General features: G+C 39.7%; 72 protein-coding genes. 31 read left to right on the forward strand and 41 right to left on the reverse strand.

Annotated features, from left to right (window positions below; all coding sequences use genetic code 11):
• The 4 genes from ACFSR3_RS07995 to ACFSR3_RS08010 form a co-directional block, all read left to right on the forward strand.
• The coding region (locus ACFSR3_RS07995; protein WP_379820502.1) for a fibronectin type III domain-containing protein at positions 1-2,282 on the forward strand (2,282 nt) is incomplete at its 5' end.
• A 284-nt stretch (positions 2,283-2,566) separates the two neighbouring features.
• Positions 2,567-4,336: a hypothetical protein gene (locus ACFSR3_RS08000; protein ID WP_379820503.1), complete on the forward strand. Its 1,770-nt coding sequence runs from the start codon at positions 2,567-2,569 to the stop codon at positions 4,334-4,336.
• Positions 4,337-4,655: 319 nt separating this feature from the next.
• A complete protein-coding gene (locus ACFSR3_RS08005; protein WP_379820504.1) occupies positions 4,656-5,159 on the forward strand; it encodes a T9SS type A sorting domain-containing protein in 504 nt (167 codons plus the stop codon).
• A complete protein-coding gene (locus ACFSR3_RS08010; protein WP_379820505.1) occupies positions 5,156-6,421 on the forward strand; it encodes a hypothetical protein in 1,266 nt (421 codons plus the stop codon). The genes ACFSR3_RS08005 and ACFSR3_RS08010 overlap by 4 nt, the downstream gene beginning before the upstream one ends.
• Before the next feature lie 314 nt (positions 6,422-6,735).
• On the opposite strand, the gene ACFSR3_RS08015 is transcribed toward ACFSR3_RS08010, so the two are convergent.
• The 5 genes from ACFSR3_RS08015 to ACFSR3_RS08035 all read right to left on the reverse strand — a co-directional run bounded on the left by ACFSR3_RS08015 (position 6,736) and on the right by ACFSR3_RS08035 (position 9,523).
• Positions 6,736-6,864, reverse strand: a complete 129-nt coding sequence (locus ACFSR3_RS08015) for a hypothetical protein (RefSeq protein WP_379820506.1) — start codon at positions 6,862-6,864, stop codon at positions 6,736-6,738.
• Positions 6,865-6,894: 30 nt separating this feature from the next.
• Positions 6,895-7,809 (reverse strand): BamA/TamA family outer membrane protein, encoded by a 915-nt coding sequence (locus ACFSR3_RS08020; protein WP_379820507.1) that lies wholly within the window; start codon positions 7,807-7,809, stop codon positions 6,895-6,897.
• 36 nt (positions 7,810-7,845) lie between these two features.
• Positions 7,846-8,760, reverse strand: a complete 915-nt coding sequence (locus ACFSR3_RS08025; protein ID WP_379820508.1) for a patatin-like phospholipase family protein — start codon at positions 8,758-8,760, stop codon at positions 7,846-7,848.
• Between the two features lie 145 nt (positions 8,761-8,905).
• Entirely contained in the window at positions 8,906-9,109 is a 204-nt protein-coding gene (locus tag ACFSR3_RS08030) for a hypothetical protein (RefSeq protein WP_199509094.1), read from the reverse strand.
• 210 nt (positions 9,110-9,319) lie between these two features.
• Positions 9,320-9,523: a hypothetical protein gene (locus ACFSR3_RS08035; RefSeq protein WP_114758805.1), complete on the reverse strand. Its 204-nt coding sequence runs from the start codon at positions 9,521-9,523 to the stop codon at positions 9,320-9,322.
• Between the two features lie 170 nt (positions 9,524-9,693).
• Here ACFSR3_RS08035 and ACFSR3_RS08040 point away from each other — a divergent pair, with 170 nt between their 5' ends.
• The gene (locus tag ACFSR3_RS08040; protein ID WP_379820509.1) at positions 9,694-11,505 is read left to right on the forward strand and encodes a tetratricopeptide repeat-containing sensor histidine kinase; all 1,812 of its coding nucleotides are present in this window, start codon (positions 9,694-9,696) and stop codon (positions 11,503-11,505) included.
• On the forward strand, positions 11,502-12,251 hold the full coding sequence (locus ACFSR3_RS08045) for a LytR/AlgR family response regulator transcription factor (protein WP_379820510.1): 750 nt from the start codon (positions 11,502-11,504) through the stop codon (positions 12,249-12,251). The genes ACFSR3_RS08040 and ACFSR3_RS08045 overlap by 4 nt, the downstream gene beginning before the upstream one ends.
• A 65-nt stretch (positions 12,252-12,316) precedes the next feature.
• On the opposite strand, the gene ACFSR3_RS08050 is transcribed toward ACFSR3_RS08045, so the two are convergent.
• On the reverse strand, positions 12,317-12,526 hold the full coding sequence (locus ACFSR3_RS08050) for a hypothetical protein (RefSeq protein ID WP_379820511.1): 210 nt from the start codon (positions 12,524-12,526) through the stop codon (positions 12,317-12,319).
• A 664-nt stretch (positions 12,527-13,190) separates the two neighbouring features.
• Positions 13,191-13,412 carry a hypothetical protein gene (locus ACFSR3_RS08055; RefSeq protein ID WP_114758801.1) on the reverse strand — a complete coding sequence of 74 codons (222 nt, stop codon included), beginning with the start codon at positions 13,410-13,412 and terminating at the stop codon, positions 13,191-13,193.
• 207 nt (positions 13,413-13,619) lie between these two features.
• Between ACFSR3_RS08055 and ACFSR3_RS08060 the strand changes: the two genes are divergently transcribed.
• Together ACFSR3_RS08060 and ACFSR3_RS08065 are read left to right on the forward strand one after the other, a co-directional pair.
• Positions 13,620-13,871 (forward strand): hypothetical protein, encoded by a 252-nt coding sequence (locus ACFSR3_RS08060; protein ID WP_379820512.1) that lies wholly within the window; start codon positions 13,620-13,622, stop codon positions 13,869-13,871.
• A gap of 265 nt (positions 13,872-14,136) precedes the next feature.
• Entirely contained in the window at positions 14,137-14,790 is a 654-nt protein-coding gene (locus ACFSR3_RS08065; protein ID WP_379820513.1) for a hypothetical protein, read from the forward strand.
• 71 nt (positions 14,791-14,861) lie between these two features.
• On the opposite strand, the gene ACFSR3_RS08070 is transcribed toward ACFSR3_RS08065, so the two are convergent.
• Together ACFSR3_RS08070 and ACFSR3_RS08075 are read right to left on the reverse strand one after the other, a co-directional pair.
• The gene (locus tag ACFSR3_RS08070) at positions 14,862-15,365 is read right to left on the reverse strand and encodes a DUF1648 domain-containing protein (protein WP_379820514.1); all 504 of its coding nucleotides are present in this window, start codon (positions 15,363-15,365) and stop codon (positions 14,862-14,864) included.
• Between the two features lie 2 nt (positions 15,366-15,367).
• Positions 15,368-15,862: a DUF1648 domain-containing protein gene (locus ACFSR3_RS08075; RefSeq protein ID WP_379820515.1), complete on the reverse strand. Its 495-nt coding sequence runs from the start codon at positions 15,860-15,862 to the stop codon at positions 15,368-15,370.
• 145 nt (positions 15,863-16,007) lie between these two features.
• Between ACFSR3_RS08075 and ACFSR3_RS08080 the strand changes: the two genes are divergently transcribed.
• On the forward strand, positions 16,008-16,202 hold the full coding sequence (locus ACFSR3_RS08080) for a hypothetical protein (RefSeq protein ID WP_114758796.1): 195 nt from the start codon (positions 16,008-16,010) through the stop codon (positions 16,200-16,202).
• A gap of 410 nt (positions 16,203-16,612) precedes the next feature.
• Here the strand turns inward: ACFSR3_RS08080 and ACFSR3_RS08085 are convergent, their stop codons facing one another.
• Both ACFSR3_RS08085 and ACFSR3_RS08090 read right to left on the reverse strand, forming a co-directional pair.
• Positions 16,613-16,822 (reverse strand): hypothetical protein, encoded by a 210-nt coding sequence (locus ACFSR3_RS08085; protein WP_379820516.1) that lies wholly within the window; start codon positions 16,820-16,822, stop codon positions 16,613-16,615.
• On the reverse strand, positions 16,819-17,679 hold the full coding sequence (locus ACFSR3_RS08090) for a hypothetical protein (protein WP_379820517.1): 861 nt from the start codon (positions 17,677-17,679) through the stop codon (positions 16,819-16,821). Before ACFSR3_RS08090 ends, ACFSR3_RS08085 begins: the two co-directional genes overlap by 4 nt.
• A gap of 151 nt (positions 17,680-17,830) precedes the next feature.
• Here ACFSR3_RS08090 and ACFSR3_RS08095 point away from each other — a divergent pair, with 151 nt between their 5' ends.
• The 3 genes from ACFSR3_RS08095 to ACFSR3_RS08105 all read left to right on the forward strand — a co-directional run bounded on the left by ACFSR3_RS08095 (position 17,831) and on the right by ACFSR3_RS08105 (position 19,510).
• Positions 17,831-18,448 (forward strand): hypothetical protein, encoded by a 618-nt coding sequence (locus ACFSR3_RS08095; RefSeq protein ID WP_379820518.1) that lies wholly within the window; start codon positions 17,831-17,833, stop codon positions 18,446-18,448.
• A gap of 78 nt (positions 18,449-18,526) precedes the next feature.
• Positions 18,527-19,111, forward strand: coding sequence for a hypothetical protein (locus ACFSR3_RS08100; RefSeq protein WP_379820519.1), 585 nt, complete (start codon positions 18,527-18,529; stop codon positions 19,109-19,111).
• A 165-nt stretch (positions 19,112-19,276) separates the two neighbouring features.
• Positions 19,277-19,510, forward strand: a complete 234-nt coding sequence (locus ACFSR3_RS08105) for a hypothetical protein (RefSeq protein WP_114758792.1) — start codon at positions 19,277-19,279, stop codon at positions 19,508-19,510.
• A gap of 129 nt (positions 19,511-19,639) precedes the next feature.
• Here the strand turns inward: ACFSR3_RS08105 and ACFSR3_RS08110 are convergent, their stop codons facing one another.
• From ACFSR3_RS08110 to ACFSR3_RS08125, 4 genes are all read right to left on the reverse strand, one after another.
• Positions 19,640-19,939 (reverse strand): GIY-YIG nuclease family protein, encoded by a 300-nt coding sequence (locus tag ACFSR3_RS08110; protein WP_114758947.1) that lies wholly within the window; start codon positions 19,937-19,939, stop codon positions 19,640-19,642.
• 165 nt (positions 19,940-20,104) lie between these two features.
• On the reverse strand, positions 20,105-21,529 hold the full coding sequence (gene hisS, locus ACFSR3_RS08115; RefSeq protein ID WP_379820520.1) for a histidine--tRNA ligase: 1,425 nt from the start codon (positions 21,527-21,529) through the stop codon (positions 20,105-20,107).
• Between the two features lie 180 nt (positions 21,530-21,709).
• A complete protein-coding gene (locus ACFSR3_RS08120; protein WP_379820521.1) occupies positions 21,710-22,210 on the reverse strand; it encodes a hypothetical protein in 501 nt (166 codons plus the stop codon).
• Positions 22,211-23,114: 904 nt separating this feature from the next.
• Entirely contained in the window at positions 23,115-23,888 is a 774-nt protein-coding gene (locus ACFSR3_RS08125) for a hypothetical protein (RefSeq protein WP_379820522.1), read from the reverse strand.
• A 267-nt stretch (positions 23,889-24,155) separates the two neighbouring features.
• Between ACFSR3_RS08125 and ACFSR3_RS08130 the strand changes: the two genes are divergently transcribed.
• Positions 24,156-25,403 (forward strand): ABC transporter permease, encoded by a 1,248-nt coding sequence (locus ACFSR3_RS08130; protein ID WP_114759255.1) that lies wholly within the window; start codon positions 24,156-24,158, stop codon positions 25,401-25,403.
• Between the two features lie 177 nt (positions 25,404-25,580).
• Here ACFSR3_RS08130 and prmC read toward each other — a convergent pair whose 3' ends face one another.
• Positions 25,581-26,432: a peptide chain release factor N(5)-glutamine methyltransferase gene (gene prmC, locus ACFSR3_RS08135; RefSeq protein WP_379820523.1), complete on the reverse strand. Its 852-nt coding sequence runs from the start codon at positions 26,430-26,432 to the stop codon at positions 25,581-25,583.
• Positions 26,433-26,626: 194 nt separating this feature from the next.
• Positions 26,627-27,118: a GNAT family N-acetyltransferase gene (locus ACFSR3_RS08140; protein WP_379820524.1), complete on the reverse strand. Its 492-nt coding sequence runs from the start codon at positions 27,116-27,118 to the stop codon at positions 26,627-26,629.
• Positions 27,119-27,597: 479 nt separating this feature from the next.
• Here ACFSR3_RS08140 and ribD point away from each other — a divergent pair, with 479 nt between their 5' ends.
• Together ribD and ACFSR3_RS08150 are read left to right on the forward strand one after the other, a co-directional pair.
• On the forward strand, positions 27,598-28,755 hold the full coding sequence (gene ribD / locus ACFSR3_RS08145) for a bifunctional diaminohydroxyphosphoribosylaminopyrimidine deaminase/5-amino-6-(5-phosphoribosylamino)uracil reductase RibD (protein WP_379820525.1): 1,158 nt from the start codon (positions 27,598-27,600) through the stop codon (positions 28,753-28,755).
• Positions 28,733-29,350, forward strand: a complete 618-nt coding sequence (locus tag ACFSR3_RS08150; RefSeq protein WP_379820526.1) for an HAD family hydrolase — start codon at positions 28,733-28,735, stop codon at positions 29,348-29,350. The genes ribD and ACFSR3_RS08150 overlap by 23 nt, the downstream gene beginning before the upstream one ends.
• Before the next feature lie 390 nt (positions 29,351-29,740).
• On the opposite strand, the gene ACFSR3_RS08155 is transcribed toward ACFSR3_RS08150, so the two are convergent.
• Together ACFSR3_RS08155 and ACFSR3_RS08160 are read right to left on the reverse strand one after the other, a co-directional pair.
• Positions 29,741-30,496: a YqjF family protein gene (locus ACFSR3_RS08155; protein ID WP_114759249.1), complete on the reverse strand. Its 756-nt coding sequence runs from the start codon at positions 30,494-30,496 to the stop codon at positions 29,741-29,743.
• Positions 30,497-30,827: 331 nt separating this feature from the next.
• Positions 30,828-32,006 (reverse strand): AIR synthase related protein, encoded by a 1,179-nt coding sequence (locus tag ACFSR3_RS08160; protein WP_379820527.1) that lies wholly within the window; start codon positions 32,004-32,006, stop codon positions 30,828-30,830.
• 147 nt (positions 32,007-32,153) lie between these two features.
• Here ACFSR3_RS08160 and ACFSR3_RS08165 point away from each other — a divergent pair, with 147 nt between their 5' ends.
• On the forward strand, positions 32,154-33,413 hold the full coding sequence (locus ACFSR3_RS08165) for a tetratricopeptide repeat protein (RefSeq protein ID WP_379820528.1): 1,260 nt from the start codon (positions 32,154-32,156) through the stop codon (positions 33,411-33,413).
• Between the two features lie 436 nt (positions 33,414-33,849).
• Here the strand turns inward: ACFSR3_RS08165 and ACFSR3_RS08170 are convergent, their stop codons facing one another.
• The 4 genes from ACFSR3_RS08170 to ACFSR3_RS08185 form a co-directional block, all read right to left on the reverse strand.
• A complete protein-coding gene (locus tag ACFSR3_RS08170; protein ID WP_379820529.1) occupies positions 33,850-34,746 on the reverse strand; it encodes an OmpA family protein in 897 nt (298 codons plus the stop codon).
• A gap of 219 nt (positions 34,747-34,965) precedes the next feature.
• Positions 34,966-35,721, reverse strand: coding sequence for an OmpA family protein (locus ACFSR3_RS08175; RefSeq protein ID WP_379820530.1), 756 nt, complete (start codon positions 35,719-35,721; stop codon positions 34,966-34,968).
• Positions 35,722-35,869: 148 nt separating this feature from the next.
• A complete protein-coding gene (locus ACFSR3_RS08180; protein WP_379820531.1) occupies positions 35,870-36,643 on the reverse strand; it encodes an OmpA family protein in 774 nt (257 codons plus the stop codon).
• A 338-nt stretch (positions 36,644-36,981) separates the two neighbouring features.
• The gene (locus ACFSR3_RS08185) at positions 36,982-39,174 is read right to left on the reverse strand and encodes a glutamine synthetase III family protein (protein WP_379820532.1); all 2,193 of its coding nucleotides are present in this window, start codon (positions 39,172-39,174) and stop codon (positions 36,982-36,984) included.
• 349 nt (positions 39,175-39,523) lie between these two features.
• Between ACFSR3_RS08185 and ACFSR3_RS08190 the strand changes: the two genes are divergently transcribed.
• Positions 39,524-39,784, forward strand: a complete 261-nt coding sequence (locus ACFSR3_RS08190; protein WP_379820533.1) for a hypothetical protein — start codon at positions 39,524-39,526, stop codon at positions 39,782-39,784.
• 145 nt (positions 39,785-39,929) lie between these two features.
• Positions 39,930-42,293, forward strand: coding sequence for a glycosyltransferase (locus ACFSR3_RS08195; protein WP_379820534.1), 2,364 nt, complete (start codon positions 39,930-39,932; stop codon positions 42,291-42,293).
• 98 nt (positions 42,294-42,391) lie between these two features.
• Here ACFSR3_RS08195 and ACFSR3_RS08200 read toward each other — a convergent pair whose 3' ends face one another.
• Entirely contained in the window at positions 42,392-42,895 is a 504-nt protein-coding gene (locus ACFSR3_RS08200) for a hypothetical protein (RefSeq protein ID WP_379820535.1), read from the reverse strand.
• A 120-nt stretch (positions 42,896-43,015) separates the two neighbouring features.
• Here ACFSR3_RS08200 and ACFSR3_RS08205 point away from each other — a divergent pair, with 120 nt between their 5' ends.
• Complete coding sequence (locus tag ACFSR3_RS08205) at positions 43,016-43,573, forward strand: DUF1543 domain-containing protein (protein WP_379820536.1); 558 nt, start codon at positions 43,016-43,018, stop codon at positions 43,571-43,573.
• On the opposite strand, the gene ACFSR3_RS08210 is transcribed toward ACFSR3_RS08205, so the two are convergent.
• From ACFSR3_RS08210 to ACFSR3_RS08240, 7 genes are all read right to left on the reverse strand, one after another.
• Positions 43,570-45,324 (reverse strand): ATP-binding protein, encoded by a 1,755-nt coding sequence (locus ACFSR3_RS08210; protein WP_379820537.1) that lies wholly within the window; start codon positions 45,322-45,324, stop codon positions 43,570-43,572. The genes ACFSR3_RS08205 and ACFSR3_RS08210 overlap by 4 nt on opposite strands.
• Positions 45,325-45,643: 319 nt before the next feature.
• A complete protein-coding gene (locus tag ACFSR3_RS08215; RefSeq protein ID WP_379820538.1) occupies positions 45,644-46,882 on the reverse strand; it encodes a T9SS type A sorting domain-containing protein in 1,239 nt (412 codons plus the stop codon).
• Positions 46,883-47,156: 274 nt separating this feature from the next.
• Positions 47,157-48,017 (reverse strand): hypothetical protein, encoded by an 861-nt coding sequence (locus ACFSR3_RS08220; RefSeq protein WP_379820539.1) that lies wholly within the window; start codon positions 48,015-48,017, stop codon positions 47,157-47,159.
• A gap of 94 nt (positions 48,018-48,111) precedes the next feature.
• Positions 48,112-49,044 carry a hypothetical protein gene (locus ACFSR3_RS08225; RefSeq protein WP_379820540.1) on the reverse strand — a complete coding sequence of 311 codons (933 nt, stop codon included), beginning with the start codon at positions 49,042-49,044 and terminating at the stop codon, positions 48,112-48,114.
• A 270-nt stretch (positions 49,045-49,314) separates the two neighbouring features.
• A complete protein-coding gene (locus tag ACFSR3_RS08230; protein ID WP_379820541.1) occupies positions 49,315-49,800 on the reverse strand; it encodes a hypothetical protein in 486 nt (161 codons plus the stop codon).
• A 152-nt stretch (positions 49,801-49,952) separates the two neighbouring features.
• Positions 49,953-53,381 (reverse strand): methylmalonyl-CoA mutase family protein, encoded by a 3,429-nt coding sequence (locus ACFSR3_RS08235; protein ID WP_379820542.1) that lies wholly within the window; start codon positions 53,379-53,381, stop codon positions 49,953-49,955.
• A gap of 99 nt (positions 53,382-53,480) precedes the next feature.
• Complete coding sequence (locus ACFSR3_RS08240) at positions 53,481-54,128, reverse strand: VOC family protein (RefSeq protein ID WP_379820543.1); 648 nt, start codon at positions 54,126-54,128, stop codon at positions 53,481-53,483.
• A 395-nt stretch (positions 54,129-54,523) separates the two neighbouring features.
• On the opposite strand from ACFSR3_RS08240, the gene ACFSR3_RS08245 reads away from it, so the two are divergent.
• The 6 genes from ACFSR3_RS08245 to ACFSR3_RS08270 all read left to right on the forward strand — a co-directional run bounded on the left by ACFSR3_RS08245 (position 54,524) and on the right by ACFSR3_RS08270 (position 58,838).
• Positions 54,524-55,420 carry an EamA family transporter gene (locus ACFSR3_RS08245; RefSeq protein ID WP_379820544.1) on the forward strand — a complete coding sequence of 299 codons (897 nt, stop codon included), beginning with the start codon at positions 54,524-54,526 and terminating at the stop codon, positions 55,418-55,420.
• Between the two features lie 5 nt (positions 55,421-55,425).
• Positions 55,426-55,884, forward strand: a complete 459-nt coding sequence (locus ACFSR3_RS08250) for a hypothetical protein (protein ID WP_379820545.1) — start codon at positions 55,426-55,428, stop codon at positions 55,882-55,884.
• 235 nt (positions 55,885-56,119) lie between these two features.
• Positions 56,120-56,857 carry a DUF4197 domain-containing protein gene (locus ACFSR3_RS08255; RefSeq protein ID WP_379820546.1) on the forward strand — a complete coding sequence of 246 codons (738 nt, stop codon included), beginning with the start codon at positions 56,120-56,122 and terminating at the stop codon, positions 56,855-56,857.
• A 16-nt stretch (positions 56,858-56,873) separates the two neighbouring features.
• Positions 56,874-57,590, forward strand: coding sequence for a DUF4197 domain-containing protein (locus ACFSR3_RS08260; RefSeq protein WP_379820547.1), 717 nt, complete (start codon positions 56,874-56,876; stop codon positions 57,588-57,590).
• A gap of 265 nt (positions 57,591-57,855) precedes the next feature.
• Positions 57,856-58,284 carry a hypothetical protein gene (locus tag ACFSR3_RS08265; protein WP_379820548.1) on the forward strand — a complete coding sequence of 143 codons (429 nt, stop codon included), beginning with the start codon at positions 57,856-57,858 and terminating at the stop codon, positions 58,282-58,284.
• A gap of 113 nt (positions 58,285-58,397) precedes the next feature.
• Positions 58,398-58,838: a thioredoxin family protein gene (locus ACFSR3_RS08270; protein ID WP_233506712.1), complete on the forward strand. Its 441-nt coding sequence runs from the start codon at positions 58,398-58,400 to the stop codon at positions 58,836-58,838.
• Positions 58,839-58,843: 5 nt separating this feature from the next.
• Here ACFSR3_RS08270 and ACFSR3_RS08275 read toward each other — a convergent pair whose 3' ends face one another.
• The 6 genes from ACFSR3_RS08275 to ACFSR3_RS08300 form a co-directional block, all read right to left on the reverse strand.
• Positions 58,844-59,572: a hypothetical protein gene (locus ACFSR3_RS08275; RefSeq protein WP_379820549.1), complete on the reverse strand. Its 729-nt coding sequence runs from the start codon at positions 59,570-59,572 to the stop codon at positions 58,844-58,846.
• Positions 59,573-59,626: 54 nt separating this feature from the next.
• Complete coding sequence (locus ACFSR3_RS08280) at positions 59,627-60,463, reverse strand: ABC transporter substrate-binding protein (RefSeq protein ID WP_379820550.1); 837 nt, start codon at positions 60,461-60,463, stop codon at positions 59,627-59,629.
• 69 nt (positions 60,464-60,532) lie between these two features.
• Positions 60,533-61,369, reverse strand: a complete 837-nt coding sequence (gene pyrF / locus ACFSR3_RS08285) for an orotidine-5'-phosphate decarboxylase (protein ID WP_379820551.1) — start codon at positions 61,367-61,369, stop codon at positions 60,533-60,535.
• A gap of 4 nt (positions 61,370-61,373) precedes the next feature.
• On the reverse strand, positions 61,374-61,733 hold the full coding sequence (locus ACFSR3_RS08290) for a four helix bundle protein (RefSeq protein WP_379820552.1): 360 nt from the start codon (positions 61,731-61,733) through the stop codon (positions 61,374-61,376).
• A 49-nt stretch (positions 61,734-61,782) separates the two neighbouring features.
• Positions 61,783-62,853 carry a peptide chain release factor 1 gene (prfA, locus tag ACFSR3_RS08295; RefSeq protein WP_379820553.1) on the reverse strand — a complete coding sequence of 357 codons (1,071 nt, stop codon included), beginning with the start codon at positions 62,851-62,853 and terminating at the stop codon, positions 61,783-61,785.
• 85 nt (positions 62,854-62,938) lie between these two features.
• Positions 62,939-63,313 (reverse strand): Fur family transcriptional regulator, encoded by a 375-nt coding sequence (locus ACFSR3_RS08300; protein WP_379820554.1) that lies wholly within the window; start codon positions 63,311-63,313, stop codon positions 62,939-62,941.
• Between the two features lie 96 nt (positions 63,314-63,409).
• On the opposite strand from ACFSR3_RS08300, the gene ACFSR3_RS08305 reads away from it, so the two are divergent.
• The 4 genes from ACFSR3_RS08305 to ACFSR3_RS08320 all read left to right on the forward strand — a co-directional run bounded on the left by ACFSR3_RS08305 (position 63,410) and on the right by ACFSR3_RS08320 (position 66,087).
• On the forward strand, positions 63,410-64,312 hold the full coding sequence (locus tag ACFSR3_RS08305) for an NAD(P)/FAD-dependent oxidoreductase (protein ID WP_379820555.1): 903 nt from the start codon (positions 63,410-63,412) through the stop codon (positions 64,310-64,312).
• A gap of 76 nt (positions 64,313-64,388) precedes the next feature.
• Positions 64,389-64,808: a hypothetical protein gene (locus ACFSR3_RS08310; protein ID WP_379820556.1), complete on the forward strand. Its 420-nt coding sequence runs from the start codon at positions 64,389-64,391 to the stop codon at positions 64,806-64,808.
• A gap of 118 nt (positions 64,809-64,926) precedes the next feature.
• Positions 64,927-65,445, forward strand: a complete 519-nt coding sequence (locus ACFSR3_RS08315; protein ID WP_379820557.1) for a DUF6265 family protein — start codon at positions 64,927-64,929, stop codon at positions 65,443-65,445.
• Positions 65,446-65,520: 75 nt separating this feature from the next.
• Positions 65,521-66,087, forward strand: coding sequence for a pentapeptide repeat-containing protein (locus tag ACFSR3_RS08320; protein WP_379820558.1), 567 nt, complete (start codon positions 65,521-65,523; stop codon positions 66,085-66,087).
• A gap of 24 nt (positions 66,088-66,111) precedes the next feature.
• Here the strand turns inward: ACFSR3_RS08320 and ACFSR3_RS08325 are convergent, their stop codons facing one another.
• The 4 genes from ACFSR3_RS08325 to ACFSR3_RS08340 all read right to left on the reverse strand — a co-directional run bounded on the left by ACFSR3_RS08325 (position 66,112) and on the right by ACFSR3_RS08340 (position 72,325).
• Positions 66,112-66,672 (reverse strand): Smr/MutS family protein, encoded by a 561-nt coding sequence (locus tag ACFSR3_RS08325; protein WP_379820559.1) that lies wholly within the window; start codon positions 66,670-66,672, stop codon positions 66,112-66,114.
• Between the two features lie 253 nt (positions 66,673-66,925).
• Positions 66,926-67,849 carry a leucine-rich repeat domain-containing protein gene (locus ACFSR3_RS08330; RefSeq protein WP_379820560.1) on the reverse strand — a complete coding sequence of 308 codons (924 nt, stop codon included), beginning with the start codon at positions 67,847-67,849 and terminating at the stop codon, positions 66,926-66,928.
• A gap of 58 nt (positions 67,850-67,907) precedes the next feature.
• Positions 67,908-70,313, reverse strand: coding sequence for an alkaline phosphatase PhoX (locus ACFSR3_RS08335; protein WP_379820561.1), 2,406 nt, complete (start codon positions 70,311-70,313; stop codon positions 67,908-67,910).
• 179 nt (positions 70,314-70,492) lie between these two features.
• Complete coding sequence (locus tag ACFSR3_RS08340; RefSeq protein WP_379820562.1) at positions 70,493-72,325, reverse strand: cytochrome-c peroxidase; 1,833 nt, start codon at positions 72,323-72,325, stop codon at positions 70,493-70,495.
• Between the two features lie 485 nt (positions 72,326-72,810).
• Here ACFSR3_RS08340 and ACFSR3_RS08345 point away from each other — a divergent pair, with 485 nt between their 5' ends.
• Positions 72,811-80,592 carry a choice-of-anchor L domain-containing protein gene (locus ACFSR3_RS08345; protein WP_379820563.1) on the forward strand — a complete coding sequence of 2,594 codons (7,782 nt, stop codon included), beginning with the start codon at positions 72,811-72,813 and terminating at the stop codon, positions 80,590-80,592.
• A 271-nt stretch (positions 80,593-80,863) separates the two neighbouring features.
• Positions 80,864-87,478: choice-of-anchor L domain-containing protein (locus ACFSR3_RS08350; RefSeq protein ID WP_379820564.1), on the forward strand; the 6,615-nt coding region annotated here is incomplete at its 3' end.

Here is an 87,478-nt window from a genome sequence, read left to right on the forward strand (position 1 = left end):
CTTCTAACTGTGAGCCTGATCAATGGGTGTCGGGTGGAACTTTTACAACTCCTGCTATAGCAACATGTAATGCTCCAACTAATCTGAGTACAAACTCATTAACATCAACCAGCGTTAACCTGCAATGGAATGCACCTACACCAGCTCCTGCTCAAGGGTATTTATATGTATACAACACTGTAAACCAAATTGGGGGTAATGACGGATATATTCCTCAGGGAACTATAGCGGCTATTGGCGAACTAACTCCTAACACCACCTACTACTGGTGGGTAGCTTCAGCTTGTGAACCGCAACAATGGATACCGGGCGGATCATTTACTACCCTACCGGCAACAACACCAACAGGGTGTAATCCGCCAACAAACCTGCACTTAAATCTTGCTGAACTGACTCCAACAAGTGCTGCTTTATTATGGGATGCCCCTACTCCGGCTCCGGCAGGTTATTTATATGTATACAACACTGTAAACCAAATTGGGGGTTACGACGGATGGACTCAGGCTACCGCAACATGGTTAACAGACCTAACTCCTAATACGACCTATTATTGGTGGGTGGCTTCGGAATGCGAGCAACAACAATGGGTACCGGGTGGATCATTTACTACACCTCCGGCTGCAGGAACAGCTTGTAATCCGCCAACTAACCTGAGTACAAACTCATTAACATCAACCAGCGTTAACCTGCAATGGAATGCACCTACACCAGCTCCTGCTCAAGGGTATTTATATGTATACAACACTGTAAACCAAATTGGGGGTAATGACGGATATATTCCTCAGGGAACTATAGCGGCTATTGGCGAACTAACTCCTAACACCACCTACTACTGGTGGGTAGCTTCAGCTTGTGAACCGCAACAATGGATACCGGGCGGATCATTTACTACCCTACCGGCAACAACACCAACAGGGTGTAATCCGCCAACAAACCTGCACTTAAATCTTGCTGAACTGACTCCAACAAGTGCTGCTTTATTATGGGATGCCCCTACTCCGGCTCCGGCAGGTTATTTATATGTTTACAACACTGTAAACCAAATTGGGGGTTACGACGGATGGACTCAGGCTACCGCAACATGGTTAACAGACCTGACTCCTAATACGACCTATTATTGGTGGGTGGCTTCGGAATGCGAGCAACAACAATGGGTACCGGGTGGATCATTTACTACACTTCCGGCTGCAGGAACAGTTTGTAGTCAGCCAACAAACCTACATACAAATTCGGCTGAAATTACATCTACAGGCGCTGCCCTTTTATGGAATGCTGCTGTACCGGCTCCAAATGGTGGATATTATTATACATATAACACCGAAAACACAGTTGGCAATAACCCTGTAGCTACCACATCAACAGCAGTCTGGCTTGGAAATCTTACACCTAATACAACATACTATTGGTGGGTTACTTCAAATTGCACACCTTTCCAGTGGGTTCCGGGAGGATCGTTTACGACACCTCCGGTTCCAGTAACAGAATGTATGCCTCCAACAAACCTGACGGTAAATACTGCTGAACTTATCCCTACAAGTGCTACACTACAATGGACCGCACCTTCATCGGTACCATCGGGTTATATATTTATGTATAATACAATAAACAGCCTTAATGGTGCAATCAATGGATGGAGCGAAGGAACGAGCGTTTCGGTTGACAACCTTACACCTGGCACTACATACTACTGGTGGATAACTTCTGAATGTTTCCCTATACAATGGGTTCAGGGAGAAACTTTTACAACTCCGGACACATACCCTTGTAATCCTCCCACAGGCCCGGCAGCGAACTCTGTAACAGATACAACAGCTAATCTGGAATGGAATGCTTCTGCTCCGGTTGCGGAAAATGGATATCTGTTTGTGTACAATACTGTAAATCAAATTGGCGGTAACGACGGATGGACTGAGGAAACAAATACACAACTGACACAACTGGCACCCAATACTACTTATTACTGGTGGGTAGCATCAAATTGCGAACCTCTGCAATGGGTTACCGGTGGAACATTCACGACTACCGAGATTCTTGGAAACGAAGAATTTACTTTATCCGGAATGAAATATTATCCTAACCCGGTTAGCGATGTATTACATATCTCTTCAATAAAAGATATTACCGCTATAGCTGTTTATAATATGCTGGGCCAGGAAATTATGGCCAAAGCTATAAATGCAACAGAAGGTACTATAAACGTAAGTAATCTGGCAGAGGGAACATACCTTGTAAAAGTGAATTGTGAACAATACGAGAGGACAATTAAAGTTATTAAAAGATAACTTCCTTAAATAAGGTTTAGTAATTTCGTATAAAACCCCGCTATTTGCGGGGTTTTATCATTATATAGTTTTAAGATTCTAAAACTTAAGAGTGTTATAGTATTAAAATCTTTAGGGTTAAATAATCAGTCTTTAGGATTGTAAACTAAACTGCAACAATAATTATGAGGATTATCACCTTAAAAAACTAGGCTTTAACCTAATTTGCCTTAAAAGTTTTTACTTAAATTTGATAATCAACCAATTGCCTCCAGATATTAGGATGAAAATTAAATCTAATACTTATGAAAAAAAAACTACTCCTACTCCTCTTCCAGATGCTCTTTATATCGGGTATCCTAATCTTTAACAGTTGCTCGAAATCTGACGACGAAACCACTGAGCAACAAACAACTCAGCTGACTGCTTTAAAAAATAAATATGCTCCTTATGAGATCGTAATGCTTACGGCATCCGAAAACATATTTACCTCTTCTTCTTTCAATGCCACTATCAACGACCAACAGGTTGAAATAAACGCACAGGAAAATAATGCTTCGTTTATATTACCAGATCTTAGCAACGGAAGTTATGAGTTAAACTTTAGTCTTGATAATAAAAACTACACTGTTGCTATAAATGTAGTTGCTGCTACAAATATTGCTGCTCCCCAAGAATATATGTCACAGATGCAAACTGACATAAATTCGCATATCGTGAGCCTAAACAACCAGATAACAATACTGGAACAAAATTCAGATACCCCGTCAGAATATCAGTCTTTAAAAAATGATGTTGTAAAATACACTAACCTCCTTAATGAATATACAACTGCATATAACAATTTATCAGACACTGATAAACAGGAATTTGCAAAAGTTATTGCTGCCAACAAAGACCTGATAACAGAATTTAATAACCTTAATAGTGATCTTTCAGCTAGTTTTACTAACCTGAGAACACCTAATAGCGTTCAGGATTATGAAGCAGATGTTGAAGCAAGCATGGGTAAATTTGTGTTTAGTGTTGCTTATACCGTAGGACATATTCCGTTGATTCTGACAGGAGGAAAACTCCTTGCAGCAAGCTTTAACCCCGGGGTACTTGCTGCTCTTGGAGTAGTGACCACAAGTTTTCTTATAAATGTAGCCGACACCGTTACAGCAGCAGTAACGCTAACAAGCAAATCAATAAAACCTTTTGAATTTATTACCGAAACATCTCTGGTGGTATATGAGTCAGGAGTAGAAAAGATAACCGATATTAAGGCCAGATATCGCTCTCTAATCAATAATGACGCTGATAATCCAGATAACGGATCTGTGATTACAACCATTGCAGGCAAATACAATAACTTAAAAGACAACTATAATAGCTTTATAGGCAACCTTCCTTCTTTTATTCGTCCAAGTTATGTAATGCAGTCCCTTAAAAACTCTTATAAAGCCATTGCAAGGTCGGTTTCAAACAACTACATTACTATAAACAACAATACTAATCCTAATGTAAACCTTCAGCAACTTAACCAGCCAGACGGAACCATAAATATTAGTGCCACAACAGATGCCGAAACTGATCAAAACTTTACATATACTGTAAATTATACCAATACTAAATTTACAGGCAGCTTAACTAAAACAGTAAATGCTAAAGTAACCGGAACAGATATTTGTAGTCAGGGCATTATGACGGCACCTGTGATTAGCAATGTAACGGTACAATGTAATAATGATAACGAAATTGCCATACAGATTTCATTTACTGCAAATGGAACAGGTGTACTTGTAGGTGATGGTTTTGGTTATGCAGATCCTTCATCTACTGAATATCCCACCCGATTGTATTTTTTTAGTCCCGGTGCTACCGAGTTTTCAATTGCATATAATGGGTATGATGTTCAGCTTATATCCGGAGACGTTAATTCCGGGGTTATAGAAATAACTTTATCAGGTAGCGGTAATTGTATAGATGGTCAATCAGCAATGCAGTCGCTTAACTCAAATTATCCAAACTATATATGGAAAGTTGAACTTATGAACCAATGTAATCAGCGTTCATCCCAGGTCACATTATAATTACCTGTTTTCAAAACACTTAATAATATTGGTAAAGGAGCCTTATAGCTATCTTAACAATATAACAAACAAAAAACGCTTTGAGAATTCCTCAAAGCGTTTTTATTTTTATGATATTGTTACTCAGCGATTAACCTTCTCAAAACAATGGTCAAACCATTTATTTACAATTCTCAGGTATTTATACCTGTATGAAATTCAAGCAAATATACTCTTTACAGAAATGATTAATAGAGTTTATTTAGTTGCCGCATATTATAGCACAGATTAGCTATAGTAGCCAAAAAGTTTACTTTTTATAAACATTACCTTACACATTATGAAAAAAATTACTTTTTTAATTTTTCTCACTACTGCTTTTACAGTACCTGACCTTGCTGCACAACAGGCTGTAACGGCATCAGGGGGAGAAATTTCGGGAAGTGGCGGAACCGCTTCCCTATCCTCCGGTCAGATAGTCTATACCGTGATTTCAGGGAGCGGAGGCACCGCAACCCAAGGCGTTCAACAACCTTTTGAAATTTCAGTAATAGGAAAAGACGAGCAAAAATCCATTTCACTTAAAACAACTGTTCCTGTCAATGCAATTGTTTCTCCTAATCCTACGGTAGCTACAATATCGCTTTTCATAGAACATGAGGATCTGTCGAATTTCAGATACGAACTTTACGACCTTAACGGCAGGATAATCTCTAACAACAGGATAAGAGAAAAGGAAACCATAATAACAATGGAAAAATACCCTTCCGGAATGTATATATTAAAAATATACGATGGCATGCATCAGATAAAAAATTTTAAAATCATTAAGAAAGACATATGAAAAAAATAATTACGCTATTATTAATAGTGATACCATCTATTCTTTTTGCCCAGGCCCCCGGCAAAATGAGCTACCAGTCGGTAGTACGTGATTCTCTGGGAGAGTTACTTACCTCATCTCCCGTAGGCGTTCAAATTAGCATTTTACAAGGCTCACCTACCGGAACAGCTGTTTTTGAGGAAACACATGAAACCAGTACGAATGCCAATGGGCTACTAAGCCTTGAAGTTGGAAATGGTACTGCAGTTACAGGTTCATTTGACGGAATAGACTGGTCTGCCGGTCCGTACTACATAAAAACCGAGATTGATCCTACCGGAGGAACCAATTATACCATAACGGGTGCTAATGAATTAATGAGTGTTCCTTATGCTCTTTATGCTGCAAACGGTCCTGAGGGGCCGCAAGGGCCAACCGGACCAATGGGACCTACAGGACCTTCAGGACCTCAGGGACCTACAGGACCTACAGGAGCGACGGGACCTACAGGAGCAACAGGGCCTACGGGACCTGCCGGGGCTACCGGACCTGCCGGCCCTAAAGGAGCCACCGGGGCTACCGGAGCCACAGGTCCAAAAGGTGCAACGGGTGCTCAGGGAATACAGGGTGCTACAGGAGCTATTGGACCTCAGGGTACTACAGGAGCTACCGGACCTCAGGGTGCCACAGGAGCTAATGGTCCTCAAGGTCCTCAAGGTGCTACAGGAGCTACCGGACCTCAGGGCGTTACCGGAGCTACTGGTGCGACAGGTATAGGATTTTCTAATGGTACAGCTGCGGGACAAATTTATCTTACGGGGGCATCATTTGCACCACAGGCTCCTGTAACAGTATCGGGCGATGTGACCATAACAGCTGCCGGCGTAACAACTATTGCAAATGGAGCCGTAACCCCTGCAAAAATCAATGCAGGTGGAACAGCTTCCTCTACAACATTTTTAAGAGGAGACGGACAGTGGGGCATACCTCCATCCGGACCAATGGCTGTGACAACAATCAGTGCTAACGGCATAACGCTAAACACCACAAATCAGATGGTATATTTTACAGGCAACTATACGGTAACTCTTCCTGCTAATCCGGTAACAGGCCAGACATTATATATTGCTACAGAAAATATAGCTGCCTCGCTTAATCCTAATGGTAAGTTCTTTAGAGATGCAGGCAATAATTACGGCACTTCATCAATTTCTGATTTTGCCGGAACAACTTCAAAAGGATTTATACTTGTATATAGCGGAACATATTGGTTTACATTCTAAACTAACAGAAGCCTAAAAACATTCAGAAACCCTCCCAAAAAATAAGGGAGGGTTTTTATTTAAAGGTATTTTTGGTGCGGCAACTCCTGAGTTTTCATTTTTCAGATCTTTTAAAACAAGAACAGGTTTTGGTAAATACTTAAAGTTCATTACAAAACCATCTAAAATCAGCACCTAAAAATTACATTCCGATAAACATTAGTCACAGGGATGCCAGAGTATTTATTATAGCTTTCAACTGAGATAACATTGTAATTTTTTAAAAGCTTTTAATTCTATAGATGGCCGAACACTTTTGAAGTATATATAATACTCTAAAACGCCTCTCCTATCCTGAAATAAACACCCCAGTCGTCTTTACCAACTGCACCGTCTAAACCAACATTAAATTTCATCCCTTTAAACACGCGGTAGCGGTAACCCGCTCCTATGCCGGGATACATTTTCCAATTGAAGCTATCGGTATCAGAACCCTAAATGGTAGCCAGTCCGGCAAAGCCCACTACACCCATTTTTTTACCAAAGTTATAGCGGTATTCTCCCTGAAGTGCAATCTTTCCATCACCGCGGTATTTCCCTTCAGAATAGCCCCTGATGTCTTTACCGCTAATGGTTACCTGCTGTTGAAAAGCTATATTACCTAACCCAAATTGCCCGAAATAGCGGGCCGCAATAACATCTTTACCTCCTCTTACATTAAAATACCGGTTATATTCGGTTAAAATCTTATTGGCATCAACATCATTACCAAACCAGGTAGGAAAGGCAATGTAACGAATCTGAGCCTTTGTTCCGTTCATTGGATAATACACCTCATCACGGGAATCATATAGTGCGTTTAGCTCGAGACCATTAGTCTGGGTGATACTTTCAGGCTGTATCTCATCTTCATATTTTGTATCATAATGCGCATAAGTATAGGTTAAGCCGCCATATAAATGTTTAACAATCATGCGTTGCACTCCTACACTTGCCATAGTCAGCTTTGTTCCGTAATCATAAAAAGCAGCTTCATCGGCATCGCTCACAAAAAACTGGGAATTATAATCGCCCGTTATGGCAAAAAATTTAGCCCTCCAGCGGTCTTCATCATAATACCAACGGTTGAATACTGATACGAAATAAGAACTATTGGTAGTGTACACACCTGAAATTCCCGACAATGATTGCGGCGAAGCTTTATCTTCAGAGTTAAGTTTGTACATAACCATGGGAATAGCACCAAACATAAATTTTAAACTCCGGTTATAGCTTAGAAAAGGCATAACATTGAATTCAAACTTTTTGTGTTTTAAAGTGTCCGAAGACACTTCACTTTTGGTTTGCTCCTGCGAATGGGCGTTACCCAAGCAGAATAAAAGAAGTAAAACAGTTGTAATTTTTTTCATGGTTGGTTAATTTATACTGTTATGATAACTCTTTCTCTATCCCTCAAATTTAACCGATACGGTATGTTTTTCGCTTTCGGTATGTGTAAACAATTCATATCCCTCCTGCCACCATTCTTTCATTTCCCTGGCATTAAAAATAAATGATCGCGTAGTGAGCAGTCTGTTAATAAAATAAAACGCCAACGTAACATTCTGGCTTGCGGCCTGCAAGTTAGCTATAAGCAAATCGTCGATAGCTATTTGATTCAGCATAAAATCATAAGTACGCGAAAAGGCATCAAGGGCATTGTTAAGGGGTGGGTTGTTATACACGCCATTTTTGAGCCTCAATACTATAACATCTACATATGATGCGCCCTTAAAAATAGCATGCTGTACAGGAATCAGATTACCAAAACCGCCATCGGCATACTCTGAACCATTTTTTTTCAGCAGGCTCATTAGCGGAACCATGTTGGCAGATGCCCATATCCAGTCACAAAAATCTTTATATTCATAATCATTAGACGACTTATATTCTATGGCCTGAGTGGTAAGATTAGAAACGGTCACGACAACCTCTTTTCCGGATTGCCTGATTTTTTCAAAGTCTTTTTTGGTAAAGCTTTTACGAATCAGCTTGCGTAGTGCAGTGCTGTCGCCTAATGTTTTTTCGCCTTTTACAAATTGTTTAAGAATCCCTAAGTGATTAATGCGGGTTGCCACCTCTCCGTTTTTAAGTTTTACTTTAAACGGACAGACCGTAAATATATCTTCCTGCCTGATGTTGGTATATATTTTCTTGATGCGCTCTATATCGCCCAGGGCTAAAAAAGGAACCAGAAGGCTCCCCGTTGAAGTACCTACGAATAACTGGTATTCTCTATGTTGTATCTTTAAGAGATACTCTGCGATACCTCCTGCAAAAGCACCTTTGCTTCCGCCACCGGATATAACCAATGCGTTCATGTATGGTTAAGTGTTTTATAAGTAATTACTTAAAGATACAGTTTTTTTATCTAAAACACAGCAAAGGAACGCATTACATTTTGTATAAAATAAAAATGCCTCCGCAAAGCGGAGGCATTTTAGCTTAACCTTGAAAGGTTATATCTTAGTGAGCAACTTCAGTTGAAGTAGCAGCCTCAACTTCAGTAGCAGAAGCAGCTTCTGGAGTAGCTACAGTATCAACTACAGTTTCTTCAACAACTACAGCAGTAGTATCAGCAGCAGCAGCATCAGCGTTAGCATCTTCTTTTTTTCCACAGCTAGCAAGTGTAAGAACTACAGCAGCTGAAAGTGCGATCATTTTTTTCATAATAGAGTTATTTATAAGATTAAATAAATTTTCGATTTTATTTCTGAGACAAAAGTACAACGTTTATACACTGCTCTTGAGCAGAAATGGTAAAACGGGTTCCTGACTTGGTGAAACAAGAATATTTGCTTACAATCTACAAAATGCTATAAACGAAAAAACGCTTTGAGAATCCTCAAAGCGTTTCAATTAACCTTTAAAGGTTATATCTTAGTGAGCAGCTTCAGTTGAAGTAGCAGCCTCAACTTCAGTTGCAGAAGCAGCTTCCGGAGTAGCTACAGTATCAACAACAGTAGTTTCAGTTACAACAGCTGTAGTATCTACAGTCTCTTCAGTTGCAGCCTCTTCTCCTTTTTTTCCACAGCTAGCAAGTGTAAGAACTACAGCAGCTGAAAGTGCGATCATTTTTTTCATGATAGAATTATTTATAAGATTAATTAAATTTCAGATTTTATATCTGTGACAAAAGTACAGCGTTTATACAGCCCTTTGAGGCAAAAGTGGTAAAACTGGGTTTTGACTTGGTGAAAGTAATAGGAAAAGCATGTAAATTTGATTTACTTTACATTATTAAACCTATCTGAATGCGTTTTACAACCATTTTACCCCTGTTATTCATACTCTTTTTGGCTCCTAAAGACCTGAAAGCACAAGACTCTGTTCCAAAAAAACAACAAACTTCACCCGAGATAAAAAAAGCGGTAAACAATCTCGAAAAGTCACTTAAAGAAAATGACAACCTTAAAATCGCTTTCAACTACGAAATACTGGCAAAAGGCTTTAGTGATAAAGATGATTTGGCGAAAGCGGAGGAATTTTTACTAAAAGCCCTCGATATATATAATGCCGCTAATAACAGTATAGGTAAGGCAAGATCGGTAAGAAGCATTGCCAAAGTACAGGAACTGCAAAACAAGCTGAATGCAGCCACTAAAAACTTTAAGCTTGCTTTTGATCTTTCGGTAGATGACATTACTAAAAACCTGAATAAAAACGACTATAATCGTCTAAAAAACAGAGGCAATACTAAACTGGAAAACAACTACCTGAATGCGAATATAGCACTACTGGAAGAAAAAAACATTAAAAGTGAAATAGCCGACACCTATATCCTTCTTGCAAAATTAAACCTCAGACAGCAAGACAGTACACAGGCATTAGGCTTTTATGAAAAAGCCGGGAGTTATTCTAAAAAGAATTCAGCAAAGACCATTAAGATTTATGGCGAAATGGCAAAGCTGCTAAAAGGCGGAAAACGTTATGAAGAAGCTATTACCGTTGTAGAAAAATTATTGGAGGAGGCTAAAGAAATTAAAGACTATGACACCCAGATAATACAGCTTCAATTTCTGGCTTCGGTATATTTTAAATATGACAATCCCGAAAAAGCTGTTGAAGCCCTTAAAGAATCCTATAGCATTGCAGCTACTAACGGGCGTACTTTTGAAGCCCGGGAAAGTGTGCAGCAACTGGTAGATTATTACAAATCTGTAAAAGACGATAAGGCAAGCATGGAAACGTATGAGAACTTTATCAAAAACCTGGACAGGATTATTCTATCTGACCACTCTCTTACTGATGCCAAGACCTTTAGGGTTACCGAAGAGCGTATTCGCCGACTGGAAAGTGAAAAATCATTTAAAGATGAACTTATCAGCCGAAAAAACACTTTTACCTATTTCCTGTTGGGTTCGGTAGCGTTACTATTGCTTATTTCGAGTTTTATCATAAAAACGCTTTATTCAATTAAAACAAAAAACAAAGAGATTGCATTACAAACGCTTCGCCTTGAAATGAATCCACACTTTCTGTTTAACAGCCTTAACAGTGTGAATCAGTTTATTGCACAAAACAACGAGCTTGCCGCCAATAAATATCTTACCTCCTACTCGAACCTGATGCGCAATACGATGGAAAATTCCAATAAGGATTTTGTAACTTTGGGGAATGAAATAGAGAACCTCACAAAATACCTTGAGCTGGAACACCTGCGCTTTAAAGACAAGTTTGATTATCAGATTAACGTAGATCCTAAACTCGACCCCGATAATATATGGGTGCCCAACATGATTGCCCAGCCTCACCTGGAAAATGCCATTTGGCACGGACTCCGCTACAAAGAGGAAAAAGGGCTGCTAAAAATGGACTACACCCTTAGCGGTAAAAATATCGTGATTACCATAGACGATAACGGTATTGGCCCTACAAAAAGTAACGAACTTAAAACGCACAACCAAAAAGCCCACGAATCGAGAGGACTCACCAACACTAAAGAGCGTATGGCGCTCCTTAACCAGTTGTACAAAACAAAAATGGACTTTACAATGACAGAAAAGCAAAGTCCTGAAACCGGAACTATTATTAAAATTACTGTCCCAATAATAAAAAAACCATGATGAGCCTTGCTAAAATAAGGAGTGTAATTATAGAAGATGAAACCGCAGCGAGAGAAGCACTAAGAAGTTACCTTACCAAATACTGCCCACAGGTAGAGATTGTAGGAGAGGCTCATAATAGCCGTGAAGCAATACCTTTGCTTCATGAATTACAACCTCATCTTGTTTTTCTTGATGTGGAAATGCCCTTTGGTAACGCTTTTGACGTACTTGAAGCCTGTGGCGATCTTACCTTTGAAACTATATTTGTAACTGCTTTCTCCGAATATTCGTTAAAAGCGCTAAACATGAGCGCTGCTTACTACCTGCTAAAACCCATTAGTATTGAAGAACTGATTGTTGCTGTAAACAAAGTGCATCAGCAAATAATAAACAAAGAAGTCTTTAACCGAAACAAAGTTATAGTAGAGAACTTCCGCGAGCCTAAGCAGGAAAAACAACAGGTGATACTACCTACCATGGAAGGCTTTGAAGTCGTAAAGATGGAAGATATAATACGACTAAAAGGTAATGGTAACTTTACCGACCTGTATCTTACCAATGGTGACAAAAAAATGGCCTGCCGTTTCCTGAAGTACTTTGGTGAAATGCTGCCTTTGCCTTTTATCAGGGTGCATAAATCGCATATTGTAAACCTCAACTTTGTAAAACTATATAACAAAGGTGGTTATATTACACTCGTAGATGGTGCCGAAGTAGAAATCTCACCTACCTACAAAGAAGAATTCATGAAGAATTTTAAGTAGATATCATAAAAAAAGAGCTCCCTTTGTGGAGCTCTTTTCCTGAATTAATAATCAATAACGTAATATTAGGCACTAATCGCAATTTGCGGATAAATTTCCCTTAGTCTCTTTTTAAAGTTTACCATTTCCTGCTCATTGTCAGAAAGTATCTTGTAACGAGAACCCGCCTCATAGGGAGTTCTTTCAAATGTAAGGTTGTTTCTTTTAAGCATACGCTCAATAAGATCATGATCGATAACATGTTTGTACAGTGTTCTGAAAATAGTGATGTGCATGGCTATAAAATTTTTAGGTTAGTCAATTTTTTATTTCTCTAAACTTTCTTTCTCACAAGCTGTAAACCCTATGGCTTTCAGCTCTTTCATAAAGTTACTCAAAATTGTTTTATGAAGATAAACCTTAATAAAAATTTAGGATTTATATGCACGAATACCACTTATAAAGCGTATAAGCCACACAGCCTCAAAATATTTAATATATGCATAACATTCAACAGTCTTATTTTGTAAGTATTTTAAGCAGAAAAGCAATCATGCTAACGGGTCGCAATTCATAAAAAAGTCTAAACCTTGCTAAAGGCAGAATTTTTTTATTCAAATACTGATTACAGACCAACTACTTATTTTTTATACTTACAACATAACTCCTTATTTATTAAGGAATAAACTTATTTTTACCTACAAAATTTTCGTTAATTCTTTTCGGTAAGAACCTTACATAGTATATTTTTGCGCTCAATTTGACCCCCACTCCAGCCACACCTTACAATCCATCCGCTGGAGCTATTATAACATCGCCCCCATTGTTATGATTTGCTTTCATAGAAGCCCCTTAACAGGGGCTTTTTCTTTAAAAAAATCCCCATCAGCACGGCTAACGGGGACGTTTATATAGAGTGGCTGCAAAAACAGCTCGTTACAGTAATAGGATTAAAAAATCTTATCTTGGCTGATAGTACAGTTCTTCTTCGTTAGTCTCTACAACCTTAAACATCGACCTGATGATAAGGCCAACAAACACTACACACATAATAAGCACCGAAAAATGAAGCACTGTTACCGCAAGATTGTTATTCAATCTGCCGGTATTGAGTTCATTATACAGATTAATGCCCGATACGGCAATAAGCACTAAGTTGGGTAAAATAAGCAGTAGTTTCATGGTGGAAGCGGTTTATATATTTTACATACTGCAAGTTCCGCAATGCAAATCACAAAATTTGCTAACCAAATACTAATAAACCCTTAATTTTTAAAATGTTATATTTGCAGTACTGCCTTCCCCCGCAAATGTGTATACTATAACGCAACTTACCGGCGTTGCTATTAGTATAGAAAATGATGTATGACGAAGAAACCATTTGGGAATATGAAATTATACGAATATAAACAACTGAACGACAACGAACAATATAATATATTATGGAATGATGGCGTGCTTATAGATGCCTGTATTGATGGAAAAGTACGCAAGCTGCTTTATGCTATTCATAATTTTTATGTTGAACTATGGTATGATATCGCTACCAATAAAATTCTCTGGAAATTAAGTTTTAAACAAGGGCTGTTATTAGAAAAATATCTGGCTAAATACCCTGTTATCTTCGATTTAAAGCACTAAAGGTCACTTTTACAATAAAATACCTACTAATAGGTATTTACATCTCATAGGATTGTTGTATTTTTACACCATTCAAAATTATTTTGGAAACAGGCCAATTGTGGTCGTCTTATCTGGAGTTGGGGGACGAAAGATAAATCACGATGATCATAAAAGGGGGCGGGCTCACAAGGCCCGCTTTTACTTTTTATAGCTATCTTTATATTAAAAGTCTGATGTCCAAAATCATGTATTCCTCATCTCAATTCTAAAATCTCAATTCAATATGGATCTGCACCAGCTCATAGTAAAGGTTATGCCCCACTTTCACGAGATACATACCGAAGTGCGTAAGCTGCGGTTTGCTAATCCCGGAAAAACACCTCATGAGCTTTCCGGATTATATATTAAAAAGACACGTAATAAATATGCCTCGGTTGGTGCGGTAACTGCCCTGCCCGGAGCCATTCCCGGCTTGGGAACACTATCCCAGATAGCAATTGAAACAGGAGCTATTTCAGCCGATGTTGTGCTGATGTTGCGCTGGATGGCTTCTACTGCCTATGCCATCGGCTTGATTTATGATAAGGATATTCAGCATGATTTTGAAGATGAGTTTACTGTAGTACTGGGCATTTGGGCAGGTGTGGTAGTTCCCGAAAAGGCGGCACACAGCAAAGGCGACAAACTTACTGCAGGGCATTTTGACAGGCATATTACCGAACGAATCCAAAATAAAATGCGTCAGAGAGTAGCCCGAAAAATTGCTGCTAAATATGGTTCTAAACGTGGCGGAGCCGCACTGGGCACACTCATTCCGTTTGGTGTAGGTGCCGTGGTAGGCGGTATATTTAATTATACCACCATGCAAAACTTTGGCAAGGCTGCCGACGATTACTTTAAACCGGGAAATAAGGATTTTGTGTTGACGGAGGAGTAAATTAGTTGGCAGTGATCAGTTGTCAGTAGGCGGCGATCTAAAATCTACACTCAAAAATCTGAAATTAAAATCTACTTCTTATTCAGCATTTTTGTCAAAAAGTAGAATACAGGCAACTGTATCAGTAGAAAGATACTTAAAAAAAACCACTTCATATCTACCTTATCATCCTGCATAGCGGATGCACCGGTATTATACTCTATTATAATAAAGAGTATCGCTATGCATGTTTTTAGTACTCTTATCATACGCACACCAATAGTATACTGGCGTTCGGCATTCTCAAGGGTAATCTCCTCCATATAATTGAACTTATAAGGATACCGCTGCAATATGCTCATACCTATAACCATTACCGTAGCAATAGCAGGCCCAAAAAACACCGAATCTTTACTGCCCCATGCATCGGCTTTACCACCAATACCAAAATGGGTAGGCACAATTTCGGGCAGGTTTGGATACTGCATAGTGACATACACCCATAAAAGGGCAAGTGCTGTCCAGGCAAAAACCTCAACTGCAATATCAAAACGGGTGGGTTGTATCTTAATTCTCGGGCGGTCTTTAGTATTCATGGTTAGCGCTGGCGATACGATTTAATTATAAAATAACTCATGGGCACTACTATTATGCCCAGCAACAATGGAGTAAGCAAATAATTACTGAAGTCCAGCCCGATGTACTCTTTATCGGAATATATCTCTATTACAAGAAACAATACTACGAGCATCACCCTTAGTGCACGTATCATTCTTACTGCATTGGCATATTGCCTTTCGGCATTTTCGGGCGTTATAGTTACCGTGTAGTTAAACTGCTCCGGATTTTGCTGAATTGTGCTCAATACCAAAAACTGAACGGTTGCAATAATAGGTAGAAAGAAACTTGTTTTTTTATCACCAAAACCATCAGCCTCTCCGGCAAGGTTAAAGTGCGTAGGCACTACATCAGGAAGTTTGTAATACATCACTATTACAAATATCCATAAAGCAGCAAGGCCAATATAACCTATAGCTTCAAGAATCGTATCGGTACGGGTGGGCTTTATCTTAATTTCAGGGCGGGTATTCATGGTGTTGATTTGCTATACAAATATACGTAATCTTACGTTTCGGGTAAACTTTAAAAGATTGACCAAACGTAATGTTTAAGATATAAATCACTTTTACCCCAGTTTCGGGATTTATTATACCTACCTTTAGCGTAAATACTTAAAAATGAAAAAGTTTAGCATTAACGACGAAGTATATCGCGCAGGACAGTTTGGTAACAAAATAGCTTTGTTTGTATGGAAAATAAACCACGAGACAGGCGGCAAAACTACCTATACCTGCTCTCATGACAAAGGACGAAATGAAGAGATTTATACCGAAAAACAAATCTATTATCTCTCAGAACTGTATCAGATATAATTTTTATATCACACTAACCTTCATCTGCACGCAAATATAATTTTAGTAAACTGACCGCTGCACTAAACGACAATATACCGCAACACAATGCCAGAATAAAATAACTAAACTCAAAAGAGCAAAATCCTAACGCCTCTGAAATAAATGAGATAAGAGGTACACAAATTACCGACATTATAAAAATATACCCGCACAGCCCCATAGTTAGCAAATATGATACTCCTTTTAAAATCCTATTTTGACTTAATCCGGTAAACAGCTCTATTGAAATAATGAAACATAGATACATATTCAGCAAAAAAGGTTCCTTAAAGAGAAAATCACACACTGAAAAGTACAGGTAATTGATAATAAACAATGACAGCAACGCCGTAACTATCAATATTAATGACCATTTAGAATACCTGGTATTAATCCTCATACCCACAAATAGTTTTACCTTTCTCTTTGGCTTCGGTAAGGGTCACTTTAATTATTTCGCCCTGGCAGTTGCGCAGTCCCTGACAATCTTTGGTAAAATGATATTTCTTCCCTCCCTTGGTATTGCACAGGTACACATCCGTTTCGGTATAAAACGAAGTAAGGAAAACAAAACAGGCTAAAAGAAGTAGTTTTTTCATTCTTTATTCTTTTCTTTTTCTCTTTCTTTTTGCAGTTTCTCCTGATGTTCAGCAATTCTATCCCAGGCTTTTCTGGTAAGTACCAAAAGTGTTTCCTTTTTGCAATCCCATATCGAAACATTTTTATCAGAAACTACAGTATAAGTATCCCAACCTGTATAAGGTCCATATAGCAAAAGTGTACAAATATCTGTAGCGGTTATCAAGTCTCCGGTAGAATCGAGATGGCTATGAAAACCGCTGGTCTGTATCATCCCATCTTTGTAGTTAACAGGGAGAATATTATTATGAATTTTCTTTTTAGACTTCAGTTTATCATTCTTATCAAATGTAAGAAGGTAATCATTACCAAAAATAACCACACCACTATTAGTAGGACCTGTGAGTATGTATACCTTTTTCTGCCCTTTTACAATCAATGGTACCATATTATAATTGGTATTTTCATAGAATTGAAAAAGTCCGTCTTTATCCTCACCCACTGCATCAAGAGCTTTTTCTCTTATAATATAGAGTTGTTTTTCTATCGCAGTCAGCTTTCTGTCATCAGTGTTTATAACGGCATCCTCAACCTGAAAATTTTTGTCAAAACTTATGGTAGCCAGTACACCCGGATCACTTTGCTTGTCAAAAAAAATACATTTATGCATTTTATCGGTTTCATCGGTATAAGAAAGGTATCCTCCTATCTTATCGCGCTTCTCCGGAAATTTTTCCATAAAAATATCCGTGCCATGCCACGAAGCTCTTTCAGAATAATACATTAGCCAACCTTCTGCAAGAATTTCGTCCTGAGTCTGTGCAAAAGAAACTGCCGTTAACAATAACGTCAGTACCGTAAGTAGTAATTTATTCATAGTAAGTATTTTCTCAAATGTAGGAAAATTTACAGTCGGGTGGGTCAAATGTTACTATTTTTCTGAATGTACATACACAATAACTTTACAACTTTACAACTTTACAACTTTCTAACTTTGTTCTTATCTTTACGGTATCAACATAATTTACATGAAAACACTATATATCCTTCCTATCCTGTTACTTATTATAGGATGCAAATCGGGAACGGCTAATAAGCCTGCCGAAGCTTTCTCTTCAACATCAGAAAACGGGCTTGCAGTGGGCACCATTACTTTTGAGGGCGACGTACCCCGAAATGATATTTACCGCTTTTTGTATAAGCCTGCATCTGACGATAAAAAGTTCGTTAAAAAGAATGAGGGCAAGATTGAGGTAAAAGCCCGTAATGAAAAAAATGACCGTGCCTTTACAGGCGATTTTGCCGATGGCAAAACCTACCTGTTCGTTATTGAGCGTGCTCCGGGTAAATACAGCTTTAACCAGCATACGGTACTTAGTGGCCTGGGTTCTATGGGTAATGTAAACTTCAGCAAGACGTACGGTATTCCGTTTGAGATAAAAAAAGGTGAGATTACCTATCTGGGCGAACTCTCTTATAACGACTTTGCCCAGCCGGGTGACCCCCGAATTGTGGTATACGACCGTTATGATCGCGACCTTGCCGAACTGAAAAAGAAATACCCAAATATTGACTGGAAACTTGCCTCCGACAAAACGCCAAAATCAGGTGATAAAGGCGAGGGCAATATCATCGATTTCAGATAAAAATACCTGAAAATAGGGATTTTACAGGAGGTTTACATGTGGTAATTTTACGATTATTACACGTAAACCTTTTTTATTATGAAAGCATTTTTACTATCTGCCGCCTGTTTTATGCTGTTTGCCTGCTCGGGTTCAGACGAAGACAATGTAAATAACGGCAATAACCCCGGCAACGGAGAAGTGAGCAATACGCTGCACATGAGTTTTAAAACACCCGACTGGGAACAATTCATAAATTGTGAACAACTCGACCTTTATGGCTTTGCCGTTAGCGAATCCGCAAATGCAGTGTCGGCAACCTCAGCATCGACCAAAGAAACATTTTACTTCTCTATACCTGTAGACAGTTCGGCTATGGTAGCCCCCGGAAACCTGAAAAAGTACGCTATAACGGGCTATGGCGACAATGTGAACCCATTTGAGTTTTCCCAGAAATTGCCGATAACACAAGGATCGGCTACTTACCTGATAAGTTCACCGGGATTTGGCACCGACGACTACAACGAAGTGGTAGATATTCAATATATTGGAAGTGAACCAAATAATGCTGTTTTTAAGGTAAAATGCCGCTATGCAATGCATGCATACGAATTAGGGAATTCGCAAAATATAAAGCCAATTACGGGAACTTTTCATTTTAAAGTCAGAACAAGCAAAAATTAATAACACAAATTATTTGCTTTTAACATATTTGTAACATTTAGTCAGATTTAGTGTATAAATACCCGTCGTTAGAATCTTACAACTGTTAAAGTTAATTTTTTTAACATTTCATATAGTTTTAGTTTTGATGAAATAATTATTTTTATCAAACCTAAACACTATAACATGGAGAAAATTACTTTTGACGCTATGCGTAATTACATTTTGGAAAACGAGCTTACCGACAGTGTAGCAATTTCGCTTCACCCGGATAGCTTTGATGAACTGGTAATGGATTACCTGGACTTCAATGGCAATCAGATTGAGCGCCCATTCGAGATCCTTGGTGTAGAGATCCGTCAGGACAACACCGGAAACGTAGTGAGAAGCTACATCCATACTGACAGTACGCTGCAGTAACAGTCATCACCTTTACTTTAAAAAAATGAAACCCCGCCATCGCAACTGGCGGGGTTTGTTTTTTATTAGGTCATCTTTGTTTTTCTATCTGTATTTTTCCGTCATTGCGAGGAGGTACGACGAAGCAATCTAAAAGATATCTAAACTTTCAAAATACAGATCTTTCCACTCAGAATTAATACTCTCAATTAATTCTATTTTCTTCTTCCTTGAACCCGCTTTTAATTGTTTTTCCCGCCCGATAGCATCTCCAATCATTTGATATTGTTCAAAATATACTAGCTTATGCAGATTATATTTAGCGGTAAAACATTTTGGATAAAATTTTTGTTTATGTTGTTTTACTCGTTCATATAATTCAGAAGTTACACCAACATATAATGTTGTATTGGTATTGTTGGTAAGTATATAGACAAATCCCGATTTCACAATAACATATAAATTTTTAGATTGCCGCGCTCCACTGCGTTACGCTCGCAATGACGATGTGGTGCATATATTCAACGTTTTACGTAATTGCGAGCCTGCCTGCCGGCAAAGGCAGGGAGGTACAACGAAGCTATCTCTCTCCTTCGGAGAGAGTGCGTGAGGTCTTTACCCCAGCCTTGTAATCAGTTCATCAAGGTCAACGGTTTGTTGTTCACCTGAAGCAAGGTTCTTAATCTTATAAGTTGCAGTATCTACCTCTTCGCCTCCGCATAAAACGGCAAACGGAATTCCCCTTCTGTCGGCGTGGGTAAATTGTTTATTCAGTTTTGCGGCATCAGGATATAACTCGGCTTTAATACCGGCCGACCTAAGTGCTGCGATGGCTCTCATAGAATACAACGCCTCTTTATCACCAAAGTTAATGAACAGTACCTTGGTAGCCTCAGTAACCGTATCAGGGAACAGGTTCAGTTCCTCAAGCACCAGGTAAATACGGTCAAGTCCAAAAGAGATACCTACACCGCTCATGTTCTTAAGCCCGAAGATACCCGTAAGGTCGTCATAACGGCCACCACCACCTATAGAACCCATAGCCACCTCTTTAGGAGCTGTAACTTCAAATATGGCACCGGTGTAGTAATTCAGTCCGCGGGCAAGGGTAACATCAAGGTCAAGCTCTGATTTATTCATGCCGATAGCCATAACGTTATCGCAGATAAAACGTAGCTCCTCTACCCCTTTCAGGCCTTCTGCCGAAGTAGCCAGAAGTTCTTCCAGCTTGGCAAGCTTCTCGCTGATGCTTCCTGTAAAGTTAAACAGCGGCTGCACTTTGGCAATAGCCTCTTCGGTAATGCCTTTTTCCAGCATTTCCTTTTTCACGCCATCCTCACCTATTTTGTCCAGCTTGTCTAAGGCAACGGTAAAGTCAATAAGTTTGTCTTTAGCACCTATAACTTCAGCGATACCGCTAAGTACCTTGCGGTTATTTATTTTTATCACGGCACCGTTAAGCCCCAGTGATGAGAATACGTTATCATAAAGCTGCACCAGCTCTACCTCCTGCCATAACGATGTAGAACCTACCACATCGGCATCACACTGGTAAAACTCTCTGAAACGTCCTTTTTGCGGACGGTCTGCTCTCCATACCGGCTGGATCTGGTAGCGCTTAAACGGAAACTCAATATCATTTTGGTGCTGAACCACATAACGTGCAAACGGAACGGTAAGGTCATAACGCAACGCTTTTTCAGAGATGCGTGCCGTAAATTTGTTCAGTTCTATAAGCTGCTCTTTATTAATGGTTTCCGATGAATTTACAAGCAGTTCATCTAATGATGCAGGCATTTCCAGCTTCTTTTTATCGAAGAAAAAGTTACCCGAATTTAATATCTTAAAAATAAGCCTGTCGCCTTCTTCACCATATTTCCCCATCAGGGTATCAGAATTCTCGAATGAAGGTGTTTCGATAGGCTGGAAACCAAAAGTCTCGAAATGATGCTTTATCGCCGCTATAATATATTGACGCTTAGCCACCTCTGCGGGCGAAAAATCTCTTGTACCTTTTGGGATTCCTGGTTTTGTTGCCATTTTTAAAATTATTTAGAATGCAAAGGTAAACAAAGTTTACAGTTGACAGTGTACAGTTGACAGTTTTAGGAAGTCGGAAGTCCGAGGTCCGAAGTCGAAGTTGAGTTAAAGGGTATGAGTGTCATTTCGACCGGAATGACAGAGCGTACTGAAAACTGAGACTGAGACTGAGACTGAAAACTATTGCTTCATGGCCAAAACCCCAAGCGTTCCGGCTACGGTATCAAAATAACGTTCCCATTGCGGAAGATCATTCGTTTGCAGCAATACCATCATGCTTACTATTTTGTCGTCGTTAGGGGCAACAGGTACGGCATACGCCAAAGCAATTACTTCCTGTTCGGTTTTGTCTTTTTGCACCTCTTTTACCTTCAGTATCTTTTTGGCCGGAAGTATTTCCCACAGGGCATCATTTTTCTTTTTCAGGTTGTCTACAATTTTCTTGTAGCTCAGTTCGGCTGAAGCTGCCACCATTATCTTCACTTTCCTGTCGGTAGATGTAAAAGCAATTACCTTATCATTACTGTCTTTAATAAACCACTCAGGATTAAGGCTCAGGAACACCTCCCCTTTAGACAGCGGATTTTTATACGTTAACGGAACATCGTTTTCATTGGTGCGCTGCTGTGCGAATGTAAATTGTACCAACAGCAGTACTATAATTGCTAATAGCGTTTTCATGGGAATATTTTTAGCGAAGATACTGCTTCGCGGTCTAAAGTTTGAAGTTTAAGGTTTAAAGTTGCTTACTCTCGCGGTGTAATAGAACGTAGATACGGCTGATTTATGCGGATTAATGGGTATTTTTCCACTTATTGAGTACGAGTAGGTTTCCTCTCTTTCAGAGGGGTGTTACGCCGTGGCGAATGGATGGCTTTTAATACAAAGAAACCACCCCGGCTTTCAGCCACCCCTCCAAGGGAGGGGAAACCACTGTTGCTGTAGGCTAATAACTGAAAACAGCGACTGAACACTGAACACTGAACACTGAACACTGTAAACTTGCAGCTCCGCGCCCCCCCGGTGTGCCTGTGCAGGAGTGAGCCGTTTTCCCTTTTCAGCATTCCCGCTAAACCTCTAAAAAAAGAAAAGAGAGAAAAAAGAAAAATCAAACCCAAAAAACCTTTCAGTTATGAAAGAGATTTTTGGGTAATTTTTTCTTGGGGACTTATTTAATTTTCTTTGTGGGAAATCTAATTAGTAGATATTAGTTATAATATCTTTATATAGGTCGTAATACAAACCGAAAACAGTTGTAAGGCAACAGCTAAACAGGTAAAAGGCAATCGGCGGCAATTGGCGCAAGGGTTAGCAAATGATTCGTAACCCTAAAACCATACATAGCTGACATTCTGAATATTAACATTTTTACTTAAGCAAATGGTCAAGCAACAAGTACTGAATTTCAATAGGTTAAAACATGTCTTTTTTATATGATTATCATATGTTTACGCATAGCGTAAGCCACCCTTAAGCTAACCTTGAGGCCAGCTTACTGTTAACAGAAAAACCAACAAGAACCCAAACCTAACCCACTTTGGCGGATGCCAAAAAAATACCCCAACCTGAGTCGGGGTAATTGGTATTATTTAGTATGCAGATTCCGTGCCTGCTTTAATGAAAATGCTCCAATTTTACGAATAGATGCCGGGGGCTCACTTTCCTGTAAAGCTATTTTAGGAGTATGCAGCTTTTCGAGAACCTTAGCTACAATCGCATTTTCAGCTTCGCGAAGCTGCTTTTCCTTCAGCCCTTTACGCTTCATCTCAACTTCGTTTACAAGGGCTTCGAACTTCATGTCAAAACTTACATAAAAACCTCTTGTATAACGGCTATAAGACTTGAGTCCCCAATGCTTTTTAAGCTCGCTCTTAATCTTTTTCGTCATGTATTCGCTCGAATACTTTTTGATGATATCCGGCAATTGCTCTAAATCAACTGATTTACTATTACCTGCCATGCGCGAAAGCCAAAACTTATTGTCTACCTTGCAATAGGGCTTTTTGCCAATGATACTCTTCAAGGCCAAAAAACCCAAAAGGCAAATCTTCTCGAACTCTTTCTTTTCGTTGGTGAGAAATTCATAAAACATTTTGGTGCTTATGCCCGACATCGGACTGGCTTTCGGAATACTCTCATACAGCAATTTCCCGTTTAGGACTATCAGCTCTGACGAATTTACAGGTAATCCATAATGAACTACGCTTTGCCTTATCCGAAGAACTTCATCTCCATAATTAAGCCTTGCCGAATGCGCATAAACCGAATAATACATAATGTCGTTTAGGCATTTTTGGGAATTGGCCATAAAATCCTGAAGTAATGCAACAGGAAAATTGAAATAGCGGGTACCGCTCATGTAAATGTATATGTGGAAATATTGAGGAAAGCTTTTTGTCGGATGTCCGATGCAGGGAAGTCCAAAGACACACCCCTAACCCCTCTCAAGAGGGGAACTCTTACTCCCGCCCGCTCACTCCTGCATTTTACAGCCGAGTGTAGCTGGCTCACCTCTTGAGAGGGGCGGGAGCGTGCTAAACCACACCATCGTATCCGTAAAACTTTACAACTTTAAACTTTAAACCTGAAACAAATTCATTATTTTAGTGGCATCAAAAAACGAACTATGTTTAACCTGTTCAGGGAAAATACAAAGATAGCAATTGATTCGATACGAAGCCAGATGCTACGAACCACTTTGACCGTATTTATCATCGGCCTTGGTATTTTAGCGCTCGTGGGCGTACTAACTTTTGTGAACGGTTTTGAAAACACCATTACCGGCAACTTTGCCTCTATGGGTACCAATACATTTTCCATCAGCCGTTACGACTTTTCAAGGCAACTACGTCGCAACAGCGGCGATGTAAAGGTAAACCCCATCATCAGCTACCCGCAGGCAAGGGAATTTCAGGATAAATACCATTTCCCATCGGCTACAACATCGCTGTCGTTTACCGCGGCAAGCAATATTGAAGTAAAACACGAAGACAAAAAAACCGACCCCGAAGTAAACATTGTAGGGGCTGATGAGTATTTCCTGCCTAACTCAGGACTTGAAGCTGTACAGGGACGAAACTTTACCAATTTTGATATTGCCAATAACAACTATGTATGCATTGTTGGGTCTGATTTTGTAAAAAGCGGACTCCTGAAAGATGTGAATCCCATAGATAAGGTTATTTCGGTACGCGGTGCCCGCTTTAAGGTTATCGGGGTACTGAAAGAAATGGGGTCTACTTTTGGCAACCGTCAGGATTTACGCCTTATTATACCTATACAAATTGCACGTTCGTTGTTTACCATGCCCAATATTGATTATGAGGTAAAAGTTATGATAGGCAAGCACGATATGCTAAATGCCGCTGTAGATGAAGCTGTACTAACTATGCGCCGTGTGCGAAAGCTTAATCCGGTTCAGGAAACTAACTTTGGCGTAGAGCGCAGCGACGAGCTTTTAAAACAGCTAATGTCTGAAACCGAAGCCCTTGGCTATTCTGCATGGGTAATAGGTATCATAACCGTTTTTGGTTCATCCATAGCCCTTATGAATATCATGCTGGTATCGGTAAGTGAGCGTACTCGAGAGATTGGCGTTCGCAAATCGCTTGGCGCCAAAAAGAGCACTATTGCCATGCAGTTCTTTACCGAAACTCTTGTTATCAGCTTTATAGGTGGTGCCATCGGGCTTATCCTGGGTATGGCCATCGGTGGTGCACTTACCACCTTCCTGTTTAAAACAGCTTTTACCATTCCGTGGACAGCCATGTTTGCCGCATTGGTAACGACTCTTATCGTAACGGTTGTATCGGGACTGTTCCCGGCTATCAAAGCTGCTGCCCTCGACCCTGTGGAGGCGCTTAGGTATGAGTAGTTTTTTTGTTATCGGGTTATTGTGTTGCGGGTTGCTTACCCGTATTCTATAGACACACCCCTAACCCCTCTCAAGAGGGTAACTCTTACTCTTGCCCGCTCACTCGTATGGGAATGAGTGAAGCTGGTTCCCCTCTTGAGAGGGGTTAGGGGTGTGTAAAAACTGTAAACCGTTAACTTATAACTGTAAACTACAAGAGATCATCCTGTCATTTCCGTAAATATCCTTTTTAAGGACAACATTTACAAAGCCCAAGTCTTCGAGCATTTGTACGGTTTCGGGACCGAGGTACTGGTTGATTTCGAAGTATAGTCTGCCATTGGACGAAAGTTGGGTTTTCGTTAATTGGGCTATTTTACGGTAAAAGAGTAATGGGTCGTTATCGTCTACAAACAATGCCAGATGCGGTTCGTACTGCAATACATTTTCTTTTATCTCTTCTTTTTCAAGGTTACGCACATAAGGCGGATTAGAAACGATTACATCATACACCTGCGGAAGCGTTTCGGCAGCCAGTATATCCTTTAGCATAAAGTTTACCTCAACGGAATTATGCTGTGCATTCCTTTTGGCAGTAGCCAAAGCACCTTCCGAAACATCTATTGCCGACACCGAAGCATCAGGTAAATTCTTAGCCAGTGAAATGGCAATGCATCCCGTTCCTGTACCTATATCCAGCAGACTTAGTTGCCCTTTGTACTGATTTTCAGCAATGATCCACTCTACCAGTTCCTCCGTCTCAGGACGCGGAATAAGCGTATTTGAATTGACCTCAAACTCCAGTCCGTAAAAGTGTGCTTTGCCAAAAATGTACTGAATAGGCTTTTGCGTTTCGAGTTCGCCAAGCACGGCATTCCACTTCTCGATTTCGGCTCCAGAAAGTTCCGCATCGGGATTCAGGGCAAGGTCGGTGCGTTTCCATCCTTTGAGTTCTTCTAGGGTTATGGCAAAAAACTGCTCTGCCTCCATGCTGTCGAATAGTGGAGTGAGTTTTTCAAGGAAGTATGTCCGATATTGTTTTAGTTTCATTGTTAAGTGTTATTGGGTTATTGGGTTATCGGGTTGCGGGTTGACACACCCCTAGCCCCTCTCAAGAGGGGAACTCTTACTCTTGCCCGCTCACTCCTAAGGTATGAGTGAAGCTGGTTCCCCTCTTGAGAGTCCCGATAGCTATCGGGAAAGGGGGTGTCCTCGGACATCGGACCTCCGACAACTGACAACCATCAACCGACAACCAATTCCTTCAACATCCACACGGGGCACGAACTATGTCCGGTATCGCCCAGTGGAGCGTCGAGGTATTCGAATCCGCTTTTGCGGTATAGCTTTTGGGCAGCTTCCATATAGGGCATGGTTTCGAGGTAGCATTGGGCAAAGCCCGCTTCGGTTGCAAAGGTAAGACAGGTGTCCATCATGGCACTCCCCATTCCTGTGCCACGGGCTTCGGGCAGGAAGTACATCTTTTGGAGTTCGCATACGCCTGTGGGGCCATTTTCCAGGGGTGCTATACCTGCTCCGCCTATCAGTTTTCCGTCTTTCTCTACCACAAAATACTGCGCATTGTTTGCCGAATAGGTCTCAAACATACAGTCGAGTGAGGCATCGGCGTAGGCCGTACCCACCTTTGGCACATTATGTTCTATCAGCACGTTGCGGATGAGTGCTGCCACTTCGGCATTGTCTTTTTCTTCTATTTTTCGGATAATGGTATTCATTACCGCAAAGCTACGGAATTTGGGAATTATCTTAGCCGGGTTGTCACACAGAGATTCACAGAGAATTTCACAGAGATTCGCTGAGTTTTATTTTAAGCTGAGTACACAGAGAATCCTGCCGTAGGCAGGATAAAACTCTGAGAACTCTCAAAATAAAATCTTTGTGAGTCTCTGAGTTTCTTAGCGCTACTCTGTGTTACAACTATTATTTATTCCCTACGGGAAATAATCCCATAGGCAACATCTTTGCTACCAACATTTAATTGCTACGCGATACCCGGAGGAAATAGTTTCCCGTTAGGGAAATAATGTTCGTAGAAAATAGGTTTTAGGTAATTATTTCCCGTAAGGAATGAATAATTATTAACCACAAGGAACATAAAGCTTATCACAATGCACACAACGCTTTGTGTCACTTAGTGCAACCGTAGTGTCCTTTGTGGTAAAACATTTCGTAAATTTGACATTCAATTATCACTATGTCACAAACACCCCACGAACACTATATGCAACGCTGCCTGGAACTGGCTGCCAACGGACTTCGCAAAGCCATGCCTAACCCTTCAGTTGGTGCGGTGCTGGTTTATGAAGGCAGGATCATTGGCGAAGGCCATACTTCACCTTTTGGCGGTCCGCATGGTGAGGTAAACTGTCTGAATTCGGTTTCCGAAAGTGACAAACACCTTATTCCAAAAGCTACATTATACGTGAGCCTTGAGCCGTGCAGCCACTATGGTAAAACACCGCCCTGTTGTGACCTTATTATCAAAAACGAGATTCAGAACATCATCATCGGCTGTGTAGACCCTAACGAAAAGGTAGCTGGTAACGGTATCCGAAAATTGCAGGAAGCCGGAAAGAATGTTACCGTAGGGGTGCTTGCAAAGGAATGTCGTGAGTTCAACCGCCGCTTTTTTACCTTTCACGAAAAACAGCGTCCGTACATCATATTAAAATGGGCTGAAAGTGCCGATGGTTTTTTGAGTCCTTCGGATAGATTGTTGGATGATTCGACTGTTGGATTTTTGGATGATTCGAAAAATCAAAATATCGAACAATCTAAGAATCCAAAAATCCAAAAATCGAACAACCCAGCTCCGATATGGATTACCAACAAATATTCCCGTCAGCTCGTTCACAAATGGCGCAGTGAAGAAATGGCGATACTGGTGGGTACGCAAACGGTTCTTGACGATAATCCGAGTCTTGATGTTCGTTCATGGTCGGGACCAAATCCGGTACGTATTGTGTTAGACCGTACTAATCGCATTCCTGAATGGTATTCGGTTAAAAATCATAAAATTAAATCAATTTTTTTGACAGAAACGCACAATTTGCCTAACTTAGATACCCTGTTGTATGAAAGCATAGCTTTTGACGACAAACTGCCAAAAAACATCTCCAACGTGCTGTATAAGCACAACCTGCAGTCGGTTATCATTGAGGGAGGGCGCCAAACGCTTCAAACCTTTATTGATGCCAACCTGTGGGACGAAGCCCGCGTTTTTAAAGGGTCTGTTATTTTTCATGACGGAACCCCTGCCCCGCAGTTTGCCGCCCAGCCCATACACAGTGAAAGGATACTGGATGACGAACTTATAATTTACAGGAATTATGGTGAAGGCAATAATATTTGATTTCGGGGATATTTTCATTAACAAAAACAGTGCTGCTAAAGATAAAGCGCTGGCCGACCTTGGCCTGAAAGCGTGGACCGATGAGCACGAAAAACTGGAACTGAAACTGGAAACCGGCAAGATTGATGCTGAAGGTTTTTTAAAAGGCCTTCAAAAATCGATGCCCAATGCTACCCTGAAAGAAATTAAAGCCGCCTGGAATGCCGGAATGGATGATTTTCCGTTGTACCGACTGGAGTTCCTGCAAAACCTGTCTAACAATTACCGACTGTTCCTTTTAAGCAATACCGATCCTATTCATATAGAGAAATTTGAACGCGATGTAGAGGCATCATTTTACATGGACTTTTACCAGTGCTTTGAAAAGGTATATTTCTCCCACGAAATAGGCCATCGTAAACCCGATACTGAAGCCTTTAACTATATACTCAATAAACACGACATTCAGCCGAAGCGCACCCTGTTTGTAGACGATAAGAAATTCAACACCGATGCAGCTGCTGCCCTTGGTTTTCAGGTTTGGAACCTGCAAAAAGGCGAAGAGGATGTGGTAGATTTGTTTGAGAAAAAGGTAATCAATCTGGATGAGATTTAGTATTCAGTATTCAGTCGCAGTTTGCAGGTAGCTTCACTCATGCTCTTGTCGCACTCTGTCATTCCGAATGCAGCGTAGCGAAATTGAGGAATCTCAAATCATATAATAATTTGAACGCGGATCCCGATAGCTATCGGGACGGATCGAGCGGATGCCGCGGATTTTTCCCACTCATCCCCAAAGGCGATGCTATCGGCTATAATATATAAACCTTTCAGGCTCTTTCTAAAATATAAATTCCCTTCGGGAAATTATCACCTCGCATTTATTATTGCTACCAACATTATTCCCCTACGGGAAACCACTCCGATGAGCATCGTGTAGCGATTTAATGTTGGTAGAAAATGAAAAGCAACAGTAATATAATTTCCGATAGGGAACAAATCAAAGTTACACCTCTAAAGCCTCAGCTTTTATCTTTCTGCCTTGTTTTACAACAATCTCAGAACCTTCAGCAAGGAAAACCGATACCGGCTTAAGGTTTTGCATAAAGGCAAAATCGGGTCCGTAGGTCTTTTCAAAGTTTACTCGCAATCCGTAGTCTTTTACCGGATACACCTGCCAGCGTGGGTGTTGCACCTCATACTCGGCAGATACATTGTCTTTTATTTTGGTATAACCCCAAAAATGCTCGGTAATGAATTCTTCTTCGCTGCCTTCAACGATATCTACAGGTTCTTTTTCTGAGGTTGTTCTCATAACATTCCACCTGCCGTCTTTCTTCCAGCCATATTTTACCGTAAGCGAATCGGCATCTTCCAGCCATGCATGGCTTGTGGTAAGGGTTTCGTAGTTTTCACTGTAGAATGCATTAGCGACCAGAGTCAGCGATGGCATCGGTACTATTTCTTTAATAAAGACAACGCCACGCCTGTAGCCTTCGGTATCTTTATACTTTACGTAAAAGCGCAGATTGATTTCTTCAAAATTTACATGAAAAGGAATCTTCATTTTCAGCATCCTGGTCTCCTGAAACATAAAGCCTACAAGACTGATGTAACAGGTGTCATTCCACAGGTCGAGTTCGGTTTCAAAAGGCAGGTACGGCTTGAGTACTTCCGGATCTACCTTAAAGTTCATCATGACAAGCTTGCGCCATTGGGCATCAAGAAATGTCCTTTTTTTAATTGGTATAGTTTGTTGCATAAGCCTAAGATAATAAATTGTTCTTTTGTCTTGAAACAAAAGAACCAAAAATTTAAGGCTGAACTCCTTAGGGCTACAAAACATTGAACTCGGCTAAAAGATTTGAATTCGCTTCACTCAAACCTTCTTACCTGTACGGATGTCATTGCGAATGAAGCGCAGCGTAATGTGGCAATCTTTTGGAATTAATAAGAGATTGCCACGCTTCATTGCATTTACTTCGCCAGTAGGGCAAGCCCTCTAGTCGCTCGCAATTACAAATAATACCGATAAGTGAGTCTAAATAAAAAAATCCACCCGAAGGTGGATTCTATATTGAGGTAAATATATCTTAGTAGTTAAAAGTACCGTACTCGCTGGTAATGGTAAGCTCTTTTTTATCTGAAGCTTCTACCCTTCCTACTATCTGTGCATCTACGTTGAAAGACTTAGAGATAGCGATGATATCCTCTGCGATTGCCTGCGGAACATAAAGCTCCATACGGTGACCACAGTTAAATACCTGGTACATTTCTTTCCAGTCGGTACCTGAGTTCTCCTGAATAAGCTTAAATAGCGGCGGTACAGGGAACAGGTTGTCTTTTATCACGTGAACGTTGTCTACAAAGTGAAGCACTTTTGTTTGTGCGCCACCCGAACAGTGTACCATTCCGTGTATTTCGTTCGGAGTGTATTTCTCCAGTATCTTTTTGATGATAGGCGCATACGTACGCGTAGGCGAAAGCACCAGTTTACCGGCATCGATAGGGCTGCCCTCAACGGCATCGGTAAGTTTGGTTTTTCCTGAATAGACAAGCTCGGCAGGAACAGCCGCGTCGTAGCTTTCAGGGTATGCTTTTGCAAGGTAATTATCAAACACATCATGGCGTGCAGATGTAAGTCCGTTACTTCCCATACCGCCGTTGTAACCCTTCTCGTAAGAAGCCTGACCGTATGACTCAAGCCCTACGATAACGTCACCCGCCTGAATGTTGGCATTGTCAATAACGTCACTGCGGTTCATACGTGCTGTTACGGTAGAGTCTACGATGATGGTACGAACAAGGTCGCCCACATCAGCCGTTTCACCACCTGTAGAGTGGATGGTAACACCAAACGATTTCAGTTCTTCGATAAGCTCCTCGGTACCGTTGATGATGGCAGAGATAACCTCACCCGGAACTAGGTTTTTGTTACGCCCAATAGTTGATGACAGCATGATGTTATCTACCGCACCTACGCAAAGCAGGTCGTCAATATTCATGATAAGTGCATCCTGAGCAATGCCTTTCCATACAGAGATATCGCCTGTTTCTTTCCAGTACATGTAGGCAAGGGATGATTTTGTCCCTGCACCGTCGGCATGCATTATAAGGCAGTAATCGTTGTCACCGGTTAGGTAATCAGGAACAATTTTACAGAAAGCCTTTGGAAACAGACCTTTATCAATATTTTTTATGGCGTTGTGAACATCCTCTTTAGAAGCCGAAACACCTCTCTGGCTGTAACGTTTGCTGTTATCAGAACTCATGGATATGGGTTTGTAATTAAGCCGCAAAGATAGGGTTAATGTAGTAATTATGCAATGTAACGATTATTTAATGTAGCAATGTGAGATATACAAATTATGTACAGGAATTTGTAGATTTACACAAATCCAACCAATCAACCATCTATTATGAAATTTTTTCTCAAACTCGTATTTATATTATTATCTCTACAGACCTACTCACAAACTGTTAACGAACTCGAATACGAACTTAGAGTACTTCGATCAGGAGAAAAAGAAGGCGATAAAATAAAACTTGCCCGACAACTTCAGGATAAAGAGCCATTTAATGAAATTGCAATAGATTATATATTTGAGTATTATAGTGACCGTGATATAGATTCGGTAAATATATTTTTTGACAAGCTGACACAAACATTCCCAAAAAATGCTGAGCCATACCTCTTAAAAAGTAGATTTATACATTATCTCAATGTCGAATATTCTCAAAAAAAAGAATTCCTAAACAAAGCTCTTGAAATTGAGCCTAATAACATTGAAGCAACTTATAACCTTGCTGAAGAATACTATAGAAGCTTTATTTATCCCACAGAAGTAGACAGAGATGTTAATTTGTATAATGATACGTCTTTAGGCACTGAATTTTCAGCAGCAATAAAAGAACAGGACAAAGAAATTAAAAAAAGGAAAGAAGAGGAAAAAGCTTTTCAAAAAGAATATGCCGAAAAAGCATTAGGTTATTTTGAAAAGCTATGGATTATCACCCCAAATTCAAGAGGAATAATTTATTTTCCAATAAAGCAGCTAGAATGCTTTTTAAAAATTGATTCAGCAGACAAATATAATTTACCTGAAAACAAAAATTCTTTTTTTCCGGCAGGACATTTTATAAACAAAAATCAAAATTGGGAATGCGATTTTACAATCAATTATTTATTTGCAAGCGAATCTTCGGACTCTTCATCAGAATATATTACAGAACAATTACAGGGTTTAGGAGAAAGTAGTCTTTTTCAAAAACAAATTTCCGACAAAACTCAAATTTACAGATATACTGCACTACCATCTTTTAATTATCCTATATGCCTAACCCTTGAAAAAAACACTAAGACAGCTAAACTTTCATGGAATATTGGTAAAGGCGCTGGTGGTTATAGCCCTCAGGGAATTAAAGAATCCGGACATAAAAATTTAACATCTAATGAATGGAATAATTTTCGTGATTTATTTGAGAAGATAAAATATTCGACCCTTCCTAATAAAAAATATTTCCTCATGACAGATGGAACTACATGGGTATTGGAATACAAAACCTCATCGGTATATGAGGCCAAAGAGACTAACATCGCTGAGAAAGCTTATAGAGAAAGTTTCCTGTATTTGATAAAACTTGCAAAAATAAAACTTGAAAGAGAAGATGCTTATTAGGGTATTTTTCCCCGCTGATGAGAGTGTTACGCTCGTACCTGGATAGCAAGGATTTGCAATCCGTGCCCACAAAGAGATGCCGCTGACTTCGCTGCACTCCGATCAGAATGACAGAACGTTACGTAGAGATTACTTCGTCCGTTCGGCTTTAAGCCTCGGGTGCCGCGTCGTACCTTCTCGCAATGACAATCAGTACACAAATCCAAGGTGATGTAGTCATTGCGAATGGAGTGTAGCGGAATGTGGCAATCTCTTGATAGTGCAGATTTGCAATCCATGCCCGCAAAGAGATTGCCGCGCTTCATTGCATTGCGCTCGCAATGACAGAACGTTACTATAGACCATGAGTGAAGCTCCTGCCAACTGTGACTGAATACTGCGACTGAAACAGAGTGAAGCTTACCAATAACTAACAACCATCAACCGACAACTAAAACTAATTATTCTCCACAATAAGCACCTCTACCCTGCGGTTGGCTTCGCGTTCTTCGGGTGTTTTTTCAGGGATTGGGTATATTGGCTGGCTTACGCCGAAACCTTCAAACGAAAGTCGGCTTTTCTCGATACCGTTAAGATTAAGGAACCTCATTACCGCTTTTGCTCTTTCGTAAGAGAGGTTATTACGGTCGGCTTTCATACAGCATACATGACCTTCCAGTTTTATTTTTAGTCCCGGGTTAAGCTTCATGGTTTCTAACAGTTCGTATAACTTTGGCCTTGAATCAGGCATAACAATATAGGTGTTCTCCTGAAAGTTCAGGTTATCTATGCGCAGTTTTTCACCTGCTTTTGCCTCGCCAAGTTTTTTCATAAAGTCAACATCAAGTTTCAGTTCCACTTCTTTACCGCCTGGACCCATTGCCATTACGGTTGACGGATATACTACCGGACCCTTTTTAACCACCGGTTTAGGTGCTGTTTCGGTAATGCCGAGTATCTCATTCTCGCGGGCAAGGTCTTTCTCTAACAGGTAATAGATGGTAACCTTACGGTTCTCCGACTTTACAGGCGACATTTTATGCAGCTTCCCGAAACTTCTCGTCTTAAAATCCTCACGAATCTTTACTTTTCCCTGAATCAGTCCGAATACATGGCTAACCCTGCGTTGCGCAAGAGTATCATTCATACCTACACTTCCGTCTTCATCGGTATAGCCGTTTATGGCAAGTATCTTAGAAGTTTTATTGGCAGCGAGCCAGTCGTTCAGCCTTTTATCCTCCCCTTTTTTAAGTTCATATTTGTTGGTATCAAAATACAACGAGAACTGCTCCTGTGCTTTGGCAGCAATCGAAATAAACAAGGTAAAGGCCAGTACTGTAAACAGCTTTTTCATGAGAGTTGATTTGTTTGTATAACGAAAAGTTTTAATGTACCAATATAGCAATTATTTAATTTAACAATTTAATGTAGCAATGGTTCAATGTACTAATGTAACATTGTCCTTATCCGTAGCGTAGTCCCTCCGTAAAAGGGGTTATCTATCTCTTCTTATGTTCGAGTGAAGCTAATTGCTACATTAAACAATTGTTACATTTTCACATTAAAAAAATGATTAATTAGCAATAACCTCAATCTCTACCCTGCGGTTGGCTTCGGCTTCAACAGCATTTTTTTCGGGTATGGGATAAATGGGACGCGTGCTGCCAAAGCTTTGGTACGTCACCCTGCTTTTATCTACTCCTGCATTTATCAAATGATTATATACGGTTCTTGCCCTTAGAAGTCCGAGGTTTTTAGGATCATCGGCATTGCAGCAGATATGCCCCTGAATATCGATCTTCATATTTGGATTGGCCTGCATAATACCCACCAGATTATTAAGCTGTGTTGATGAACCCGGCAATGCTCTGCCCGAATTGCGTTCAAAAACGAGTTTATTAAGCGTAATCCTGCTACCCACCTTTGCCTTTTTCACCTGTTTTTCAAGTGTGGTTATTTTCGGTTTTGTCTTGTCGAACCAAATAACTGCTTTTCGGTTCAATAATTCGCTTTGATCTTTACCTATTTCGCCCAGTCCCTGCACCACAATTTTTTCATCGAGTGTAACACCATTCTTTTCCAATAATGCAACTATGGTATTAGCCCTGCGCCACGAAAGACTGTCATTTGCAACTGTTTTTCCTACACGATCAGCAAATCCCTGAACCTTTACAACATTAACCCCTTTGTGCCAGTCCATCCAGTTCTGTAGGTCAGACGAATAAACCTTATTCAGAGAATCTTTGCCCGTTTCAAAATAAACAGTATACTGTTCCTGGGCATTCGCCGAAAGGCAGTAAAATAAAATTAATGGTAGTATCTGTTTCATAGGTTGGTTAATTTCTTAATGTAGCAATTAATCAATGTAACAATTAACACACCCCTACCCCTCTCAAGAGGGGAACAACTTCACTCAAACATGCTTGTCCTATCTTGATGATGAAGCTAATTGCTACATTAAAAAATTATCACATTGATTAATTGGATATAATCTCAATCTCTACCCTGCGATTGGCGTAGCGTTGCTCGTCTGACCATTCAGGGATATCATAAAGGGGTTTGCGTCCGCCAAAGCCTTTAGTCGTGACTCTTTTTTTATCTATGCCATTGTTTATAAGATAGCTTTCCACCTCTTGTGCCCTGCGCCCCGAAAGATTGCCTGTATCATCTACATCGCAGCATATATGTCCTTGTATGTCAATCTTAAGTTTGGGATGGCTCAGCATTATGGCAAGAAGTTCTTTGAGTATGGGTCTGGATTCCGGTAGCACATAGGTTGTACCACCATAAAAAAGCATATTCCTGAGAATGATGATATCCCCCACTTTTGCATTTACAATTTCTTTTTCAAGAGTCGTATCGGCAGACTGTTGTGGCTTGGAGTACTCCGCCTTTATGTAGCTAATCTCCACTTTGCGATCAGGTGAATAATTATAAGCCGTTGCCTGTTCTTCGCCATACGCATTTTTAATAGCGTAATCTATATTCACACCATTGGCTTTCAGCAAAGCATATACATAAGCTGCTCTTTTTTCCGAAAGCTGCTGATTGTAATCCGACTTTCCCGTTTTATCTGTATAACCGTTTACCGTTTCAATAGCAATATCAGGGTTGGCAATAACCCACTCCTGAAATTTACTCAACGAAGATTTTGTAGCTTCGGCAGCTCCGGTATCAAAAAAAACAGTAAATTTTTGCTGGGCATTCGCCGAAAGGCAGAACAAACAAAATAGTAGTAGTATTGGTTTCATATAGTTGGCTGTAGGCATTTTAGTATAACGGTAGTAATATACAATTATTTTAATGTAGCAATTGTTCAATGTGAAAATGTAGCAATTAACTTCATCACACTTAAACGTGTGAGTAGGATTCCCCTCCTTTGGAGGGGTGGCTGAAAGCCGGGGTGGTTAAAATATAATTGTAAAACCACCCCACCCTACGGGTATCTCTCCAAAGGAGGGGAAACCACGATTGCTTTTAGATTGCCACGCTACGTTTCACTTCGCTCGCAATGACAAAACACGGCAAACAAAAATCCCCATTCGCCGCGGCGAATGGGGATTCTGACTCAAATAAGATATATGAAATATTATCGTGTAAACAATAATTCTCTGTATTTAGTAAGTGTCCAGATCTCGTCGTCAACAAGAAGCTCAAGCTTATCAGCGTGCTCTCTGATTACGTCAAAATAAGGTTTTACGTTATCGCAGTAAGCGTGAGCCATTTCTTCAGCAGAAGTAAGAGCGTTAGCTTTCTTACGAGCTTCAGTCATATCCTCAACTTTAGCGTTGATCTCAGAGATGTGGCCTGAAATTTCTTTGATAAGCGTGATTTGCTCTTTAGCAACTGCTTCAAAGTCTTTCGCTCCAAAGATCTCTTTAAGACCTTTTACGTTCTCAATAAGAATATTTTGGTAACGGATAGCTGTAGGGATTACGTGGTTTCTTGCGATATCACCAAGAACACGTCCTTCAATCTGGATTTTCTTAGTGTACTCTTCAAGTTCGATTTCGTAACGTGCTTCAGCCTCAACGTGGTTCATTACACCAAGACCTTCGAATAGCTCAAGTGATTGTTTAGAAACTTTAGCTTTAAGCGCAGATGGCGTAGTTTTAAAGTTACTTAGTCCACGTTTAGCAGCTTCCTGCTCCCAAGCTTCGCTATAACCGTCACCTTCAAAAAGGATAGCTTTAGTTTCTTTGATGTATTCTCTCAGTACGTTAAAGATAGCGTCATCTTTCTTCATACCTTTCTCTTCGATAAGCGCATCAACAGCTACTTTAAACTCTTTAAGTTGTTTAGCAACGATAGAGTTAACGATAGTCATTGCGTTAGCACAGTTAGCGCTTGAACCTACAGCACGGAACTCAAATTTGTTACCTGTAAAGGCAAACGGAGAAGTTCTGTTTCTGTCAGTGTTGTCAAGAAGTACGTCCGGAAGTTTACCTACAACGTTAAGTTTAAGGTCAGTTTTCTCTTCAGGAGAAAGTTTACCGTTAGATACACCTTCAAGTTCTTCAAGAACTTTAGTCAGTTGCTGACCGATGAATACAGATATGATTGCAGGAGGAGCCTCATTAGCACCCAGCCTGTGGTCGTTAGTAGCAGTAGCAATAGAAGCTCTCATTAGTTCTTCATGAGTGTACACCGCTTTGATAGTGTTGATGAAGAACGTAAGGAACTGCAGGTTGCTCATTGGCGTTTTACCAGGTCCAAGAAGGTTAACACCTGTATCAGTCGCAAGCGACCAGTTGTTGTGTTTACCAGAACCGTTTACACCTTTAAATGGTTTTTCGTGGAAAAGCACTTTAAAGTCATGGCGCTCTGCAACTTTCTGCATTACGTCCATAAGTAGTGAGTTGTGGTCTACCGCAAGGTTAGTCTCTTCAAATATCGGAGCAAGCTCAAACTGATTTGGAGCTACCTCATTGTGACGTGTTTTAACTGGTATACCAAGTAGCATACACTCGTTTTCAAGGTCACGCATATAGTTAAGAACACGTGTTGGGATAGAACCAAAATAGTGGTCTTCTAACTGTTGTCCTTTAGCAGATGTATGTCCAAGTAGAGTACGTCCTGTAAGTGTAATGTCAGGTCTTGAGTTAGCAAGTGCAGCATCAACAAGGAAATACTCCTGCTCCCATCCCAGGGTAGCAGTTACTTTCTTAACATTTTTGTCGAAGTAACGGCATACTTCAGTTGCAGCCTCGTCAACAGCGTGAAGCGCTCTTAGTAGAGGAGTTTTATAATCCAGTGCCTCTCCTGTGTATGAAATAAACACAGTAGGGATACATAGTGTAGTTCCATAAATGAATGCAGGCGATGTAGGATCCCAGGCTGTATATCCGCGAGCCTCAAAAGTGTTACGGATACCACCGTTAGGGAAAGATGATGCATCCGGCTCTTGTTGTACAAGCTGGCTACCACCGAATTTCTCTACCGGGTCGCTGCCATCATAAGATGTTTCGAAGAAAGCATCGTGCTTTTCTGCAGTAGTACCTGTTAGTGGCTGAAACCAGTGAGTGTAGTGTGTTACACCTTTAGAAAGAGCCCACTCTTTCATACCCATTGCTACATAATCAGCAATCTTTCTGTCGATTTTAGTTCCATGCTGCATTGCGTTTTTAACTGCCTGGTAAGCATCAGGAGTTAAGAATTGACGCATCGCTTTGTCATTGAACACATTACTACCAAAAATGATTGATTTTCTGTCTAGTTCTTCAACTTTAACCGGCTTGCGGTTAGCTGTTTGCTGAAGTGCCTGAAAACGAAATGTTGACATGAAACTAATTTTTTAATGTTAATGAAGAATTAAATTCTGTGCAAATGTACAAAAAATTGTTTCAAATTTTACACACCCCCATTTTTTTAGGGGTCAAAAAATAATTATTTTACCAAATACACAATAATACCCCCGTTTTAAAAAGAAAAGATATTTTTTATTAAATTTACATAGAGTGGTTTTTGTTTTTTGCATTATTTTTAAAAAGCAGCCATTTTCAGTTAACGAAATTTTAAATTCCTCAAAGCTTTGTTAATTGAGTTAAATATATCCTAAGCATATTGCCTTCAGGATGAGGATTATATAATTTAGTAAAAGATAATCTGATAACACTAAAATATAATCTGCCATGAAAAACAAGAAACTTATTATAGGTATAGCAGCAGGAGCTGCCATACTTGCCGGAGCAGCAGTGGTAATTGCACGCAAAAGAGCTAAAAGAAACCATCAGCTGGATATTGAAAATGCCAAAGCACACTTTAGAGGTAAACTAAACGAATTGCAACGCAAAGCACAAAAAGAGCTTAAAGGCACAGGAAGTGATGTTAAAGAGGCTGTTAATGCCGCCAAAGACAGAGCTAACGAATGGGTAAACAGCGTAAACAGCTAAACTAAGCCTTTTACAGTAACCCAACCCACGATAAAACCGGTTTTCTTATCTATACACAGGTAGTATGACCGGTTTTTTTCTACTCTATATATATGTAATTGACTTAATGAAGAACTAAAAAACTACTTAATATCCGTAATGCGCCATGAAGACAAGAAAAAATGCAGGGAAAAAATTCCAGCCCTATAACAGCCTGATAGAACAGCTCGCTGCACAGGCAGCCGATGCCGACAATAAAGTATTGCCCGAAATTTTAGTCATAACCACTTTTCCGCCAAGGCAATGTGGCATAGCAACCTATTCTCAGGACCTTATCAAGGCGCTTAACGATCATTATGTAGATTCGTTCTCTATTAAGGTATGTGCTTTAGAGAACAAAAATGAAAAGCATACCTATAGCGATCCGGCAGTTAAATACATTCTTGATGTATCTGACCCCGAATCATACAATCAGTTGGCTCAGGCCATAAATGAAGATGACAATATTAAGGTTGTACTTATGCAGCATGAGTTTGGACTGGTTCACGAAAGTGTTTCCAATTTTAACTTCTTCATCAATGATGTAAAAAAACCATTAGCAGTAGTATTCCATACCGTATTACCGGGTCCAAATGATGAATTAAGAGCAAACGTTCAGCATATACTTGACCGCGCCGACTCCTTAATAGTAATGACCAACAATGCATCCGATATACTGGTTCGCGACTATATCGTGAACCGTAATAAGATTACCGTGATTCCGCACGGCACACACCTTGTTGCCCACACCGACAAAAATGAGCTAAAACGTAAATATGGATTTGAAGGCAGAACCATACTCTCTACCTTCGGACTGCTTAGTGCAGGGAAAAGCATTGAGACCACTCTCGATGCACTTCCTGCCGTTATCAGCAACACACCCGATGTACTTTTCCTTATCATTGGTAAAACACACCCTACCGTAGCGCTAAACGAAGGCGAAGTATATCGCGATTCGCTGATTGCAAAAATTACGGAACTGGGTATTGAGGAAAATGTAAAATTCATCAATAAATATGTTGACCTGGACGAGTTACTGGAATACCTTCAGCTTACCGATGTTTATCTGTTTACATCAAAAGATCCTAATCAGGCCGTAAGCGGAACTTTCTCTTACGCCCTTAGCTGCGGATGCCCTATTGTATCTACTCCTATCCCACACGCTAAAGAAGTACTGGCAGGTGAAACAGGATTTACATTCGACTTTGGAAATTCCGGGCAGCTTGCCGATCGTATCAACACCTTATTATCTGATGAAGGATTAAGAAGAACAATGGTACTGAACGGACTGCACAAAATTATACATACCGCATGGGAAAACTCAGCCGTAGATCACGCCAAACTGCTTTCTGAAATGGGAGGTATAAAACTGGAATACCGCAATCCTGCCGTAAACCTGAACCACATTAAAGCAATGACAACCGATTTCGGCATGCTTCAGTTCAGCCAGCTTAACAGGCCTGACCCTACATCGGGCTACACCCTGGATGATAATGCACGAGCAATGATCGCTATGACACAATACTATAAGCAGTATAAAGACCCTGAAGCATTACGCTACATAAATATTTACCTTGATTTCGTAGAATTCTGCCAGTTTAAAGATGGCCGATTCATGAATTATGTAGATATCAACAGGCAGTTTACTACACAAAACAAGAATGAAAACCTTGAAGACAGTGCCGGACGTGCTATGTGGGCATTAGGCTATGTAGTCTCGTTGAGCAACATCCTGCCTAAAGACATAACCGATAAAGCAGCAGCAATGTTCCAAAAGTCGCTTTCGCTGACTAAGAACATCTACTCAACAAGAGCAATGGCTTTCGTAATCAAAGGGTTGTACTATTACAACCGAAAAATTAAAGACGCTGATACTCTTATATACATAAAGCTTTTTGCCGACCGCATGGTACAGATGTACCGCCATGAAGCTGATGCAGAATGGAAATGGTTTGAAGGCTACTTAACATATGCTAATAGCGTACTTCCTGAAGCGCTTCTGCTTTGTTATACCATTACCAATGATGAAACCTACAGAGATGTTGCTAAAGAGGCTTTCGACTTCCTTATCTCACAAACATTTGATGATGAATCCATCCGAATTATTTCTAACAAAAGCTGGCTACACAGAGGCGGTGAAAGAGAACGTTATGGCGAACAACCTATTGACGTAGCCTACACCATACTTGCACTTCGAAAATTCCATGATATATTCAAATCGGAAGAATACCTTAACAAGATGGAAATGGCTTTTAACTGGTTCCTTGGCAATAATCACCTGCAACAGATTATTTACAATCCTTGTACAGGAGGCTGCTTTGACGGACTGGAAGAACATAACGTTAACCTGAATCAGGGCGCCGAAAGCACTGTGAGCTACCTTATGGCAAGGCTAACCATCACTAAATACTTTGGTAATGCCGATATGGTATATTTCAGGAGAAAACAAAGAGCCGCAAAGATTGCCGCTTTACGCTCACTTGAATTCTAAACTTAGTAAACCACACCTTGATGTGTACCCAAATAGAGAGGCCCCTGCATTGCAGGGGCCTCTTGAGTTATATAGCAGAGCGATTGAGAAAAAGGCTCTTAATTTAATTTTTCAATTTGTACAGCGCCTTTTTGGTTTTTTAAAGCACTCATAACAACATCATAATTATTCGAATCTAGATTCTGAGCTACCCAACCCGGAACAAGAACAATTCTGAACACCTGATTAAGCGAAAAATCTTGTCTTTCAATCGGATCAAATGTAGCATCCAGATAAATTACCACTTCATCCTGAGAGAAGTCAAAATTATAATTAAGTTGTCCTTGTGGAAGATTGTAAGTCGTAGGGATTGGTTCCCAAATATCATTACCTAACTGATTCGTCCCGGACAATCTATAAACCAGAACAACATCGGATGAATAAATTTTTGGATTTAATGGAACTAAAGCCTGATAATTACCGCTTGCAACAAAATTTACATTGTCAACCTCAAAAACTTCCGGATAAGTATCGTAATCTGTATAATTTCCATTATCGTCATTGTTACAACTCGTGAGCCCAAATACACTCACAATGCTTAGTAGTAAAAATATCTTTTTCATGATTTAAAATGTGTTTAATTGTTGATTTAATTTTACAGTTTAAAGATACAATTCCAAAAACCGAACCAAAAATTTAATTCAATAAAAATTCACTAAAAAAAGTTTTGGATACCTTTGTATATGATGGAGAGTAATTTAAAATTATACATGGTTTTGCTGGGCTGCACGCCCAAAGGCAGGCTAACCGAACAGCACGATATTTTTTTCGGGATAGGCACTTCTGTTGAAGGACTTGTAAGCGATATGTACCGTTTTTGGCCTGATGGCGGACGCCTCCATGTAGACTCCTGGCGCGAAGTTACTTATATAAACGGCTATACCATTTCTATTGCTCCTAAAAGCGAAGCTATCATCACAGAAGAAAAGTTATTTTTCCTGAACCTGGGCGGTTACAAAGCCGGTGAGTTTGAAGAGTACCATTATAAAACCCTGATTGTTGCTAAATCTATGGCCGAAGCGGTGAAAGAAGCCAAGAAGTCCACTTTCTTTAAACATTATAACCTCCCTAAAGGCGGCGCTTCACATATTGACGACAAATATGCCCTTGACGTAGATGATATGCATAATGTGGAAGATATCCTTGACCCTGCATTAAAAGAAAAATTCACCATCAGCATCTCAAAAAATGAGGGCACTGATGATGAACTTCATATAGGTTATCTAAAACTAAAGGTTTAGAAATTCAGCATTACTGTTTTTTTACCCCTTGGTTTTTTCTCCACAGGAATAATGATCTTAACTACGCTACCCCATCCCGGATCGCAGTCAATCCTCATGATACCACCGGTTGAATTCAGGTGGCTGTCAAGACGTTTTTTATCAGCTTCCGATTTTTCAATACCCTGACCGTTGTCTTTAATAGAAACCATCAAACGGGTACCTGTGTAGGTAATTCCAAAGAATACCTTAGAAACCTGTGGATCTTCCTTAACAAACACAAGACTATCCTTAATTACCGAAAGCAACCCTACCTGACTTTCTTTTGTAATTACCGTATTAGAGATACTGTCTGGCTCAGAGATAAGAACCTCAACCGGACTGTCCTTAAAGTAATCAAGAACATACTCTTTAATACTTCCTGAATAATTAGTAAGCGTTGTAGTTTTTGGCGTAAGCAACCAAACGATATCACGAATATTCTCTTCGATCTTACGTGTGGTTTCCTGCATAGCCTCACCCTGGCTTTTTATAGAAGGAAGCCCGTTAGCCCTTTCCACGATAGATTCGCTCAGCGAGTTGATTTCCTCAAGCTTAGAGTCAAGGTCATTGTGCAGGTTCTGCACCATCCTTAAACGCTCCTGCCCTTCGGCTTCGCTAAACATATTGTCTTCTTTATTCTTTTTAAGTGCATTTCTTCTTAGCACAAAGCCCACAATTACCAAAACGATAAGCACCACTACCCCAATAAAAGTATAGAGGTAAAAATCGTAGCCGGCAGTACTTATACTGCTACTATTATCATCAATCTGTGTAGTAACAACTTTGGTTTTTGATGCCTTTGCCTTAAGCTCGGCAATTTCTTTAGAATGCTTAGCATTGATAAAAGCCTCTTTCTTCTGCTCATGGATTTTGTGGTAACGTACCGATTCAGGATACTGTCTCAGATTCTCATAAGCATTAGCCATACCAAGGCTGGCGTTCATTATAACTTCGTCATATTTTATAGAAGTAGCATCCAGATAAGCCTGCTCATAAAGACGAAGCGATTCGTTATAATCCTCCATCATGGCAAGCACTCCACCAAGGCTACATAAAACATCGGCCACCTTAAAGCGGTCATTAGCACTGTTAAAGTACCCTAAGGCTTCTTTATAGTTCAGGATAGACTGAGGAAAATCGCCAAGCTTTTTGTATGCATTACCCATATGGCTAAGCGTTTGCCCCGCCTGAATTTCCATACCACGCGCCCTGTATATGGCCAGTGCCTGGCTATAGGCTTCAAGAGATTTATCTATTTTATGAAGATTTTCATAGGCAGGTCCAATCCCTGTAAGCGCATCGGCAGTAAGCATCTCGTTATTAAGTTGCTTACCAAGCTTTATCGCTTCAGTGAAATACTGAACAGCTAAATCGTCTCTGTTTTGTTTAACATACAAAAGGCCTATTTCTTTGGAAGTATTAGCTACTCCAAGATTGTCTCTTGTGTTTTTAAATGCCGGTAAAGCCAATATGTAGTTTTTCAGGGCTTCGGCAGTATTGTCGTTTTTAAGGTAGGCAGTAGCTAAAGCAGTGTAGGCTTTACCCATTGTCCTTTCATCTTTGTTCTCTCTGGCAAGTGTCGCACTTTCCTTCAGCAACGATATACCGCTACTGAAATTATTTTTCGAAATTTCTTCAATTCCTTGCTCGAGCAAATGTTTTGGCGAATTATCCTGGGCGAAGCAGTTTAAACCAACCAATAGGGCGAAAAAAAGTAAGATTTTTTTCATTAAACAACGTTTTAGGGGGCTTTAACAAAAATAGTAAAAACCAATCATAAAATAAACTTATTGTTAATTTATAAATATTTTTGAATTTATTCGATGAAAGCGCTAAAATATTCGATACTTAACTTATTTACAAGTTTTTTATTGAAAAAATCTCACGTTTTTCACACTATTTAAAAAACGAACATTGTAAGAAAAATTATTTTTTATTGAGAAACCCCTTTCAAAAGAACTAAACATACAGATTAAGTACATATTTTACCGATGAAATGCGTATTTTTTTGACAAGAGTTTTCGGCTTAAGTAAATCTAAAAAAAAGATTTATTTTTTAAATAAACTGTAAGAATATTCTGGGTATTTATCGAGTTTAATATAATAAATTCCAGTTGCTAACTTTGTTATATCGATACGGTTATGCTCCGAGACTATGGTTCCTCTCAACACTTCTTTCCCACTACTATCATAAAAAAAATAAGCCTGATCTTTTATCGAATTATCAGCATCGATATAGACAATTTCCCGGGTAGGATTCGGATAAATCCGTACAAGATCACGCACCTCATTCTGAGGTATACTCAACTCGAAATTCTCCAGGTAATTTGCCAAAAAAGGAGATAAATCAAAGCGATGCAATTTTTGTACAACATTCACGAAAGGCTGTTTTTCAAGATGCTCATTGGAGACAAAATAAGAGCGTCCGTTTTGGGTTGCAATACCTTCCGTCTGATGAAAACCAAGTCCATTTATGCCAACTTTCCTTTTATTTCCTGAAAGGAAATCATATCCCTTAAAATCATACAACAGATACAAAAAGGGAGTAACAATACCACTGTATCCGCACAAAACAACGAGTTTTTTATCTTCTATAAAAGTTGCCCCGGTTATGAGTCCCTTTACATCTAAAGTACCTTTAAGCTGAGCAACATAAGTACCCGGAGTTTTAGATAATGCATATACACTTGTCTTTTTGCTAACCCACTGCTTTGTAAAAAGATAAATGCTATCCTGCGAAACCACCATTGCCTCACAGTCAAAATCAGTACTATTGTTGTTTTTCGGAGAAAAATCAGTCTGGTCGGCATAACTGAACCTGATGGATTCAATTATTGGATTTCCTGCCATAACCGACGTTTTACTCACTTTAAGGATCTCAAGGTTTTGCCTGTTTCCACCTACGTTATTTCCAAAATCACCAATGTAAAAATTGTCACTATCCTGTGCTATTTCTTCCCAATCCTGATTTACAGCTCCGGTAATGGGCAGCGTTTTGATGATAGCTCCCGTAATGCTATCCAGAGCGTATAGGTTAACATCGGTATTATCATTATGGGTATATAATGTATCATTGCTAAAAATAAGCCCTGAGGTTTCTACAACTTCAGCCGGAAGTACAACCGTTGACACAGCCTGTACTGACACCGACGAATACTGGCAACTTCCGTCATTATGGGTAGCTAAAGGGTTATAGTTTGAGCTTAGTGGGTCGGTACAGCCAAAAACCTGGGCCGAAGCCCAATTGCCTGTTACTAACAAAACCACTATTAAAACCCAATTTTTCACTACTTATAGTTTTATATGATAAAGGTAGTGATTACGGAAACAAATAAAAAAACCATTCACATTAGCAAATGGTTTCAAATTTCAGTTTTTAGTTTTATTTATAGTGAATTTCGGTTGTTTCATTTAATATGAGTAACGTTGACTTCATTTGTCGTTGGTCTTTACTAACACTGTAAAAGTATAAGAAACCAAAATACATCAACTTAAAAATTAAGAATAATTCGACATAACCCGAAAGTTAACCGACAAAAAACAGATTGAGTGTTAGGATTTCTTACTCATAATACACCTCTCTTATCGAGTACGGTATTGAGCCATTATTTTTAAAACATCTCACTTTTACAGGATAATTACCGGCGTTAAATTGGTATTCATAGTTAAAAGCATCTCCATTGCTATCGGTGCGCTTTGCAACATATTTTGTATTGCCCAGGCTTTGGGTTAAAAAACCATTTATCAGGAGCGCATTGATTGCATTGCCTTTAAACAGGTTAAGCACTATTTTATGCTGATGCCCTAAAGGAGCTGGCTCGTTGATATATTCAAAATCCGAAATAAAGGATCCGTTTTTATACTTTAAAATATTATCATCGGTATATGTAAGTTCCTCGGTGGCAGAACCTACTGTCTTTTTATACAATTGACCTGCATTATTGATGTAATATACCGCATAAACCGGTTCTCCTGAACCTGTGGTGGTAGCAGTAATGGTATTAGTACTGTTTTCGGTATAAACAAAGGTAGTAGAAGCTGTTGTAGTACCCGTTTCATTTTTAGACACTACCCTACCTAAGTTGTCATAGGTAAGCACATAACCATAATCAGGTGTTTGCAGGCCGCTTGCAGCCGAATAATGCGTCATACTCTCTAAGGTACCTGAGGCATTATAAGCAAACTCGCTTTTCGCCGAAAGCTCATTGAGATTATTGTATTGCTCTTCAAGTACAGCTTTGTCTTCGTCAAAATAGGTTTTGGAAGTAAGTTTTACCGAACCATCAGGGTTGAATTCCGTTTGTACAATTTCACGAAGTATTTTTTCGCTATTCTCTCCGGAAGTGTCTTTACCGGAATTGTCGTCGTTTGAGCACGATGCCATTACCATGGCAAAACATGCAAGCAGTAATCTGGTTTTCATAGTGGGGGACTATTTTATACTGCTAAGTAAGAGCAAATTTATCACATATCAAAAAAACAAATAAAAAACCCATTCTAAGCGAATGGGTTATATATTATTTATAAGTTATCGTCACTATCTGCGATGGCTGACTTCCACCATTTTTATATTTAGTTATTTTTATTGGATAACCAAACACATCAAACTCATAGTTATAATTAAATATTATTGAACCCGAATCGCCTGGTTCAACACTTTGTGTAACATATTTTGTGCTACCGAACGCTAGAACACTGAAGGAATTCGTCAATACTGCATTCTGCCTGTTACCATAAGAGTTCACAAACATATTATGATACTGTCCTTTAAGAGCATTCCCTATACCATAACTTAACGTAATTGTACCTGAGCCTGTTGCTGAAGAATAGCTTTGTAAATCCAGGCCATCAAAAACACTCTCCATATCGAGAGCAGAAGAATCAGAAGTTCTTTTGATTATATTTCCAACCGCATCTACAAAATAAGTACGTTGCTCTGTATAAAATACTATTTCTTCATTTTCCTGTCCTGAATTGTTACTTTGTAGATATCCCTTTAGATTATTAGAAATGGTACCATCGCTATTATATTGGAAAGTATATAAATAATATTGCAATTGTGACATTTCAGCAGTATCCAATGTATAAAGATATTCTATAAGCCTACCTGAATTATCATAAGTAAATTCAGTTTTACTACGAACATCAAAATCAGAATCCTCACTCTCTGTTTTAGAAAGTAAACCTGTATCTCCGTAAGTATATATAGACTGAAACGTTACAATTCCTTCAGCAGAAAAGCTCTTATTGGAAAGTATTTTATCATGGTCATCAAAAATATATTCTGTTGTTGAAGATACCTCTCCATTATTTTCATAATTAGTATATAAAACTTTATCAAGTTTTTTGGGTGATTGTTCAGGGACAGTATTATCCACCGGAGTACTGTCATCACTGCTACAAGAAATAAAAAAAAGTGCCATTAGAGCACATACCAACTTGGTTTTCATAATTTGATTTAGTTTGTTCAGGCAAAACTACAAGATAAATTTTTACAATGAAAACCGATGTAAAATTTCTTTAGCAAAAGTTAAATGATTTCTGCTCCTATAGTAATGTTTTTACCTTTAAGTAAACATTAAAAACAAACCGCTATGAGAGATTTATTAAGAGCATTATTAGCAGGCTGGGGCGCCAAGAAAGCGGGCTTCGGCTGTATAGGAACCATTATTGTATTTATAATACTATACTGGCTGCTGGGGCACGTTTTTTAGACAGCCCTATGCAGCTCCGGCTGCGGCAGCTTGTGCTTCGATATAAAAGTAAACCGATAAAAGCCAAAGCATTTTATCCTGTTCTTCATCAGCAAAAGCATCACTGAGCATTACCCGGTAATCCTGAGAAAATTTATTCCACTGAAAATTGGAATGCACTTCCAACAATATTTCATTTCTATGGTTCTTTATTACATATCCCCCTTTAAAGAAACCTTTGGGCGTTAGCGTTAACGGACGCTCTTCATCCATAGCTTGAGTAATCACATAGCCCTTCCAGGTGTTCTTAACCGTAAACACTACCTTACCGTCTTTTATCACCTCATACCTGAAATTCCAAAAGCCTGTGGGACATATCCTGTAAACACTTTCACCAATAGTAATGACCGCCATTTGCGAATACCATTTAGGATATTCCATAACTCCTATAACCTCATCGTTACAACGGGCGGTGTACTTTCTCTTTTCGGATTTTATAGTAATGGTTTTCATGGTTGATGATTTGTTACGTAAAGAAAACAATACTATTAGCAACAACCAAAAATCATGATGCAGATGTTGGCAGGGTTGTTACAAAAAAAGCCCCCACTTTCGCGGAGGCAATCTTTAAATATTTCAATTATTAAATCTTTAAATCTAAAAGATTACATATTCCTTCTGTACTGCCCACCCACTTCAAACAGGGCAGCAGTAATCTGGCCAAGGGAGCACACTTTAGCAGCTTCCATTAGCTCATCGAATATGTTTTTGTTGTTAATCGCAGCATCCTGAATAATCGCAAGGCGCTCTTCTACCTGTTTTGCATTGGCAGCATGAAGCGTTTCAAGCGTTTTGATCTGGAACAGCTTTTCTTCTTCCGTAGCACGGATAACCTCAGCAGGAACTACTGTTGGCGAACCTTTAGAACTCAGGAACGTATTTACCCCAATAATAGGGAACTCGCCTGTATGCTTAAGGGTTTCGTAGTATAGCGACTCTTCCTGTATCTTAGAACGCTGGTACATGGTTTCCATAGCACCAAGTACACCGCCACGCTCTGTGATACGGTCAAACTCTGCCAATACCGCTTCTTCGACAAGGTCGGTAAGCTCTTCGATGATAAACGATCCCTGGATTGGGTTTTCATTTTTCGCAAGACCAAGCTCTTTGTTGATGATAAGCTGAATAGCCATTGCACGGCGTACGCTTTCTTCCGTTGGCGTAGTAATTGCCTCGTCATAAGCATTAGTATGCAGTGAGTTACAGTTATCATAGATTGCATACAGCGCCTGAAGCGTTGTACGGATATCATTAAAATCTATTTCCTGTGCGTGAAGTGAACGACCTGATGTCTGGATGTGGTATTTCAACATCTGAGCACGCTCGTTAGCGCCATATTTGTTCTTAAGTGCTTTCGCCCAAATCTTACGCGCTACACGCCCGATTACTGCATACTCAGGATCAATACCGTTACTAAAGAAGAACGACAGGTTCGGACCAAAGTCGTTAATGTTCATGCCACGGCTCAGGTAGTATTCTACATAAGTGAATCCGTTAGCCAGCGTAAACGCCAACTGTGTGATTGGGTTCGCACCCGCCTCGGCAATGTGGTAACCTGAAATCGAAACCGAATAGAAGTTCCTCACATTTTTAGTGATGAAATACTCCTGAACGTCACCCATCAGTCGAAGCGCAAACTCCGTAGAGAAGATACAGGTATTTTGTGCCTGGTCTTCTTTAAGGATATCCGCCTGAACGGTACCACGAACCTGTGTAAGGGTACGCACTTTTATTTCATTATATACATCAGCAGGCAGCACCTGATCTCCGGTAACACCTAAAAGCATTAACCCTAGGCCATCATTACCTTGTGGAAGGTCGCCATTGTAGCGCGGACGCTCCACGCCTTTAGCTTTGTATATATCGTTTATTTTTTTCTCAACTTCTTTCTCAAGGCCGTTCTCTTTAATGTAAATTTCACATTGCTGATCGATAGCGGCATTCATAAAGAAACCTAACAGCATTGGTGCAGGACCATTGATGGTCATACTCACCGATGTCATTGGGTGGGCAAGGTTAAAGCCTGAGTATAGTTTCTTGGCATCGTCAAGACAACAGATAGAAACCCCTGCATTACCAATTTTACCGTAAATATCCGGACGGTGGTCAGGGTCATTACCATAAAGGGTAACAGAGTCAAATGCTGTAGAAAGACGTTTTGCCGGCATACCTAAACTCACGTAATGGAAACGGCGGTTAGTACGCTCCGGTCCGCCCTCTCCTGCAAACATACGCGTAGGGTCTTCGCCCTCACGCTTGAACGGATATAATCCTGACGTGAACGGGAATTCGCCCGGTACATTTTCCTGAAGACACCATCTAAGGATATCACCCCAAGCCTGATATTTAGGCAGGGCAACCTTTGGTATCTGCGAATGCGAAAGCGATTCGGTATGCGTTTGTATTTTAATCTCTTTATCCCTTACTTTGAAAGAATAAACAGGATTTTTGTATTTGTTTACCTTGTCATCCCATGTAAGGATGATTTCCCAGTTGTAGGGATCAAGGTTCATTTTCACTCTGTCAAACTCCTTAAGAAGTAGCGACATGAATTGTTTTTTGTCTTCTTCCTTAACTTCAACAGAAGTCTCAACAATACCCGATTTATCAATTGTAGGCGTTACACCTGCAACAGTCTCTATGGTTTTGAAGATACCATATAGTTTTTGGGCAACATCCTGCTGGCTTAGGGCAACCTCATCATACTTACGGTTGTTCTCTGCAATTTCAGAAAGGTAACGCGTTCTGTGCGGAGGGATAACAAATATCTTCTCGCTCATTTCGCGCGTAATCTCGAAAGTCGACTTAAGTCCTGCACCTGTTTTCTCCTCTACCCTGTCCATGATCTTTTTGTAAAGGGTATTCATGCCCGGGTCGTTAAACTGCGAAGCGATGGTACCAAATACAGGAAGGTCGTCAGGGTTAGCATCCCACAGGTTGTGGTTACGCTGGTATTGTTTCTTAACATCACGAAGTGCATCAAGCGAACCGCGTTTGTCAAATTTGTTGATAGCTACAAGGTCGGCAAAATCAAGCATGTCGATTTTCTCCAACTGGGTAGCAGCACCAAACTCAGGTGTCATTACATAAAGCGAAACATCAGAGTGCTCAAGGATTTCGGTATCTGATTGTCCGATACCTGATGTCTCAAGAATGATAAGATCATATTTAGCTGCCTTAAGTACCTGAATGGCCTCGGCAACATATTTTGAAAGTGCAAGGTTAGACTGACGTGTAGCCAATGAACGCATATATACCCTTGGGTTGTTGATGGCATTCATACGGATACGGTCACCTAAAAGCGCACCGCCTGTTTTACGTTTTGAAGGGTCAACCGAAATAAGACCGATGGTTTTCTCCGGGAAATCGATAAGGAAACGACGTACAAGCTCATCTACAAGCGATGATTTACCTGCACCCCCCGTACCTGTAATACCCAGTACCGGAATATTGGTTGTTTCGTTTTGTTTATGGATAGCATCAAGTGTGTCCTTAGCAATTTCAGGGAAGTTCTCCGCCGAAGAGATTACCCTTGCTATAGCCGTAGGATTTTTTTCAGCCAGATGATTTAGCTCACCGTTTAGGGTATCTCCCACAGGAAAATCAGCTCTTTGCACAAGGTCATTGATCATCCCCTGAAGACCAAGCTCACGCCCGTCGTCCGGAGAATAGATACGGGTGATTCCGTACTCATGAAGTTCCTTAATTTCCTCAGGAAGGATTACTCCTCCTCCGCCACCGAAGATCTTAATGTGCCCTGCTCCTTTTTCTTTAAGCAGGTCGTACATGTATTTAAAATATTCGTTATGCCCACCCTGGTAAGAGGTCATGGCAATAGCGTTTGCATCTTCCTGAATAGCAGTATTCACCACTTCTTCCACACTACGGTCGTGCCCAAGGTGAATAACCTCAACACCGGTAGCCTGAATGATTCGGCGCATGATATTAATAGCAGCATCGTGCCCGTCGAACAGGGATGCAGCAGTAACAATTCTTACTTTATTATTAGGAATATAAGGTTGTGCTTGTTCCATTCTGAATTATATTCAATTTTGATGGCGCAAGTTACGGAAATATTAAATTTTTCAAAGCAAAATGCCCCTAGAAAAATCGTTATAGTAAAATATAAGGAACTACCTTACAATATGCTCCAGTTCTCCATCTTGCATAAAGAGCACTCGGGTACGGAACGACTGCGATTTTACATTGGTAGGATACCAGTCACGCCCTTTGGCAGCTATAATGAACAAGCCCTCATCATCACCTGATGCCGTAAAAGCATCGGCACGCGGCTGGCGTTTAAAGATGGGCACACCCTCTTCCTTGGCCAGGGTATCGGCAAGTTCTTTTACATTATTTGTCACCAGGCCAATCTCACTTATGGAAATGTATGACCTGCTGCTGTAAGGTTCATCATCATAAGCGCGATTAGGGTATCGGGTAATAAATTCTACAATATTGCCATTATTGTCATAAAAGTAAAACGACTTGGCGTCCCAGTTTATAAAATTGACTATCTCCTCGCCTTCTACAGGTATAAGGCCCACTTGTTCCCGGATATGGTGGTGCGCATCAAAAAAGCGGTTGTTGGGTACATCAATAGCAAAATGATATACCGGTTTTAATCCTTCAGATTTTTTAAAGATCAGCTTGGTAAAACCTACCTGAAAGAACAGAGCATCCTTTTCGGTAAAAAACGGAGTAAGCCCTAAAGTCTTTTTATAAAATTTTTCCGTAGCGGCGAGATCGTCACTAAGAATTTCGAGTTCAATAATATTCATCTTCTGTGTGTGGTGCAAACCACTAATTTAATGATAATTGCAAAGGCAAAATGTAAAACAAAAGGTAATTAAATGCTAAATCTTCCACTTTTCCGATATTCATAAAATTCTTACCTCAATACTAAAAAAACGAAACCATTATAGCTTTTTAAACCGTTAATTACTAAAATAGTAACACATACTTTGCAGCAGTTATATAAATATCAAAACCCGAGCCATTCGGTATATATATTTGTTATTTTTGCATTCAGCCTGGTGAACTCATTATTCAGAGATGAATTCAACCACAAAGGTCACGAAGTATTCACTACGCTCACAAAGCTTTGTGCGCTTAGTGGCTTCATAGTGTTCCTTGTGGTTAAGAGAACACAAAGCCGCTAACTATAAAAGAGATAATGAAATTCCCTAAATACTACCTCGCTGCAGTAACCGCCTTTGTTATTTGGGGGTTCTTCAGTTTCGGGCTAAAACCCATCCACGATTATCCTTCACAAGACATCCTTTTTTACCGTGTATTTACGTGTATAATCCTTATGGTAATTATCAATTTCACAGTACGAAGGGATAAGATAAAGGAAACGCGAACCTACCTGAAAGCACTTACCAAAACCGAAAGACGAAACCAGTGGCTTTTAATAGCAGGAAGTTCGGTATTGCTTACCGGCAACTGGGGATTGTTTATTTATGTCATGAACCAGATCAGCGTTAAGGCAGCATCGTTTGCTTACCTGGTATGCCCTATCCTTACTACGTTTTTTGCATTTATCATCCTGAAAGAAAGACTGCACAAAATACAATGGCTGGCAGTATTTATGAGTTTTGTTAGTTGTGCCATACTATCCTATAACGACCTGCGTGATGCCATGTTTAGTATTGTGGTTGCTGCTACCTATGCCCTATACCTTGTATTACAGAAACGCATCACCATGCCGGACAGATTTATATTGCTTACACTCCAAATAGGGATTGTAGCATTGATATTACTGCCTTTCTACCCTGTGTATAGCAGTACACCTCCGATAGAAGTTACATTCTATTTGTTCATACTGCTAATTGCCGTGTTGTTCACCATCATCCCAATGTTCCTGAACCTCTTTGCCATGAAAGGCATCAACTCATCCACTATCGGGATATTAATTTACCTGAACCCTCTTATCGCATTTGCTTTGGCAATATTGTATTACAAAGAAGACATTACTTTTGAGCAGATTCTTTCGTATTCGCTGATATTGGTATCAATTGTAGTATTTAATATTGGAAGTTATCTGAAAATGAAGGCTATTGAAAAATAAACTCCATGGCAAAAAAACTTACTGAAGCGCAATTACAGGAACTGAACCATATATATGAATGGTCTTTAACAATTGTGAACTATATGATTACCAAATACCCCAATTCTAACTTTAAGATGCTCAAAGAAGCTATCTGTGATGGCTTTGAAAAACAAAATTTACGAGGAATGAGATATGTATATAGTGACATGAACGAGATGGCAACAATGACATCTAAAAAAGAAGAGCTTACTGAAATTAACGCCCTTATAAAAGAAAAATTTGGTTTCGATTTCAGTCTTGTAAACAAAAAAGACATCCAAAAAGTAAAACGCATATTGAAAAAAGGCAAAATTGCAAATGCTGATGAATACCGCTTTTTACTCAGCCGCGCTGACGCTATTTATGATAATAAAGATTATTTAGAGGAACTAAATGCTATCAATACACTGCTTTCTGCCTATACTGAATTTGAAAAGAATTAATTCCCTACAGGAAACAATTATCTCCCTCACATTCTCTACCAACATTAAATCGCTATGCGATATTTTCAACCACGTTTCCCGTAGGGAAATAATGTTGGTAGCAATCGAAATTTGGTATCGAAAAAATTTCCCGTAGGGAATAAATTCGCTCTAAATAATCAAATCACCACACCAACAAATCAACTTCACAATAAAAAGGAATGGTTTTTGTTTTAGCTTTGAAAAAAATTCACACATGAAAAAATTCCTTCTTTCCCTTATGGTAGCGGCAATGGTGCCGGCTGCAGCAAACGCACAATTAGGCGGACTTCTTGACAAAGCAAAAAGTACTGTAAACATTGCTACCGGAAAATCAACACTAAGCAATACCGAAATAGGCAACGGACTTAAAGCCGCCCTTCAGGAAGGTGTAACCAAACAGGTTAGCAAACTTACCGCTGTTGACGGTTTCTATAAAAACGAAGCCGTAAAGATCCTCCTGCCTGAAGAACTACAGAAAGTGGATAAAAAAATGCGCCAGATGGGAATGAGCAAAATGGCCGACGAAGGCTTACTACTGCTAAACCGTGCTGCCGAGGATGCCGTAAAAGAAGCTACTCCAATATTCGTTAACGCGATAACAAGCATGAGCTTTACCGATGCAAAGAACATCCTTATGGGTGCAGATAATTCGGCGACTGCCTATCTGCAAAAAACAACCTCAACACCTTTGTATTCTAAATTCAGTCCTGTTGTACAGACTTCATTAAACAATGTCGGAGCCGATGTGATCTGGAAAAGTATTATCGAAAAATACAACAGCTTTCCTCTTGTAACCAAAGTTAATCCTGATCTTACCGATTATGTTACCGATAAAGCGATGGATGGTGTGTTTAAAATGATTACGGTAGAAGAAAAAAATATTAGGACAAATTTATCATCACGAACATCAGATTTACTGAAAAAAGTATTTGCTTTACAGGATAAGAAATAACACCTAAGCATATACCATGAAACGACTTTTTATCCCACTTATCGCAATCAGCTTAACCCTTTCAGGCTGCGCCGAACTACAACAGGTAGCCAGCCAGTTACCACAAACTACCGGAATACTTTCTAATGCTGATATAGCAGCAGGACTTCGCGAGGCTTTGGATAACGGTATCGACAAGCAGGTTACCAAACTTACCGCAGTAGATGGTTTCTATAAAAACCAGATGGTCAAGATACTTTTACCTTCTGAACTGCAACAGGTAGATAAAACGCTTCGTGATATTGGTCTTGGCAGCCTTGCCGACGAAGGTCTTAAATTAATGAACCGCGCTGCGGAGGATGCCGTAAAAGAAGCTACACCGATATTTGTAACTGCCGTTAAGGAAATCACCTTTACAGATGCTAAAAATATCCTGATGGGCAATGACGAGGCTGCAACTTCTTATCTAAGAACAAAAACCACATCGCCCTTGTATGCCAAATTCAACCCGGTTATAAAGTCGTCTTTCAGTAAAGTAGGTGCCGATAAAGTATGGAAAAACATAATAACCAAGTACAATGCGGTGCCTTTGGTTAAAAAAGTTAACCCAGATTTAACAGACTATGTTACTAACGAAGCACTTGACGGAGTATATAAAATGATTGCCGTTGAAGAAAAAGATATTCGAAACAATGTAAACGCCCGTACTTCGGTGCTTCTTAAAAAAGTGTTCGCAGCACAGGACAACAAGTAGCTAAAGTTTTTATTATCAAACAAATAGATATAACATATCCTTAACATTGTTGCGGAAATTATTTAAGTAATTTGCAGGTGCAAATAAATGGTTTTCTCACATTTTGGTTAGGGTTAGTTAAAAAAATGCCGGTATACAACTACCGGCATTTTTGTTTTTTGTAAGAAAAATATTTACCTAAAAATGATATTCTTTTGATAAATAAATGTTAAATTTAACATATTTTTACATTTATAACTTTTTAATTACCAAAACTAAAGAACTTATGAAACCACTTTACCCGATACTCATCGCGCTCATCGGCGCGTCATTGGGTGTCTTTTTTGTTTACAACGGCGTAGACAAACACTTTATCTCCCCCTGTAATGTTTATGGCCCTGAGAGCACACTACCTCAGGATTATATTAACCTGATGACTGCACTTTGCAGCTCGGGCTTTACAAAAGTGGTGGGCTCATTAGAGGTGTTTGCAGGCATTTTGCTCGTGTTTCCAAGGACAAGGTTACTGGGCACAATTGTTTTACTACCGGTTATTTCTTCTATTTTTCTTTTCCACCTGCTTTTGGACAACAGGCCGGATGAACTTATAGAAACCGGAATACCTCTCGCCGGTGTTTTTCTAATGCTGTTATACCATTACAAAGAATGGCGATTCATGATTCATGGAAAGAGTAAGCAATACTCTTTTTCATAATGATAAAGCCGCTGCATCCCCAACAGCGGTTTTTTTATAACCAATTCTTAAATTTTCAGCCATGCGGCCTTATAGTTGCTATAGTTTCCTATTTTTGCTAAAAAATAGGAGAAGTGAAAAAGAGCGTACTCGTTTTATGCCTTATGATGATAAGCACCTTAGCCACTGCACAGGAATGGAACACCGACCTTGCAGTTGCTAAAAAGAAAGCTACTGCAGCAAACAAGAACATACTATTGGTTTTCTCGGGATCCGACTGGTGTATGCCATGCATGTATCTTGAAAAAGAAGTGTGGCCAAGCGAAGAGTTCATAGCGGCTGCCGAAAAAAACTGGATATTGCTCCGTGCTGATTTTTTACAGAAAAAGGGTAACCCCGAACCTGTAAACGTAAACGACATGAAAATGATCCTGACCGAAAAGTACAATCGTGACGGCTTTTTCCCCTACTTCGTAATGCTGGATAAAAACGGTAAAGTCCTTGCCAAATCAGGTTATGAAGACAAAGAAACCGTAAAAGAATATATTGTGATGTTTAAAAAAATGTCCCGATAATCCAACTATTCCGAACGCTCAATAAGCGTGTTTAGCTGACCATCAAAAATTTCCTGCTTAAAAATTTTCCTGTCTGATTTATCAATATAATATTTTACCTGAGAGGTAATACCTTTAATTGTTTCCATGGTGGTTACTATCCATACTAAATTCAGTCCGTTCTTGTTCCTGTAAGTTCCCGATTTCACATCCATTATTTTTTGGATAACAATCCCCTTTTTAGCCGGATGATAGTCATAGGTAGTTATCTCTTTAGTATAACCGTCTTTGTACGGAAGCAGACGCACTAAATAAGGGAAAAAGTTACTGTCAAAATATTTACCAGCAGCAACTTCCTCATTTACCTTAACCTCTTTTTTCTGAATCTTATCATTATAGCTGCCTGTTACAGATGCTCCAAACTTAAGCTTAACAGCACGTTCAAGATTATCAGAATAATGTCGTATAGGCGATAAATTAGACCTTAGCGTAATTGTCGAATCTATCCAGGTAGTTTTAGCATTGTTTACATCTATATCGTTAACAATAGCAATCTTATATTTCCCGGGCTGGATAGAGGTATTAATACGGGCTACTTCATGCTTGTTCCCTTCCTGAACAATATACCACTTCATTTGGTAACGTTCCGGCTGAATATATTTGGTTTCAAATATGGTGTCTCCGGGAATAACAGCATGTTGCGCAAAAAGCGATGTAAAGGTAAAAAGCAGTATAGTGGCAAATATCTTTTTCATGGCAGTAGTTTAGTTTAACAGCCAAATATAAATATTTTAACCGACTATAGAAACTTAATGATGATGACCGTGGTCGTGATCATGATCGTGGTCAACCATACGTTCTCTTAACTGCTTAAAATAAGGAAATGCTTTTACAAGCCTGCTACCATACCATGAGAACATTTCGCCATCTACAAATATAGTCTGTGCATGATGCGTATGTCTCCCCAGCTCAAAAGCATCTTCATCCTTAAAGGGATAAGGCTCAGACGAAAGGAATATGATATGCGGATCACCCTGAATTCGCATTTTTTGCACAATCACTTCAGGATAGCGCCCTTCGTTCTTTTCGTAGATGTTCGTTATCTTATTTAATTTAAGAAGCTCGTTGATAAAGGTATCATTACCGGCAACCATATAAGGGTTTTTCCATATAAAATAAGCTGCTCTTTTTTCAGGCTTATCCTTTATGTACTCTTTAAAATCAGCAAGACCAAAGTTTATCTTATCAATCCACTGGCGTGCCTGAGTGCGTACAGAGAAGATTTGCCCCAATTGCTCAATCATTGCAATATTATTGTCGATTGTAATGATATCGCTAACCCACACTGGTGCTATGTCTTTTAGCGACTCAACAATCTCGAGGGTATTCTCTTCTTTATTGGCAATGATAATATCCGGCTGAAGCAACCTTATCTTTTCTATATGCACCTTTTTAGTACCACCAATTATCTTTTTGGTCGATTTTAAATGGTATGGATGTACACAGAATTTAGTTATCCCAACAATCTTATCCTCCAGCCCCAAATCGAAAAGCAATTCGGTTTGCGATGGTACAAGTGATACGATACGCTTAGGAGTTTCTGTAAAAGTATGGGTGTTACCTATTTGGTCGGTGAATGTTTTCATTGACTAATGTTCTGGGTTTGGAGTTTAGGGTTCTTACTCAGAACGCTGAACTCAGGACTCTAAATAAATTTAACCTAAAAGAGCTTCCATTTCCTGTTGCATCTTTAGTGCTTCCTCTCTTGCTTTTTCAGCAAAATCTTCACCGTTCGATGCGTAAATAATCCCTCTTGACGAGTTGATAAGCAAACCAACCTTATCATTCATTCCGTATTTGCAGACCTCCTGAAGGCTGCCTCCCTGTGCTCCCACTCCGGGAACTAAAAGGAAACTGTCAGGAACGATTTGGCGAATGCCTGTAAAATATTCTGCTTTGGTAGCACCAACCACATACATCAGGTTTTGGCTGTTCTTCCATTCCTTCGACGTTTTCAGCACCATCTTGTAAAGCTCTTCGCCTTCGGCAGTTTTGGTCTGAAAATCGAAAGCACCTTCATTAGAGGTAAGAGCCAAAAGAATAGTAAACTTATTCTCGAAAGCCAGAAATGGTTCCACGCTGTCTTTACCCATATAAGGCGCCACGGTAACCGAATCAAAATTCAGGTCCTCAAGGAATGCTTTGGCATACATGGTAGAAGTATTACCGATATCGCCACGTTTAGCATCGGCAATGGTAAAGATATCAGGGTGTTTTTCGTTCAGGTACTTGATCGTTTTTTCAAGCGACATCCAGCCTTTAAGTCCGTAGGCTTCATAAAAAGCCGTATTAGGCTTATAGGATACGGCAAGGTCGTGCGTAGCATCGATAATAGCTTTATTGAATTCAAAGATCGGGTCTTCTGTTGCTAAAAGATGCTGTGGAATTTTATTCAAATCTACATCTAATCCAATGCATAAGAATGATTTCTTCTTCTGAATCTGTTCAAATAGGTGTTGGGTATTGGGTATTGGGTGTTTGTCGTTAGCCATTAAGTTATAGATTATTTTCTACATATTTTTTCAAAGCCTGTATCCTTTTCTGAATAGTATGAAGTTCAGAAATTAAATTAAAATACTGCTCGTTTTTTATAAAATTAAGTTCTTTTGCGATTTCAATTTGTGTTTCTAACTCAAAAGACGAACCTAAACTTATTTGAAGGAATCTTGAAAAATCCCTTTGAGAATTCCGGGAACACCCTTCAGCAATATTTGAAGGTATTGAAACGGCGCATCTAGAAATTTGAGAGGAAAGCCCATATTTTTCAGTTGCTGGAAAAGTATCTGTTATTTGATAAATCTTCTTTACAAATAGAACAGAACTTTTCCAAACATCTAAATCCCTGAAATTTCTCATTACATACCGGATATTGCTAATACCTAAAACCTAAGAGCTAAAACCAGTATTAATATTCGCTTTCTTTAAGCTTTTCTGTATTGTTTACCAACTGAAGCTCGTCAATAAGCTTCTGAACGTTACCATTCATTACACCATCAAGGTCATAAAGTGTAAGACCAATTCTGTGGTCAGTTACACGTCCCTGAGGGTAGTTGTAGGTACGGATCTTAGCTGAACGGTCACCACTACTTACCTGAGAGTTACGTTTTGCTGCGTCCTCTTCCTGTTTTTTAGCAAGCTCCATCTCGTAAAGACGTGAACGTAGTACCTGTAGTGCTTTATCTTTATTTTTATGCTGTGATTTTTCGTCCTGACACTGTGCCACAAGACCTGTAGGAATGTGTGTCATACGCACGGCTGATTTCGTCGTGTTTACCGACTGACCACCCGGACCAGATGAACAGAAAAGGTCGATACGTACATCGTTCATGTCGATTTGCACGTCAAATTCCTCTGCTTCCGGAAGTACCATTACGGTAGCTGCCGAAGTGTGGATACGTCCCTGAGTTTCTGTCTGAGGTACACGCTGTACACGGTGTACACCTGCTTCAAACTTAAGGGTACCATAAACATCTTCTCCGGTAACTTCAAAAATAACCTCTTTAAAACCACCCGAAGTACCTTCGCTTATATCTACAACGCTGGTTCTCCAGCCCATGCCTTCGCAGTATTTGGTATACATCCTGTAAAGGTCACCTGCAAAGATACTCGCCTCATCACCACCCGTACCTGCACGGATCTCAACCATTACGTTCTTAGCATCTTCAGGGTCTTTAGGGATAAGCATGAATTTGATCTCTTCTTCAAGCTGCGGAAGTCTTTCCTTAGCAGCATCAAGTTCCATCTTAGCCATCTCTACCATTTCTGCATCACTGCCATCAGCAATAATCTCCTGAGCCTCGGCCATGTTACCCGTAACCTTAATGTACTCTTCACGCTTTTCTACAAGCCCTTTAAGGTCTTTATATTCTTTATTAAGCTGAACATAACGCTTTTGGTCCGCAATTACATCCGGCTGGATGATAAGATCCGAAATCTCGTCAAACTTCTGCTTTATTATCTGTAACCTGTCTAACATATCTTTAATTCCTTATTTGGAGGTGCAAAATTACGCATTTTTTTTGATTCTCAATGCGGTATATTCAATACAAAAACCATTCCGGTTAAGAACAGTTTTTACAGTTACCCGTTACCCAGCTGGTAACGCTTTTTTGCACATAACCCTCCGGTAAATTAACGGTAACTTTTTCTTCAAGGCATTCTACCTTCTGGCAGCTAATGCACTTAAAATGAAAATGATCGTGGTCGTGCGTATGCTCATTACAGCTATGGCACAAAGCAAAGTAATACTTACCATCATCGGCCAGAATCTTATGTGTAATGCCATCTTCGCAAAAGCTGTTCAACACACGGTAAATGGTAACGCGATCCATTTCGCCCTTAATTTCATTCTCAATCATTTCCTGGCTTAATGCCGCATTAGCATCCTTCAGCAGACTTAAAATAGCTGCTTTTGCAGGTGTATTTCTTCTTTTCATTTTGTTAATGCAAATTTGTTGCAGTAAATTAATGCAATCACATTGCAATAATACAAAAAATAGTTAGCTTTGCCAAATCATTAATCACTACAAATCATGAACAGTTACGAAATAATCATCATTGGTGGAAGCTATTCCGGGCTATCTGCCGCTATGGCTTTGGGCAGGGCATCGCGAAAAACACTGGTAATAGATGCGGGAGAGCCCTGCAACAGGCAAACGCCACACTCTCATAATTTTATTACCCATGACGGCGAAGTCCCCTCCGTAATTTCTGCAAAAGCAAAAGAACAGGTTCTTACCTACCCTACAGTTACGTTTATACAAGACAGAGCTCTAAAAGGTATTAAGACCGAAACGGGATTTGACATTACTACCGAAAGCGGAAAAACTTTTAGCACTAAAAAATTATTACTCGCAACAGGGGTTAAAGATATTATGCCGGACATTGACGGATTTGCCGAATGTTGGGGCATATCAGTTATTCATTGTCCGTATTGCCACGGCTATGAGGTAAAGGGAGAAAAAACGGCGCTTATGGCGAATGGACCAATTGCTGAGCACTTTCTGCCTTTGCTGTTACAATGGACCAAAGATCTTACTTTATTCACCAATGGAAAATCGACAGTAAGTGAAGAAGTCGCTGCCAAATTCAGGAAGCGTAATATCGAAATCATTGAAACTGAAATAGAAAGCGTACAGCACACAAATGGTTATATGGAAAGTATTACACTGAAAGATGGAAACATTCATCATTTTAAAGCCATGTATGCCAAAATACCTGCTGTACAGCACACTTTTATACCCGAAGATCTTGGTATCATACTAGACGATTCAGGATTAATTGAAGTAGACGAATTTAAACGCACAAACATTCCCGACGTATTTGCCTCGGGTGACTGCACCAGCATGGGACGCGCTGTTATAATGGCAGCAGAAGCCGGAACAAGAGCCGGTGTTACCATCAATAATGATTTGTGTGCCGCTGATTTTCAGTAAAAAATACCAAAAAATAGGGATTTTATAATAATTGGTTTTGGCAGAAATTTGCAGCTTAACCCTAACAACCAAAATCATGAAAAAAACTTTATTTTCAAAACTGGCAACAGTAATACTTCTACTTGTCTTTGTAGCTTGCGGTGACGACGACAGTAAAAATACCGGTAATTCAAACCCAAACGATAAAATTATAGGCACATGGGTCTATAATGGTTACTATGATGAGCAAGGCACTTTTGTAGCTGATGACACTAATGAGTGCTGGGCATACAACATAACATTTAAGAGCGACGGAAGCGGAAATGAATTTGAAAAAGATTGCCAGAATGGAAATACCACTAACAACCATTCATGGAAAAATATGGGCAACAATGCCTACAAAATCACTTTCTCAAATGAGAATATTGATCTTATAAATGTAACGTTTACAAGCGATACCCAAGCTGATGTCAGTTGGGATGGCGGCACAACAAAAGAAAGGTTCACCAAACAATAATGGTTTAAAATTGGTTATTTTAGTGCAGGCTTCGGCCTGCATTTTTGTTTAGTATTATTCTTACTGTGTATCTACATTAATATTTTGCATCTTTGTTAATCCTTCTAAAAAATCAATTATGAAACAACAAATTACATTAGCTATAGTTACAACCTTTTTGATGCTAACGGCCTGTAAAAAGGAAACTTCTACAGATATTTCCACTACAGAAGGCACCACTGAAAAAACTTATAGCAATATTGAAAAGGCAAACTGGTTTCTTGGTGAGTGGGCAAACACATCTAACGAGGGTGAACTTACCGAACGCTGGAAAAAAGAGAATGATTCTGTTTTTCATGGTGAGTCTTATTTTGTGAAAGAGAACAAGGACACCGTTTTTGCAGAACATGTAAAATTATGGGAGGCAAATGGCAAGCTTACTTATACTGTAACCGTACCCAACCAAAATAATGGCGAAGCTGTTGATTTTGAAATGACCTCATCGACAACTAATCAGATAGTTTTTGAAAACCCTAAACACGATTTCCCAAATAAAATAACATACAACAAAGTAGGCAACGATTCGTTAGTTGCTGAAATATCCGGAATCCAGAAAGGCAAGCCGGCATCAGAGAAATTTGCCATGAAAAAACGATAAATTCTTAACTTTAAATTAAATAACAAAATCCTGCCGTAAGCGGGGTTTTGCTATTTTAGCCAAAATTTAAAAATCATGCTGTTACTACAGGAAAAAATATACGAAAAGCTAGACTACACAACACAGGCGCTGAAAAAAGGCGAATATGACAACTGTACATTTTACAATTGCAATTTTTCATCTGTAGATCTTACAGGCATGGTATTTACAGAGTGTGTTTTCAACGACTGCAATTTTACAATGGCAAACCTGAAAGGTACTGCTTTTAAGGAGGTTGAATTTAACGGATGTAAAATGACCGGATTAAACTTTAGCATCTGCGAACCATTCTTGCTTGCGATGCAGTTTTCGGATTGCCAGCTTAACCTTGCTTCATTTTACGGCTTAAAACTTAAAAACATACGTTTTAAAAAATGTAATCTTGAAGAGTCTGACCTGATTCAGGCCGATTTTAGGGGCGCTTCATTTGACGAGTGCAATTTGCGTAATGCTGTTTTTGAAAACACCAACTTAGAAAAAGCCGACCTGAGAAGTGCTGTCAATTTTAGCCTTGATCCGGAAAACAACCGTATAGAAGGTGCAAAATTCTCTTTAGATGGATTGCCCGGCTTACTAAACAAATACAATCTTGATATAGAATAAAAAAATCCGCCACGGCGGATTTTTTTATCTTCTGTCTACGTTTTGCCTTATAAATACTTCGGTGGCTCCAAGCCCGTACTTTTGATAGTCGGCATCACGAAAGTCAATACCTTCATAACGTCCCAATAAAAAGTCAAGTTCTGCTTTTAGCACCCCTTCACCTACACCGTGTATGAACACAATTTTCTGCATCCTGTTTTTTATGGCAAAGTCAAGTTGCCTCTTCGCCGTTTCAGACTGCAGGGTAAGAATATCGTAGTTAGACATTCCTCTTTTGCTTGGAACAAGCTTTTCAATATGAAGATCTACTTCAAGAACAAACTCATCTTTCCTGGATTTCTTTTCTTTTACAAAGCTTCGTTTCTTAGGTTCTTCTTTTTCCCTTATCACAGAACCCAGGCTCTGCTTAGAAAAAAAAGATTTTAACTCTCCACTGTTATGGTTTTTAACCAGTTCATTTTCCTCAAACACCAACTCAAAACCATCAGTAGTTTCAATTATAACTTTACCGTTTTTATAAGCCTTAACACGCCCACTAAATGAATCGTCCAGTACGATTACCTCATCGCCAACATTAAACTTCATCTTCTCCTGATTCTTTTTCGTTCCTCTGGTTTTTAGAAGGAACCTTAGACATAAGCTTCATCATCCCCATCATGAAAATCACTATGCATGCTATCATGATAAACATATTTGGCTTCGCTTTAGACTGTTCGAAGAGTGCCATAAAAGCAGCCGCAAAAAACAAGATAATATAAATGGTTTTCATAAGTAAGTTTCTGTAAATGGGTATTCTTATTTACCGCAAATATAAACTTTCCTGACCAAATAGCTTATTTTAAAAATATATGGCGCAATCCGGCAATGCTAATTTAATCCTGTTTTTTTCAGCTTCGCCAATAGGATTACCAGTAAGAATAAGTGTTCTTAAGCCTTTCATATTAGCTATCTCTTTCGGAAGCTGAGTAAGTGAATTATGGGCCAGCGATAACATTTCAAGCACCTCAAGCTTAGTGATATCATCAGGCAAAGCGGTAAGCTTATTATGATCGGCCATTATGGTTTTAAGCTGTTTTAACGAGCCTAAAGTTTTAGGAAAATTGCGTAACTGATTGTATTCTATATTTAAGTCTGTAAGCGATTTCAGTTTCAGCCATTCGTTATCGAACTCATTAAACTGATTGCGTCCAATATGCAGTGTTCTTAATTTTTTAAGTTGTGAAATGCTCTGCGGCAAATAGCTTAACTGATTATTATCTACAGCAAGTACTTCGAGGTTACTGCATTTGCCAATGTCTGTAGGCAAAGATGTAATTAAATTTTCCGAAAGGTGAAGCGACTTCAGTTTCTTCAGTTTTTCGATTTCATCGGGTATTGTAGCAATATCATTATCAGAAAGGTTAAGTGCCTGTAATGATTTAAAAACACCAATCTCCGACGGTATATATTTAAGCGTATTACCCTGAAGGTTTAATATTTCAAGATGGGTTAGTTCAAACAATGGCTCATCCCAGTGTTCCAGGTTGTTCCCCATTAAATTGATAAAGCGAAGCTCTTTTAGCTGCCCTACTTCATTGGGCACCGAAAAATAATGCCTGTCCCTAAGGTTAAGCTGGGTAACACCTGTTGCTTTTAAAGCATCGGCAACACTATAATAAACAGGTGCTTTAATAGGGTTAACAGCCTGAGCAAATGTGGTTGTTCCCCAAAATGCAGAAATAGCCAAAAGCAATACCGAAACGGTTTTTTTATTCATTTTCATAAAATCAAAAAAGGGCCGGTATAATGGCATACCGACCCTGAAAAAATTAATCAACTACTTAGTTTTTCTTAATAAGTTTATAAGTACCAGTTTTGTCTCCAATGTGAACATTCACGATATAGATTTGCTCACCTGATGCAGAAAGGTTTATATCAAGTTTTTGGTTTCCACCTATAGATTGTCCTTTAGTTTCAGAAACTTTTCTTCCAAGCATATCATATACTTCAACAAGAACATCACTACCGGCCTCACCGTTGATGTCTACAGTAACTCTACCGTCAGTTGGGTTTGGATATAGGCTAACCATACCTTTAAGAGGGTTTTCAGTACCAAGAATCTCTTCAACAACGATATACTCAACTTTAACAACCTCAGGGCTTGTACCTGCAACGTTAGATGTTGTAAGCGTTACATTATAAGTACCAGGAGTAGCATAAGTTACAACAGGGTTTTCTTCAGTAGAAGTCGCCGGATCACCACCTTCAAAAGTCCAAGACCAGCTTGTAGGGTTGTTTGTACTAAGGTCTGTAAATGTTACGGTTTCACCTTCGTTAACCGTAGTTACGTCAGCTGTAAAATCAGCAGCCGGAGTATGAGCACCAAGATTAGCATCAAGAGCGAATACTATTGCAGCAGAAGCGTTAAAGGTAACATCTCCGAAAGTAGCATCCTGTTGAGCAGCATTGTTACCGTTAGGGTGTTGTACAGAGAAGAATCCGTATTTAAAGTCTGGCGTAAATGTAAGTCCTGTTGGCTCAGCACCAGCCGGCATTGAAGCAAAAAGCTCAATTTTAGGGTTGCTTTGTGTATGGTTAGGACGGATTACCCAAATGTAGTTAAGACCACCATCCTGAAGAACCCAAAGGTTACCTTTATCGTCAAAAGTAAGGTTATCATTACCATCAGCCCATGGCTCAGTTACAGCTCCGTTTGGTCCGGCAATAGTATAATCCATACCTCCTGCAAAAGTTTCAAATTCTGATATAGTAAGACCATTATCTCTAAAGCTGTAGATACGGTTTTTACCTTTACTTGTAAAGTAGATTTTCCCGTCGATTGGGCTAATCTCACAATCTTCAACACCGTTAAAGTTAGTACCACCAAGAGTACCGGCAACAGTTCTAAGGTTGTTACGGTCTGCCTGAGTTGTGTTAGGTACTAATACCCATGTAGCAGTAGCAGAACTTGGCTCGTCGTTAGAAAGCGCCAAATCTAATTTAAGAACATATACCTTACCTGAAGTGAAGTTATTAGGAGTATCTGCAACAAATTTGTATACACAGTGTGTACCACCATCTTCACCATAATAAGCTGTTGTACCATCCGGAGTGATTACAATGTTCTCGTGGTTCATTCTGCCAAGAGCCCAAAGTTTCTCTTTTTTGTTGTTTCCGTAATCTTTAACAGAAGCTGTTACAGGATCGATTTCTACAAACCATCCTAAATCTTCATAACCATCACCGTTAGCATCACCTGCAGCTGTATCCTCTTCAGTAGTTATAACAGTTCCCCATGGAGTAAGACCTCCTGAACAGTTTCTTGAAGTAGTTACAAGATTTGCATCATACATATCAACAGCTTTAGAATCGTCAACTACCCAAAGTTTAGTTTCTTCATCTAAGTGTATGTTTAGCATTGAAACACCACCCGGAGTATTTTCCTGATTAACAGAAAGGTGTCCTACAGTGCTGCTTCCTCCGGTTGGAACATAAGCAGTAAAATCGTGGTTACCGGGAACAGTACCTGTACCTGTCATATAGTTTTCACCTTCTTTAAAAAGAAGCTGATAACGGAATTCAGGAGCCATGATTAGGTGATCAAGCTGAGCTGTAGGTGCGATTGAGCTAAAGCATCCAATATGTGGTTCATCACAGCTAATAGCAAGATCTGCATTAGTGTTTCTGATAAACATATCAAACCCTAAATCAGAACTTGAACCGTCACGGTTGTGAACTTCTGCAGAAATTCTGTTAAGACCTGTAGTAAAAGCTGATTTAGGCACCTGAAAAATATAGTATCTTTTTTCGTTTGCACCATCAATTGTAGAAGATGAGAAAGTCATGTAATTTGTTGGCTCTGCCGGCATATTGTCTCTAAAAACCTCAACTCCGTTTACATAAACAATAACACCATCGTCTCTTCTAACACCAAACTCTACCATTTCAGTAAGAGTAGAAGCGTTAACTTCTATATCTCTATAAAAGTAAGAAGTAATGAATTTATTTCCTGAATCAGGACCATAAGATATTACCGTAGCTGTAGGATCTCCATATCCAAGTGGAGCATTTCCTGACAACCATCCTGCGTTTGCAGCAGTTGGCATATTCCAGTCTGTAGCATCCTGGCTTGTACCATTATCAAGGTACTTCCATTGTGACCCCTTGCTTACAGGGTAGCTTCCAATCTGAGCATAAATTGCAGCTGAAAGCAATAGAGCACTTACACTAAGTAAACGTTTTTTCATGATGTCAATTAGTTTTTGTTTTATAAAGACAAAAGTAGATTCGCAATATTTCCTTAGCCTGAAGAGCTTCTTAAGAATTGATTATCTAATGGTTTGGTTTTTAAACTAAACTTTAATTAATCACGTGTATATTAAACGAAAAACCGGGCTTAAGCCCGGTTTTCTTAACATTTTAAAAACTATCTTTTTACAGGAATATCATTTAAAGAGTTTATAAAGGCAATAAGTTCTTTTTTCTCTTTAGCCGTTAGATTTAAAGGATCCGGAGAAAGTGTCTGATTACTAACATTCAATCCAAGACCACCGCCACCGCCATTGTTATAAAAATCAATTACCTCGTCCAACGTACCATAAGCCCCATTGTGAAAATAGGGTGCCGTAAGCCCTGCATTCCTGACTGTATTGGTTTTAAATGATTTTTCATAAATCCACGCATACTCAATAAGCAATGCATTTGACCATCTTCCCTCATCCGAATCAAGCTTAGGCTGTTTAGCATTAGGATCGGCCAACACTCCTAATATCTCACTTTCATTCTCACTGTATAAAGGAGGAACAAGACCCGCAAAAGTTGGCACAAAATGACAGGTTGCACAATTTGCCTTACCCATAAACAAATTGAATCCGTTTTTAACCTCCTGACTCAGTACATCCGATTCTCCTCTTATATATTTATCAAAATCACTATTAAAGGAACGTAATGATAGTACGTAAGAAGCCAAAGCCTTAGAAAACTTCTCTCTTGTAATCTCACCTTTTCCGTACACTTCTTTAAACTGTGTTTTATATTTAGGGCTTTCCGCAAGTTTTTTAAGGATTGCCGAATAAGCAGTATTAAACTCATCAGCATTAAAGATTACGTGTTCAGCCTGCTGTTCCAATGTAAAAGCACGCAAGTCATAAAAATAACGATCGGCATAAACCGCATTTATTAAAGTAGGTGCATTACGCAGAACCGTTTTACCTTGAACATTGCTTAATGATTTAGGCATACCATCAGCAAATCCTTTTTCCGGTTGGTGGCAGCTGGCGCAATTCATTTTTCCGTCTCCGCTAATTGCAGTATCATAGAATAAAGCTTCACCCAATTTACGCAGCTCAGCACTATCTTCACCCGCTTTTAAATCTGTAAAAAAGTAAGGATTCAGAAAATCGTTACCAAAAATTGATTTACTCTCCGGATTCCAGGCAGCTGTCTGTTTTAGAAACTGAGAAGGATTACCTGATTCAATTTCACCCAAACGTCTATATAATGGATCGATATACTTCCTGAAAATCTCAAGACGATCAAGCGTTTCAAAAGAATCGTTTTTATCAAGGTAACTTATAGCCCCATCAAATAAATCAAGTATTGCTTTAACCTGCTCCTGACTATAACTTTCGGCAACAAAGGTCTTCATGCCTTCAAGCGAAGATTTTGCTTCCGGAATAACATTCAATGAGCCCGGTGTATCAAACCCTGTTAATCCTAATGCATATATCCTTACCAACTGCAACCTTAACGCAAAAATATTTTCTTTACCTGCTGTTTTGGTATTCATGCTATCAAAAAGCAGGATATAGCTATTGTTTAACTTTTTAGCCAATGCCGACACTTGCGCTTTTTCATTTGTTACCTCATCAGAAAAAACCAACTCATCCAACACCTGCAATCCTTCCGGAGCCAATACTACCGGACTGGTCCCCGATTTTTCGATATGCAATAAGGGAGCTCCGTTAAAATGTTCATTTGCGTATTCAGGATAATTATATGCCAGATAAAATTCAATCTTCTTGTAACTGATACGTGTGCTGGCCAATGTATTTCTTAGAGAGTCAACACTAACTTTCCCTGCACGAAAATCGGCCGCTGTTTTATCTAAAAGCATTGCTGCCTCTTTAAAATCAGCCGTAAACTGAGCAATAGCTACCGGATACTCTTTATATTCTGATTCAGAGGTAAATGAGAGGGATAAAGCTACCGAACCAGCCATTACCGCCGCAATGAAATAATATTTAAGTTTACTAAACATACTAAACGTTTTCTTTAAAACGCCAAACTTACCCCCTTAATAAAATGATGATGTTAATGAACGATTAAATAATAATTAACTTCTCATAATATCACATCGGTGAATTTCCTTTCATTTTTCAACAACAATATACCTAAAAAACAAGCTATGAAACACTTATAAATAAAAATAATCTTACAAAAAAAATATAGTTCTCAAAATTTAACAATATCATCGCTACTTGTTAGATTTTACAATTATATCCATTAACAATTATTGAATACCTTCACAAAACAACCTTTATTTACTAAGGAAGTACAACTATCCAACATACTTCATATTGAACTATTCTTACATAAAAAACATCAGTTTTTTCACATAAAAAACACTCAATCACCACCAAAAAGCACAATTGACAAATAATTCCTAAAACTATTAACACTAACGTTAGATTTATCTTATTTTTTAGTTAATTTTGAGAATTAACTTAGCTAAACTTAAATACTATGAGGAAAATTACTTTGATGCTTATTGCGTCTTTGCTATCTTTCTGTAGCTATGGGCAGCTCGCCCTGGAGGAGTTTGAGACCGCTTGGACGGGAACTCCTGCAGCACCACCTGGCGGCTGGGCAGTATACAGTGAGATAGGAACCATTACATGGGTTCAAACTACCGCAGGAAACACTACTACACCTGCTTATTTGGGAAGCCATGCTGCTTACCTTAACCGGGAAAACGTAGCACCGTCTGCTCCAATCCCGTCAAACTGGCTCATTACCAAAGCCTTTAACGGACCAACAAACGGTCAGCTTGAATTTTATTCTCGTTTAACTGTACTGGGCGACCAGGGAGGTACTTACAAGATTATGATTGCAGTAGACAATCCTGCACTACCTGTACAAAGCTTAACATGGGTAGATCTTGTAGCTCCAATGGGAGAACTTGCTATGAATCCAACACAAACGGAGTATGTAAACAAGGTATTCCCTGTTCCTGCTACCTATGTTGGACAACAAATTCGTATCGCCTTTATTATGCAGGGTGATAACATGGATCGTTGGCTGATTGATAATGTAAGAGTGGTCTCTCAATGTAGCCCGCCTTCAACACAATCAGTAAGTAACGTAACCACTTCAGGTGCTAACTTAAACTGGGTAAGTCCTAATGGTGTAACGACATTTGAAATTGAAAATCTTCCGGCTGCGAATCCTCCTACAGGTACAGGAATCACTTATAACGGATTACCACCATATGCACAGGGTGGACTTACAGAAAACACACCTTACAAATTTTATGTACGCTCAATATGTAGTGATGGAGGGCAAAGCGACTGGATAGGTCCTTTCTTTTACAACACAGCCGCTACAGGCGCAATTTGTAGTAATCCATTGGTAATTCCAAGTACATTACCATACACTACAACCAATAACACTGTAAACTTTGCCGATACCTATGAAGGTATTCCTGGTACAGGGTGTAATGCTACAGGGAACTACCTTGCCGGTAATGATGTAGTATATTCATATACCCCTACTACCAGTGGAAACATTTATATAAGCCTATCGGGTACAGGCGGAAATGCAGGATTGTTTGTTTATGCAAACTGTACTTCAATAGGTGTTAGCTGTCTTGCCGGTGTAACTGCTTCGGCTACTGCTGCCGGTGTGATACCTACATTTGCAGTTACTGCTAATACAACATACTACATAGTGGTAAGTACAAACGGAACCCCACAAACTACTCCTTATACATTAATATTACAACAGGTAAACTGTGCCGCTCCTACAGGTCTTACGGCAAGTGGGCAGACACCAACATCAGCTCAGCTTTCATGGGCTGCAGGCACAGCTACTTCATGGCAAATTGTGGTGCAAACACCAGGCAGCGGATTACCAACCGGAGCAGGGCAAACTGTAACGCAAAATACTAACCTTCCTGTTTCTTCAACTATAGGAAGCAGCAACATCCAAAACTTCACTGAAGCCACGAACTATGAATACTATGTAAGAGCAGATTGTGGAAACGGAACTTATAGTATCTGGACCGGACCTTTTGCTTTTTCAACTACTCAGGTTCCGGTAGCTTTAGAGTACAACCAGAATTTTGATGGGCCGGCGGCTCATGGATTCTCGATCAACAATGGTACACAGGCAAATAAATGGTATGTAGGAGGAGCTACTTTCAATAGCCCTACAAACTCTTTATATATAAGTAACGACAATGGTATTACTAATGCTTATACCATAACTACAGCGTCTGTTGTACATGCATTTAGAGATATTACTATTCCTGCAGGTACAGGTCAAATCAGTGTGTCTTTTGATGTTAAGGCCGGTGGACAAAGCGCTACTGACTACATTAGAGCATGGCTGGTACCGGTTAGCTTTACACCTACGCCGGGCACTCAAATTACAGCAGCAAACAGTGGTGGGGTTCAGGTAGGTGGAAACTTCCATCTTTACCCAACATGGACAACTGTAAATAACACAGTAAACGTTTCTGCGATAACAGGTACAAGAAGACTTGTATTTGAATGGAGAAATGACGCCTTTACAGGTGCACAACCAGCCGGAGCTATAGACAATCTTAATATTAAGGTTGTTACATGTCCGGCTCCGACAGCACTCACTATGGCATCGGCTACACAATCAAGTGCAACATATACATGGACAGCTCCTTCTGGCACTCCACCTGCAGGTTATGAGTATTACTATTCTCAAAACTCAGCTGCAGGACCTACTGCTACTACAGCTCCATCAGGAAGCGTCGTAGGTGGTACAACAACAACTGCAACCATATCTCCTCTAAACCCGTCTGAAACCTATTATATGTGGGTAAGAAGCACATGTGGTGCAACAGACAAGAGTTTCTGGATAGGCCCGGTAGCTGTTGTAGTTCCTCAAATTCCGGCAACTTTAAATCTTGTTCAGAATTTTGACTCAGGAGCTCACAACTTCTCACTTAGCAATGGAACTCAGCCTAATATTTGGGTTGTTGGATCGGCAACAAGTTTAAGCCCATCAAACTCTTTGTATGTAACTAATGACAACGGAGCTACTAACGGTTATAATGTTAACCTTGCATCTGTAGTTCATGCATACAGAGATATTACTATCCCTGCGACTGCTGGTGAAATATCAGTAACCTTTGACTACAAAACTGTGGGAGAAGCAGGATGGGACTACATCAGGGTATGGATGGTACCAACTACTTTTGTACCAACTACAGGAACACAAATTACAGCAGCTGCTGTAGGTTCGGGAGACAGGGTACAGCTGGGAGGCAACCTTCAAACTACTCCTGACTGGACAAATATTTCATTTGACACTCCGGTTGCTACTTACCAAAACCAGACAAGACGTTTAGTATTTGAATGGAGAAATGACGGTATTTTAGGTGCGCAGCCTGCAGGTGCAGTTGATAATATCAATGTATCTGTAGTTACCTGTCCTAAACCGGCTAATCTTACTGCAACTAACGTTACAAGTACTAATGCAACGCTAGACTGGACAGAACCGGGATCGGCAACCAGCTGGGAAGTTGTTTACATGCCTGCAACGGGCGCAGTAGCTCCTACTGCAACAACAACAGGAACTCCAGTTACAGGAACAAGCGAACTTACACCAGCTGTAGGTACGTTTATGCCTGGTACACAATATGTATTCTACGTAAGATCCATTTGTGGTGGCACTGACGGAAACAGTAAATGGGCAGGACCGTTTACCTTTGCACTTAAACCGGCAAATGACGACTGTGCTAATGCTACACCTGTGCTTACAAATCCGGACTTAAACTGTACGAATTTTGTAAACGGAAGTATTTTAGGTGCAACTGCATCTACTGAAACTACTACGTGTGGCGGTACTAAAGACGACGATGTTTGGTTTACATTCGTAGCTACCAACACAGCCCACAACATCAACCTGAACAATGTAACAGGAAGTACTACCGACCTTTTCCACGTTGTATATTCAGGAAACAACTGTGGTGCATTAACTCAGCTTTACTGTAGTGATCCTAATAACAGTGTGGCTAATAACCTTGTTGTAGGACAAACTTATTACATAAGAGTATATTCATGGACTGCAACCGCAGGACAGACATCAGCATTCCAGGTATGTATCACTACTCCGCCACCACCGCCGGCAAACGACGACTGTGCAGGAGCAGTTACTGTACCTGTAAATCCTACTTTAGTATGTTCTGATACTGCAGCCGGAACTATCTATTCTGCGACAGCTTCACCGGAAGCAAATACTTGTGGAGGTACTGATGATGATGACGTATGGTTTAAATTCGTAGCCACTAATGCAACTCACAGAATCAGCCTTCTAAACATTACAGGGGGTACTACAGATTTATTCCACGTGCTTTACTCTGGTACAAACTGTGGAGCTCTAACGCAATTATACTGTAGCGACCCTAATGATAGCTGGGCTAACAACCTAACTGTTGGACAAACCTATTATATACGTATATATTCATGGACAGCAACTGCAGGACAGACATCAGCATTTAATGTGTGTGTAGGAACTCCACCTCCACCTCCTGCAAATGATGAATGTGCCGGTGCGATAACGGCTCCGGTTAACCCAACTATGATATGCGAAGATGTAGTAGACGGAACTGTTCAATCGGCAACTGCATCTCCTGAAGCAAATACATGTGGTAACGTTAATGATGACGATGATGTTTGGTTTGAATTTGTTGCTACCGGCACAGCGCACATTATAGAACTTAAAAACATTACAGGTTCTACAACAGATCTTTACCACGCTGTTTATGTTGGTGATGTATGCGGTACATTAACACAATTGTACTGTAGTGATCCTAACTATAGTCTTGCTACAGGTTTAACTGCGGGGCAAACATATAAGGTAAGAGTGTGGACTAATACAGCTACTCTTAACCAGACAAGTGCCTTCCAACTATGTGTAAGCACTCCTCCACCTCCTCCAACAAATGATGAGTGTGCGACTGCTATCACTGTACCGGTTAACCAGGACTCTAACTGTACGCTAACAGCTACTGCAAGCGTATATGGTGCAACAGCATCGCCTGAAGCAAATACTTGCGGAAATACTAATGACGATGACGACGTTTGGTTTAAGTTTACAGCAACTCATACAACTCACCTGATATCTTTAACTAATATTATAGGTAGTACAACCGATTTATACCATGTTCTTTATTCAGGTACTAACTGTGGTACTCTTACTCAGGTATATTGTAGTGACGCTAACTCAAGTGTTGCAAGTGGTCTTATTGTTGGAAACGAGTATAAGATCAGAGTATACTCTAATGCAACAACAGCTCAAACTACACAGTTTGATGTATGTATAAGAATTCCTAATACGCCTATAGTTGTTAACCCTAACTTATACACTGTAGACCAGTTAGTAAATGAAGTATTGATTAACTCAGAATGTGCTCTTGTGAGTAACATTACGTCTGTATCACAGTCAAATTTTGGTGGAGCAACAAGTATCAGTTATTTTGACGCTAATGGTGCTACTTTCCCATTCTCTTATGGGGTTGTACTTGCAACTAGTGATGCTGTACTTGCTCAGGGACCTTATACAGGTACTAATACCGGAGGTGGTGCATTGAACTGGGTAGGCGATGCCGACCTGAATGATATTATCGTTGCCAACAACCCGGCACAGGTAAATGGTACTCAAAATGCAACGCTTCTTGAATTTGACTTTATTCCGCTAACGAATAAATTTACATTCGACTTCCTGTTTGCATCTTCTGAATATGGTACTTTCCAATGTACATTCTCTGATGCGTTTGCATTTATCCTTACCGACTCAGATGGTAATGAACAAAACCTTGCCGTTCTTCCTAATACTAACATTCCTGTGAGTGTTACCAATATTAGAGACTCGCAGTACAACACAGGTTGTGGTTCTCAGAACGTTCAGTATTTTGGACAAATGAACCAAACGGATCCGATGGCAGCAGCTATCAACTTCCAGGGGCAAACAAAACCTCTGACAGCAGAAGCCGATGTTATACCAAATACAAGTTATCATATTAAGCTTGTTATTGCCGATTACTCAGATTCATTATTTAACTCTGCCGTATTCTTAGGTGGTGGTACATTTGATATTGGAGAAATCGACATGGGTGGTAACCTTACTGTAGATAACGGAACTGCACTTTGTGATACTCAAAGTAAAACCCTTGATTCCGGCCTTATTGGTGATCAGTACAACTATGCATGGTACAAAGACGGCGATCTTATCCCTAATGCTGACCAGCCTACTTATGAAGTTACCGAATCTGGTACTTATGGTGTAGAGGTTACAATAGATAATATCTCTTGCTCATATGAAGGTATCGTAGTTGTTGAGTTCTATACTCCGGTTAACGAACTTACAGGAGACCCTGTAAATCTGGTTCAATGTGACGCTTCTGGTTTCAGTACTTTTGACCTGACTCCAAATGTAAATGCGCTACTATCGTTACCTACAGATCCAGCTAACTTTGATGTTTCTATCTATTTAACTGAAGATGATGCTAACAATGCTGTAAACGCTATCGACCCTGCTACATATACTGCTTTTGCAAATACTACTGAAGACCTTCAGACTCTTTGGACAAGAACAGTATATAATGTAACAACATGTGTTGGTATTAAATCATTTGATCTGGTAGTTCAGGATCTTACTCCTCAATACACCATTGATAGTGACTTCTCAATATGCGACGGAACATCTGACACTATTGATGTAGTAATTACTGACACTGACCCTAACCCTGTAACATATACATGGACTAAAGACGGAAATCCACTTCCTGACACTACTCCATCAATAACAGTTACAGAAGGTGGAGCATATACGGTAGTTCTTGACAGAACAGGATGTTCAACAAGCGCGACAGTTAACGTTGTGGTAACTCCAATTCCTGTTGCAGACGCTCCTGCTAATGTGGCAATTTGCGGTGGCTATACTTTACCTGCACTTAGCCCAGGAAATGGTTACTTTACTTTAGCTAATGTTCCTGTTAATGCCGGTGAGATTATTACATCTTCACAAACATTGATTGTTCGTGCAGAAAGTGGTACTACTCCTAACTGTACTTCTGAAAACACATTTACTATTACTATTACGCCTAACCCAGTAGTTGCATCTCCGGGTGACCAGATTGCTTGCGATAGCTACGAGCTTCCTGCACTTGTTCATTCAAGCAACAACTACTATACTGGTCCAAACGGAACAGGCACTATGCTTAGTGAAGGTGATGTAATTACAAGTACTCAGTTAATTTATGTATATGAAGAAACAGGTGGTACTCCAAACTGTTTTGGTGAAGAAAGCTTTACAGTAACTATTACCCCAACTCCTGTGGTAGACACACCTGGTGATGTAAGCGTTTGTGACAGCTATGTGCTTCCGGCTCTTACTACAGGAAACTATTATACTGGTCCTGGTGGTACAGGTAATCCGCTTGCAGCAGGAGATCTTATTTCTTCTTCTCAACAGATTTATGTATTTGCCCAAAACGGAAACTGTTCTGATGAGCATATGTTTACTGTAACTGTAACTCCTACTCCGGTATTTAGTCTTGGAGAACCTCAGTCTTCTTGTGTTGCTTCTAACATCACTATAAATGTTAGCGGAGCCAACTTTAATCTTGGTGATGCTACCTATGAGTGGTCTCTTGAAGGAGCTCCTCTAACAGGAGGAAGCAGTATAGTTGCTTCAGGATTCGGAACATATACCCTAACTGTAACTGTAAACAACTGTACTCATTCTGAAAGCGTTCTGGTAAGTCAAAATACTGCCCAGATAGATCTTCTGATTGTTGATGGTTGTGAAGGTGGAGAGTTCATGATCGAAGTGACAGATATAGATGGTTCATTCAATATTGATACAGCCACTTACTCATGGACAGGCCCTAATGGATTTACATCTGCCGCACGTAAGTTTGCTGCTCCTTCATCAGGTGAATATTTTATAACCATTACTACACCTGATGGATGTATTGGAGAAGACTCTATTGTGATTTCAGACACCAGCTGTGATATTCAGAGAGGTATATCACCAAACGGTGATGGATACAACGATGCATTTGACCTTTCTACTCTTAACGTTAAAAAACTGAGCATTTACAACCGTTATGGTCAGGAAGTATATACTAAAAACGATTATAAGAATGAATGGGTTGGTCAAACCAATAAAGGTGATGAATTACCAACAGGAACATACTTCTATATGATAGAACGTTCTACAGGTGAATCTACTACCGGTTGGATATATATTAATCGTCAAAATTAATTTTTGTAACTTTTAAACACAAATAAGTTATATACATTACAAAGGGCTGCCTCTCAGGCAGCCCTTTATTTTTATACATTATCAGCTATTTAATATATAAATAATTCCTACTTTTAAAAAAGTTAAAAACAACAATTAATCTATAAAATAATAATTCTATAACAAATAACTCAAAAGTGTTAAAGAAAAAAGACAGAAAAGTTCAATTTTAATTAACCTCCTATTTAATCTTTAGATAACTTTGCCCTCAAATTAAGCTAACGTTATAATTATGAGGAAATTTACATTGATGATCATAGTATCATTACTGTCTTTTTGTACTTATGGGCAGCTTGCTATGGAAGGATTTGAATCTCCATGGACAGGTACCCCGGCTGCACCCCAGGGAGGTTGGGTTGTATACAATCAGATAGGAAACATCACCTGGAAACAAAGCACTTTAGGTGATACCAACACCCCACCTGAAACAGGATCTTATGCAGCATACCTGCAAAGAGAAAATGTATCGCCGGGAGCACCTATACCCACAAACTGGTTAATTACACCACAGTTTAACGGTCCCTTAAATGCTAAATTAAATTTCTCTTCACGACTTACAGTTCTTGGAGATCAGGGAAGTATTTACAAAATTAAGATAGCGATTGTCACTGATTCATCAGTACCTGTACAAAACCTTCCATGGGTAGATCTTGTAGCACCTATGTCGGAATTTGTACTTAACCCTACACAAACTGTTTACAATCAAAAATCGTTTGCTCTCCCTGCTGCCTATATTGGCCAGCAAATCCGTATAGCATTTATAATGGAAGGTGACAATATGGACAGATGGCTCATTGACAATGTAGAAGTTGTTACTCCTTGCGATCCTCCTTCTAATCTTAGTGTGGCAAATATTACTACTAGTAGTGCTGAACTAAACTGGTCGAGTCCCACAGGCGCACTATCATGGGAAATTGAGAACTTACCGGCTTTAGGTATACCAACAGGCACAGGTGTAAGTTATTCAGGAACACTTCCATATACACAAGGTGGGCTAACAGAAAATAGTGATTACAAATTCTATGTACGATCTGTTTGTACAGGCGGGGTAAAAAGTGATTGGGTAGGTCCATTCCCATATTCAACTAATGCTTTGGGCGAATACTGTTCTGACCCAATAATTATACCTGCTACATTACCGTACAGCACTACAAATAACACAGCTAATTTTGGCGACCACGTAGACGGAACACCGGGAACAAGTTGTGTAGCAACCGGAAACTATCTTAATGGCAATGAAGTTATATATTCATATACTGCTACTACAAACGGAAACATTCACATCTCACTATCTAATACGGGGGGTGCCGCAGGCCTTTTTGTATACAATTCATGTTCATCTATAGGAACCAGCTGTCTTGCGGGGGCAGTTGCATCTTCTTCTGCTTCTGCAATCATACCTTCTTTTGCAGTAACTGCCAATACTACATATTATTTTGTAGTAAGTAGTAATGGTAGCCCACAAACAACACCATATACATTATCAATACAACAGGTAGCATGTAGCGAACCAACCGCGCTTACAGCAAATGGAAATACAGCTACATCTGTAAATTTATCGTGGACGAGTTCTGCTACTGCATGGCAAATTGTAGTGCAAAACGCAGGTTTAGGACTACCTACAGGTAACGTGCAAAATGTAACCCAAAATACAAACCTGAATATTACGGCTACAACAGCAGGTGTAAACTTTAGTCCTGCTACTAATTATGAGTACTATGTAAGAGCAAACTGTAATAACGGCACCTATAGTATATGGTCGGGCCCATTTGCTTTCTCTACAACTCAGGTTTCTGTTGCTTTACCTTATATAGAAAATTTTGATGCTGCAACACATGGTTTTTCAATAGTAAACGGAAGCCAGGCAAACAAATGGCATGTAGGAGATGCTACATCTAACAGCGCTACGAAATCTTTATATATAAGTAATGATAATGGTTTAACAAATGCCTATACCATAACTTCTGCATCAATAGTTCATGCATATAGAGATATTATAATACCCGCTGCTGTTGGTCAGCTTAGTGTATCTTTTGATTTAAAAGTAAACGGGCAAAGTAATGCCGACTATGTAAGAGCATGGCTTGTACCTACAACATTTGTACCTACAGCCGGTACTGCGATAACTACTGCTAATAGCGGTGGAATTCAGGTTGGCGGTAATTTACAGCTTACTCCGGACTGGACACTACAAAACCTTGTAGTAGAAGCTGCCGCCCTTTCAAACTCTACCAGAAGACTGGTATTTGAATGGACTAATAACACTGCTGTAGGTACACAAACACCGGGAGCTATTGATAATCTTGCTGTAAAAGTTATCAGTTGTTCTTCGCCAACAGCACTTACACTCGTATCGGCGACACCTAGCAGTGCAACATTTAACTGGGTAGCACCGGGAGGAACTACACCATCAGAATATGAATATTACTATTCAACAACCACAACTGCTCCTACAGAAACCACTGTGGCTCAAGGAAGCGTATCAGCCCCTGCAACTAGCGCTACTATACCATCACTCTCATCTTCGCAAACCTATTATGTATGGGTAAGAAGCAGCTGTGGTGCATCTGGAAAAAGTTTCTGGACAGGACCTGTATCTGTAATTATACCTCAGGTACCGGCGAATCTTGACCTGACACAAAACTTCGATGGACCTAGCCATGAATTTTCTTTCCTAAACGGAACACAGATAAACAAATGGGTGGTAGGCTCGGCAACAAGCAGTAGTGCTACAAAATCATTATATATTACAAATGATGAAGGCCTGACTAATGGTTATGCTAACAGTTCACCGGCATGTGTTGTTCATGCATACAGAGATATTAACATTCCTGTAGGAGCAACAGAAGTTGCAATTGAATTTGATTTTAAATGTCTTGGAGAAACTGGATCCGGATCCCTACCTGTAGATTATATGAGAGTATGGATGGTGCCAGTTACTTTTGCACCAACACCGGGAACACAAATACTAGCTGCTGCTGCCGGAGCAGGAGACAGAATAAAAGTAGGTGGCGATCTTAACAATTCACCTGAATGGACAACAAAATATCTTGCCACTCCGGTAACTGCTTATGCAGGAACAACCAGAAGACTCGTATTTGAGTGGAGAAACGACTTTAACAACGTTGGCCTTCCGGCAGCAGCTCTTGACAACCTTAACGTTAGAGTTGTTACCTGCGACAAACCTACAAACCTGGCTGTAAAAAATGTTACTAATACAACCGCTACACTAGACTGGGATCAGACAGGTACGGCATCGAACTGGGAGATATTTTTAGATGAGGCAGATGGCCACATCCCTCCTACAGCATCAACTTCGGGTGTTCCTTATGCAGGAGTAAGCGAATATACATTATCGCCGGGTGCTGTCACTTATGGTACACAATATGTATATTATATCAGAACTAACTGCGGAAGTACCGTTGGCAAAAGCCAATGGGCAGGGCCTTTCTATTTTGCATTAAAACCACTTAACGATGATTGTAGCAACCCTACAACGCTTACAGTTAGCCCTGATTTAACATGCACTAATTTTGCTTCAGGTAATGTTTATGGAGCAACGGCATCATCAGGAATTACTACCACATGTACAGGAACTCCTGATGACGATATTTGGTACGAATTTGTTGCTACAAGTACTTCAGTAAATGTAAACTTTAGCAATATAACAAACTCAACTCAGCTTGTCCATACACTATACTCAGGAAACTGCACTGCTTTATCTCAGGTTGTTTCTTGTGGTACAATAACTGCAAATGCTACTACGCATACTGGGCTTGTGGTAGGTCAGACGTATAAAATAAGAATCTGGACATTTACATCTACACCATTACAGAAAACAACATTCCAGTTGTGTCTTACCACTCCGCCTGCTCCACCGGCAAATGATGAATTTGCAGGTGCATTAACGGTTCCTGTAAGTCCTAATTATGATTGTGAAAACCCATTGGCAGGAAGCGTGATTTCGGCTTCACAGTCTTCTGTACCTCTTATTTGTACAGCAACAGGACTAATAGCAACAAACGATGTCTGGTTTAAGTTTGTAGCACAAAACACAACTCACAAAATAAAGATTACAGGTATTAACGGATCTACTACCGATTTATATCATGAACTGCATGCAGCGGCAGGTACTGCTACCACGCCTTTATATTGTAGTGATCCTGACGAGAGTTTTGCTAATAATCTGACTATAGGTCAAACCTATTACATAAGAGTTTACACAAAAGTTGCCAATACAGCGACAATTAAACAAAATACAACTTTTAGCGTTTGTATAGGAACACCTCCACCGGCACCTGTAAATGATGAGTGTGCTAATGCTATTGTTGTACTTACTAACCCTACAACCGTTTGTGATAACGTTGTTAATGGAACTATCGCCTCTGCGACAGCTTCACCTCAGGCAAACACTTGCAGCAATACAGCAGACGATGATGTATGGTTTGAATTTGTAGCAACAAGCACAGCCCACATTATAGACCTTAAAAACGTTAACTCAGGTACAGATGATCTTTACCATTCGGTTTACCAGGGTAGCGCATGCGGATCGCTTACACAGCTTTATTGTAGCGACATAAACCAGAGCCTAGCGTCCAATCTTACAGTTGGCCAAACTTATAAGATAAGAGTATGGAGTGCTACTTCTACTCCTAATCAAAGTTCTAAATTCCAGCTTTGTGTTAGTACTCCACCTCCACCGGCACCTAATGATGAATGTGCAAATGCTATAGTATTAGGAGTTAACCAGGATGCAAACTGTAATTTAAGTACTGTTGCTAACGTATATGGAGCTACAGCATCACCTGAACCTAACACATGTGGAAATACAAATGATGATGATGATATCTGGTTTGAGTTTACAGCAACTCATACTACACACCTAATATCGCTATCTTACATTACCGGTACTACTTCAGATTTATACCACGTGGTATATTCAGGAAATCAATGCGGTTCGTTAACACAACTATATTGTAGTGATGCAAACGCAAGTACAGCGGCTAATCTTGTTGTAGGTAATACCTATAAAATAAGGGTGTATACTAATACTGCCGATCCTAACCAAACATCGCAGTTTAATATATGTGTAAGAATACCTAACACACCTATTAGTGTAGTTACAGATACTTATAGTACAGAGCAACTTGTCAGCGAAGTATTGATAAACTCTGAATGTGCATTGGTGAGCAACATTACTTCTAAATCTTTAGCAGATGTAAACGGTACAGCGAGTATTGCTTACTTTGATGCTAATGGCGCTACTTTCCCTTTCAATTACGGCGTTGTAATGTCTACAGGTAAAGCGCAGCTGGCTGAAGGTCCATTCGTAAACAGCTCTAATATTGGATCTGATGCGAATACATGGCCTGGTGACGCAGAGCTTAACAGCATTATTGTAGCTAATGATGCAACACAGGCTTCAGGAACTAACGATGCGTCAGTTTTGGAATTTGACTTCGTACCATTAACAAATAAGTTTAGTTTCGATTTCTTATTTGCCTCAACAGAATATGGTGCATATCAATGTACTTTTACCGATGCATTTGCATTTATCCTTACCGAACCAAACGGTAATAAGAAGAACCTGGCTGTTATTCCGGGAACTACTATTCCTGTTACAGTAACGAATATTAAAGATGGCCAGTATAACGTAAGTTGTGGTTCTCAGAACATTGAATATTTTGGACAAAATAACTTTGCTCAGCCATTAGGAGCTGCTATTAACTTTAATGGCCAGACAGTTCCTATGAAAGCTGAAGCTGATGTTATTCCGGGAGAAATTTATCATATAAAACTAGTTATTGCCGACTACAATGACAGAGCCAGAGCATCTGCCGTATTCCTTGGTGGAGGTAGCTTTGATATTGGAGAACTTAACCTTGGAGGTGACCGTTTGGTAGCTGATGGTACTGCACTATGTGACACCGAAACCTATACACTTGACAGTGGAATGACAGGTAACCAATACAACTATGAATGGTTTAAAGATGGTATTACTATACCTGGTGCTACTGAACCTACTTATGTTGTTACTGAACCGGGAACTTATGGTGTTCAGGTAAGCATGGATAATATATCTTGTACCTATGAAGGTAAAGTAGTTATTGAAAACTATAATTCAATTAACGGTCTTACCGGTACTCCTGCAAACCTTACAGCATGTGATGCTTCAGGTTTCAGTACTTTTGACCTGACTCCTAATGTAACTGCACTGCTTGCTCCGGTAACAACTCCGGCCGACTTTACAGTTTCAATTCACTTAACTCAAGATGATGCTAATAACGGTGTGAATGCTATTGATTCAGCAACCTATACTACGTTTGCCAATACAACAGCTAACCTGCAAACACTGTGGACCAGAACGGTATACAGCACAACAGGATGTTATGGCGTGAAACCGTTTGACCTGATTGTTCAGGATCTTACGCCTGTATATACTATCACGCCTGATTACTCAATTTGTGAAGGAACTTCAGGAACTATCGAGGTTGTAATTACTGATACTGATACGACTCCTGTTACCTATACCTGGACTAAAGACGGAGCTCCGCTTGCCGAAGCTACCGCTTCGATTACAGTTACTGAGGCCGGTGCCTATACTGTAGTTCTTGACAGAACAGGTTGTACTGCTACTTCTACAGTTAATGTAGCGGTAATACCTACACCGGTTGCTGATGCTCCGGCTGACGTTACTGCTTGTGGCAGCTATGAGCTTCCTGTACTTAGTGCAAATAACAATTACTATAATGCAACTACTAATGCACTTGTTGTTGCAGGTACTGTTATTACTGAAACTACCACATTTAATATAGTCGCTTCCAGCGGAACTACCCCTGAATGTACT

Origin of the sequence: Flavobacterium suzhouense (assembly GCF_042684765.1) — a bacterium.
Taxonomy (GTDB): Bacteria; Bacteroidota; Bacteroidia; order Flavobacteriales; family Flavobacteriaceae; genus Flavobacterium; species Flavobacterium suzhouense.

Excerpts from the sequence above, each read along its gene's own strand:
- ACFSR3_RS08345 (WP_379820563.1), top strand. The coding sequence starts at position 72,811 with ATGAGGAAAATTACTTTGATGCTTATTGCGTCTTTGCTATCTTTCTGT.
- ACFSR3_RS08240 (WP_379820543.1), bottom strand. The coding sequence starts at position 54,128 with ATGAATATTATTGAACTCGAAATTCTTAGTGACGATCTCGCCGCTACG.
- ACFSR3_RS08075 (WP_379820515.1), bottom strand. The coding sequence starts at position 15,862 with ATGAATACCCGCCCTGAAATTAAGATAAAGCCCACCCGTACCGATACG.
- ACFSR3_RS08220 (WP_379820539.1), bottom strand. The coding sequence starts at position 48,017 with ATGAAAACCAGATTACTGCTTGCATGTTTTGCCATGGTAATGGCATCG.
- ACFSR3_RS08210 (WP_379820537.1), bottom strand. The coding sequence starts at position 45,324 with ATGAAAAAAATCTTACTTTTTTTCGCCCTATTGGTTGGTTTAAACTGC.
- ACFSR3_RS08070 (WP_379820514.1), bottom strand. The coding sequence starts at position 15,365 with ATGAATACTAAAGACCGCCCGAGAATTAAGATACAACCCACCCGTTTT.
- ACFSR3_RS08015 (WP_379820506.1), bottom strand. The coding sequence starts at position 6,864 with ATGTATCCCGGCATAGGAGCGGGTTACCGCTACCGCGTGTTTAAAGGG.
- ACFSR3_RS08065 (WP_379820513.1), top strand. The coding sequence starts at position 14,137 with ATGGATCTGCACCAGCTCATAGTAAAGGTTATGCCCCACTTTCACGAG.
- ACFSR3_RS08185 (WP_379820532.1), bottom strand. The coding sequence starts at position 39,174 with ATGTCAACATTTCGTTTTCAGGCACTTCAGCAAACAGCTAACCGCAAG.
- ACFSR3_RS08130 (WP_114759255.1), top strand. The coding sequence starts at position 24,156 with ATGTTTAACCTGTTCAGGGAAAATACAAAGATAGCAATTGATTCGATA.
- ribD (WP_379820525.1), top strand. The coding sequence starts at position 27,598 with ATGTCACAAACACCCCACGAACACTATATGCAACGCTGCCTGGAACTG.
- ACFSR3_RS08180 (WP_379820531.1), bottom strand. The coding sequence starts at position 36,643 with ATGAAACCAATACTACTACTATTTTGTTTGTTCTGCCTTTCGGCGAAT.
- ACFSR3_RS08280 (WP_379820550.1), bottom strand. The coding sequence starts at position 60,463 with ATGAAAACATTCACCGACCAAATAGGTAACACCCATACTTTTACAGAA.
- ACFSR3_RS08265 (WP_379820548.1), top strand. The coding sequence starts at position 57,856 with ATGAAACCACTTTACCCGATACTCATCGCGCTCATCGGCGCGTCATTG.
- ACFSR3_RS08020 (WP_379820507.1), bottom strand. The coding sequence starts at position 7,809 with ATGAAAAAAATTACAACTGTTTTACTTCTTTTATTCTGCTTGGGTAAC.
- ACFSR3_RS08165 (WP_379820528.1), top strand. The coding sequence starts at position 32,154 with ATGAAATTTTTTCTCAAACTCGTATTTATATTATTATCTCTACAGACC.
- ACFSR3_RS08150 (WP_379820526.1), top strand. The coding sequence starts at position 28,733 with ATGGTGAAGGCAATAATATTTGATTTCGGGGATATTTTCATTAACAAA.
- ACFSR3_RS08155 (WP_114759249.1), bottom strand. The coding sequence starts at position 30,496 with ATGCAACAAACTATACCAATTAAAAAAAGGACATTTCTTGATGCCCAA.
- ACFSR3_RS08205 (WP_379820536.1), top strand. The coding sequence starts at position 43,016 with ATGATGGAGAGTAATTTAAAATTATACATGGTTTTGCTGGGCTGCACG.
- ACFSR3_RS08275 (WP_379820549.1), bottom strand. The coding sequence starts at position 59,572 with ATGAAAAAGATATTTGCCACTATACTGCTTTTTACCTTTACATCGCTT.
- ACFSR3_RS08055 (WP_114758801.1), bottom strand. The coding sequence starts at position 13,412 with ATGAAACTACTGCTTATTTTACCCAACTTAGTGCTTATTGCCGTATCG.
- ACFSR3_RS08045 (WP_379820510.1), top strand. The coding sequence starts at position 11,502 with ATGATGAGCCTTGCTAAAATAAGGAGTGTAATTATAGAAGATGAAACC.
- ACFSR3_RS08000 (WP_379820503.1), top strand. The coding sequence starts at position 2,567 with ATGAAAAAAAAACTACTCCTACTCCTCTTCCAGATGCTCTTTATATCG.
- ACFSR3_RS08330 (WP_379820560.1), bottom strand. The coding sequence starts at position 67,849 with ATGAAAATGAATAAAAAAACCGTTTCGGTATTGCTTTTGGCTATTTCT.
- ACFSR3_RS08170 (WP_379820529.1), bottom strand. The coding sequence starts at position 34,746 with ATGAAAAAGCTGTTTACAGTACTGGCCTTTACCTTGTTTATTTCGATT.
- ACFSR3_RS08105 (WP_114758792.1), top strand. The coding sequence starts at position 19,277 with ATGGAGAAAATTACTTTTGACGCTATGCGTAATTACATTTTGGAAAAC.
- ACFSR3_RS08255 (WP_379820546.1), top strand. The coding sequence starts at position 56,120 with ATGAAAAAATTCCTTCTTTCCCTTATGGTAGCGGCAATGGTGCCGGCT.
- ACFSR3_RS08035 (WP_114758805.1), bottom strand. The coding sequence starts at position 9,523 with ATGAAAAAAATGATCGCACTTTCAGCTGCTGTAGTTCTTACACTTGCT.
- ACFSR3_RS08125 (WP_379820522.1), bottom strand. The coding sequence starts at position 23,888 with ATGAGCGGTACCCGCTATTTCAATTTTCCTGTTGCATTACTTCAGGAT.
- ACFSR3_RS08225 (WP_379820540.1), bottom strand. The coding sequence starts at position 49,044 with ATGAAAACCAAGTTGGTATGTGCTCTAATGGCACTTTTTTTTATTTCT.
- ACFSR3_RS08320 (WP_379820558.1), top strand. The coding sequence starts at position 65,521 with ATGCTGTTACTACAGGAAAAAATATACGAAAAGCTAGACTACACAACA.
- ACFSR3_RS08025 (WP_379820508.1), bottom strand. The coding sequence starts at position 8,760 with ATGAACGCATTGGTTATATCCGGTGGCGGAAGCAAAGGTGCTTTTGCA.
- ACFSR3_RS08100 (WP_379820519.1), top strand. The coding sequence starts at position 18,527 with ATGAAAGCATTTTTACTATCTGCCGCCTGTTTTATGCTGTTTGCCTGC.
- ACFSR3_RS08325 (WP_379820559.1), bottom strand. The coding sequence starts at position 66,672 with ATGAAGTTTAATGTTGGCGATGAGGTAATCGTACTGGACGATTCATTT.
- ACFSR3_RS08120 (WP_379820521.1), bottom strand. The coding sequence starts at position 22,210 with ATGAAAACGCTATTAGCAATTATAGTACTGCTGTTGGTACAATTTACA.
- ACFSR3_RS08200 (WP_379820535.1), bottom strand. The coding sequence starts at position 42,895 with ATGAAAAAGATATTTTTACTACTAAGCATTGTGAGTGTATTTGGGCTC.
- ACFSR3_RS08175 (WP_379820530.1), bottom strand. The coding sequence starts at position 35,721 with ATGAAACAGATACTACCATTAATTTTATTTTACTGCCTTTCGGCGAAT.
- ACFSR3_RS08190 (WP_379820533.1), top strand. The coding sequence starts at position 39,524 with ATGAAAAACAAGAAACTTATTATAGGTATAGCAGCAGGAGCTGCCATA.
- ACFSR3_RS08245 (WP_379820544.1), top strand. The coding sequence starts at position 54,524 with ATGAAATTCCCTAAATACTACCTCGCTGCAGTAACCGCCTTTGTTATT.
- ACFSR3_RS08340 (WP_379820562.1), bottom strand. The coding sequence starts at position 72,325 with ATGTTTAGTAAACTTAAATATTATTTCATTGCGGCGGTAATGGCTGGT.
- ACFSR3_RS08310 (WP_379820556.1), top strand. The coding sequence starts at position 64,389 with ATGAAAAAAACTTTATTTTCAAAACTGGCAACAGTAATACTTCTACTT.
- ACFSR3_RS08305 (WP_379820555.1), top strand. The coding sequence starts at position 63,410 with ATGAACAGTTACGAAATAATCATCATTGGTGGAAGCTATTCCGGGCTA.
- ACFSR3_RS08040 (WP_379820509.1), top strand. The coding sequence starts at position 9,694 with ATGCGTTTTACAACCATTTTACCCCTGTTATTCATACTCTTTTTGGCT.
- pyrF (WP_379820551.1), bottom strand. The coding sequence starts at position 61,369 with ATGGCTAACGACAAACACCCAATACCCAATACCCAACACCTATTTGAA.
- prfA (WP_379820553.1), bottom strand. The coding sequence starts at position 62,853 with ATGTTAGACAGGTTACAGATAATAAAGCAGAAGTTTGACGAGATTTCG.
- ACFSR3_RS08140 (WP_379820524.1), bottom strand. The coding sequence starts at position 27,118 with ATGAATACCATTATCCGAAAAATAGAAGAAAAAGACAATGCCGAAGTG.
- ACFSR3_RS08090 (WP_379820517.1), bottom strand. The coding sequence starts at position 17,679 with ATGAATAAATTACTACTTACGGTACTGACGTTATTGTTAACGGCAGTT.
- ACFSR3_RS08290 (WP_379820552.1), bottom strand. The coding sequence starts at position 61,733 with ATGAGAAATTTCAGGGATTTAGATGTTTGGAAAAGTTCTGTTCTATTT.
- ACFSR3_RS08315 (WP_379820557.1), top strand. The coding sequence starts at position 64,927 with ATGAAACAACAAATTACATTAGCTATAGTTACAACCTTTTTGATGCTA.
- ACFSR3_RS08260 (WP_379820547.1), top strand. The coding sequence starts at position 56,874 with ATGAAACGACTTTTTATCCCACTTATCGCAATCAGCTTAACCCTTTCA.
- ACFSR3_RS08230 (WP_379820541.1), bottom strand. The coding sequence starts at position 49,800 with ATGAAAACCATTACTATAAAATCCGAAAAGAGAAAGTACACCGCCCGT.
- ACFSR3_RS08160 (WP_379820527.1), bottom strand. The coding sequence starts at position 32,006 with ATGAGTTCTGATAACAGCAAACGTTACAGCCAGAGAGGTGTTTCGGCT.
- ACFSR3_RS08250 (WP_379820545.1), top strand. The coding sequence starts at position 55,426 with ATGGCAAAAAAACTTACTGAAGCGCAATTACAGGAACTGAACCATATA.
- ACFSR3_RS08235 (WP_379820542.1), bottom strand. The coding sequence starts at position 53,381 with ATGGAACAAGCACAACCTTATATTCCTAATAATAAAGTAAGAATTGTT.
- ACFSR3_RS08335 (WP_379820561.1), bottom strand. The coding sequence starts at position 70,313 with ATGAAAAAACGTTTACTTAGTGTAAGTGCTCTATTGCTTTCAGCTGCA.
- ACFSR3_RS08085 (WP_379820516.1), bottom strand. The coding sequence starts at position 16,822 with ATGAAAAAACTACTTCTTTTAGCCTGTTTTGTTTTCCTTACTTCGTTT.
- ACFSR3_RS08080 (WP_114758796.1), top strand. The coding sequence starts at position 16,008 with ATGAAAAAGTTTAGCATTAACGACGAAGTATATCGCGCAGGACAGTTT.
- prmC (WP_379820523.1), bottom strand. The coding sequence starts at position 26,432 with ATGAAACTAAAACAATATCGGACATACTTCCTTGAAAAACTCACTCCA.
- ACFSR3_RS08060 (WP_379820512.1), top strand. The coding sequence starts at position 13,620 with ATGAAATTATACGAATATAAACAACTGAACGACAACGAACAATATAAT.
- ACFSR3_RS08010 (WP_379820505.1), top strand. The coding sequence starts at position 5,156 with ATGAAAAAAATAATTACGCTATTATTAATAGTGATACCATCTATTCTT.
- ACFSR3_RS08005 (WP_379820504.1), top strand. The coding sequence starts at position 4,656 with ATGAAAAAAATTACTTTTTTAATTTTTCTCACTACTGCTTTTACAGTA.
- ACFSR3_RS08030 (WP_199509094.1), bottom strand. The coding sequence starts at position 9,109 with ATGAAAAAAATGATCGCACTTTCAGCTGCTGTAGTTCTTACACTTGCT.
- ACFSR3_RS08195 (WP_379820534.1), top strand. The coding sequence starts at position 39,930 with ATGAAGACAAGAAAAAATGCAGGGAAAAAATTCCAGCCCTATAACAGC.
- hisS (WP_379820520.1), bottom strand. The coding sequence starts at position 21,529 with ATGGCAACAAAACCAGGAATCCCAAAAGGTACAAGAGATTTTTCGCCC.
- ACFSR3_RS08095 (WP_379820518.1), top strand. The coding sequence starts at position 17,831 with ATGAAAACACTATATATCCTTCCTATCCTGTTACTTATTATAGGATGC.
- ACFSR3_RS08300 (WP_379820554.1), bottom strand. The coding sequence starts at position 63,313 with ATGAAAAGAAGAAATACACCTGCAAAAGCAGCTATTTTAAGTCTGCTG.
- ACFSR3_RS08050 (WP_379820511.1), bottom strand. The coding sequence starts at position 12,526 with ATGCACATCACTATTTTCAGAACACTGTACAAACATGTTATCGATCAT.